Below are 113,392 nucleotides of genomic sequence, written 5' to 3' on the forward strand. Positions count from 1 at the left end.
TCCGGACATCTTCCGCCGCCCTTGCGCCATCTGCGCCAGGACGTCCCCAAGACGGTGCTGGCGATGACGACGCCGACTCTCAAGCTCGCCTTTCCCCCTGAGGGCGCCAGGATCGACCTCGCGACATCGGCCAGCGATGGCACCGGGCAGCTCAACCTGAAGGTCGCAGGGGGCGCGCCGCCCTATACCTGGCTGGTCGACGGCACACCGGTGCTAGCGCCGACGCGGCGCCGCGAGGCCGCCTGGCAGCCTTTGGGCAAGGGATTCATGCGGATCTCGGTGATCGACGGCACCGGCGCCAGCGAGAGTGTCTCGGTGCGGCTGCAGTAGAGCGCGCGAAACAGAAATCATCACGCTCTCAGAGCGAATGAACCGGAGCGCCTGTCCATGTCATCACGGTCGGGGCTCGCCCCGCCCGGCCATGCTGTCCCACGCCAGGCGCTACGATGAAGCTTTGCATGCCCGCCACCGGGGCGAGCATGCCTGATCGTGCGGCGAGAGCGCCCTACTCCGCCGGCTGCGGATGGCCTGCGTGGTCAGGCGCGGCCTCGGCATGGCCGCTGCGCGATGCATGCGTCTTGCTGGCCAGGTAGGAATAGGCCACCGGCACCACATAGAGCGTCAGCAGCGTGCCGAAGCTCATGCCGCCGACGATTACCCAGCCGATCTGCGAGCGGCTTTCGGCACCGGCCCCCGATGCGAGCGCCAGCGGCACCGCGCCGAGCACCATGGCGCCCGTCGTCATCAGGATCGGCCGCAGGCGCAGTTCCGCCGCCTCGACCAGCGCGTCCAGCATGTCCTTGCCCTCTTCACGAAGCTGGTTCGTGAATTCCAGGATCAGGATGCCGTGCTTGGTGATGAGCCCGACGAGCGTGATCAGGCCGATCTGGCTGTACACGTTCATCGTGCCGCCTGTGTAGTACAGGGCAGCCAGCGCTCCGGTCAGCGAGAGCGGCACCGAAACCATGATCACGACAGGGTCGATGAAGCTTTCGAACTGCGCCGCCAGCACGAGATAGATGAAGCCCAGCGCGAGCAGGAACACGATCATGATGCTCGAGCCCGACTGCTTGAACTCGCGGCTCTGGCCGGAATAGTCGATCTGCACCGAGGACGGCAGCACCTTTTCCGCTGCCTGCTCCAGCACCTTCAGCGCGTCGCCGAGCGAGTAGCCCGGGGCCGGGATTGCCGTGATCGTGGCCGAGCGCAGCTGGTTGAAGCGGATCAGCTCCTTGGGCGCCACGTTCTCCTCGACCGTGACGAGGCTGGACAACTGCACGACTTCGCCGTTGCGGCCCATCAGGTAGATGGATTGCAGCGCGCTGGGCGTGCTCCTGTCCTTGCCGGCGACCTGAAGCACGACGTCATACTGCTCGCCGTTCATGTTGAAGCGGGTGACCTGCCGGCCGCCGAGCAGCGTTTCCATCGTGCGGCCGATGACATCTACGCCGACCCCGAGATCGGCCGCGCGCTGGCGGTCGATCGAGACCCTGATCTGCGGCTTGTCCAGGATCAGGTTGGAGTCGAGATTGTTCAGGACCGGCGAGTTCGAGGCCTCGGCAATGACCTGGTCGACATAGGTCTTGATCTGCGTATAGGGCTCCGACGAGCGGATAACGAACTCGACGGGCTTGTTGTTGTTGCCGCCCGTACTGCCCAGGGATGGCGGATTGGTGGCGAACAGGCGGATGCCCGGGATCTGGGCAAGCTCCTTGTTGATCTCGGCCACGAGGTCCTGCTGCTTGCGCTGGCGCTGCTCCCACGGCTTGAGCCTGGCGAAAGCGGTCGCGCGCGTGACATCGGGGAAGCCGACGATCACGAGATAGGTTTCGACCTCCTGGATATTCTTGAAGTAGTCCTCCACGCGCCGCGCATAATCGGCGGTGAAGCTCATTGTCGAACCTTCCGGCGCCACGCCGTTCGCACTGATCGTGCCGCGGTCCTCGACCGGAGCGAGTTCGGCGCGCAGGTTCTTGAAGTAATAATAGCTGCCGCCGGCGACGCAGATCGCCAGAAGCACGATCACCGGCCGGACCGCCAGCGCGCCTCGCAGCGAACGCTTGTAACCGTTCGACATGGCCTGGAAGCCGCGCTCCAGCACATTGTAGAGCCAGCTGTGCGAATCGTGATGACGCAGGAGTTTCGCGCACATCATCGGCGTCAGGGTCAGGGCGACGAAGCCCGAGACGAGCACCGCGCCTGCCAGCGTCAACGCGAACTCGATGAAGAGCTTGCCGGTGCGCCCGGTCGAGAACGCCATCGGCGCATAGACCGCGACCAGCGTCAGCGTCATCGCGATGACCGCGAAGGCGATCTCGTTGATACCGCGGATAGCCGCCTTGTTGGGCTCCATCCCGTCTTCGATATGACGGTGCACGTTTTCGAGCACGACGATCGCATCGTCGACGACGAGCCCGATCGCGAGCACCATCGAGAGCAGTGTCAGCGTGTTGACGGTAAAGCCCAGCGCATACATCAGCGCAAACGAGCCGATCAGCGACACCGGGATGGTGACGAGCGGGATCAGCGTCGCGCGCAGCGAGCGCAGGAAGATGAAGATGATCAGCACGACGAGCGCGACCGCCTCGACGATCGTGCTGTAGACCGCCTTGATCGAGCGATCGATGAAGATCGAGGTGTCGTAGGAGGTCGCGATCGACATGCCGTCAGGCAGGTCCTCGGTGATGCTCGGCAGCGCCGCGACGATGCCCGCCGAAACGTCGAGCGGATTGGCCGTGGCCTGCTTGACGATGCCGATGGTGACCGAGGGCGTGCCCTTGAACCAGGCTGCGTTGCGCTCCTCGCGAGCACCGAGCTCGACCTTGGCGAGATCGCGCAGGCGCACCTGGAAGCCGGCGACGTCCTTGACGACGATCCGCTCGAACTGCTCGGGCGTGGTCAGGCTGGTCTGCGAGAGCACCGTGAATTCGCGATCGCTGCTCTCGATGCGGCCCGACGGGATCTCGACGTTCTGTGCCGAAAGCGCGGATTCGATCTGCTGGACCGTGACATTATACGCAGCCATACGGGCCCGATCGAGCCAGATGCGCATGGCGTATTGGCGCTGGCCGAGAATCCGGACCTCGGCCACGCCGGTGACGTTCTGGACACGGTCGGCGATGAAGCGGTCGGCGAAGTCCGTCAGCTCGAGCGGGCTGTGCCGCGAACTCGTCAGCGACAGGTACATCACCGGCTGCGCATCGGCCTCGACCTTGGCGATGATCGGCTCGTCGATCTCGGTCGGCATGCGGCCACGCACGCGGCTGACGCGGTCGCGCACATCGGAGGCGGCGACGTCGGGATTGACGCTCGGCCGGAAGCGCACGGAGATGAAGCTGCGCTCCTGGCGGCTGGTCGAGGAGATGATCTCGATGCCTTCGATGCCGGCGATCGAGTTTTCCAGGATCTGCGTGACCTGGGTCTCGATGATCTCGGCGCTGGCGCCACGATAGTCGGTGCGGACCGAGACGATCGGCTCGTCGATATTGGGGTATTCGCGCACCGTCAGCCGGTCATAGGAGACGATGCCGATGAGCATGACGAGCAGGCTGAGCACCGTCGAGAGGACGGGCCGCCGGACGAAGAGTTCGAACAGGCTCATTGCAGCGTGACCGGCAGCGCGCTGGTCTGGACCGCGGCGCGCTTGTTCTTGATCGCGATCGCGGAACCGTCGCGCAGCCGCATCTGGCCGCCCGTGATGATCTGCATGTCGGCCGTCAGGCCCTTGGCGATCTCGACCTTGCCGGGAAGGCGCTTGCCGAGCTCGACCCGGACGCGCTTGGCCTTACCGTCCTCGACGACATAGACGATCTTGCCGTCGCCATCGGGCACGATCGCCATTTCGGGAACCACCAGCGCGCCCTCGCGCTGGGCCACGGTGATGGCGATGCGCGAGAACAGGCCGGGCTTCAAGGTCAGGTCGGCGTTGGGGATCATGGCGCGCAGCTTGATCGCGCGACCATTGATGTCGACGACGGGATCGATCGCGAAGATCTTGCCGGCGAAGCTGCCGTTGGGCACGGCGTCGACCTTGAGCTGGATGGTCTGGCCGACCTTGACGCTGCTCAGGAACATCTCGGGGACGCGGAAATCGACCTTGATCGGGTCGACGCTGGTCAGTGTGATGAGGGGCTTGCCGACGGAGACATAGTCGCCGAAGCCGACCGCGCGAAGGCCGACGACGCCGGTGAACGGCGCCAGGATGGTCGACTGCGCCAGCTTGGCTTTGCTCAGCTGCACGCGCGCCTCGTTGGAGGCGAGCTTGGCGGCGGATTCCTCCATCGCGACCTGGGTGCCAGCGCCGCGCGACACGAGCGAGCGCTGCCGTTCATGCGTGTCGCGGGCCAGCGTCAGGTCGGCTTGCGCCTGCTTCAGCTCGGCTTCGAGAATTGCGGTGTCCAGCTTGACCAGTTCCTGGCCCTTGTTGACCTTCTCGCCTTCCTTGAAGCCGAGGAAGACGACGCGGCCGGCAATCTCGGGCGCGATCACGACGGACTCGTCTGCCGCCAGGGTGCCGAGAGCCTCGACCTCCTCGTTGACGGTCATGGTCTCGATCTTGCCGACCTCGACGGGAACACCCATCGCCTGCGGGTTCGTAGCCGCCCGCGCCTGCGTCGTTTCGGCGCCCGGTTTGAAGTTGCGGTAGCCATAGTAGCCGCCACCGGCCACGCCGGCGAGCAGGACGAGAAGTAGGAACCGCTTCATTAGACTGGACGCTCCGAAACCGCGTGCGTATTTTAGACTGGACGGTCTAGTTTGATAAGGCCCGACTTTAGCGGAAACGTGACTTATGGTGTCTTCATACCACCATTCCGAGCCGAGTGCCGCAGATGCATCTCGCATGCCAGCGGAAAAGTCACGTCCGGACAAGCATGACGCGATTACCAGGGCCGCCTCGGAGATGTTCCTCGCGGAGGGCTTCGACCGGGCCAGCCTCGACCAGATCGCGCAGCGTGCCGGGGTTTCCAAGCAGACGATCTACAGCCACTTCACCGACAAGGAATCCCTGTTCCGCGCAATTTGTGCCGAATTGACAGATAAGCTGACGATCTCGCTGCGCAAGCCGACCCGAAAAGAGGCGGAATCGGATCTCGAAACCCTCCTCGTCCGGCTCGGCGAGGAGACCATGGAGATGATGCTGAACCCGGCGTCTCTCGACCTCCATCGCCTGGTTCTGAGCGCCGCTGCGCGCTTTCCCGACATAGGCCGCGCTGCCTATGAAGCGGGCGCGAAGCGCATGATCGATGACCTGTCGGCGGTGTTGATGCAGCGTTCACATCTGCGTGACGAGCCCAACGCCACTCTGCAGGAGGCCGACGCCAAGCGGATGGTCGAGCAGTTCATGGGCATGCTGCGCGGTTTTCATCAGATCCGGGGCCTGCTCGGCGTCCCCCCCGTCTCCGCCGCCGAGCGGAAGGCCTATATCCGCTCCTGCGTGACGACGCTCCTGCGCGGATCGGCACTCGCCTGAAAAAGCTGCAGGCGGTCGCGGGACGCGGCTTCGCCCCTGCACCGCATTCACCGTCGCGGCGCCACCACCGTCACCCGCCTGTCATCTCGCAGGACTAGCTGATCCCCCGTTCAAGAGCGCGACCTCGGGCGGCCCAAAGCCGGTCCCGAACGATGTCGCGCTCGGCTCATGAGCGGGATCACACGATGATGCGCATCGAAGGCCTGACCAAGCGCTTCAACGGCAAAGCCGCCGTCGACAACGTGACCCTGTCGCTGCCGCGCGGCGAGATGATCGGCGTGATCGGCCGCTCCGGCGCCGGCAAATCCACCCTGCTTCGCATGCTCAACCGCCTGGCCGAGCCGAGCGAGGGGCGCATCCTCTCGGAGGATCGCGACGTCACCAGGCTCAAGGGCGCCTCCCTGCGCGCCTGGCGCCGCGACACCGCGATGATCTTCCAGCAGTTCAACCTGGTCGGGCGCCTCGACGTGCTGACCAACGTCCTGCTCGGCCGGCTGAACCATCGCTCGCTGCCGCTGACGCTGGTGAAGAGCTTTTCCCAGGACGACAAGATCCGCGCCATCGCCGCGCTCGAGCGGCTCGACATGGGCCATCTCCTGGCGCAGCGCGCCGAGACCCTGTCGGGCGGCCAGCAGCAGCGCGTAGCGATCGCCCGTGCCCTGGTGCAGGAGCCCAAGATCATCCTCGCCGACGAGCCGATCGCCTCGCTCGATCCCCGCAACACGCAGGTCGTCATGGATGCGCTGTTCCGCATCAATCGCGAGGACGGCATCACCGTCGTCTGCAACCTGCATCACCTCGATATCGCGTCGAAATACTGCGACCGCCTGATCGGCATGGCCGCTGGCAGGATCGTCTTCGACGGCCCGCCCCATGCACTCACCCAGGACATCGCGGCCGAACTCTACGGCATCGAGGCCAAGGACGCCGGCGCCGAGGCGCTCGATGCGCTCGACGCCATTGCCGCCTCCGAGGCCCGGCGCGCCAAGCAGAACGTCGCCTGAGCGGCCCCGAGCCGCTCCGGAAGCCTTTCCAGACGTGAAGAACACCAACCCGACAGCCAACAGGAACATCACCATGCTGACCCGTCGTCACACCCTTGCGCTCGCCGCCGCCGGCGTTGCCGGCGTGCTCGCCGCCCCCGCTTTCGCCCAGGACTGGAAGGCCAAGTATCCCGAGTTGATCTTCGCCATCATCCCGTCGGAAAACGCCTCGGGCGTCGTCGAGCGCTACACCCCTTTCGTGAACTATCTCGCGAAGGAGCTCGGCACCAAGGTCACGCTGCGCATCGCCAATGACTATGCGGCGATCATCGAGGGCCAGCGCGCCGGCAACATCCATATCGCCTCCTACGGGCCCTCCTCCTTCGCCCGTGCCCGCATGACCGGCGCCAAGGTCGACGCCTTCGCCATCGAGACCAATCTCGACGGCACCAAGGGCTACCACTCGGTGTTCTATGTGAAGAAGGACTCGCCCTATCAGAAGGTCGAGGACCTCAAGGGCAAGAATCTCGGCCTCGTCGACCCCAACTCGACTTCCGGCAACAATGTGCCGCGCTTCGCGCTCGACGGCATGAAGATCGATCCCGAGACCTATTTCGGCAAGGTCGTCTACACCGGCAGCCATGAGAACGCGGTGATCGCGCTCGGCCAGGGCACCGTCGACGTCGCTGCCAACTGGTGGAACGACGAGCAGGAATCCAATCTGCTGCGCATGGACCGCAAGAAGATGGTCAAGGCCGACGATTTCCGGATCATCTACAAGTCCGAGCTGATCGTGAACTCGCCGATGGCGTACCTCACCGAGCTCCCGGAATCCCTCAAGGCCTCGATCCGCGACGCTGTCCTGAACCTCAACACGAAAGACAAGGTCGCCTTCGACAAGATCTATGAAGGCAAGCAGGGCCCGCTCGTCGCGACCGACAACGCGGCCTACGACCCGATCGTCGAGCTCAACAAGTTCGTCGACGCGCTGCGCAAGAAGAAGTCCTCGTAAGCGTTCGAACGTCTTTCCCGTCATGGTCGGGCTTGTCCCGACCATCCACGTCTTCCTTCGGCTGCACCCGAGGCCCGAAGACGTGGATGCTCGCCACAGGGGCGAGCATGACGGGAAGGCCGCCCGGACGACAGACTTCCCCGAAACTTGACCTGCGGCCTCCCCAAATGACCCTCGCGATCGACCGCAACGACCCCGCGATCCTCAAGCACGCCGAGAGCTACCGCCATTCGGTCTCGGCCAAGCGCCGCCAGATGCTGATCGGCTTCGTCGTGCTGGCGGCCTGCATCTGGCTCGCTGCCATCGGCTCGGAGGTCGATCCGCAGAAATTCGCCGCCAACGCCTGGCGCTTCCCGAAATACATCGTGGAGACCATGCCGACGCTGCGGCTCTCCAGCCTCGGCGCCGACCTGTCCGAATGGTTCTGGGGCATCAGGCACTGGCTCAAGCTGCTCTGGCAGACCGTGCTGATCGCCTATGCCGGCACGATCATGGGCGCGATCGGCGGCTTCCTGCTCTGCTTTGTAGCGGCCGCCAATCTCGGCAAGTCCAGCTGGGCGCGCCTCATAGCCCGCCGCTTTCTCGAATTCTCGCGCACCGTGCCCGAGATCGTCTTCGCGCTGATCTTCGTCATCGCCTTCGGGCTGGGACCCCTGCCCGGCGTGCTCGCCATCGCGCTCCACACCATGGGCGCCATGGGCAAGCTGTTCTCGGAGGTCGTGGAGAACATCGACATGAAGCCGGTCGACGGCCTGACCGCGACGGGTGCGAGCTGGTGGCAGGTGATCCGCTTCGGCGTGGTGCCGCAGGTGCTCTCCAACTTCGCCAGCTATTCGCTGCTGCGCTTCGAGATCAATGTCCGCGGCGCCTCGATCATGGGTTTCGTCGGCGCCGGCGGCATCGGCCAGGACCTGATCGAGGCGATCCGCAAATTCTACTTCACCGATGTCAGCGCCATCCTGCTGCTGATCATCCTCGCCGTGATGCTGATCGACTACGGAACAGAGCGCCTGCGCCATGCCTTGCTCACGATGGAGACGCGGCCGTGACCCTCGCCCTTTCGGACACCGCCCGGCGCGACATCCTGGGCCGGCACAAGGCCGCGATCTCGGGCTCGCGGACCTCCCGCCTGATCACCATCGCCGTGGTCGCGGGAATGGTCGGGCTCTTCCTCTACGCGTTCTCGACCTTCGAGGTGACGCTCTGGCGCATCCTGAGCGGCTTCGGCAATCTCGGTACCTTCGTGGTGCTGATGCTGCCGCCCGATCCCGGCAGCCTCGCCCGGGCCATCCTGTTCGTGAAGGCGCTGTTCGAGACCATCGCGATCGCCTTCCTCGGCACGATCCTGGCCGCGATCCTCGCCTTCCCGCTCGGCTTCCTCGCCGCCCGCAACGTCGTCGCCAACAAGGTCGTGCATTTCCTGGCCCGGCGCTCGCTCGACAGCGTGCGCGGCGTCGATGCGCTGATCTGGGCGCTGATCTGGGTGAATGTCGTGGGCCTGGGCCCCTTCGCCGGCATGCTCGCCATCATGACCAGCGATCTCGGCGCCTTCGGCAAGCTCTTCTCCGAAGCGATCGAGGCGGTTGACCGCAAGCCCGGCGAAGGCATCGCCTCTGCCGGTGGCGGCAAGCTGCAGGAGGTCCGCTTCGGGCTGATTCCGCAGGTCCTGCCGGTGCTCGCCAGCCAGGTGCTCTACTACATCGAATCCAACACGCGTTCCTCGACGATCATCGGCATCGTCGGCGCCGGCGGCATCGGCCTCTACCTCGCCGAGACCATCCGGACACTGGAATGGCAGCAGACCTCGTTCCTGATCCTGCTGGTGCTGGCGGCCGTCTCGGCGATCGACTTCCTCTCCGGCAAGCTGCGCTTCGCGATCATCGGCAAGCGAGCGGTGTGATCCTCCGCCGTCATGCTCGGGCTTGACCCGAGCATCTCTTCACGATGCATGCGGCCTCTCTGGCCTGAGTTTCTCGGCGCGTCGCTTCGCGCCGTCCGAGAATGACGCGCGCGCCAATATCCTCGCCGGCATGCCGCCGTGAGGGTTTTGAGCGTCGTCCCGAGGGGATGCGCGGGGTCGGTTGGCGTCGCAGTCGACGGCTGCGTGCCGATGTCGATGTCGAGAATGTCGAGACAGCGTCAACAGCCGCTTTCCCGACCCCGCACGCGGTTATCTTGCCGGTTCCGTCGTCGTCTTCATGTCCGGCCAGGACCGGGCCTGCCTGTTCGGCCCGGACGACGCTCGGCCCCTCCATGGCGGCAGGCCCGCAACGGCCCCATCCACGAACACCGCACTCCACCCGGCCGCACGATGCCTCGCGACAGCCCCCTTGGTCGGGTGGAGCAAGGCGAGAATAGTCACGGCTTCGGCGGGCGGGGATAAGTCGGTGTCACGCGTCATGCTCGGGCTTGTCCCGAGCATCTCCTGCCGGAGATTCTCGGGTCGCCGCTGCGCTACGTCCGAAAATGACGAAAAACCTTCACTCCCCGAACGGCTCGACGACCATCTCCATGCGATCCCCGGCGAAGACGCTGGTGACGAGGTGGATCGGCGTCAGGTCCGGCAGCGCGTCGATGGCAGCCGAGACCATCACGGCTGCGCCCGGCGCGATCCGCAACAGCCCCGCCTCGCGCTCGCTGGCCAGCCGGGCGCTGAGACGCGTGGAGAGCCTGATATAATCGGCCACGCCACAGGCCTTGAGCGCAGCCGTCATAGAACCTCCGGCTTCGCGAAAGGCCTCGCCGAAATCGGGAAAGCGCTGAGCCGAGAGCCAGTGCCGCCCGGTTCCCATCGGCGTGCCATCGGCGCGGCTCAGGCCGTCGAGTTGCCAGAGCGCAGCCCCACGCTCGACCTGCAGCAGCGCGCAGGTCTCCGCATCGCCGACGACCCTGTCGGTGGCGAGCACCTCGCTCGAGCCGGTGAGCCCGAGCCTGCCGAAATTGGCGCGCATGCTGACGCGCCGCCCCAGCGGATAGGGCACGCGTCGCGCGCTGACCTGCGTGCCGCGCCCGCGCGCCACGGTCACCAGCCCCTGTTCCGCAAGATGCCGAAACGCCTGCCGCACGGTGTGACGGTGCACGCCATAGCGCTCCGCCAGCGCGACCGACGCCGGCAGCGTGTCGCCGGGCAGGTACTCGCCCTTTTCGATCGCCGCGGACAACTCGTCGGCAATGCGCCGCCAGGCCGTCCCGGCGTCACGGACCGCCACGTCGATCGTCTGGCCCGTCATCAAAGCGTCACCCAAAATGTATAGACCTTTCCTGGCAGCGAGCCTATCATAGTCTAGACATTAGCAAGCGACCAGACGGTACATGACGATGGCAGATAAAACCGCACGGCAACACTGGATGGCGATCTTGGCCCGCGCCTCGCGCGCCGAGATCGAGGCGCTCGCCGGCTCCGAGCTTCCGGGCCATGAGGTGCTGAAGGCGCCCGAGACCGGCACCGTGATGGTCGAGGGGCGGGCCGGCGGCGCAGGTCGGCGCTTCAACCTCGGCGAGGCCACGGTGACGCGCTGCGTCGTCAGGCTCGCCGATGGCGCCATGGGTTTTTCCTATGCGCTGGGCCGCGATAGCCGCAAGGCACGCCTGGCCGCGATCCTCGATGGCAGGCTGCAGCACGAGCCACAGGACGGGGCGCTCGCCAACGGCATCGCGGCGCTGGCGGCAAAGCAGGCCGCGTCCCGTGACCTGGCCTCGCGCAAGGCGGCCGCCACCAAGGTCGATTTCTTCACTCTCGTGCGAGGCGCGTGATGCCGACGAACACCCTCATCGGAGCCGGCTTTTCGAGCCCGGTCTTTCAGTCGCAGGCCGCCTTCCGCGCACTGCTATCTGCTCTGTCCGAACCCGGCACGGTGCAGCATGTGTCGAACGAGATCGAAGCACCGGCTGGACTTTACCTGGCGACCGCGACCGCGTTGCTGACGCTGGCCGATTACGAGACGCCGATCTTCCTGCCGCCAGCCCTGCGTGACGGCCCCGCCGGCGCCTGGCTGCGTTTTCATTGCGGCTCAGGCCTCGTCGACGCCCCCGGCGAGGCGGTGTTTGCCGTGATCGACGGCGCCGGATCCGCGCCGCCGCTCACCGCCTTCAACCCCGGCCACGACCAATTCCCCGACCGGTCCGGCACTGTTTTCGTGCAATGCGACAGCCTCGATGGCGGCCCCGCCGTCAGCCTGACCGGCCCCGGCATTCCCGGCGCGCGCAGGGTCGCGCCGCTGGGCCTGCGTCAAAACTTCTGGGCCGAATTCGCCGCCAATGCCGAACTCTATCCGCTCGGCGTCGATCTCGTGCTGTGCCACGGCGCGCAGATGGTCGGCCTGCCGCGCACCACCCACGTCGAGGAAATCCGCTGATGCCCCGCCGGGAGCTTTACTGATGTATGTCGCGGTCAAAGGCGGCGAGGCCGCAATCCTCGCCACGCATGATCTGGTCGCCGAAGCCCGACGCGGCGACGACGCCGTGCCGGAACTCGCCGTTGCGCAGATCCGCGAGCAGTTGGGCCTCGCCTGCGCCCGGGTGATGAACGAGGGCTCGCTCTATGATCTCGACCTCGCGGCGCTGGCGCTGAAGCAGGCGCAGGGCGATGCCATCGAGGCCGCCTTCCTGATGCGGGCCTACCGCACGACGCTGCCGCGCTTCGGCTCTTCCGAGCCGGTCGACACCGCGCGGATGGCGATCCGGCGCAGGGTCTCGGCAACCTACAAGGATCTGCCGGGTGGGCAGGTGCTCGGCCCGACCTACGACTATACCCACCGGCTGTTCGACTTTGCGCTGATGGATGACGCGAACGTCATGGTCGGGCTTGACCCGACCATCTCGGGACGAGAGGCCGCCCCCAGCGCAAGCGCGGCACGAGATGCTCGGGTCAAGCCCGAGCATGACGTGAAACCCCTCGACGCATCCATGCCACGCGTGCCCGACATTCTCGGCGCGGAGGGCTTGATGGAGCCCGAGACGCCACCCGAGGGCGATCCGCGCCCCTTCGATCTCACCCGCGAACCCGTCTCCTTCCCGGCCGATCGCGATGTCCGCCTGCAATCCATGGCGCGCGGCGACGAGGGCTTTCTGCTCGGGCTCGGTTATTCCGTGCAGCGCGGTTACGGAAACAGCCACCCCTTCGTCGGCGAGATCCGCGTCGGCGAGGTCTCGGTCGAGTTCGTCCCCGAGGAGCTGGGTTTCGCCGTCGATCTCGGCGACATCACCCTGACCGAATGCCAGATGGTCAACCAATTCCAGGGTTCGAAGGACGTCGCCCCGCAATTCACGCGCGGCTACGGGCTGAGTTTTGGCCATGCCGAACGCAAGGCCATGTCGATGTCGCTGGTCGACCGGGCGCTGAAATGCCGCGAGTTCGGCGAGGCCGCGACCTACCCGGCCCAGCAGGACGAGTTCGTGCTGTATCACTCCGACAATGTCGAGGCGGCCGGCTTCGTGGAGCACCTCAAGCTGCCCCATTATGTCGATTTCCAGGGCGAGCTCGAACTGATCCGCCGCATCCGGGCCGAGCGCGAACAGCGCCTCGCCCGCGAGAACCAAGCCCTGCCCGAGCAGGATCTGCCGGAGGCCGCAGAATGACGATCCATCAGCAGACGGCCGGCGACCACGCTGCGCCGGCCTACAACTACGCCTATCTCGACGAGCAGACCAAGCGGATGATCCGCCGCGCGCTGCTCAAGGCCGTCGCCATCCCGGGCTACCAGGTGCCGTTCGGCTCCCGCGAGATGCCGCTGGCGCGCGGCTGGGGCACCGGCGGCATACAGGTCACCGCCGCGATCATCGGCCCCGACGACACGCTCAAGGTCATCGACCAGGGCGCCGACGACACCACCAACGCGGTCTCGATCCGCCGCTTCTTCGAGCGCACGGCGGACGCCCGCACCACCGAGGCGACGGACGCCGCGACGATCATCCAGACGCGCCACCGCATTCCCGAGGCACCGCTCCAGGCCGGCCAGATCATCGTCTACCAGGTCCCGCAGCCCGAACCACTGCGCAAGCTGGAGCCGCATGAGACCGAGACCCGGAAGATGCATGCCTGGGCCGAATACGGGCTGATGCAGGTCAAGCTCTACGAGAACATCGCCCGCTTCGGCGAGGTGACGACGACCTACGACTACCCGGTCATGGTCAATGGCCGCTATGTCATGGCGCCCTCGCCAATCCCGAAATTCGACAACCCCAAGATGCACATGTCGCCGGCCTTGCAGCTGTTCGGCGCCGGCCGCGAAAAGCGCATCTACGCACTGCCGCCGCATACCAGCGTGAAAAGCCTCGATTTCGAGGACCATCCCTTCCGCATCCAGAGCTGGAACGAGCCCTGCGGCCTGTGCGGCGCCGGCGACAGCTATCTCGACGAGGTCGTGATCGACGACCAGGGCGGGCGCATGTTCGTCTGCTCCGACAGCCACCATTGCGAGACACGTCGCGAGGCAGGCCATCGCGGCACGATGCTCGGCGACGCGACGGCGAGCGGGTTCGTGACCCACCCCCCGTCATTGCGAGGAGGCGAAGCCGACGAAGCAATCCAGCAAGCCGTCGAGCCCGACGCGGCCAAATTGCTTCGCTCCGCTCGCAATGACGGCAAGGAGACCGCCCAATGACTCTCCACGTCTCCCCGCCCATCGACACCGCGCTCGAACCGGCGCCCCTGCTCTCGGCCCGCAACATCGGCCGCTTCTATGGCGAGCGCATTGGCTGCACGGAGGTCTCTTTCGACCTCTGGCCCGGCGAAGTGCTCGGGATCGTCGGCGAATCCGGCTCCGGCAAATCCACGTTGCTGCGCTGCCTGGCAGGCATCGACCGCCCCGACGCAGGCGAGGTCCTGTTTCGCGGCTCGGGCGAGCCCCTCGACATCTACTCGGTCGCCGAGCAGGAGCGCCGCCGCCTGATGCGCACAGCCTGGGGCATCGTTCACCAGAACCCGCGCGACGGCCTGCGCATGGATGTCTCGGCCGGCGGCAATGTCGGCGAGCGCCTCATGGACCGCGGCGACCGGCATTACGGAAACATCCGCGAACGCGCGCTCGACTGGCTCGCCCGCGTCGAGATCGCCGAAAACCGCATCGACGACCGGCCGCGCCAGTTTTCCGGCGGCATGCAGCAGCGCCTGCAGATCGCCCGCGTGCTGGTCTCCGAGCCAAAACTCGTCTTCATGGACGAGCCGACGGGCGGCCTCGACGTCTCGGTCCAGGCGCGACTGCTCGACCTGCTGCGCGTGCTGGTGCGCGATCTCGGCCTGGCGGCGATCATCGTGACGCATGACCTCGCCGTCGCCCGCCTGCTCACCGACCGGCTGATGGTGATGAAGGACGGCCGCGTCGTCGAGCAGGGCCTGACCGACCAGGTCCTCGACGATCCCCACCACGCTTACACCCAGCTCCTCACCTCGGCGGTACTCAGTGTGTGAAGAATCCGTCATTCTCGGACGGCTCGCAAAGCCGGCCCGAGAAACTCTTGCAGGAGATGCGCGGCCCAGGGCCGAGCATGACGGCGCCCGCCGCCTCGTCACACTCCCGTCACCGCGCCCGTACAAGGCACTGATCCCATGACCACGATGATCCGCGTCGAGAACGTAGCAAAAGCCTTCACCCTGCATAACCAGGGCGGCGTCCGCTTGCCGGTGTTCGACGACGTCAATTTTTCCGTCGAAGCCGGCGAGGCCCTGGTGCTGGCCGGAGCTTCCGGCGCCGGCAAATCCAGCCTGCTGCGCATCCTCTACGGCAATTACCGCCCGACCTCCGGCACCATCGCGATCACCCATGGCGGCTTACCCGTCGACATCGTCGCGGCGGTGCCGCGCACGGTGCTCGACATCCGCCGCCGCACGCTCGGCTTCGTCTCGCAGTTCCTGCGCGTGATCCCGCGCGTCTCGGCGCTCGACATCGTCCGCGACCCGCTGCTGGCGCGCGGCGTCGCAGCCGACGAGGCCAGCGAGCGCGCCAAAGCGATGCTGGCGCGGCTCAACCTGCCGCAGCGGCTCTGGGATCTCGCGCCTGCAACCTTCTCCGGCGGCGAGCAGCAGCGCGTCAACATCGCCCGATCCTTCGTCGATCCCTCGCCGATCCTGCTGATCGACGAGCCCACCGCCTCGCTCGACGCCGGCAACCGCGACGTCGTGGTTCAGCTGATCGCCGAGGCCCGTGCTAAGGGCTCTGCCATCGTCGGGATCTTCCATGACGAAGCGGTGCGCGAGGCCGTCGCCACCCGCTATCTCGACATCACAGATTTCCGGAAGGCCGCCTGATGCAGACCGTTCTGACCAATGCCAGGCTGATTCTCGAGGACGAGATCGTCACCGGCACCATCGCCTTCGACGAGACCGGCATCGCTTCGGTCGATCAGGGCAGGTCATCCCTGCCTGGCGCCATCGATGCCGGCGGTGACTATGTCGCACCGGGCCTCGTCGAGATGCACACCGACAACATGGAAAAGCACTTCATGCCCCGGCCGAAGGTGTTCTGGCCCAACGGGCTGGCAGCAGCTTTGGTCCACGACGCGCAGATGGCGGCCGCCGGGGTCACCACCGTCTATGACGCGATCTGCGCCGGCACGCCGTTTTCGGCCAAGGACTATCGCCGCACCATCTTTGCCGACGTGATGAAGGCGCTCGCCGATGGCCGCCGCGAAAACGTCTTCCGCATCGACCACCGCATCCACATGCGCTGCGAACTGACCAGCCCCGGCTTGCGGGAGGACATCGAGCCTTACCAGGACGACGAACTCGTCCAGCTGGTTTCGCTGATGGACCACACGCCGGGCCAGAGGCAATGGCGCAATCTCGAACACCTCAAGACCTACGCGCTGGGCAACGGCAAGACCGAAGCCGAGTTCGCGGATGACGTTGCCGTTCGCCAGTCCGAAGGCGCGGCCAATGTCGGTAGCAACTGGGCGGCCGTGGTCGAGATGTTCGGCAAGCGCGGCATCCCGATCGCGACCCATGACGACACCACCCTCGACCATGTCGAGGCCGGCATCGCGTCGGGCGCCGTGATTTCCGAGTTCCCCACCACGATCGAGGCCGCCGCCTTCGCCAAGCAGCGTGGACTGGCTACCGTCGCGGGCGCGCCCAATGTCGTGCGCGGCGGCTCGCATTCCGGCGGCGTCTCGGTCTCGGAACTGGCCGAGAAGGGCCTGCTCGACGGGTTGTCCTCCGACTACGTGCCCGCAAGCCTACTCCAGGCGGTGCTGAAGCTGCATTCGAGCCATGGCATCGCCCTGCCCGCCGCGATGGGCATGGTGACCTGGAAAGTCGCCGACATCCTCGGACTCAAGGATCGGGGCCACCTCAAGCCCGGCCTTCGCTCCGACATCGTGCGCTTCAAGGCGCTGGGCGAGACGCCGGTGCTCGCCGCCGTCTGGTCGAAGGGCGAGCGCGCATTTTGACCGCTCCGCGCTACGCCCTCTACTACGCTCCCGCCGTCGAAAGCCCGCTCTGGCGCTTCGGCAGCGCCGTGCTCGGCTATGATGCGATCACCGGCGACGAATTGCCCGCTTTGGTCCCGCCGGGCTGCGACCAGGCCGGCTGGGCCGCCCTGACCGAGGAGCCCCGCCGCTACGGCTTCCACGGCACGCTGAAGGCGCCCTTCGAACTCGGCGTCGGCCGCAGCGAAGCGCAGCTGCGCGCCTTCGCCCACAACTACGCCTCCGGACTCGAACGGGTCGCGATCGAAGGCCTCGGCGTCGCGGCGCTCGGCCGCTTCGTGGCGCTGATCCCGTCGGCGGAGAGCGCCCTGCTGCAGCGCTTCGCCTTCGGCGTCGTGCAGGCGTTCGAGCCGTTTCGCGCGCCGCTGAGCGAGGCGGACATGGCGCGCCGCCTCACGAGCCCGCTGACCCCGGCGCACCGGGCCTATCTCGAGGCCTATGGCTACCCTTATGTCGGCGACGCCTTCCGCTTCCACATGACCCTGACCGGCTCGCTCCCACCCGAGCTGGTCGCGCCGGTGAAGGAGGCTTTGGCGCAGGCCTATGAGCAAGCCGTGCCCCGCCCGCGCCCGTTCACGATCGATCGTATCGCGCTGTTCAAGCAGGACACGCGGACGAGCCGCTTCCGCCTGCTGGATTCGCTCGCGCTGAGCTGATCGCCGGCGCGCCTCCACGTCATTGCGAGGAGGCGAAGCCGACGAAGCAATCCAGGAGTCGTAGCGCTCGGCCGCACCTGGATTGCTTCGCTACGCTCGCAATGACGGGCTTTCTTCAGGATCTCCGTTCCGCCAGCCCCCGCAGCAGCGCCACGAATTCCTCGGCCGCTTCCGCGACCGTCCGATCGTTCTGGATCGCGACCAGCTCGGCGCTCTGCGTCCGCAGCGGTGCCTCCCGCGCCAGCCTGGCCGCTATGTCGGCCTCGCTCTCGCGTCCGCGCGCCGCCAGCCGCCGCGCCAGGACCGCGTCGGGCGCAGTGATGTTGACCACCACGACCCGCTGCGCCAACCGCTCGGCCTGCGCGATGCTGCCGCGCGAGATGTTCGCGATCACGACCTCGCCCTGCGCAATTCCCGCAAGCTCGCGAGCGGGGATGCCGTAGCAAAGTCCGTGAGCGCGCCAGCTCAACGCCATCTCGGCACGCGCTTCGGAGGCCGCGAACTCGCCCTCGCTGCAACTGTCATGATCCTCGGCCCCCGCCATCGCGGGACGTGTGATCAGGCGGCGGGCGAAACTGACGCCGGCCTGCCCCGCAAGTGCGGCCCGGGCGGCATCCATCAGCGTGTCCTTGCCGGCTCCCGAAGGGCCGACGACCAGGACAAGCGCCCCCTGGGCGCGTTGGGCGAGAATGGGGGAAGGCATCAGGCAGGATACTCGGGTCCAGGGCGATGATCGGCACTGTCGCGCAGCGGCGGCAGGCGAGACGCGCAGAATACACAGGAAACGGCCCCTGCACCGCCTTGGGCCCGCACGAGCCGGCGGAATTGCAGTTCTCGCCGGTCTGCGTGTCATCCATGCGACAAACCGGGCGGCGAATGATGACGAATGTCCGGGATGCATGGCGTGCACGCGTGCGCCCCGAGCCCATGCCGCCTGTTTGGTGATCGGATGTTAACTCACGATCGCCCATCACGAAGCCGTGTTTAATACCGGCACGCGGCCTGGGGGGCCAATCATGTCGTCATCCGATCATCTCGCTGAACGTCTCGCCTTCATCGGGCTTGGCCCCGAGGAGCAGGCGCGCATCCGGGATGTCCAGGATGTCCTGACCGAGGCCCTGCCTTCGGCTCTCGACATCTTCTACGAGCGCCTCAAGAGCGAACCCCAGACGCGGCGCTTCTTCAGCAGCGACCAGCATGTCGACAGCGCCAAGCAGCGCCAGGTCGGGCATTGGGACCGCATCGCAGGCGGGCGCTTCGACGCCGACTACGTCGAGGCGGTCACGGCCGTCGGCAAGGTCCATGCGCGCATCGGACTGGAACCGCGTTGGTATATCGGTGGCTACGCGCTGCTGCTGGAGCAGCTGGTCGGCAAGGTGCTGGAGGCGCGCTGGCCAAAGCGCCGCTTCGGTGGCGCCCTGCCCGGTGCCGAGGACCGCGCAGCCGAGATCGGCGCCATCGTCAAGGCGGCGTTGCTCGACATGGACTACGCGATCACCGTCTATCTCGAAGCCTCCGAGACAGCCCGCCTCAACGCCGAGGCGCAGGCTCGCGCCATCGAGCAGGCCAAGGCCGCAGAGCGCGAGAAGGCCGTGGCCTGCGTCAACGAAGGCATGGCGGCCCTTGCCAAGGGCGACCTGACCTTCCGCATGGCAGCCGACATCCCGGCCGAGTACGTGCAGATCCGCGACCATTTCAACGATGCCATGGGCCGGCTCCAGGAGATGGTCGCCACCATCAAGTCGACATCGACTGCGATTGCCGCTTCCTCGGTGACGATCAACTCCGGCGCCTCCGACCTGTCCTCGCGCACCGAGCAGCAGGCGGCCGCCCTCGAGCAGAGCGCAGCGACGACCGAGCAGCTCGCCGCATCGGTCAAGATGTCGTCCCAGGCCTCGCGCGACTCCGTCGCGCTGGCCGATGATGCGACCTCGGTCGCGCGCACCGGCGGCACCATCGTCAGTGACGCCGTCGACGCCATGACCCGCATCGAGGAGGGCTCGAAGCGCATCTCCGAGATCACCGGCGTGATCGACGGCATCGCCTTCCAGACCAATCTCCTCGCCCTGAACGCGGCCGTGGAAGCAGCCCGCGCCGGCGACGCCGGACGCAGCTTCGCGGTGGTCGCTTCCGAAGTGCGGGCGCTCGCCCAGCGCTCGGCCCAGGCTGCAAAGGACATCACCGGGCTGATCGCCGCCTCCGACGCGGAGGTCACCGATGGCGTCAAGCTGGTGCGGCTGGCCGGCGACACCCTTCAGCAGATTGTCGACGCCTCGGTCCGCGTCTCCTCCACCGTCAGCGAGATCGCGACCGCAGCCGGCGAGCAGGCCAACGGCATCGACGAGATGAGCCAGACGGTCAGCCACATGGACGAGATCACCCAGCACAACGCGACGCTCGCCGAGGACAGCGCCACGGCCGCGCGCACCTTGCTGGAGCAGACCGAACAGCTGAACCGGCTGGTCTCCGCCTTCCGCACCGAAGCCAGCGCCTCCCCGGCACCGTCGCAAAAGCGCGCCGCCGCCTGAACCGGCCGCCCGCTACGGACGCAGGCGCCAGACCGAGCTCTGCTTGATCTCGGCGTCTTCCAGCGAGCGCGTCACCGGCACCGCATAGGTCGCCAGCACCTCCAGCCGCTCGCGCGGCAGGTAGCTGCGGCCGGGATCGCCGATCAGCACGGTGGCCCCGCGCGCCACCAGCACCGAGAGCCACGCGATCACGCGCTCGGCCATGGCGCGCTCGTAGCAGACATCGCCGGCGCAGATCACGTCCCAGCCTTCGTCGCGGCCGACAAGGTCGTCGAGCCGGGCCGTGACCGAGACGCCGTTGGCCTGTGCATTGAGAGTGATCGCCTCGCCCGCGAACGCGTCGATGTCGCAGCCCTCGACCGCCTTGGCGCCGGCCTTGGCAGCTGCGATCGCGACCAGGCCCGAGCCGCTGGCGAAATCGAGCACGCGCTTGCCTGCAACGACTTCCGGCGCATCGAGCAGATAGCGCGCCAGCGCCTGCCCGCCCGCCCAGGCAAACGCCCAGAACGGCGGCGGCAGGCCGATCGTCGCCAGCTCGTCCTCGGTCTTCTGCCAGAGTTCGGTTGCCTCTTCGGCGACATGGAGGGCGATCTCGGGCGCATGCGGCACCGGCAGCAGCCGCGTCTGCGCCAGGATGAAGCCGCGCCGGTCGAGCGCGATCGGAGCCTCGGTCATGCCGTGAGATCCGCAGTCGGCTCGGCCAGCAGGCCGCGATACAGCGCTTTAACGCCGTCCATCACGTCGCGCTCGGTGAAGCCGTCGAGCAGCCGGGCGCGGGCGCTGGCGCCCATGCGCTCGGCCAGCGCCGGCGCTGCCGCAAACAGCATCAGGGCCTTGGCGAGCGCGGCGGCGTCATTGGCCGGCACGACGCGGCCGTCCTGCCCGTCGCGGACGAAGCTGCGGCAGCCCGGCACATCTGTGGTCAGGATCGCGCGGCCGCAGGCGGCGGCCTCCAGGATCGTCCGCGGCAGGCCCTCGCCGCCCCGCGAAGGCAGGATGCAGAGATGGTGATTGCGCCAGACGCCCTCGATATCCCGCGTCGGCCCGCCCCAGGTGATACCGGGCCGCGCCGTCCACTCCTTCAGCGTCGCCTCGGGAATCGCCTTGGGGTTCGAGGGATCGGGTGCGCCATGGATCGTGAGCTCGACCCGTGCGCCTTCTGACCGCGCGAGCCGGACCGCCTCGACTGCGAGATCGACGCCCTTGGACCACAGCATCCGCGCCACCAGCGCGACCCTGAGCGGCGGGGCATGCGGCATCGGCTCGGGCATCAGGATCAGCGGATCGACACCGGCGCCGCCAACGATGGCGACCTTCGCGGCATCCGCAGGATCAAGCCCCAGCGTGACGGGATCGTCGGGGTTCTCGAACAGGAAGCGCACCTTGGGCCCGTCGACGGCCTCGCGCAGCCACAGCGTCGCGGCCATGCGGGCGGCACTCGCGACCAGTCCCTGCTTCGCGCCGAAGAAGCCGAGCCCCGTCAGCGCATAAACGCGCCGGTCGACGCCGGCGAGCTTGCCGGCAAGCCCGGCGAGCGCGATCGGCTTCAGCGCGATGCAATGCAGGATGTCGGGCCGTTCGGCCGCGATCAGCCGCTTCAGCGCGACGACCTGCCGGTAAAGCGCGCGCGGGTCGAGGCTGCGGCGCTCGGCTTCCAGCGCGATCAGCCGCGCACCGGCTGCCTCGATGGCGCGGCGATGCTGGCGCTCGCGGGCAATCACGGCGACGTCGAAGTCGAGTTCGCGCGCCGCTCGTACCATTGGCAGGAAATGCGAGGCGAAGAACCAGTCCTCGGTCGCGACGAAGAGAAGCTTTGGTCGGCGCATGGCGCGACATCAGGCCGATGCGGCGCGGAAGGTCAAGCGCCAGGCGTCGTGTCTCGTATCATCACGCGCCCGTCCTGCGTCGGGAGCGCATCGTCGCTGCGCGCGCAGGGCCACAAAACGGTCCGTTCTTCCGCGATTCTGCGTTACTCAGGCCGAAGGTTCGTCGCCTCACAACCGAAGTCAGTATCGCCATGACCGTGACTGCCACAGTCGGCACCGCCCAGCGTGCTGCCTTGCCCGTGCTGATCGTCCTCAGCGTCACGCATCTCCTGAACGACATGATCCAGTCGCTGATCCCGGCGATCTACCCGATCATCAAGCAGGCCTATACGCTCGATTTCGGCCAGATCGGCCTGATCACGCTGACCTTCCAGCTCTCGGCCTCTCTGCTCCAGCCGCTCGTCGGGCTCTACACCGACAAGCATCCGATGCCCTATTCCATGGTCGTCGGCATGGGCTTTACCCTGGCGGGCCTCGTGGGCCTGGCCTTCGCCAACTCCTATCCGCTGCTGCTGCTGGCGGCGGCCTGCGTCGGCATCGGCTCCTCGATCTTCCACCCCGAAGCGACCCGCATGGCCCGCAATGCCTCGGGCGGCCAGCATGGCCTGGCCCAGGCGATCTTCCAGGTCGGCGGCCAGACAGGCGGCGCCATCGGCCCGCTGCTGGCGGCCTTCATCATCGTGCCGCGTGGACAGGGCAGCCTGGCGTGGTTCTCGGTGGCAGCGCTCGTCGCGATGGTGCTGATGACCTGGACAGCCGGGCGCTACGCCGCGCTCAAGCGCGAGCAGGCCAAGGCCAAGGCCAAGGTCACCTCGACCTCCGATGGCCCCGATACGCATGGGGCGCATTTCCCGCGAGCCCGCGTGATCCTCGCGATCGCGGTCCTCGTCATCCTTCTGTTTTCGAAGAACGCCTACACCTCCAGCTTCACCTCGTTCTACACCTTCTACCTGATCGGGAAGTTCGGCGTGTCCGTCCAGACCTCGCAGGTGATGCTGTTCCTGTTCCTGGCCTCGTCGGCGGTGGGCGCGCTCGCGGGCGGCATCATCGGAGACCGGATCGGCCGCAACAAGATCATCTGGTTCTCGATCCTTGGCGCGCTGCCCTTCACGCTGGTGCTGCCCTATGCCGACCTGTTCTGGACCGGCGCGCTGACGATCGTCATCAACCTGATCATGTCGAGCGCCTTCGCCGCGATCCTGATCTACGCGATGGAACTGCTTCCCGGCCGGATCGGGCTCGTCGGCGGCTTCTTCTATGGGCTCTCATTCGGGTTGGGAGGTGTCGCGGCAGCGATTCTCGGCGAGTTCGCCGACCGTGTCGGCATCAACGGCGTCTACCAGATCTGCTCGTTCCTGCCTGCCATCGGCCTGCTGGCCTGGTTCCTGCCGAACCTCAGGACAACGCCGGCGCACTAGCCTCGCGAGCGCTCGGCCCGGGCGATCTTAGACGTCCGGGATGACCGTCATCGCCCAGCGCAGGACAAGCGAGCCTCAGGGCCTCGCCGCAGTCACCGGCAGCGCCCGGGTCAGCGCAGCGCGCGCATCGACACGCCCGGCGCCGAATACGGGATCGCGCCCCTTTGCGCCGAGATCGACAGCGCTTTCCGTCAGCAGCCTGCGCACACCCTCGAGATCGAGGTCGGGACGCTTCTCGAGCAGGAGCGCCACGATGCCGGAGACGTGGGCTGCCGCGATCGAGGTTCCCGACGCGAAGGCGTAGCGTCCCGCCGGCTCGGCCGCGAGCACATCGACGCCGGGCGCGGCCAGGGCAATATACGCACCCTGATTGGCCCCTGCGAACGGCTTGTCGTCGGCATCCGTCGCGGTGACTGCGATCACATTCGGGTCGGCGCCGGGATAGAGCGCCGCCGCCCGCGGCCCGCCATTGCCGGCTGCCGCAACCGCCACGATGCCCTTGGCCCGGGCTGCTGCGAGCGTGCGCGACAGCAGCGCGTCCTGCGGCCCGGCGAAGCTGAGATTGAGCACGCGTGCGCCCTCGCCCGACGCCCAATCCAATGCCGTCAGGATATGAAAGGTGGTGCCGCTGGCGGAAGCGGGCCCGGCGCTGCCGGAAAACGCACGCGCAGCCAGCAGGCGCGAGCCCGGCGCGACCCCCTGCAAGGTCGCCTGCGCCAATATCGCCGCAGCCATCGCCGTGCCATGGGCATGCGGCGCCGCTGCGCCGCCCAGCGCATCGAAGCTGGCCGCCAAGACGCCCTGCAATTCGGGATGCGCCTCATCAGTGCCGGTGTCGATCACCGCGATCTTGATCGCGGAACCGCGCGACAGCTTGTGAATTTCATCGAGCCCGAGCTTATCGACCACATATTGCGGCTGCAGGACGCGCCGGGGCGTTGCCACGACCTCGGCAGGAACCGCGCTCTCAGCCGGTGGAGCGATTCCCGGCGCAACTGCGCCCCCGAGCGCTCCCTCCGGCGCGGCAGCGGGAACGGCTTCGGCCTGTTGCAGCGCATAGACGTAATTGGGCTGCGCGCTGGCAACCTGACGGTCCCCTCGCATTTGCGTCAGCACCGTGCGGGCGCTGCGGCCATCGTTCAACCGGGCACGGACCAGCGTGATACCGGCCAGTTCGAAGCGGCGGCTGGCGATCAACGTGGCGCGATGGCGGCGCAGCACGGCGTCGGCCTGCGCATTTGGCGCCAGCTCGAACAGGATTTCATCGGCGACCAGGCGATTCTCGGTGGGGCGTGGCACGGAGATCCGGGCAGGCGCCGGCGGGGTGCCGGCCGTGCGCGCAGGTGGCGGCGGCTGGCGCGGCGGCGACGCGCGGCGAACCGTGCGCCGCACGGGCTCCTCCGGCTCGTAGTCGTCCCGATAGACCGGCGGTCGCGGATAGCGAGGCGGAGCCCGATCGTAAGGATCGTACACGGGCCGGCGCGTCTGATCGATGATGATGCCACCGACAATGCCGGCGGCAGGCGCGCCCCACCCGCCGGGAAAGCGCGGCGGCCGGCCGGGCTGTCCGGAAGGGCGCCCGGGACGCCCGCCTCCAGCATCTGTCGGATAGGGCCGGCCGGTGCGCGACGCCATGCCGGGCTGCCGCCCGGCCTGAGCCCCGCGCGGGCCGTAACCGGCGCCGGGCTCGCGTGCGGGTGCCATGTCGCGACCATAGGCTCCGCGGTTCGGCTGGTAGCCGCGATCGCCATAGCCGGGCACCTGGGCCGCCGCGTCCTGGCCGAGGGCGAACAGGCCGAGCATGAGCCCAAGCACTGCTCGGCTGGCTAGTGGCTGCCGTACACGAAGCGCGCTCATGGCGCGGGTGCCACGAAGCTGACGATCGCCCCTTCCGCCTTCATCCGGGCGGCGATCGCATCGACTTGGGCCGGTGTCAGGCTGGCCCCTCCGACGCGGACCTTGAAGAAGCCGTAGGCGCGCGGGCCGTCGACGACGGCTGCGTCATAGCGCTTGAAGAAGCCTGCAATGTCGGCTGCCCTGGCATCGGGAGCGAAGCTGAGCAGCACATAGCGGTCCGATGTGCTGGCGCCGGGTGCCGATGCGGTCTCATAACCACGGCCACCACCACCCCGCAGGACATAACCCGTCAGCGCCACGCCCTGGATCGCGATCAGGGCGAGCGCAGCCGCACTGGCATAGGCGAGCCGACGCGGCGGCTGCGCGGCGAGCCAAGTGCCGAACGAGGTGCCGAACCAGGCGAGGACGCCGCCCTTCGCGCGTGACAGCAGCGCATGCTTTTGTGGCTCGGCATCGATGGCGGCCATCAGCCTGTCGAGCGCTCGCGGCGATGGCCCGCCCAGGGTCTCGTTGAGCAAGGTGGTCTCCGCCATGTCCTCGCGGATGATCTCGAGCCGCTGCGCCAGTTCGATATCGGTTGCCAGCGCCGCCTCGACCCGGGCCTTGTCGGCGGCCGAGATCCGGCCATTGGCGTAGAAGGGCAGCAGTTCCTCGAGCGCGACGCGCTTCGGATCGGTTGCGATGGTGTCGGTCATGTCAGACCTCCTTCACGCCGTTTGAAGCCGCGATCATGGCCAGCCCCGATCGATACCGGCTGCCTTGAGCACCTCGCCGAGCTTCTTGCGGGCGTGGAAAAGCCGCGTCTTGACGGTGTTCTCGGGGATGCCGACGATCCGGGCGACCTCCTCGACCGAGGTCTCATGATAATAGACGAGATCGATGACCTCGCGATGCTCGAGCGAGAGTCGCCCGAGGCATGCGCGGATCGCGAGACCCTTGTCCTGCTTCTGCAGCACGATCTCGGGGTCGTCGGCCTCGTCCTCGATGCTGGCGGCGAAATCATCGTCGAGCCCGGCATCGCGCCGCTTGCGCAGCAGCGAATAGGCCTTGTTGCGGGCGATGGCGAGCAGCCAGGTCGCGACCGAGGCACGCGCCTCGAACCGGTCTGCCTGGCGCCAGAGATCCATGAAGACGTCACTGATCACATCCTCCGCCATGGTCTCGTCGCGGACGAACCGCAGCACGAAACGATAAACCCGCACCTGGTGCCGCGAAAACAGCACCTTCATTGCGAGCCGATCGCCCGACGCGATCCGTTTGACCAGGTCGTCGTCCGATTCCGTGTGCATCACGCCTCGAGGCTCGACGGCCGGCTCGCAAGGGTTGGTCGCAGCGGGCGCGCGGAAGGTTCAATCGAAAACGAGATTAGCGCGGTCGCTGCCGTTTGCCGATAGGTCATCCGGCTGCCGCCGAATCGGCGCCTGGACGAATAGGTCGCGTCATCTCGGGTATCGGCTGCGGTCCACCCGGGATGACCGTGCGTTTCGCAGAGGCGCATCCTGCAAAGGCGCGCGGCGCACAAAAAAGGCCCTGCTGCGGATGCGTTGGCATCCGCGACAGGACCTCGATATCGGTCTGGTCCCGGTCTGTCGGGACCGGCAGGCGGTTCAGACGGCCTTTGCGGTGGCGCGCTTGGGCTTGGCAGCCTTGTCGCTCGCCGCCTTTACCTTGGCTGCCTTTGCGGCAGCCTTGGCCTGGATCAGCTCGGCCTTGATGCGCATCTGCTCGGCAGCGATGATGGCGGCGGTCTCGGCATCGGCCGCTTCCTTCGCCAGGCGCTGCGCGCGCAGCCGTTCGGTCTTCTGAAGCACCGCGTCACGGGCCGATTGCTCGGCTTCCATGGCGCGGGAAGCTTCCTGCTTCTTGGCATCGGCCTTGTCGAAGGCCATCTGGGCGCGCCGCTTTATTTCGTCGGCGGACAGTCCTCGCGTCGCCATGGGCTCGCTCCGGTGCTGCAAAAAGGGGGACAGGCGTGTCACGCCGCCCGGGCTTTGCGAACCCGGGGCGGAATCGTCGACTGCCGAGCCCCCTGCCACCAGCCGGTGCAGTAGAGAACCCAGTCAGCTAAGCTGGTGTCAGATCAGCGACGGCCCTTGCCGGCTGCCCTCATCTGAGCATACTGGACGGCTTCGAGAAGAACCTTGCGGGGGCGCTCTGCGTCGCGCCGGGCCTGCTCGGCCTTGCGCTCGACTTCACGAGCGATCTCGGCCAGACGCTCTTCCTCGGCGAGGCGGGCAGCCTCGATCGCGGCGAGGCGTTCGGCCTCGGCACGGGCAGCGGCCTTTTCGGCATCGCGAACCGCGCGCGCATCGGCAATGGCCTGGCGCTCCGCGCGGCGCTGCTGCATGACCGGGTCATCCGGGCCCGGCCTTGCCTTGAAGCGCTCGAGTAGCGCCTGCTTGGCGGCTGCGGAATTGGCCTGGCGGTCAGTGAAGCTGCGGTCGTTCGGGTTCTTCAAGGGTAGCCTTCTCTCGTGTTGTGACGGGCGCGATCTTTAGCCCGCGAGGGGGCCAATACTCCAGATCGCGCCGAAAGTGTATCTAAATCAACGCGCGGGCGCTGCGCTTCCAGCGCGGACCGGCTTCGGCTTGACCTTCGGAGCGGCAATCAGCCCCTCACGCTGCATCTGCTTACGCGCAACCTTGCGGGCGCGGCGGATGGCGTCGGCCTTTTCGCGAACGCGCTTCTCGGACGGCTTCTCATAAGCCGAACGGCGCTTCATCTCGCGGAAAACGCCTTCGCGCTGCATCTTCTTCTTCAGAACCCGAAGGGCCTGGTCGACGTTGTTGTCGCGGACGAGAACCTGCATGTCTTCAGTCTCCTGCGTTTCACGTGACGGAAAAAGGGCCGGGCTGTGAACCCCGACCCCTCATCGCGCCGCATCGTCGTTCGAACCGGAAGATCTAAGGCGCCAGTACATCCGTGGTCGCCCGACCTGTATTCCGGTGCCGTCCGATGCGGCTTAGCGGCTCACTCAGCGCGAAGCTGATCGGCGGACATCTTGCCCGAGCGCTTGTCCTGGACGAGCTCGTAGGAGATCTTCTGACCTTCACGGAGATCGCGCATGCCAGCGCGCTCGACTGCGGAGATGTGGACGAACACGTCCTGACCGCCATCATCCGGCTGGATGAAGCCGAAACCCTTGGTGGAATTGAACCATTTAACTGTGCCGGCGCTCATGACGAACCCTTTCGCTAAGTGTTATGAAGCGCGTGATCGCTCACGCGCAGGCTTTTCGATTTTTTGAGCGGTGAAGGTCGTCAGCAGGCGCATCTTCATGCGCGGGGCCACGTCGTTCGGCCTAAATATCGACCCACCCCATATGGACGCTTGGGCTCCACTTGTCAATGCAACCGGCAGATGAGCCGATGTAAGGCATGGCCGGCCTGGCCCCGCCGTGCTTTACAACCGCCAGATTTTGGCCAACAGCCAAAGTCGAAAGCCCCGCGATATCAATCGGTCTCCCAGTGAAAACGCCGTCCCTGAATCAGTTCCGCCGAATCGTCGTCAAGGTCGGCTCCAGTCTGCTCGTCGATCGGGCCCGCGGCCGCCTGCGACAGGCCTGGCTCGCGGCCCTGGCCGAGGATCTCGCCGACCTGCACCTGCGTGGCGCCGATGTCCTCGTGGTATCCTCGGGCGCGATCGCGCTGGGGCGGACGGTGCTGGGCCTGCCGGCGGGCGCCCTGCGCCTGGAGGAGAGCCAGGCCGCCGCCGCCGTCGGCCAGATCGCGCTCGCCCGCACCTGGGCCGAGGCGCTGGGCCATCATAGCCTGACCGCCGGCCAGATCCTGCTTACCCTCGCCGATACCGAGGAGCGCCGGCGCTATCTCAATGCGCGCGCCACGCTGGGCCGCCTGCTCGACCTGCGCGCCGTGCCCGTGATCAACGAGAATGACACCGTCGCGACCGCCGAGATTCGCTATGGCGACAATGACCGGCTCGCCGCCCGCGTCGCGACCATGGCCGGCGCCGACCTGCTGGTGCTCTTCTCCGATATCGACGGTCTCTATACTGCGCCGCCCGCGAGCGATCCGTCGGCCCGGCACATCCCGCTGGTCGAGCGCATCACGCCGGAGATCGACGCCATGGCCGGCGGCGCTGCGTCGGAGCTGTCGCGCGGCGGCATGCGCACCAAGATCGAGGCCGGCAAGATCGCCGCAGCCGGCGGCACGCACATGCTGATTGCCGATGGCCGGGCGAAGAACCCGCTGGCTGCGATCGCGGACGGCGCCCGCTGCACCTGGTTCCTGACCAACTCCACCCCCGCCACCGCGCGGAAAACCTGGATCGCGGGCTCGCTCGAGCCGCGCGGCGCGCTGATCGTCGATGCGGGTGCGGCGCGTGCGCTGCGCGGCGGGGCCAGCCTGCTGCCGGTCGGCGTCAGCCGGATCGAGGGCGATTTCGCTCGCGGCGACGCCGTGCTGATCCGCGCGCCCGACGGCAGCGTGATGGGGCGCGGGCTTGTTGCCTATGACGCGAGCGAAGCCGTGCTGGTGCTGGGCAAGGCCTCGCGCGACATCGAGGCGATCCTAGGCTACCCCGGCCGCGCCGAGATGATCCACCGGGACGACATGGCGCTCGGCGTCGGATAAGGTCAGAGGTGGCTCTTCTTTGAAACACGCACCGTCATCCCGAGGCGTCTCAGGCAAGCCTCCGGAAGGTATCCCGGATCGGCGGCGCTGCGCGGCTGGTCCGCTGTGAGCCCGCGTTGTCGGTTACGGCGTGTTTCCTCTAGGGTTCGATGAGAGTTCAGGCAGGCGAGTATATGATGGCTAGCGAGCAGACCTTGCGGGTGATCGCGGACGACGGCGCAGCCGCAATCGGGCCGCTGATGCAGGCGCTCGGACTGCGCGCCCGCGCCGCCGCACGCCGCGTCGCTTTGGCTCCGGCCACGCAGCGCGATGCCGCGATGGTCGCCATGGCAGCGGCCTTGCGCGCTGCCGCAGCCGACATCCTCGCAGCCAATCGCCTTGACCTCGCCGATGCCAGGGCCGCCGGCCATAACGCCGCCTTTCTCGACCGGCTGTTGCTGGACGACGCCCGCGTCGAGGGCATCGCGACCGCAGTCGCCGAAATCGCCACGCTGGCCGACCCGGTCGGACGCGTGCTTGCCCAGTGGACACAGCCCAACGGCCTGCGCTTCGAGCGCGTCGCGACGCCGCTCGGCGTCATCGCCGTGATTTTCGAGAGCCGCCCGAATGTCACCGCTGATGCGGGCGCGCTGTGCCTGAAGAGCGGCAATGCCGCGATCCTGCGCGCCGGCTCCGACAGTTTTCGCACCTCGACTGAGATAGCCAGGGCGCTGCGGCAGGGGCTGGAGGCGGCGGGCCTGCCCGGCGACGCGATCCAGCTGGTGCCGACCCGCGACCGCGCCGCCGTCGGCGAGATCCTGGCAGGGCTCGGCGGCAGCGTCGACGTCGTCGTGCCGCGCGGCGGCAAGAGCCTCGTCGCCCGCGTCCAGAGCGATGCCCGCGTCCCGGTTTTCGCCCATCTCGACGGCAACTGCCATGTCTACGTCCACGCCGAGGCAGACCTCGCCATGGCGCGGGAGATCGTGCTCAACGCCAAGCTGAGGCGGACCGGCGTCTGCGGCTCCGCCGAGACCCTGCTCGTCGATCAGGCTTGCGCCCGCAGCCACCTCGCACCGCTGGTCAGCACCCTGCTCGATGCCGGGTGCGCGGTTCGCGGCGATGCGAAAACCCAGGCCGTCGATGCGCGGGTCACCGCCGCGACCGAGGCCGACTGGGCCACCGAATTTCTCGACAGCATCATCGCCGTGAAGGTTGTCCCCGACATCGAGACCGCGATCGCGCATATCGAGCGCTACGGCTCGCACCACACCGAGGCGATCGTCACCGACGACGAGGCCGCAGCAACGCGCTTCCTCGCCGAGGTCGATTCGGCGATCGTGCTGCACAATGCCTCGACCCAGTTCGCCGATGGCGGCGAGTTCGGCTTCGGAGCCGAGATCGGCATCGCGACGGGCCGGATGCATGCGCGCGGACCTGTCGGTGTCGAACAGCTCTGCTCCTTCAAATATCGCGTCCATGGCGACGGCCAGACCCGCCCGTGATGCAGGAGGGGATCGCGAGCGCCGATTATCTGCGGTTGCCGCCGCATGCGCCGGGCCTGCGCATCGGGCTGTTCGGCGGCAGCTTCAACCCGGCCCATGACGGCCATCGCATGGCAAGCCTCACCGCCCTGCGCCGGCTTCAGCTCGACCGGGTCTGGTGGCTGGTCACGCCGGGCAACCCGCTGAAGGACAACTCGCAGCTGCCTCCTTTGGGCGAGCGCGTCGCCACAGCCCGCGAGCTCGCCGACCACGCCCATATCCATGTGACCGGAATCGAGGCGCGGTTGCGCACGCGTTACACCGCCGACACGCTGCGCGCGCTGAGGCAGCGCTGCCCCGGCGTGCGCTTCGTCTGGATCATGGGATCGGACAATCTGAAAAGTTTCCACCGCTGGAACGAGTGGCGCGCGATTGCGCGGCTGATGCCGATCGCGGTTATAGACCGCCCGGGCTCGACTCACAGCGCGATGGCCTCGCCGGCCGCCAACTGGTTGTCACGCTGGCGTATTTCGGAACGGCAGGCGGCCGTTCTGGCAGCCGCGAAGCCCCCTGCCTGGACGTTCCTGCACGGGCGCCGGTCCGAACTGTCCTCGACCATGCTGCGGGAATCGGCCGTTTCCGATTGAATTTTGCCCCCATCCCGGGTAAATTAATTGTGTCGCGCCCTGAGCGCGTCGAACATGTGAGGATACGAAGCTGACCCCTTCAACCCGTGGCGAAGCCGAACCGACCCCGCTTCCCCAGGCCGCTGTTTCGGAAAACCCCTCCGCAGAGAGCATTGCCCTCGCACTCACCGTTCTCGAAGACATGAAGGCCGAAGAGATCACGGTCATCGATCTTGTCGGCAAGACCTCGCTGGCGGATGCGATGATCATCGCTTCGGGCCGCGTGAACCGTCACGTCGCCTCGATCGCCGACAGCCTCGTCGAAGCCCTCAAGGCTTCGGGACTGCCGACGCCGAAGGTCGAGGGCATGCCGGCCTGCGACTGGGTGCTGATCGACACCGGCGACATCATCGTCCACATCTTCCGTCCGGAAGTGCGGCAGTTCTACAATCTCGAGAAGATGTGGGGCGCCGACCGTCCCCATGAGCGTCTCGTCAGCTGAACCCGGGCTGACCAAAAGACGACTATGCGCCTCGCCGTCATCGCCGTCGGCCGTCTCAAGGACGGCCCTGAGCGTGAGTTGTGCGAGCGCTATCGCGAGCGCGCGGTGGCGCTGGGGCGTGGCCTCGGCCTGTCCGGCCCCGACATCTTCGAACTTCCCGAAAGCCGTGGCCGCAGACCCGACGAGCGCAAGCGCGACGAGGCTGCGGCCATCACCGCCAAACTCCTGCCCGGGCTGGTGATCGCGCTCGACGAGCGCGGCAAGAGCTTGAGCAGCGAGGCGTTCGCCGGCAGGCTCGCGGCGGCGCGCGACGCCGGCACGGCCGGGGCGAGCCTGATCATCGGCGGCGCCGACGGACTCAGCGACGACTTGCGCGACCGCGCCGACCTGACGATCGCTTTTGGCGCCCTGACCATGCCGCACCAGATCGTACGTGCACTCGTCCTGGAACAACTCTACCGCGCGATGACGATCATCGCCGGACACCCCTATCATCGCGCATGAGCCTGATTCGGAGATTGCGGCCTCTCGACCCGTCATTGCGAGCGCAGCGAAGCAATCCAGAAGCGGCAGAGCGCGACGCTCCCCTGGATTGCTTCGCTGCGCGCGCAATGACGGGTTGCACTCGCGTTTCTCGTCTCGTTCGGACGGTCTCGCGACTGACCTTGCTCGCCGTACTTCTTGCCCCCCTGCCCGCGCTCGCCCAGGCCCCCTCCCCCGATCCCGATCAACTGACCCGGGAGGCGCAGGCCAAGGAGCAGGAAAAGCAGGCCCGAGCCATCGAGCTCAAGGCCATCGAGGAGCGCCTTGCCGGCAACGCCGAAGCCCGCGCCAAGCTCGAGGCCGAGATCGCGGCGATCCGGGCTGATCGCTCCGCCCTCAATACAGCCTTGCTCGAGACAACCAGGCGCACCCAGACGGCCGAAAGCCGCATCGGCGCGATCGAGACCCGCCTCGCCCTGCTGCAATCGAGCGAGAGCGCGATCCGTCGCTCGCTCGAAAGCCGGCGCCACCTGATCGCGGAAGTCCTGGCCGCGCTGCAGAGGATCGGGCGCCGCCCCCCGCCTGCTGTTCTGGTGCGCCCCGAGGATATCCTGGAAGCAGTGCGCGCCTCGATGCTGCTCGGCGCGGTCGTCCCCGACCTCCGGCAGGAGATCGAGATCCTGGGAACGGACTTGCGTGAACTCGTGCGCTTGCGCGAAGGCATTGCCGATGAGCGCAAGGCGATCTCGGTCCAGATGCAGGAACTCGCCGGAGAGCGCCAGCGCCTGGCGTCCCTGATCGAGGCCCGCCGCGAGCGCGAGGCGACCGCGGCCCGGGACGCCGAGGCCCAGCGCGGCGCCGGCAGCGAACTCGCCTCCCAGGCCCGCGGCCTGCGCGATTTCGTCGAGCGCATGGAAAAGGAAATAACGAGTGCCAGCCGCGCCGCAGACGCAGCACGCCAGGCGCTCGAAGCCGAGACGCGCGAGCAGCGGCAGCGCATGGCGGCTCTGGCCTTCAAGGACCCCGCACGACTCGCCCCCAAGATCGCCTTCGCGGAGGCAAGGGGGTTACTTCCTTTGCCGGCGGCCGGATCACAATTGCGTGGTTTTGGCGAAAATGACGGCTCCGGCGGCACAACTCGCGGAATTTCGGTGGAGACGCGCCCGAACGCCTTGGTTTCGGCGCCTTCGGACGCTTGGGTGGTCTATGCAGGCCCGTTCCGCTCGTTCGGCCAACTCTTGATCCTGAACGCGGGCGGGGGCTACTACATGCTGTTGGCCGGCATGCAGCGGATAGACGTGAACCTGAACCAGTTCGTCCTTGCGGGGGAACCGGTTGCGGTTATGGGTGAAACGTCGGAAGCTGCCGCGACGATAGTAGGATCGGGAACCGGGCAGCCGGTTCTCTATATCGAGTTCAGAAAAGACGGTGTCTCGGTCGATCCGACGCCGTGGTGGACAAAACCGCAAGGCGAAAAGGTTCGCGGATGATGCGCAAGGTCTCTCTCGTATTCGCTGGCGCGGTCGTGGGCGCGGGGCTGACCGGTGTGGTCACCCAGACGCACCTGTTCACCTCGACCAGCGCGGTCGCGGCGTCCGCCGAGGTCTATCGCAGCCTGAACCTCTTCGGTGACATCTTCGAGAAGATCCGGACCGACTACGTCGAGAAGCCCGACGAGCAGAAGCTGATCGAGGCCGCGATCAACGGCATGGTCTCTTCGCTCGACCCCCATTCGTCCTATCTGGATGCCAAGAGCTTCCGTGACATGGACACCGACATGCGTGGCCAGTTCGGCGGCCTCGGCATCGAGGTCACCATGGAGGACGGTGTCCTCAAGGTCGCCAAGCCGATTCGCGACACGCCCGCCTCGAAGGCCGGCATCCTGGCCAACGACATCATCAGCCAGATCGACGGCGACGTCGTGAAGGGCCTCAGCCTGACGCAGGCGGTCGAGAAGATGCGCGGCCTGATCAACACGCAGGTCAAGCTCAAGATCGAGCGCCCCGGCAAGCCCGAGCCGCTGGAATTCACCCTGACCCGCTCGACCATCGTCGTGCCGGCGGTCGAGGAGCGCGTCGAGGCCGATGTCGGCTACATCCGCATCGGCACCTTCAGCGAGCAGACCTATGAGGGCCTGCGCAAGGCGATCGACAAGGTCAACACCGAGATCGGCGTCGACAAGGTCAAGGGCTACGTCATCGACCTCCGCAACAACCGCGGTGGCCGGCTCGACCAGTCCGTGCTGGTGTCGGATGCCTTCCTCGAGCGCGGCAAGATCGTCTCGACGCGCGGCCGCAACGCCGAGGAGACGCAGGTCTTCAACGCCAAGGCGGGCGACCTGACCAAGGGCAAGCCGGTGGTGGTGCTGATCAACGGCTCGTCGGCCTCGGCCGCCGAGATCGTCGCCGGCGCGCTGCAGGACCACAAGCGCGCGACCGTCATGGGCACGCGCTCCTTCGGCAAGGGCTCGGTGCAGACCGTGATTCCGCTCGGCAGCAATGGCGGCCTGCGCCTGACGACGGCGCGCTACTACACCCCGTCGGGCACCTCGATCCAGGCCAAGGGCATCACCCCGGACATCGAAGTCGTCCAGGAGATTCCCGCCGAGCTCAAGGACAAGCTCAGCGAGAACAAGGGTGAGGCTTCGCTGAAGGGCCACCTGAAGTCGACGGACGGCAAGGACGAGCAGTCGGGATCGGCTGCCTATGTGCCCAATGACCCGACCAAGGACACCCAGCTGATCGCCGCCCTCAATCTGCTGCGCGGCGTCAAGAAGGACGCCGCCGCACCCGTGCCGGCCCTTGCGCCCGAGGCGCCCAAGCCGAACTGATTGGCGTTGCGGGGCAGCCGGCTCTCGACGCCGGACCCCGCACACGACAAGACTAGGCACGCCGGCCGCTGATTCGGGTCCGGGTCGAATCGTTGAGGACGGCTGCCGTTGGCCGGAACGCCGCTCACAGAGCTTACCCGGCCGCTTGGCCGGGACCGTCCCGTGCCTCAAGGCAAGCCATGGGGGCGTTTGCTTGTGCTGGGCACCTCAGGTGCCGTCGGCCTTGCCTGCATTGCGCTTGCCCTCATCGTTGTCCTGCGCCGTGATCCCGATGGCGGCCAACCCTTCGCCACGGCGGCGATCGAAACCCGCGTCGCGGCCGCGCAGCCTGGCGTGGCTCCTGCCCTGCCGCCCACGCAGGAACCGCGCACGCAATCGACGGCGCGACAGGTCGAAAGCGAATCCGGCGTCAGCATCGTGCGCCCCGGCGCAGACGTTCCGGGCTCGATCATCATCACGATTCCCGATGCGCCCGGCGTGGTCAAACTCGCAACCGCGCCCGACACCCGACTCACCGAACGCAGCCGCCATGGCCTGCTGCCCAAGATCGGCCCCGACGGCTCGACCCCTGCGCAGATCTATGCCCGCCCCCTCGGCCCGGAGCCCTCGCCAAAGCCGGCGGGGCGCATCGCGTTGCTGGTCGGCGGGCTCGGCATCAGCCAGTCCGGCACGGCCGATGCTGTGGCGAGGCTGCCCGGCGCGATCTCTCTGGCCTTCGCGCCCTATGGCCAGGAACTCGAGCGCACCGTGCAGCGCGCACGCAGCGGCGGCCACGAGGTCTTCCTCCAGGTCCCGATGGAGCCGTTCGACTATCCCGACAATGATCCCGGGCCGCACACCCTGCTCACCGGGCCGAAGGCTGCCGAGAACCTCGACCGGCTGCAATGGGTGCTCGGTCGCTTCACCGGCTATGTCGGCATCGTCAATTTCCTCGGCGGCCGCCTGACTGCAGACGATGCGGCGCTCTCGCCGATCCTGCGCGAAATCGCCGGGCGCGGCCTGCTCGTCGTCGATGACGGCTCCTCGTCGCGCAGCCTGCTGGCCGGTTCGGCCACGCGCGCCCAGATTCCGGCGCTCAAGGTCGACCGCATCATCGACACGGTTCAGCGCGCCGATGCCATCGACAAGGAACTCGCAGCCCTGGAGGCGCAGGCTCGCAGCCAGGGCCTGGCCATCGCGGCCGCCAGCGCCCTCCCCGTCTCGATCGACCGGATCAGCCGCTGGGCCCAGTCCCTGGAGGCAAAGGGCCTCGTCATCGTGCCCGTGAGCGCAGCAGGACGCTTCCGCAATCCCTCGACCACAGGCTCCCTGCGATGACCGACGCCGCACCCGAAGGCTACCGCCCCTGCGTGGGGCTGGCGCTGTTCAATGCGCAGGGCCTCGTCTTCGTCGGGCGCCGCGCCGACAAGAGCAAGCGCGAGCACGTCGCGCCCGGCCATGAGTGGCAGATGCCGCAGGGCGGCATCGACCCCGGAGAGACCCCGCTGGAAGCCGCGCGGCGCGAATTGCAGGAGGAGACGAATGTCACCTCCGTGACGCTGCTGGCTGAGGCTCCAGGCTGGTTCAGCTACGACCTGCCGGTCGACATCGGCAAGGAAGCCTGGAAAGGGCGCTGGCGCGGCCAGGCGCAGCGCTGGTTCGCCTTCCGCCTGACAGGGCCAGAATCCGAGATCGATATCGCCACGCCCGCCGGAGGCCACAAGGCCGAGTTCGACGCCTGGCGCTGGGTGCCGCTGGCCGACACGCCGAACCTCATCATTCCCTTCAAGCAGCAGGTCTACCGCAACGTCGCGGCCGCCTTCGCGCCCTTCGCCGCGCAGGCCTGACGCCGCCGCCTCACGGCCCGGTCGCGCCCACCGCGCGCAGCCGAAGCGACACCGTCATCAAACCCTCATCTGCGACGGCAACTCTCGCGGGATGACTGATTCGATCGACAGGCTCCATCTGGCGGTACGCGCGGCGCGCTCGCGCGACCCCTCTTCTTCGCGCACCGCCAGGCTGATCGGCGAAGGCGTGGCGAAGATGGCCAAGAAAGTCGCCGAGGAGGCCGTCGAGGTCGGGCTCGAAGCGGTCCAGGGCGACCGCGCCCGCACGATTCTCGAAAGCGCCGACCTGTTCTACAATCTCGTCGTGCTGTGGAGCGAGATGGGCATAACGCCCGGCGACGTCTGGCGGGAGATCGACCGCCGCGAGCGGCTCTACGGCATCGCGGAAAAACTGCCGAAACCCGGCTCGAAGGCCAAATTCGCCCGCCAAACCGCACTGCGTCGCCCCGGTATCGCGATCGCCGCGCTGACCGGGGATTGAGGGCACGAGCCACGGTCCACAGCGCCGGAATGATTTTGACGCGGTGCAGCGATTTCGGGGTTGCCAAGCCGAAAGAGAGCGGCTATTTCGACGCCATCGGCTTGGAACGCAACGCGCTTCGAGCCGGGCACGCGCCCGTAGCTCAGCTGGATAGAGCATCAGACTACGAATCTGAGGGTCAGAGGTTCGAATCCTTTCGGGCGCGCCATTATTCCTAAGTGTATTTTCGGCACTTAGCTGGGAAAAACCTGAAGCATACTGTTTCGCTTGAGGTTTTACATTCTGGGTACTGATCAACCGCATCAGCCCACGAAGATCATCACATCCGCTTTAATAGACCGCTACGCATAGCGGCCATCAATAGGCCCGCTTGTCTGCGAGCGCAGGATGCTGGGCTCGGTCAGCCGCAGCCTCCCCCAAGCTCAAACGTAACGCCTGATCTCGTCGATATAGGCCTCGAGGAACCTCTCCGCTTGTTGCGGCAGCGGGGAGCCCTTGGGTGCGATGACCGAGATCGAGAACCGGTCCTGCATGCGGATCGGAAGGCTGGTCCCGCCCTTGCTTTCGTGCTCCCGTGCCGCGAAGGGGTCGACGATCGACAGGCCACATCCGCGCCGCACGAGCGCCCCCGCCGTTTCCGAAAGATGCGCCCGCAGCTGAACGCGTGGCGGCTTCTTCATCGCGGAGAACAGACGGTCGAGTGTGCGCCCCGTCATCGTCGTGCTGGCGAAGCCCACGAAATCACGGTCGCTCAGATCGTCCAGCGTGACCTCGGCACATGACCCGAGCGGATCATCGCTGTTCATGATGCAGCGATAGGCCACGGAGTCGTTGCGGATCACGGACACCTCGGCCTCGACCTTGCGCGGGCTGATCATGCCGAGGCAGGCATCGCCGCGCGCCACCATCGGAATGATGTTCGAGGTGCGGGCCGACTGGATCTCGATCCCGAAACCGGGGTCGCGCTGGTGCAGCACGGCAATCGCATCGGGGATGACGGTAGTCGCCAGCGTGGCCATCGCCGAGATGGTGATGTTGCCGTAGATGCCCTGCTTGAGCCTCTGGATCCCGGTTTCGATAGCCGACAGGCTGATGAAAGCGCGGTCGACCTCGCTCATCAGCGCCCGCGCCGCCTCGGTTGGCATGATCCGATTGCCCGCGCGCTTGAACAGTTCCAGCTGGATTGCCGCCTCGAGATCCCTGATGAGCCGGCTAACGGCAGGTTGGCTTATCGCCAGAAGCTCGGCTGCCGCCGAGACCGAACCGGTCTTCATGGTGGCGTGAAAGGCCTCGAGGCCGCGCTGACTCAGCATAACATAATCGCAATCTAGCAAGCGAAATTGGCATTTGCATTATACAACATAGCCGGCCGTAATGCCATGATCCTACCGCTTATCCAGCAGGTTCCACGCATGCAGCCGGCCCAGACAGAGGTTGTCGTCATCGGCGGAGGGATCGCTGGAGTCTGTACAGCTCTGCAGCTCGCCGAATGGGGCATTCCCGTCGTGCTGTGCGAGAAGGGCGCTATCGCCGCCGAGCAGTCCTCGCGCAATTGGGGCTGGGTTCGGATCCAGGGCCGCAAGCGGCCGGAGATCCCGCTGATGCTGCGGAGCATGGAGATCTGGTCCCGGCTGGCGGAGACGGTCGACTGCGATATCGGCTTCCGGCGGGGCGGCGTGACCTATCTCGCGAAAACCCCGGACGAATTGGTGGATCGCGCCAGATGGCTGGAGCATGCACGCGATTTCGGGATCGAGACGCAGCTCCTCGGTGCGGGCCAGGTCGCCAACATGCTGGGGCACAATGACACCGCCTTCGCCGGCGCCGTGCATACGCCCCAGGATGCCTATGCCGAGCCCGACCTCGCCGTCCCCGCCATGGCCAGGCTCGCCGCAGCCAAGGGCGCGGTCATGCTTGAAAACACGGCCGTGAGAACGCTGGAGCGGGAAGCCGGCCGCGTCGTCGCGGTGGTCACGGAGCATGGCCGCATCGCCTGCTCGGCCGTGGTGCTGGCCGGCGGCGCCTGGTCACGGACATTTCTTGAGAACGAGGGCTTTGCCTTCCCCCAGCTTGCCGTCCTCTCCTCGGCACAGCGGGTGACGAATGCGAGGCAGGTCTCGAGCAGCACCTTCGGCGCCGGCCCGGCGTCGATCCGCCCTCGCCTCGACGGCGACTACACGCTGGGGAGGGCCACCGCGGCGCGGTTTGACCTGATACCAGCGGCCTTCACCCATTTCCGCGCATTTCTTCCGGTTCTGCGCGCGCGCTGGCGGATGATGAAGCTCCGCCTTGGCCCGTCCTTCTACGGTCCGCTGGGACGCCATCGCTGGGCGGGAGACGAGGTCAGCCCGTTCGAACAGGTCCGCACATTGGATCCGAGGCCGGAGGCGTCGATCCTCGACGACACGCTCGCTGCGGCACGCCGGATCTATCCGCACATGGCCGAGGCGATCGTCGTCAAGCGCTGGGCGTCGATGATCGATGTCATGCCCGACGAAGTCCCCGTCATCGACGAGATGCCGGGGCTGCCGGGGTTGGTGGTGGCGACGGGACTGTCTGGCCATGGCTTTGGCCTTGGACCCGGCATCGGGATGATGGCCGCGGAGATCGCCACGGGCCGCCCGGCGAGCACGAGCCGACAGGAGTTCCGCTTCAACCGATTTTAAGGTCGCCAGCCTGACGCAGTTCAACGAGGCACAACGCCCGGCTGCCCATCCTGACGACGATTGTAACGCTGCAACGGGAGGATGACGATGAAACTGAGCTATCCGGGGCTTTTGCTGGCCGGGTTTCTGGCTGCTGCGCCCGCATCTGCCGACACCGTGTTGAGAGTCGGGATGGCCGCTCCCGATGTCGGGCAGCTCGACCCGCACAAGGCGACCACGACACCCGACAAGCCGACGACCGGCTGGGTCTTCAACGGGCTCGTCCGCTTCAAGCCGGGCTCCGACGATCTCGCCGGGCTCGAACCCGATCTCGCGCAGAGCTGGGAGAAGAGCGCCGACGGCCTGGTCTGGACCTTCAAGCTGCGCTCGGGCGTCAAATTCCATCACGGCTACGGCGAACTGACGGCCGATGACGTCGTGTTTTCGCTCAAGCGCGCGGCCGATCCCAAGAGCTCGTCATTCTCGGGCGACTATGCGGCCTTCAAGGATGTCGAGGCGGTCGATCCGCTGACGGTGCGCATCACCTTGAAATCGCCCGTGCCCTCGCTGCTGGGACTCGTCGCGAATTATCACGGCGGCAACATCGTCAGCAAAAAGGCCGTCGAGGCGCTCGGCGACGATTTCCGCATCAAGGCCGTCGGCACCGGGCCCTTCATGATCGGGCCCTACGTTCCCCAGGAGTCGGTGACCTTTACCGCCAACAAGGACTATTTCCGGGGCGCGCCGAAGCTCGACAAGATCGTCTATCGCTACATCCCCTCGGATGCGTCGCGCGACCTGGCTTTCCGCTCGGGAGAGCTCGACGTGACCTATGGCCGCCAGGACCAGCAATGGGTCCAGCGCATGAAGGAGCAGAAGGGCATCCTGGTCGATGTCGTGCGCCCTGCCGAACTGCAGATGCTGCACATCAACATCACGCAGGCGCCGCTCGACAAGCTGGAGGTCCGCAAGGCGATCGCCACCGCGATCAACCGCGACGAGTTCGTGAAGTACATCGGCAGCGACGTCTCGGCGCCGGGCCGTTCGGTCATCCCCGCCGGCAATCTCGGCTTCGATGCCTCCGCCGACGTGCTGGGCAAGGGCGATGTCGAGGGCGCCAAGAAGATGCTCGCCGCAGCCGGCTTCCCCAATGGCATCGACATCAAGATGGTCCAGACTTCGCTGCCCACCATGCTCGCTGTCGCACAGGTGGCGCAGGCGCAGCTCGCCAAGGCCGGCATCCGGCTCAATCTCGACGTCGTCGATCACCAGACCTTCCACGCCAATATCCGCAAGGACCTTTCGCAGATCGTCTACTACTCGGCGGCGCGGTTCCCCGTCGCGGATGTCTATCTCAGCCAGTTCTTCCATTCGGCCGCGACGGTAAACACGCCCAAGGGCGGCACCAACTTCTCGCATTGCGCCATGGCCGATGCCGACATCGACGCGGCCCGGATCGAGCAGGACCCCGCCAAGCAGCTTGCCTACTGGGCCGCCGCCCAGCGCAAGCTGGTCGAGAATGTCTGCGGCATTCCCCTCCATGAGCAGCTGATCATCTGGGCCCGCAAGAGCAATGTCGACTACGGCTACGACTACAAGGCCAACATGCATCTCGGTCCCAACATCACCGAGCTGACGAAGCTGAACTGACGTCGATCAGGGCCGGGGCGAGGCGCTTGCAGGCGCGCGCTCCGGCCATCCCAATGCCCGCCGGGAAGGCTTGATGATCCGCTATATCCTGTCGCGAATGATCTCGACCGCGCCCACGGTCTTCGCCGTGCTCACGCTCGTCTTCATCCTGGTGCGGATCGTCCCCGGCGATCCCGCCCTCGTCATCATGGGCGACGAGGCCAAGCCCGAGGCTCTGGCCGCCCTGCGTGAACGGCTCGGCATCGACGTCCCGATCTGGCGGCAATACCTCGCCTTCCTCTGGCAGATGCTGCATGGCGATCTCGGCCGCTCGCTGATCACCAATCGCAGCGTGCTCGAGACCATCGCAGGCGTCCTGCCCTACACGCTCGAACTGACGATCGCGGCCGTCATCATCGGCCTCGTCTTCGGCGTGCCGCTGGGTATTGCCGCAGCCTATCGCCGCGACGGCTTCATCGACTGGCTGGCGCGTATCGTCTCGCTCACGGGACTGTCCTTCCCCGCCTTCATCTCGGCCATCCTGATGCTTCTGGCCTTCGCCATCCATCTCTCATGGTTCCCGGTGATCTCGCTTGGAAAACCCCTGAGCGACCCGGTCGGGCGCCTGCAATCGCTGGCCCTGCCGGCGATCAATCTCGGCATCGTCATGATGGCCTATGTCACGCGCGTCACGCGCTCGGGCATGATCAAGGTGATGGAGGAGGACTACATCCGCACGGCGCAGGCCAAGGGCCTGACCGAGCGCTCGATCGTCTTCCGGCACGGGTTGCGCAACATCCTGGTGCCGCTGATCACCTTCAGCGGGCTCTATTTCAGCGTGCTTATCGGCAATTCGGTGCTGACCGAGATCGTCTTCAACCGGCCTGGGCTGGGCAAGCTGATCGTCGGCGCGCTGGAGAAGCGCGACTACACCATGCTGCAGGGCCTGATCGTGATCTACGCGATCATCGTCGTCATCATCAATCTCATCACCGACCTGACCTATGGTCTGGCCGATCCCAGGGTCAAAGCCCAGTGAGCAGCACAGCCATACCGACCGGCCGGGTGTGGCGCCGCCTGAAACAGGGCGCGGCGCTGTGGATCGGCATCATGCTGGTCTCCGTCAGCGTGATCGCAGCCCTGCTGGCGCCCTGGATTTCGCCGCATGATCCCAACGTCCAGGACATCGCCAACAAGCTGGCCTCGCCATCGCAGCGCTATCTGCTGGGGACCGACGCCTTCGGCCGCGACATCCTCTCGCGCATCCTGTGGGGCGCGCGCGTCTCGCTCTTCGTAGGCTTCGTCTCGACGGCGGTGGCCGTCATGGCAGGCGCGGCGCTGGGCATCATCTCAGGCTATTACGGCGGCCGCGTCGACAAGGCGATCTCGTCGGGCAACGACATCCTGATGAGCTTTCCGCAGATCATCCTGGGAATCGTCATCGTCGCCCTGCTGGGACCCAGCATCACCAACCTGATCATCGCCATCGCGGTCACCGCCGTTCCCGCCTTCTTCCGAGTGGCACGCGGCTCGACGCTGGCGATGAAGGAGCGCGACTTCGTCGATGCCTGCCGCAGCCTCGGCATGACCGATTTGCGCATCATGTTCCGCCACATCCTGCCCAATATCGGTGACGACGTGACCGTGCTGGGCTCGCTCTGGCTGGCGACCGCGATCCGCACCGAGGCCTCGCTCTCCTTCATCGGCCTCGGCGCACCACCACCGACCGCGACGCTGGGCGGGCTGGTGCGCGACGGCTTCGAGAACATCCTCGATTCCGCAGGGCTGGCGATCTACCCGTCGATCGCGATCCTGATCGTGATGATCGGCCTGAACCTGATCGGCGACGGCCTGCGCGATGTGCTCGACCCCCGCGTGGCGACGTGACGCGCTCATCCACCGATCCGAATGCAGCCTGAGTGATGACGATGCAGCCGCTTTCCGCCGACCCCATCGCTCCTGAACCGGCCGATGTCGGGCAGGGCTACCAGTCGCACAGCGCCCATTGGGGCACGTTCAAGGCGCGCTTCGACGGGACCGATCTCGACCTCGTGCCACATCCAGGCGATCCCGCGCCGTCGCCGATTCTGGGCAATTTTCGCGGCGCCTTGCGGCATCGCGCGCGCATCCTGCGGCCTGCGATCCGGCGCTCATGGCTGGAGCAGGGGCCGGGCCCGCGGACGCGACCGCTGGACGAGCCCTTCGTCGAGGTGGACTGGGACGAGGCGCTCGACCTGCTGGCGCGCGAACTGCGCCGGCTGAAGGACAATCATGGTCCGCAGTCGATCTATGGCGGTTCCTATGGCTGGGCCAGCGCCGGGCGCTTCCACCACGCGCAGAGCCAGATCCATCGCTTTCTGAACCTGGCGCTGGGCGGATATGTCCGCTCGGTCAACAGCTACAGCGCCGGCGCCTCCTCGGTGATCCTGCCCCATGTGATGGGCAGCTTCGAGGACATCTCGCGCCACAACGTCACCTGGGACCAGATCTGCGCCCACACCGACACCGTGCTCGCCTTCGGCGGCATGGCGATCAAGAACTCGATGATCGGCAATGGCGGCGTCAGCGCCCATATCGAGCCCGATGCGATGCGCGCCGCCTCGGCGCGCGGCACCGTGTTCCATCTTTTCAGCCCGCTGCGCGACGACCTGCCAGACGATATCGACGTGCGCTGGCACCCAGCCCGTGTCGGCACCGATACCGCCGTGATGCTGGCGATGGCGCATACGCTGGTCGCCGAGAACCTCTACGATCGCGCCTTCGTCGAACGCTACTGCACGGGCTTCGAGCCATATGCGGCCTATCTCACGGGCGCGGCCGATGGCGTGGCCAAGGATGCGGACTGGGCTGCGCGGATTTCCGGGATCTCCGCTGAAACGATCCGGAAGATCGCCCGCTCGCTCGTCGCCGGCCGCAGCCTGATCACGGTCTCGCATTCGATGCAGCGCGCGGAGTATGGCGAGCAGCCGGTCTGGGCCGCGGCGGCGCTAGCGGCGCTGGTGGGGCAGATCGGCCTGCCGGGAGGCGGCTACAATTATGCGCTGGGGGCGATGGGCCATACCGGCCGGCGCTCGGTCTCCGTCGACATCCCGCTCTTCGGCCAGGGCCGCAACGACGTCGAGGCCTTTATCCCAGTGGCGCGCATCAGCGACATGCTGCTGCACCCCGGCGAGACCTACGAGTACAATGGCCGCACGCTCACCTATCCCGATATCCGCATGGTTTACTGGGCCGGCGGCAATCCCTTCCATCATCACCAGGATCTCAATCGCCTGCGCCGGGCCTTCGCGCGGCCGGAGACCATCGTGGTGCATGAGAACGCCTGGACGGGCATGGCGAAATCCGCCGACATCGTCCTGCCGGCGACGATGACGCTCGAACGCAACGATATCGGCGCCACCCGTACCGACACGCTGATGATCGCGATGCGCCAGCTGGCGCCGCCGGTCGGCGAGGCCCGTGACGACTACGCGATCTTTGCCGCCCTGGCGGCCAGGCTAGGAGCCGAACAGGCATTCACCGAGGGGCGTAGCAGCCACGAATGGCTGCGCCATCTCTACGAACCCACAAGGCTCAGCCTGCTCGAAAAAGGGCTGCCGGCGCCGTCGTTCGACGATTTCTGGGAGGCCGGCGAGTTGAGCCTGCCGCTGGCAGAAGACGATGGCGGTTTCCTGCGCCGTTTCCGGACTGACCCCGACGCGCACAGGCTCAAGACGCCCAGCGGCCGCATCGAGCTGTATTCGCAGACGATCGCCGGTTTCGACTATGACGACTGCCCTGGCCACCCGGCCTTCATCCCAGCCAGGCAGCAACCCAATCCGCGCCACCCGCTGCACCTGATCGCCAATGCGCCGGCCACGCGCCTTCACAGCCAGCTCGATTTCGGCGGCTACAGCCAGTCGCAGAAAATCCGGGGCCGCGAGGTCCTGCGCATCCATCCCGATGACGCCAAGGCGCGCGGCATTAGCGACGGCGATATCGTGCGGGTCTTCAACGATCTCGGCGCAAGCCTTGCTGCCGCCAGGGTGAGCGAGAGCGTGACGCGCGGCGTCGTCAACCTGCCGACCGGCGCCTGGTATGACCCGCTTGTGATGACGCAAGGCGTCGATCCGGAGTGCATCCACGGCAACCCCAATACGCTGACGCTGGATATCGGGACGTCGCGGCTTGCGCAGGGATGCTGCGGGCAAGTCACAGTCGTCGAGTGTGAACGGTTCGACGGCGAATTGCCGGGGATCACCGCGTTCGACCCGCCGGTATTTACCCAGCGGACGTCCCCAGACCGAAAGGCGGGCTAAAGGCGACGGTGCCGGGCGCCTGCGCCTCGGCATCATCCCCAATTGACCGGGCAGCGGCGCGGCGGATTCTAGGTTCCTGCGCCATTCCTTGCGAGGCCGAACAAATAGTCGTTCTGGGCCTGGGTCTCGACAGCGCCGGCCGCGTGCTCTGCCCGGATCCGGGCAATCGCCTCTTGAGGTCTGGCGCCGGCCTCCATCAGCAGGCGCGATGCGACGAGGCCGGTTCGGCCCAGGCCGGCCCTGCAGTGAACCGCCCAGTCTTCGCCTGCCGCCAATCGATCCAGGAGGCCGAGCTTGCGCCAGCCATGCTCGAACTCCGCATCCGGCGTGCCGAAATCAGGTATCGGAAGGTGAGCCCAGTTCATCTGCGCCGCCGCGACCGCGGCAGCATATGCCTCGTGGCCGCCCGGCAACTCGTTGGCCTCGACAAGGCTCAGCACAGAGGTCGCCCCGGCCGCCGCCAGGGCTCTGAGGTCCCATGAGACGGCCTCGCCGGCACCGTCACCATCCCCAGCTTGCCATCGCCCGGGACAGGGGCACAGCAGCAGTTTGCCGGCACGTCCCGGAATACCGATGACAGAAAAGGAAGCATCGGCGGGGCGTTTCAAGGGGGTATCCGGGGTTGAGAGGCAGGAGGGGCGTTTGACTTGATTGGATAGCTGTGTACAGCTATCCAATCAAGTGTCCAGACGGCAAGCCCGGCAATGCGCGAAGCCCTCCCCCGTCCGCCTGATCCCGACTGGCGGAGCCGCTTGCAGGCTCTCGTCTGGCCGATGGCGCTTTGCACAGTCGTGGGACTGCTTGGCTGGATCGTCGCCCGAAACGTCTCGGCCAACCTCGCGGCGGCGGGGATGGAGATCGACTTCTCCTTCCTGTGGCAGGAGGCCGGCTTCGATGTCAGCCAGTCGCTGATCGGCTATTCGCCACGAGACAGCTATGCGCGCGTCCTTCTGGTGGGTGCGCTGAACACGTTGCTCGCAGCAGCCGTCGTACTGGTGCTGGCCAGTATTATCGGCCTGGTTGTCGGGATCGCGATGACGAGCTCCAACTGGCTCGTACGAACGCTCGCGCATTTCTATGTCGAATTGCTACGCAATCTCCCCAAACTCCTCATCCTGATCGCGCTCTACGTGCTGATGGTGCGCGGCCTCCCGCATGTCCGCGCCGCCTGGAGCGGCCCACTGGGCATCCAGCTTTCCAATCGCGGCCTGTTCCTGCCCTGGCCTACCTTCGACGAGGGGGCCGGCCTGCTCGGCGCCGCTGTGCTGATCTGGCTCGGCGGCGCGCTGATCTGGGGCCGCATCGCCCGCCGCCAGCAGAACCTGACGGGCATCCGGCCGCCTGTGTTCATGCCGGTGATCGGCGTGGGCGCCTTCGCCTTCTGGCTGCTGATCATGTCCGGCGCCGTCGCGATCGGCTGGTCCACGCCGGTTCTCCGCGGCTTCAACGTCAGCGGCGGCATGGGGCTTTCGCTGCAATTCACCGCGCTGGTCGTCGCCCTCTCGGTGTATCATGGCGGCCAGATCGGCGCGATCGTGCGCGGCGGCATCATCGCCACGTCCGTCGGACAGCGCGAGGCGGCCTATGCACTCGGGCTCGACTGGCTCAAGACGATGCGCCTGATCGTGCTGCCGCAGGCGCTGCGCGTGATCACGCCGCCGCTCGGGAACCAGTACAGCAACCTGCTGAAAAATACCTCGATCGCACTGGCCGTCGGCTATTCCGACCTGTTGAGCGTGGTCAGCACCTCGATCAACCAGACTTTCCGCCCGATCGAGTTGATGGCGATCGTGGCGCTGTTCTTCCTCGTCGTGAACATGCTGATCTCCGCGCTGGTGAACTGGGTCAGCCACAGCTACCGGCTGAAGGGGCGCTGAGATGGCGACGCTCGCACATCGCCCGACCCGACAGGCGACGGCCCGCATCTGGCTCCGCGAAAACCTGTTCTCCGGCTGGTGGAACAGCCTGCTCACCCTGGCGACACTGGCCGGCCTCTACGCGATCATCTCGGCCAGCCTGAACTGGGGCGTCTTTCAGGCCGTGCCTTTTTCCGGTGACCGGACCGACTGCCTCGCCGCCTCGGGCGCCTGCTGGGCGTTCCTGCGCGAGAAGTCGGACCTCATCCTGACAGGCACCTATCCAGCCGAGGAACGCTGGCGCGCCTACACCGCGACGGGAATCCTGGTGGCGCTGGTACTCGTCCAGCTGCTCGTGCCGATGCGGGCTGTCCTGCGTGTCGTCCTGCTCGTCGCGGCCGCAGCGGCGAGTTATGTGCTGCTCCGCGGCGGTGTCGGTGGCCTGCCGCTGGTGGAATCGCATCGCTGGAACGGCCTGCCGCTCGTGCTGTTCCTGTCCGTTTTCAGCATGGCCGCGGCCTTTCCGCTCGGCGTCGTGCTGGCGCTGATGCGCTGGTCGGGCGACCGGACGCTCAACCTTGCCGCCGTCGGCTATATCGAGACCGTTCGGGCAATCCCGATGGTCGCGGTGCTGTTCGCCGGCATCTTCGTGCTGCCGCTCGTACTCTCGCGCGGCGCCGCGATCGAGCCGGTGATGGCGATCCTCTTCGTGCTCACCCTGTTCTATGCCGCCTATTTCGCCGAGGATGTCCGCGCCGGCCTGCAGGCGCTGCCCGCCGGGCAGATCGAGGCCGGCAAGAGCCTGGGCCTCTCCGGCTGGCATCGACTGAGCTTCATCGTCCTGCCGCAGGCCCTGCGCACGGCCGTGCCCGGGCTCACCAACAGCGTCATCGGCAGCTTCAAGGACACCTCGCTGGTCGCCATCGTCGGCATGCACGACCTGCTGTCGACCTCGCGCATGGCCTATGCGGACCCGCTCTGGCAGGCCTATGCGCTGGAGGCCAATGTCGCGATCGGGCTGTTCTATTTCCTCTGCTGCTGGCTGATCTCGGAGCGCGGACGTCGCCTCGGGCACGCCGTCGCAAAGTCCGGCTGATCTATCGTCAAGAGGATGCTAGGACGAGGCATGAACGAGATTTCGCCACCGGCGGCGCAACAGCTTCGGCAGATGGTCAGGTCACGCAACGACGTGATCTTCGAGATCGTGCGCGACCGCATCTGCCTGCGCGAATATGACGAAGGGCACGTCATCCACGAGGTGGCGCTGGCGACGGAGTTCCAGATCAGCCGCACCCCGATCAGGCAGGTGCTGCAACGGCTGGTCTATGAGCAGCTTGCCGAAACCCGCAACGGCGTCGGCACCATCGTCTCCTATGTCGCCGAGCGGCATGCCGAGATGCTGCGCTTCCGCATCGGCCTCACCGGGCTGATCGCCGATCTCCTGCCGCTGCAGCTCTCGCCGGACCTGCGCTCCGAATTTGTGCGCGTGCGCGCACTTGCAGAGGCGTTGCCCGTCGATGCGCCGGTCAAGGACATCTGGAATGTCTGGCGGACCCATCACGAGGCCCGCAACGCGCTGATCGCCGACGAAGCCTTGCGCCAGATGGACGACATCATCTTCTATCGCGTGGCGCGCAGCTGGGTGTCGTGGCTGAAACAGGACCGCGAGGCGATCCTGGCGCTGCTCAAGGACGAGATCGTCGAAGCGGCGGTGCAGGCCTCCAGCCTGCCGGCGGGCGGGCTGTTCCGCCTCCACGCGGCGCATCTCGAGCGCCTGCTGGCACGCTACGAGGCCAGCGCCCGCAGATAGGCAAGTTGGAGATCGCTCTCGATCGCGCCGGGGCGTGCCATGCGCACGGCTGCGATCGCGCCCTCTGGCGCCATGCCGTACGCGATCAGGATGCGGGCCGCCATCATGCCACTGCGGCCATAGCCGGCGAGACAGGCGAAGCCGACGCTGCGGCCCTCTCGCAGAGTGCTGCCGACACGCGCGAGGAGCCCCGCGCCGTCGAAGCTCGGCCCAGGTGCGGAAAAATCATCGATTGGCCAGCGGGTCAGCCTTATGTCGCGGCTGGCGGCGCCATCGGAGAGCTCGACGAGATCGTCCACCTCGACCTCCTCGTCGCAGAGCAGGCAGGCGAGATCGCTCACGCCATCCGCGGCCAGTCCATCCAGCACTTTGCCCTGCAGGTCCGGCTCGATCACGCGCTCGCCGCGACGCAGGATCACAAGCCCCGGCAGGGGCAGCATCGCGATCCGCCCGCTCACGCCAGCCGGCTGAACCCATCCGATATCGTCGTCCATGCCTGCCCTGAAACGAAAAATGCCCGCAGGCCTGAGCCTGCGAGCATCATGGGGTTCAGGCTGGATGACAAGCGTTTCCGCCTGTCGCCTCAGCGGATCGGGTAGGCGAACATCAGGCCGCCGTCGCGCGCGAGGCGGTTGGGCGAGGTGCTGCGGTCCATGGTGAGCGGCGAGGCCTTGCCGAGATGCTTCTCGAAGACCTCGCCATAGCTGCCGACCTGCTTGAGGATGCGATAGCTCCACTCCGGATGCAGGCCGAGCTTCTTGGCCATGTCGGCGGTGGGCCCGGTGGGCGACAGCAGGCGCTGGGCATCGACCGGCAGCTCCTTCAGGCCGGCGAGCTTCTGCTCGACATCGGCCGATGAGATCTCGAGTTCCTCGGCTGCCAGCATGACCTGGACGCCCCAGAACAGCGTCTTCTCGAGCTCGGTATCGGGGCGCGAGGCCAGCGCCAGCGGCTCGGTCGCCGAGCGCTGCGGTACCAACACGTAGTCGTCGGGCTTGGGCGCCAGCAGGCGGTCGGCCGCGAGCGCCGAGATCGAGCTCGCCACGGCATCGCACTTGCCGGAGAAGAAGGCCTGCAGGCGGGCGGTCTTGTCGGCGATGTTCTCGACCTTGTAGGGCAGCTTCGCGGCGCCGAACCAGTCGGCGAGATAGAGCAGCGTGGTCGAGCCTTCCTCGGCGCAGATGGTCGCGCCCGAGAGATCCTGCAGCTTGGTCATGCCCAGGCTCTTGGGCACCATGAAGCCCTGCCCGTCGAAGAAGGTCGGCACCACGAACGAGACGCCGGGGTCGGCATCGCGCGTGCCGGTGGAGGTGATGCCGCGCGAGGCCATGTGCGCGCTGCCGCTGATCAGAGCCTTGAGGCTGTCGGAGAAGCCGATGCCGCGCATCTCGGCCTTCGAGGCATCACCGAAGATGGCGGCAGCGGCCATACGGCAGAACTCGACATTGAAGCCGCGGAACACGCCCTGGCTGTCAGGCACCGAGAAGCCCGGCGAATTCGGATTGACCAGGCAGATGATCTTGCCGTCAGCCTTGATTTTGTCGAGTACCGGCCCGGCCTGAGCAGGCACAGACAGCGCAGCGAAACCGAGAGCTGCGCCCAGCGCCGCGCCCAACTTGAAGAGTGCCATGACAATTCCCCTCGTTCTGGTATATCTGCCTAGCTGTATACAGCAATTTTCGAGAGGTCAACGCGCCGAAGCCGGTGGCGAGGAACCCGTCGAGAGCAGGAAGAGCCGGGTCTCCAACGCCGCAGATCGCGGCCATGGGCGAGCCCCTGAACAGCCAGTGCCGTCCCTGCACGTGGCGATCAGTCGGCCCCGGCACCGAGGGACCTTGCTCGCCTGCGCCGCCCCCAGCGCGCGAGGGATGCGAAGGGCGATCGCGATTTGCGCTGCCGGCGGCTAGAACCCGCAGGCCGACACGCAATGTGCTGGAATCATTCGGCGGCTGAATGCAGGGCCTGCGGCGCCGTCGTCATCAGGCTGATCAGGCGTTTCAGGTCGGCTCCGCTATCGAAGCTGCGCGCCAGCCCGAGAACCTCGGTTTGTGCTGCCGTCCCCAGCACGCCCTCGGCGCACATGCGGAACTTGCCGTCGAGGTCGGCGTCACTGATGGGGTTGAGAGGCCCGCCGCGATAGCGCTCATCCGCCCACTGTACCAATGTCCGTCCGTCCCGGGTCTCGACCTCGATGCGGGAGCGGATCAGATCATAGCCGCGGGCGTCGATCTCGGGGTCGTTGATCACCTCCGTGCGGGCCTGCAGGTCCTGCATCGCCGCGCCGGCCACGAACGCATCCTCGAATTCGTGGTGGCTGGCCCGGCGGCAGAGCACGATCATCGCCAGCAGCGCCGGCATCGAGAACTTTGCCTGCAGGTGGTTGCGCGCGATCGGGTAGCGGATCGGCTCGATGATATTCTTGCCTGCGAAGAAGCGCACGCGGGCGACCTCGTCGGGCTTCAGGTCGTGATCGAGCACGAGCTTCAGCATCGCGTCCATCGACTGGTGCGTCAGGATGCCGGAGGGGTAGGGCTTGATCGAGATCCCGGGGCTCTCGATCGTGAGCGGCTTGCCAAAGCCCTCGCTCGCCTTTTGCGCATCGAAGCCCTCCCCCATCACGGAGAAGAAGCCCCAGGGCCCGTCGAGCGCGGCGGGGTCGGCATCGAAACCCCGCGCCGCGAGCAGCGCGGCGGTGACCCCGTTCTCGCAGGCGCGGCCGACATGCAGCGGCTTGGTCATCGTGCCGAAATTGCAGCGGATCCCGGCGGCAAAGCTCGCCGCCATGCCGAAGGCATGAGCCAGGCGCTCGCCTGTCAGGCCCAGCAGATGAGCCGCCGCGGTGCAGGCGCCAAAAGTGCCGACAGTGCCGCTGGTGTGATGACCGCGACGGTAATGGCGAGGCGTCATCCATTCGGATATCTTGCACTCGACCTCGAAGCCGAGCTGGAAGGCGAGCATCGCAGCCTTGCCGCCCGTCAGCCCAAGCCGCTCGGCCATGACCAGCGCGGCCGTCAGAGGCGGAATGGTCGGGTGCGTCAGCAGCCCGTAGACATGCGCGGGATCATGAGAGACCTGCGTATCGTCCCAGTCATGGGCGTGGCCGGCCGTGCCCCAGACCCGGGCGGCCAGAGCGGCCGGCACGCGGCTCGCACCAGCCGCAGGCAGGCGCGCATCGGCTCGGCCACCCTGATCGAGGGCATCGGCCACGAGGATCTCGACCGAATGCTCGCGACTGCCGGCTAGATACAGGCCCAGCGCATCGACGATGCAGCGCCGTCCGATCCGCAAGGCCTCGTCGGAAAGGTCGGCATAGGTCGTGGCCTCGACGAAGCGTAGTGCCTGACGGGTGATGTCGCTTGCGGTCGCGCTCACGGAAATCTCCTTCTCAGGCCATTTGGCTCGCCATCAGGCGAGTCTTGGCAGTGGCGACATGGTTGAAATGCGCGGCATAGGCTCGCGCGGGATCATGCGCGGCAATGGCCTCGACCATCGCGCGATGCTCGGCGTTGGAGGCCTGCACTGAATCCGCCAGCATCAGGTTGCGGGTGCGATAGAGGCGCAACTGCTTGACCAGCGACCGATAATGCGTGGCGAGAGTCGGGTTTCCGGCGCGGGTGACGATCGCGTCATGCAGCGCGAAGTTCTCGATGATGTAGGCGTCGAAGTCGTCGCGTGCGACGGCGGCGTCCATGGCGGCGACATGGCCGCGCAGGCACGCCACATCCGCCTCGCTTGCACGCACAGCCAGGCATTGGCCCGCCAGCGCGAAGAGCGCGGCGCGCACGTCATAGATGTCGGCAGCCTCCGCAGCGGTGAGACGCCGCACGAAGACCCCGCGATTGGGGATCGTGGCGATCAGCCCTGTGCGATCGAGCGACCGCAGCGCCTCGCGGATCGGGCCGCGGCTGATGCCGAAGCGCAGGGCCAGCGCGGTCTCGTTGATCTTGTCGCCCGGCGCATATTCGCCGCTCAGGATGACGCGCTCGATCTCCTGCTCGACCAGCATCGGCAGGGATCGGTCTCGCAGCATTTCTATGGCTTGGGCAATCATGACTATCCCGGAAACTGCCACCGGGGTAGAATGTCGTCGGAAGAATGTCAACAATCTGCAATTCAAAAATGCTTATTGTTGACAATCTGAGAAGCTGTCTTACCTTGCGTCGTGAACCCATGAAGAGGCGGCGGTCGACCGGGCGCGTAGTTCGGCGGCACGACAGCGCCCGAACGAGGTTTGTGACGAAACGGCGTCTGGGAGGATGCATTGGCGTTTCTAGAGCTTGCCGACCTGACGATGCGCTACGGTGCGTTGACCGTGGTGGAACGCGTCAACCTGAACGTCGAGAAGGGCAACCTCGTCTGCCTGCTCGGCCCGTCGGGTTGCGGCAAGACCACGACCCTGCGCCTCATTGCCGGCTTCATCACCCCCAAGGACGGCGAAATCCGCGTCGGCGGCCGCACGATCTCATCGGCCGGCTGGAGCGAGCCGCCCGAGCGCCGCGGCATGTCGATGATCTTCCAGAGCTACGCGCTCTGGCCGCACATGACCGTCCGCGAGAATATCGGCTACGGCCTGGTCCTCAGGAAGATGCAGTCGGCCGAGGTCGCGCGGCTCGTCGACAAGATCCTCGACGTGACCCAGCTCAAGGCGCTCGCCGAGCGGTACCCCGGCGAACTGTCCGGCGGACAGCAGCAGCGCGTGTCGCTCGCCCGCGCGCTGGTGATCGAGCCCGAGATCCTGCTGCTCGACGAGCCCCTGTCCAATCTCGACGCCAACCTGCGCGAGGAGATGCGCTTCGAGATCCGCCGCCTCCATGACGCGTACCGCTATACGACGGTCTACGTCACGCATGACCAGGCCGAGGCGATGACAACCGCCGACCTGATCGTCGTCATGAACCAGGGCCGGATCGAACAGGCGGGAAGCCCCGAGGAGATCTACGAGCGGCCGCAATCGGAATTCGTCGCGCGCTTCCTCGGCGGCACCAATATCCTCAAGGGCCGCTGGCTCGATGCCGAGACGGTCGAATGCGGGCCGCTGAAACTGCGCTGCGGAACCGGCGATTTTTCCGCAGGGGGCGACGGCGTGGTCTCGGTGCGCCACCATGACATCGTGCTCGACTCCAAGCCGCAGCATGATGGCCCCAACCGCGTACAAGGCACGGTCCTGCGCCAAGTCTATCTCGGCTCCCATCGCGACTATCTGATCGAGCTTCAGGGCGGTGCGCAGATCCGCACGGTCGCCGAGCCGCATCTGTCCATCGACCGAGGCCAGCCCGTCTGGCTGCATTTTCCACAGGAGCACTGCCGCGCCTTGGCCCGCTGACCCCGGACTGACGTGCGTTCGACCAAAAAACGCAAAAAACGACAGGGAGGAACGACAATGACGCGTGCAATCTTCGACAGGCGATCCGTGCTGGCGGGCCTTGTATCAGCGAGCTCGCTGGCCTGCCTGCCTGCTTTCGCACAGGCCCCCGCACCCTACGAGGTTACGCCGCAGTTGATCGAGGCGGCCAGGAAAGAGGGCACCGTGACCTTCTATACGGCCACCGACGTCGCGGTCGCCGAGAAGGTCGGCAGCGCCTTCGAGGCAAAATATCCAGGCATCAAGGTCAAGGTCGAGCGATCGGGCTCGGAGCGAGTCTACCAGCGCTTGAGCCAGGAATATGGCAGCTCGATCCACAATGCCGACGTGGTCGAAACCTCCGACGCCGTGCATTTCATCCTGTTCAAGCGCAATGGCTGGCTCGCCCAGGCGGTTCCCGTCGAGGTCGCCAAGGACTGGCCGAAGGAGGCCAGGGATCCCGACGGCTACTATGCCGCCTATCGCGCCCATCTCTCGGTCATCGGCTACAACACCAAGCAGGTGAAGGCTGAGGACGCGCCCAAGAGCCATGCCGACCTGCTCGACCCCAAATGGCGCGGTCGCATCGTCAAGGCCCATCCCGGCTATTCCGGCACGGTCATGACCGGCACCGACGCATTGAGCCGGGCGCTGGGCTGGGAATTCTTCGAAAAGCTCGGCAAGCAGCGCGTCATGCAGGTCCAGTCGTCGACCGAACCGCCGAAGAAGCTTGCCCAGGGCGAGCGCTCGATCGAGGCCGACGGCAACGAATACAACATGTTCATGCTCAAGGAGACCGGCGTTCCCGTCGAGATCGTCTACGCGACCGAGGGCACGCCGATCGCCATCGGCCATGGCGGCATTCTCAAGAACGCGCCCCATCCCAACGCGGCGAAGCTGTTCTACTCATTCCTCTTCGATCAGGAGACACAGCAGCTGAACAGTGATTTCGGCGGCCTGCGCTCGTTCCATCCGCGCATCAAGGAGAAGGAAACCCGGACACCGCTGACCAAGATCAAGCTGCTCTACTCCGATCCGATCAAGCTCGAGCCGGATATCGAGATGATCAAGAAGAAGTACGAAGAGTATTTCGGCACCTGACCAGGCCCGACGTCTCGAGCGGCGCGGCTCGCCCGCGCCGTCCCCTCGGCTTCCGACGTGATCTGCGCCTGGCGCCCATGAGCGCGCTGGCTGCGCATGGAGTTGCCCATGACTGCGATAACCGCGATCGAGGCCGGAGTTCCCGTGCGGCGCGCCGCCTTCGACTGGTCGCGGCCGATCTTCGTCCTGCTGGCGGTCATCCTGACCGTGATGGTCGTGCTGCCGCTGGGCTGGCTCGGCTATTACGCGGTGACCGACCAGGCCGGCAGCCTGAGCCTGGCCAATTTCCGTGCGCTGGTCACCGATGTGACGCTGCGCCGGCCTTTCATCGTGGCCATCACCATGGCGCTAGGGGTCGGGGCGATGTCCTGCGTCATAGCCGTCCCGCTCGCCTGGATCGTGGCGCGGACCGACATGCCGGGTCGCACGCTCGTGCGGGGGCTGGTGATGGCGTCCTTCGTCACCCCGCCATTCCTGGGCGCCATCGCCTGGGAAATCCTGGCCGCTCCCAACAGCGGCATCATCAATGCCATTTATCGCTGGCTCTTCAACCTGGACCCCTACGAGTACATCGTCGACATCTACACGCTGTCGGGCCTCGTCTTCGCCATCGCCTGCTACACCTTTCCCTATGTCTTCACGCTGGTCACCAACGCGCTGGAGCGGGTACCCACCGAGCTTGAGGAGGCTTCGGCGATCCTTGGCGGCGGGCTCTGGACGACCCTTCGCAAGGTGACGGTCCCGCTCGTCCTGCCCGCGATGCTGGCGGGCTCGCTGATCGCGATCCTGCAGGCGCTGACGATGTTCGGCTCACCGGCGATCCTGGCCCTGCCGGCCAATTTCCACGTGATCACCACCAAGATCTGGAGCCTGTTCCAATACCCGCCAAAGCCGGGGCTGGCCGCGGCCGCGGCCCTGCCGCTGCTCCTGATCACCATCCTGCTGCTTTGGACGCAGCGGCGGATCCTGGGCAGGCGCGGTTATACGACTGTCGGCGGCAAGAGCGGCTCGGCCCGCATCACGGTGCTCGGCCGCTGGAAATGGCTCGCGCTCGGCTTCACCTTCCTCGTGCTCTCGCTGACGGTGCTGATGCCCTATGCCGCGCTCTTCAAGACCGCCGTGACGCGCACCGTGGCCGAGCCACTGACGTTCGAGAGCTTCACGCTCCACCATGTCTGGTTCGTCTTCTTCGAGTTCTCCGCGACGCAGCTCGCTTTGCGGAACACCTTCCTGCTGGGCTTCCTCACGGCGACGATCGGCACGGCCATCGCTCTGGTGGTGGCCTATCTCGTCACGCGCGGTACATCGCGCTTTGCGCCCTATCTCGGTCATCTCGCCACCGCGCCGATCGCCATTCCTGGCATCGTGCTCGGCGTCGGCCTGTTCCTGAGCTATTCCAGCCCGATCCTGCCGCTCTACGGCACGCTCTGGATCCTGCTGATCGCCTTCCTCACCATCGAGATGCCGGCCGGCTACCAGCAGCTCTCCAGCGCCTTCAAGAGCGTGCATGTCGAACTCGAGGAGGCCGGACGCATCCTCGGCGCGACGCGGATGACGACATTGCGGACCATCACGGCGCCGCTGCTGCGCTCCAATGTCGTCGCCGCCTGGTGCTTCATCTTCATCGGCACGATTCGCGAGCTCTCGGCCACGATCCTGTTGACCACCGCCGACACCAAGCTCGTCTCGGTCATCATCTACGACCTGAACGAATCCGGCGATCTCGGCGCGATCTCCGTGCTCGGCATCATGCTGCTGCTGATCTCGTTCGCGATCGTCTTCGTCGCCAATCGCCTGCCGCTGCTCGGCGGGGTGCGTGTCGCCCCGGTCCGTGGCTGATCAGGCCTCGGGATAATGGCCGAGCGGCCCAAACAGCGCGTTGCGGCTGATCAGGACATGCTCCTCCAGCGCCGCCTCGGCCCCGACCGGGTCCCGTGCCGCAATGCGTTCCAGGATCGCACGATGCTCGTCGTTGGAGGTCCCCATCCGGCCCGGCATGTCGAGCGTGCGGCGGCGCAGCAGATGCATCTCGCGATGGATCGCGGCGCATTCGGCGGCCAGGCGGGTATTGCCGCCGAATTCGACGATGGCCTCGTGGAACCGCAGATTGCCCGGATAGAACCGGTTCAGGTCCCCAGCGGCCAGCGCGGCATCCATGTCGGCGACATAGCCCGAAAGCGTCGCGATCTGCTCGTCGGTCACGATCGGTGCCAGCAGCCGGCCCGCCAGGCCATAGAGCGCGGCCCGGATCTCGTAGAGCTCGGCCGCCTCGCGCCCGTCCAGAGCCCGGATGAAGACGCCACGGTTGACCACCACATTCACCAGCCCGCTCTGCTCGAGCCCCCGGCAGGCCTCGCGGATCGGCCCGCGGCTGACGCCGAGCTTGGCGGCGAGCGCATTCTCGTTGAGGCGCTCCCCGGCGCTGAGCTCGCCGCGCTCGATCATCTGCTCCAGCTCCCTGCGGATGATCGAGGTGAGGGACTGGTTGCGTCGCAGCTGCAGGGCCGAATCGATATCGAGGGTCATGAACGGGTTCCGTGAGGGACCCCCAATCTAACAGCCGGCACGTCGGGAAGCCACCGGATCCTAAATTGTTGACAATCATCAAAAGACAATTAGACGCTAGAGACCACTCCTGGAGGACGCCATGAAGACGCCGGACAACCTCTCGCCCTCGGATAACGGCCTGACGCGCTATGTCGCGACCTTTGTCTGTGAGGCCTCCGCGTCGCAGCTGCCCGGTGATGTCGTGGCGCTGGGCAAGAAGTCGATCCTCGACGGGCTGGGCCTCGCGCTCTCGGGTTCGGTCGCCCATAGCGGCGCGTATGTGCGCCGCCATCTCGCGGACCTGAGCCTCGCGGCCGGGACCGCCACGGTGATCGGGTCGAACCTCAAGGTCGCGCCGCGCTTTGCCGCCTTCGCCAACGGCGTCGGCATCCATGCCGACGACTATGACGACACGCAGCTCGCCGTCGCCAAGGACCGTGTCTACGGGCTCCTGACCCATCCGACCGCACCGGCCCTGCCGGCAGCGCTGGCCATGGGCGAGACCAAGGGCGCCAGCGGGCGCGACGTGATGCTGGCCTACCACCTCGGTGTCGAGGTCGAGTGCAAGATCGCCGAGGCGATCAACCCGCGGCACTACCAGACCGGTTTCCATGCCACCGCGACCTGCGGCACCTTCGCGGCAGCGACCGCCGCGGCCAAGCTGATGGGCCTGAACCTCGACCAGACGCTGCGCGCGCTCTCGATCGCGGGCAGCCAGTCGGCCGGCCTGCGCGAGAATTTCGGCACGATGACGAAGCCCTTCCATGCCGGGCGCTCCTCGGAGAGCGGTGTCGCCGCGGCTCAATTCGCCGAATATGGCTGGAGCGCCACCGACAAGATCCTGGAGGCTCCGCGCGGCTTCTTCCGCGCCGCGGGCGGCGGCTACGACGAGGCTGCGATCCTGAACCAGCTCGGCGCGCCCTGGACCTTCTCGTCGCCGGGCATCTCGATCAAGCCGCATCCCTCGGGCTCGCTGACCCATCCCGGCATGACAGAGATGCTGCGCCTGATCCGCGAGAACGGCATCACCGCCGATGCTGTCGACCGCGTCCGCGTCGGCACGAACCACAACATGCCCAACGCGCTGATCCACCACCGCCCGACAAACGAGCTGCAGGCCAAGTTCTCGATGGAGTTCTGCATGGCCATCCTCCTGATCGAGGGCAAGGCGGGCCTCGCCGAGTTCACCGACGAGGTGGTCAACCGCGCCGACGTCAAGGCGATGATCGAGCGCATCGATTTCGTGGTCGATGACGAGGCGGAGGCCGCCGGCTACGACAAGATGACGACGCTGATCGCGATCACGATGAAAGACGGCAGGACAATCTCCGGCCGGGCCGATTTCGGCAAGGGCAGTCCCGCCAATCCGATGAGCTACGACGAGGTCTCGGACAAGTTCCGCGAGACCGCTGGCTTCGGCGGGCTCGCCGGAGACAGGATCGCCGACGTCATCGCTATGGTACGCGATCTCGAGAGCCTGCCATCGATCGAGCGCCTGATGGCGTCGCTGCGGCTGTGACGATGGCGAAGCTCACGATCGGCGTCCTCAACGGGGACGATATCGGCCATGAGATCGTGCCGGCTGCGGTCGAGATCGCTAGCGCGGCGGCCGCCCGCCATGGGCTCGCCATCGACTGGCGTCCAATGCCCATCGGCCGTTCCGCGCTCGACAGCCACGGCTCGACCATGCCCGAAGGCACGCTGGAGACACTGGCTGGCTTCGACGGCTTCATCCTGGGCCCGATCGGTCATCAGGCGTATCCGAAGGGGCCGGGCGCGATCAATCCGCACCCGATCCTGCGCAAGCATTTCGACCTGTTTGCCAATGTGCGCCCGACGCGCTCATTTCCCGATATCGGCTGCATCTACGACGACGTCGATCTCGTCATCGTGCGCGAGAACAATGAGGGCTTCCAGCCCGATCGCAACGTCGTCATGGGCTCCGGCGAGTTCCGCCCCAATGACGACCTGACGATCTCGGTGCGCGTCATTTCTCGGAAAGGCAGCCGCAAGGTCGCGCGCGCCGCCCTAGAGATCGCGCGCTCGCGGAACAAGCGCCTGACGCTGGTGCACAAGAACACCGTGTTCAAGCTCGGCTGCGGCATGTTCGTCGAAAGCTGCTACGAGGCGGCCAAGGACTATCCCGACGTGACGGTCGACGAGGTCATCGTCGACACCTTCGCGATGCGGCTGATCCGCGATCCCCAGAGCTTCGATACCGTTGTGACGACGAACATGTTCGGCGACATCCTGACCGACGAGGCTGCGGGGCTCGTCGGGGGATTGGGCATGGCGCCCGGTCTGTGCATCGGCGAGGGCGGCCTGGCCATGGCGCAGGCGACGCATGGCTCGGCCCCCGACATCGCTGGAAAGGGCATCGCCAACCCCTATGCGATGATCGAGTCGACCCGGATGCTGATCGAGCATCTCGGCCGCGCCCGCGTCGTGCCTCAGGCGCTGGAGGTCGCGCGGACGATGGCGAGCGCCATCCAGTCGGCGCTCTCGGCGCCGGAGACGCGCACGCGCGACATCCGTGGCACCGCTGGAACACGGGGCATGACGGACGCGATCGTCAAGGCGATCGGCTGAGGTCGATCGCGTCGAGCCGGTAGTCTCCGCGCTCGTCGGCGTCGAGCTGGGCGGTCAGGCCCATCTCCCAGGCGAGATAGCGCCGGGCGGCATCGAGGTTGCCGTCATGCCGGTCATGCACGAAGAACAGGTGATCGATCGCATCCGCATCGGCCGGAACGTCGGCCGAAACCGCGAGCGCAAGTCCCGCCGCGCGCCACTGCATCGCATCGCCCTCGACGCGCCGGACGGATGCCGCGCCGGCCTCGCATAGATCGCGGGTCGCCAGTGCGGTAGCGGCCTCATCTCCCGCCAGCAGGACATGCCGGCCAGCAACCTCCGGCAAGCGGGGCCGGATCGACCAGCTCGCACCCCTCAGATGGCCCGCGCGAAAGGCAAGCGCGCCGCGCAGGTCCAGCAGGCAATCGCCAGCCTCGGCGCACGCGATGGCCTCGGCGGCACCTATCGCCGACGGCGCGACGAGGGTGGCGCGCGGCTGGTCGACAGGCAGGCGCCAATCCCGCGGCCAGCTCCCGATATCGGGCAGGACATAGGTTTCGTAGCCGAGCTGCCGCAGCCAGAAAGCCGCAAGCGCCGCCCGCAGCCCCGTATCGTCGGCGAGGATGACGCAGGCCCTGCGCACGCCGATCCATTGGTCGGTGGCCTGCACCAGCTGGCCACCGGGCGCGGAAGGCGCGGCTTCATGGGGCGTCGCCGCATGCTCGGCGGGGTCGCGGACATCGAAGATGTATGTGGTGCGGCCGGGCCTGCCGGCGAGGCGTCCGGCCTCGGCCCGGTCGATCGCGCGGATCCCGTGTTCCATCATGAACAGCTCGGCGCGACGTCGGCTCGCCTCGGCATCGGCGGGCGGCAGGGACGATGCGGCAGCGCCATGCGCGAGCGCGCGCCCCGACAATGCCCAACCCTGCGTCCCGTTCTCCAGCGCCAGCACCGACGCGCCCGGCTTTAGCAGGGCGAGGCCGGCCGCGCCGATGATGCTGCGCGTGCGCCCGGCACAGTTGACGATGACGGGCATATCCTCAGGCACAACTGCCTCCCAGCGATGCGCCGCCTCGCCATTGGGCAGCGAGCGCGAGCCGGGGATCGTCATCTTGTTGTATTCGGCGGCCGGGCGGCCGTCGAACAGGCGAAACCGCCGCCCCTCCCCTTGCCAGCGCTCCAGGGTCTCGGGACCGATCGCAGGCACATGCCACTGCTCCTCGACGAGTTCGCCGAGTGTCTTGCTCGGCAGGTTCACGCCCTTGAACAGCGTGAACCCGGCCGCTGCCCACGCCGGCGCGCCACCCACGACCCAGTCGATATCGGAATAGCCCATCGCAGCGAGGCGCGCCGCGGAACGCCGCGCCACCCCGTCCCCGTCGTCGACGAGCACGATCGGCACGTCGAGGCGCGGCACCAGCGCCGCGACCATGGCCTCCAGCCGGCTATAGGGACAGGGGACCGCTGCGAATGGATGACCCTCGCCATATTGGCCGTGTTCGCGCACATCCAGGCAGGCGATCTCGCCGGCCGCATGGAGCCGTCGCTTTGCCTCCCGGGCCTCGACCGCTGCCATCATGCGGGTTCGGCATAGGGTGCCGGTTCCTGGCCCGAGAAGAACGCGTGGAAGGTCGCATAGACCAGATCGGGCCTGTGCTCGGCGGGATAGTGCCCGGTCGGGATCGCCCAGCCGCGCAGGTCGTCCGCCCATTCGGCCCAGGCCTCGATCGGTTTGAAATGGCGGCCGCAATGGCTGTTGGAGCCCCAAAGGATGAGCACCGGACAGGCGATCTTGCGCGTGCCGTAATCGGCGGTGTCCATGGCGAGGTCGAGCGTCACGGTCGCGCGATAGTCCTCGCAGACGGCATGGATCTGCTCCGGCGTCGTGCATCGCGCATAATCGGCGAGCGCTTCTGGCGTAAAGATCTCAAGCCCGACGCCTTTCTTGTTGAGCTTGTAGCGGATGTAATAGTCGAGGTCGGCGCAGATCAGCCGCTCCGGGAACGGAGCCTTCTGCGCCATGAAGAACCAGTGATAGGATTCGAGGCCCCAGCCGAGGCTGACATGGGTCAGCACGTGATGGGTCGGCACGATGTCGAGCGCGGCCAAAGCGGTGACGCGCTGCGGCTGGTCGAGCGCCATCCTGAAGCCGACCCGGGCGCCCCGGTCGTGCCCCGCCACCGCAAATTTGTCGAAGCCGAGCGCGTCCATCACGTCGAAATTATCCTCGCCCATGGCGCGGAAACTGTACTCGGAGTGGTCTCCGCCGCCCTCCGGCTTCGAGCTGTCGCCGTAGCCGCGCAGGTCCGTCGCGACCACCGTGAAGCTCTGGGCGAGCGACGGCGCGACCTTGTGCCAGCTCGCGAGGTTGAGCGGATTGCCATGGATCAGAAGCAGCGGCGGTCCGCTGCCCGCGATCGCAACCTCGATCTCCGCTCCACGTGTCCGGATCTTGCGGCGCTCGAACCCGGCCATGAGCACCGGCCCATGCGGCATCAGCGGCGGCCGGGTCGCTACGTCTTGCGGTTGGTTCGGCATCATCGGCATTGCTCCTCGCCATTGGCCATGCGATGGATATCATATTGTCGACAATAAGCACTCTGAATCTGAGGACTTCCATGGCCGCCCTTCAGGACAAGCCCCGCCTCGGATTTCTGTTCGGCGACGCGACCGGCATCGGCCCGGAGATCGCTGCAAAGGTCCTGGCCGAGGGCGCCTATTCCGGTCACGTCAGGCTCGTCGCGATCGGGGACCGGCGTGTTCTCGAGCAGGGCGCGCGCGACGCCGGCGTCGAGCTGCGATGGAGCCTCGTCGGCGACGACAGCGCGATCGACTGGGCGGCGCCCGGTTTTCCCCTGATCGACCTCGCCAATGCCGACCCCGCCACGCTTGGGCGCGGCCAGATCTCGCCGGAATCGGGCCGCATCACCGGCGAGAGCCTGGCGCATGCCATCGCCATGGCGCAGGCTGGAAAACTCGACGCCATCACCTTCGCGCCCCTCAACAAGGCCGCGATGTTCGCTGGCGGCTGGCGCTTTCCCGACGAGCACAAGATGTTCGCGCACCTGCTGAAGCATCAGGGCTACTTCTCGGAAATGAACGTGCTCGACGGCCAGTGGATGTCGCGCGTCACCTCGCATGTCTCGCTGCGCGAGGCTCTCGACCTCATCGATGCCCGGTCGATCACGGATGCCGTCGAACTGGTGGATCGCATGATGAAGCGCGCCGGTATCGCGAGCCCGCGCATCGCGGTTGCCGCGCTCAATCCCCATGCTGGCGAGAACGGCCTCTTTGGCCGCGACGAGATCGAACTGATCCGTCCGACGGTGGACAGGATCGCGGCAAGCGGAATCGCCTGTTCCGGGCCCTACCCGGCCGACACCGTCTATATCCGCGCCTTCGCCGGCGAGTTCGACAGCGTGGTCGCGATGTATCACGATCAGGGCCAGATCGCGACGAAGCTGCGCGGCTTCAATCGCGGCGTCACCGTGACGGCCGGTCTGGACGTCGTCTTCACGACGCCGGCCCACGGCACCGCCTTCGACATCGTCGGAAAGGGTGTCGCCTCCTTCGGAGCGCTCTCCACGGCGGTCGAACTCGCCGGACGTCTCGCCGCCGCGCGCCTCGCGGGCTGAGGGGTGGTCGGCAAGGCGCAGGAGGTGCGCGGTCATCCCGGATCTCACAGCGGTCGCCTGGGATGACCGGATACCTCTGCAGATACTGAGGCTGCGTATCAGCCGGGCGACAGGCCGAGATTGTCGCCGCGCAACGCTTCCATGACCGCCTTCGTCACCGAATGCGTCGTCGCCGTGCCGCCGAGATCGGGAGTATGATTGACGGGATCGGCGGTGACGCGCTCGATCGCCCGCATCAGCGCCGTTGCCGCAGCTGCCTCGCCAAGATGCTCCAGCATCATCGAGCCAGACCAGAAGGTCGCGATCGGGTTGGCGATGCCCTTGCCGGCGATGTCGAATGCCGAGCCATGGATCGGCTCGAACATCGAGGGAAAGCGCCGCTCCGGGTCGAGATTGGCGGTCGGAGCGATGCCGATCGATCCGGCGAGCGCGGCGGCGAGGTCCGAGAGGATATCGGCATGCAGGTTCGTCGCGACGATCGTATCGAGGCTCTGCGGCTTCAGGGCCATCCGGATCGTCATCGCGTCGACCAGCATCTTGTCCCAGGTCACGTCGGGGAAGTCGCGCGCGACCTCGGCGGCGATCTCGTCCCACATCACCATGCCGTGGCGCTGCGCATTCGACTTGGTCACGACGGTCAGCAGCTTTCGCGGCCGCGCGCGGGCCGTCTCGAAGGCGAAGCGCATAATCCGCGTCACACCGGCGCGCGTGAAGATCGAGACCTCGGTCGCGATCTCGTGGGGCTGGCCGCGATGCGAGCGCCCGCCCTGCCCCGCATATTCGCCCTCGGAGTTTTCGCGCACGATCACCCAGTCGAGGTCGCTGGCGGCGACGCCACGCAAGGGCGGCACGATCCCTGGCAGGATCCGCGTGGGGCGCACATTCGCGTATTGGTCGAAGGGCTGGCAGATCGCCAGCCTCAGCCCCCACAGCGTGACATGGTCTGGCACATCGGGAGCGCCGACTGCGCCGAAATAGATCGCATCGGCACCGCGGATCTGGTCGAGCCCATCCGCCGGCATCATGCGGCCGTGGCGCTTGAAATAGTCGGAGCCCCAGTCGAACCGCGAGATCTCGAGCGAGAACCGGCCGGACCGGGCCGCGCAGAGGGCGAGTACGTCCAGGCCTGCCTCGATCACCTCGACCCCGACCCCGTCCCCGGGGATGGCCGCGATTTTATATGCCTTCGTCATGTGTCCGAACCCGCTCTCGATCGATCGACCCGACCCAACCTAATTGCTTATTGTCGACAACGATAGCGCTGCGGGAGAAATCGCCGCCTGGCCCGACGCTGTGGTGAACCGGCCGCCCCTGCGCGGCGTATCTGACTGAAACGCCCGGAGGTCATCATGCGCTTCGTCGCCGGCTACATCGCTTTTCTCGTCGCCTTCGGAATCTGCGACGCCATCTGGCTGAGCACGATGACGGCGAAGCTCTACCGGCCGGCGCTTGGCGACCTCATCGTCGAACAGGTGCGCTATTGGCCCGCCGCACTCTTCTATTTCGGCTTCCCGCTCGGCGTCGTCCACTTCGTCCTGATGCCAGCCCTGAGGGACGGCAACGCGATTGCGGCATTCCTCAACGGCGCGCTGCTCGGCCTCCTCGCCTATGCGACCTATGACCTGACGAACTATGCAACGCTGCGCCCCTGGACCCTGACGATCACACTGGCCGATCTCGTCTATGGCACCGTCGCCGTCGGGCTGTGCAGCTGGATCGCCTATGGCGCGGTGCGTCGCGCCATAGCTTGGGGTTGGGTCTAAGGTGCGAGCCTTCAGCTCACACAGGGCTCAATCGGTAGTGATTGACGCCCCAGGGGCCGCCGCCTTCATGTCCGAACAGCCCGCTGGTCGCCAGGAAGAACAGGCGCCAGCGCCTGCGCCATAGCGCGGCATCGGCGCCATAGGTCTGGAGCAGAATAGGGTCTATCTGGGCCAGGTTGCGATCGAAATTGGCGAGCCAGTCCTCGGCGGTGGCGCGATAATGCTCGCCGCTCCAGCGCCATTCGGCTTCTACCGCAAAGAGGTCGGAAAACTGATGCGCCAGCGCCGCGCTCGGCATCAGTCCGCCGGTGAAGAAGTGCTGCGCAATCCAGTCCCCGGTATCGGCAGAGTCGAAACGGTAGCAGCCCTGTTCATGCGCGAAGACATGGATGAACAGTCGGCCGTCGCGCTTGAGCCAGCCCTTGATCCGACCCAGCAGCGCGCGCCAGTTTGCCATGTGTTCGAACATCTCCACCGAGACGACGCGGTCGAAGCGGTCGGAGGTGGTGAAGTCGTTCATGTCGGCGGTGATGACCCGCACATTGCCCAATCCCTGGCGGGCGGCCTGGTCCTCGATGAAGGCGCGCTGCGAGGCAGAGTTGGAGACGGAGACGATCCGGGCATTGGGATAATGCGCGGCCATCCACAGAGATAGCGAGCCCCAGCCGCAGCCGAGTTCGAGAATCTCCTGCCCGTCAGCGAGGCCGGCATGCTCGGCGGTGAGTGCCAAAGCCGTGTCTTCAGCCGTGGCTAGGCTGTCGCCCGGGTTGGCATAGTAGCAGGACGAGTATTTGCGGCGTGGCCCGAGCACGAGATCGAAGAAGGCAGCCGGCACCTCGTAATGTTGAGCGTTGGCGGCGTCTGTGTGCATCGCGACGGGGAACTCCGCCATGTCACGTGCGAAGCCGGCAGCGTCGCCGGGCTGCTGCGCAAGCGAGCGGTTGGTGCGCCCGACGAGCGACGATATCGCCATGCGGCTGACCGCATCGGGCAAGGGCAGCGCCTCGCCCCAGGTCGCGAGCCTCTGCATGATCGTCATGATGGCGTTCCTTTGGGCGGCAGCGGGAGCAGCGCGCTCGTCCGGTCCTGATAAGCGCGATAGGCCGCGCCGTGCTTGGCGAGCATATGCGCCTCCAGCGGCGGGATACCCGAGATGCGGGTGAGCAGCAGCGTGATGCAGGCCGGCGCCAGCAAGGCGAACCAGCCGAAGGGATAGCCGGCTCCAACCGCGATCACCGCATAGGAGCACCACAGCACGCATTCGAAGAAGTAGTTGGGATGGCGCGACCAGGCCCAGAGGCCGCGGTCGCAGATGCCGCCGGTCGTCGAGCGGGCAAAGGCGCGCAACTGCCCGTCCGAGATGGCACCGCCAACAAGGCCGGAGACGAAGATCGCGACGCCAACACCGTCCTGCCAATCGAGGCCGGCAGCGGGGCGATGCGCCGCCAGCACGATCCCCAGCGCCAGCGGCGTGCTGGCGAGAGCCTGCATCTGCAGCAGGCGCGCCATCTGCTTGGGAGCGTCAGCGCCCCAGTCGCGCTTGAGCCTGGCATAGCGCGGGTCCTCTGCGATGCCCCTGGTCCGGTTTGCGATATGCAGCCCGAGCCGCAGCGCCCAGGCCAGCGCCAGCCCGGCCACCAGCAACCGCCGCGACATCGGCCCCGCGCCGAACGGCAGCGCTGCGCCCAGGATCCCGGTCGTGCCGAGCCCAAAGGTCCAGACCACGTCGATCCAGCCGGAATTGCCGCTGCGCCGCTCCACCTCGGTCGCGAGCCGCATGAAGACCGACATCGCCACCAATGCAAACAGCACGGCGGCTGCGAAGGAGGTGAGGGTCACAGTCGCACCAGCGGTTGCAGCAGCCGCCCGAGCCAGCCCTGGAACAGCACGTTCCCGGTCACGGCCACGATGCAGGTGCAGCCCTCGACTGCATCGACGCGCGGCGTGTGCTCGTGCTCGGCGTCGGCCTCGTCGAAGTCGCCGGCCGCATAGCGCCCGTATTCGTGCTCATAGGCGCCGGAGAGAATGGTGCTCCATTCGAAACCTGTGTGCCTGTGGTGCGGCAGGGCGATGCCCGGCCCGGCGCGCAGCATGAAGACGCGTGCCTGCGCTCCCGGCACGGCGACGCGCCGCATCGCGACCCGAATGCCGATCGGCCGCCATGGCCCCAGCTCATACGGGCGCAACACGCTGGGCGTTCCGGCATCATGGGCGGGCTCGATGCGAGACGAGGCCAGATTGGCCGACACCGGCGCGCCCGGATCGCGCGGACCGCCTGTCATCGGCACGGTTTCCACCGTATCGAGCAGCGCGCCCTGCATGCTCTGGAATGCGTGCAAGCGCTGCCGGCTCTCCGGATCGGCCTCGACATGGCAGGCGACGACGAGCGCGAGGCCTTCGTCGAGCTGGCCTGCGGCAAAGGCGGCGAGGGTTTCGTCGGAGGGACGATGCACGGTGCTCATCGCAGATCCTCCAGCCGGCCGCGCAGATGCGACAGCGCCAGCCGCAAGCGCGACTTCACCGTGCCGAGCGGGATGGCGAGGTGGCGGGCGACGTCCTGGTGGCTAAAGCCTTCCAGGAAGGCGAGCTCGACGACGCGGTACTGGTCTGGCGAAAGCTGCGTCATCGCAGCCCGCACGCGTGTGTCGCGCTCGGCCCCGGAGAGCGTCGCATCGGGTTGTTCGGGCGTTTCTTCATCGAGAATCTCGTAAACTTGGGACAGCCGGGAGCGGGTCTCGCGGCGGGCAATGTCGATGCGTTGGTTGCGCGCGATCGTCGCGATCCAGGTCGATGCGCTCGCCTTGGCCGGGTCGAACAGGGCCGCCTTGCGCCAGACGGTCAGCAGCGTGTCCTGCGCGACCTCCTCGGCCAGTTCCGCCGGGGTGCCGCCACGCATCAGCAGCCCCTTCACGCGCGGCGCGAAATGGTCGAACAGCGCAGCGAACGCGGCCCGGTCGCCGGAGCACGCGATCGCGGCAATCAATGCGTTAGGGTCCAACAAAGCGACGAACCGACTTCCCTGCGCCACGGCTCCTGCCTCGCGCGTGCCTTCGACAGTCAGGGCGAGTGCCGCAACCATACATCACATACGTCGGGGCAGGCGCGCCGGATCACCGGTTAGCTGGACCATCGCGCGCCTCGTCACTTCGCGGCCGTCCAATTCACGTCCCGGCAGATCAGGCGGCCCAGGATGCAGCCGCGCGTGACCAGGGCACCGGCAGAGGCCTTGACCGTCATCGAGAAGTTCCGCTCGCGCTTGGGGTCGTAGGCCGTCCCGGCAAAAGTCCCGTCGGCCTGGCGCGCGAGCGTCATCACGAGCTTGTCGCCGGCCTCCTCGCCCTTGCTGGTGTCGCCGATCCAGAGGTTCGTGGCGCAGATCTTGTCGCCGCATGGCGCGATCCGCACGCGCGCATTGCCGTCGTCGCGTAGCCAGGTGCCGTCGAGATCGGCAGCGGCCGCACTCGCAACCGCAAGTGGGGCAAGGGAGGCGGCAAGGGTGGCGGCAAGCAGAAGAGCCTTCATCGCGACGATCCTTTTCGCAAGCTGTGCTCCCCTTACGTCGAGCGCGCGCCATCGGTTTCGTCGGAACGTGAAATCTCATCGAGGCGCGCTACGAAGAGCCACCCGATCAGCGCGGTCAGCGATGCCGCGCTGAGGAAGTTGAGGCGTTGCAGGGCGCTGTATTCCGCGGACTCGTAGAGGTGCAGCGGCGCGCCGAGGCTCGATGCCGGCACGAGATAAGCGATGAAGGCCAGGACTGCGAAGCCGATGGCAAAGACGCGCTCGGAGCGACGGAACAGCAGCAGCGCCAGCATCAGGCAGGGAAACAGGAAGACCTCGACGCCAGAGCCGTCGCCGAAAGCGAAGCGGCAGAGCAGCGTATTGCCGATCCCTGCGACGAGAAGCAGGGCACGCCCCAGTTTCGGGCTGCGTCGCATGATTGCCGGCACGGCAGCGAAGACCGGCGTCGTCAGGAAGGTCAGGAAGGACGGCGAGATGACCGGCGACACCGCCCAATAGAGATAGAGCGGATAGAAGGGCTGGTTCGAGACGATGACCAGCGCGACGGTGTTGGCGATGCCTGCTCGCGGATCGGGATGGCCGGCATAGCCGCCGAGTGTGGCGATCCATCGCCTCGCTCCTTCCGCTGTCATTCTCCTGCCCTCCTGGTCACGGCCCTGCCCTCGCTTACGCAGGAGGGCCGGTTCCGGGTCAGCCGGCTCGGCGATTTTTCGGCCAGCGCCGGCAAATCCAGAACGGCCCCCGCCCCGTATACCCCTCATGACAAGCGGAGACGGATCCATGGAGCGGGAGCAGGGGAAGGCGATGCGGATCGCCGTGATCGGCGCGGGCATTTCCGGTCTCTCATGCGCCTGGTTGCTGGGACAGGCGCATGACGTGGTCCTGTTCGAGGCCGAACCTCGCCTCGGCGGGCACGCCAACACGGTGCGCGTCGCGGCCGATCGCGGCGGCGAGACGGCGGTCGATACCGGCTTCATCGTCTACAACGAGGCTACCTATCCCAACTTCATCGCGCTGATGGACCATCTCCGGGTGGCGACGCAGCCGACCGAGATGTCCTTCGCGGTCTCGCTCGATGGCGGCCGCCTCGAATATAGCGGCACCAGCATCGCCGGCCTGTTCGCGCAGCGCCGCAACCTGGTCAATCCGCGCTTCTGGTCGATGCTGCAGGATGTCGTGCGCTTCTATAGGGCGGGCGCACGAGACGCGCGCGCGGGCACAGCGGACGACATCTCGCTCGGCGACTACATCGCCGCAGGCGGCTATGGCGCGGCCTTCCGCGACGATCATCTGCTGCCGATGGCGGCCGCGATCTGGTCGGCGCCCTGTTCCGAGATCCTGACCTATCCCGCCGCCGCCTTCCTGCGCTTCCACAGCAATCACGGGCTGCTCCAGCTCACCGACCGGCCGGCGTGGCGCACGGTCACCGGCGGCAGCGCCGTCTATGTCGATAAGCTGCGCCGTGCCTTTTCCGGCGCGGTCAGGATGGGCTCGCCCGTCAGGCAGGTCAGGCGCGGGGCCAATGACGTTGTCCTCCACGGCGACGGCTGGAGCGATCGCTTCGATCAGGTCGTCTTCGCGACCCATGCGGACCAGACGCTGGCCTTGCTCGCCGACCCCGGCACGGGCGAGGCCGAGGCGCTCGGCGCCTTCCGCTACAGCCGCAACCGCGCCGTGCTGCATGGCGATCAGGCTCTGATGCCAAAGCGGCGGCGGGCCTGGGCCTGCTGGAACCACATCGGTGACCGCAGCAGGCCGGACGACGCCTGCGCCGTGACCTACTGGATGAACCAGTTGCAGGGCCTGCCGGGGCGGCCGCTCTTCGTGACGCTCAACCCGCCGGAGAGCCTGCGGGAGGACAACATCCTGCACGAGGAAATCTACGAGCACCCGCTGTTCGATGCAGGCGCGCTCGCGGCACAGGCGCGGCTCTGGGCGCTCCAGGGTGCGCGACGCAGCTGGTTCTGCGGGGCCTATTTCGGCTCGGGGTTTCACGAGGACGGCCTGCAGGCCGGACTTGCCGTGGCCGAGGCCATTGGCGGCGTGCGGCGTCCCTGGCGAGTCCCGGATGAATCGGGCCGCATCCCCCTGCCGGCTAACCGGAAACAGGCGGCATGAACTGGAAATCCGCCTTGTATGTCGGGCGCGTCCGCCACCACCGCTTCCGTCCGAAGGCGCATGCGTTGTCGTACCGCGTCTTCTGGATGCTGCTGGACCTCGACGAGATCGACGGACTTGCGGCGCGCCTCAGGCTGTTTTCGCGCAACCGCTTCAATCTCTATGCGTTCCGCGATGCCGACTATGGCGATCGCAGCGGAAAGCCCCTGCGGCCGCAAATCGAGGCGGCGCTCGCTGAGGCGGGCATCGCCACTGATGGCGGCCCGATCCGGCTCCTGACCATGCCGCGCATCCTCGGCTACGCCTTCAACCCGATCAGCACCTATTTTTGCTATCGCCGCGACGGAAGCCTCTGCGCCACGGTCTATGAGGTCCACAACACCTTTGGCGAGGTTCACAGCTACGTCGCGCCTGCTGGCGGCGAGGTCGAACCGTTGCGGCAGGGGGCCAAAAAACTCTTCCACGTCTCGCCCTTCATGGGGCTGGCGATGCGCTACGCCTTTGCGGTCGTGCCGCCGGCGGAGCGGGTCTCGCTGGCCATCGACGGGCATGATGACGAGGGCCGCCTGATCGCAACCGTGTTGAGCGGACGCCGCTCGGAGATGAGCGATGCCACGCTGCTGCGCCTGCTCGCGACCCACCCGCTTTTGACACTGAAGGTCACCTTCGCGATTCACTGGCACGCGCTGCGCCTGCTGGCCAAGCGCATTTCCTGGCAACCCCATCCCGCGCCTCCCGAACGGCCCTTCAGCCTGGGCAGCGCCACGACGCCTCATGCCAAAGGACCGACGCTGCCATGAGCCGTCCCGACATGAGCCGTCCCGAGACCGAACAGCCGATCCCGATGGCCGAGCAGGCGCTTGCGCTGCCGCGCGGCATCAGCCTGTCGCGGCTGTTCCTGCGCCGCCTCCTGACCCGCATTACCATCGGCCGCCTGACGATCGTCACGCCCGAGGGCGAACGCCTCTCGGGCAGGCATGGCGCATCAGGCCCGCAGGCGACGCTGATCCTGAAGAACTGGCGCGCCATGCGTCGCCTGCTGCTCGGCGGCGAAATCGGGCTGGCCGAGGCCTATCGCGACGGCGATTTCGATACGCCCGATCTCACCGCGCTGATCGAACTCGGCGCACGCAACAGCGCCACGCTGGGCGGCCTCGTCGCGGGCAGCTGGCCGGCCCGGCTGGCCAATCGCCTTCGCCATCTGCTGAATGCCAATACGCGCGGCGGCAGCCGTCGCAACATCATGGCCCATTACGACCTCGGCAACGCCTTCTACGGTCAGTGGCTCGATGCCAGCATGATGTATTCCTCGGCGCTCTACGAGACGCCATCCGAGACCCTCGAGGCCGCGCAGGCACGACGCCTGGACAGGATCGTCGCGATGCTCGACCTCCGCGGTGGCGAGCACGTCCTCGAGATCGGCTGCGGCTGGGGCGCTCTGGCCGAGCGGCTCGCCCGGGAGGGCTGCCATGTGACGGCGATCACGCTGTCGCCTTCGCAGCTCGAGGCGGCGCGGCAGCGCGTCGCCGGCGCTGGTCTGTCGCATCGCGTCGACCTGCGGCTGCAGGACTATCGCGACCTCACCGGCCAGTTCGACCGCATCGTCTCGATCGAGATGATCGAGGCGGTGGGGCACGCCTACTGGCCGTCCTATTTCGCCACGCTGAGCCGTTCGCTGCGGCCGGGCGGTTGCGTCGTGCTGCAGGCCATCAGCATCGCGCCGGAGATGTTCGAGGCCTATCGGACGGGCAGCGACTTCATCCAGCGCTATATCTTTCCCGGCGGCTGCCTGCCCTCGCTGCCGGTGCTCGCGAGCCAGGCATCAGGCGCCGGCCTCTCGGTCACGGAGCAGCTCGACTTCGGCGAGAGCTACGCCTTGACCCTCGATGAATGGCGCCGGCGCTTTCTGGACCGCTGGCCAGAGATCGCGCCACTCGGCTTCGACGAACCGTTCAAGCGGTTGTGGGAATTCTATCTCTGCTACTGCGAAGCCGGTTTCCGCGCCCGCACCATCGATGTCAGCCTGATCGCGCTGCGCGGGCCCTGATCCGCGCCTGGACGAGGGCCACCACGTTCGTTGAGCGCGGCAGGCGCCACATGCCCTGCGAGCGGCGCCCCTCCCCCATTTCGCCGTTCCGCTTGTCGCGTGCGGGATAGACGGTTACGCCTGTAACCATATGGCGCCTGGCCAGCGCTACGATTTCGGGCGAATACGCGCGGCACCGTCGAGCCCGTACCTCGTCGCGCGAGAGGCGCCGGGAAACGCCAACCGCCAAGAGGTGTCGGCATGACGGCGCAGAATTCCGCTGGACTGGTCGCGGCAGGCAGGGTCGAGAGTGCGATCAAGCAGGGCTACATGTCGGGCTTCGGCAATGGCTTCGAGACGGAAGCCTTGCCGGGCGCGTTGCCCATGGGGCGAAACTCGCCGCAGAAATGCGCCTATGGACTCTATGCAGAGCAGCTGTCGGGCTCGCCCTTCACGGCGCCCCGCACAACGAATGAGCGCTCCTGGCTCTACCGCATCCGGCCGACTGTCGCTCATTGGGGCCAGTTCCGGAACGTCGATGCCGGTCTGTGGCGGACAGCCCCGGCCCGCGAGGTCGACATGCCGCTCGCGCCCCTGCGCTGGAGCCCGCTGCCCATGCCGCCGCAGCCCCTCAGCTTCGTCGAGGGCATGCACAGCATCACCACGGCCGGTGACGCCGGCAGCCTGGGCGGCATGGGCGCGCATGTCTATCTCGTCACGCGCTCGATGGTGGACGAGTATTTCTACAATGCCGATGGCGAGATGCTGTTCGTCCCGCAGGAGGGATCCTTGAGGCTCTGGACCGAGTTCGGCATCATCGACATCGAGCCCGGCGAGATCGCGGTGATCCCGAGGGGCGTCAAGATCCGTGTGGAACTCCCCGGCGGGCCGGCGCGCGGCTATGTCTGCGAGAACTATGGCGGTGCTTTCAGCCTGCCCGAGCGCGGGCCGATCGGCGCCAACTGCCTGGCCAATCCCCGCGATTTCCTGACACCCGTCGCGGCCTATGAGGATCGCGAGGCGCCCTCGACGATGTTCGTGAAGTGGGGCGGCAATCTCTGGATGACGGAAATCCCGCGCTCGCCGCTGGACGTCGTCGCCTGGCATGGCAACTACGCGCCCTACAAATACGATCTGCGAAAGTTCTCGCCGGTCGGGCCGGTCCTCTACGACCACGCCGACCCCTCGATCTTCACCGTGCTGACCTCCCCCTCGGAGACGCCCGGAACGGCCAATATCGACTTCGTCATTTTCTCGGATCGCTGGCTGGTGGCGGAAAACACCTTCCGGCCGCCCTGGTACCACATGAACGTGATGAGCGAGTTCATGGGACTGGTCTACGGGGTCTACGACGCCAAGACCGGCGGCGGCTTCGTGCCCGGCGGGATCTCGCTGCACAACAGCATGCTGCCGCACGGGCCCGATCTCGACGCCTTCGAGAAAGCCAGCAATGTCGAGCTGAAGCCTCACAAGCTCGAAGGCACGCTCGCCTTCATGTTCGAGACGCGCTTCCCACAGCATGTCACGGCCTTTGCCGCCGGAAGCGACGCGCTGCAGAAAGACTATGGCTCCTACGGCCACAGGCTGGCGACGCATTTCGATCCGTCGACGCCCTGATACGCGCAGGCGGTCGACGGAGGGGCGAAGCTAAGCCGCCCCTCGCCTGACATCATGCAACGGTCTGGGCCGCCGCTTCCGGCTTGCGCCAGCGCCTGACGAGGCGGATGACCGCGACGTAGAGCAGCGGCACGAAGAAGACGCCCAGAACCGTCGCCGCGATCATGCCGCCCATCACGCCGATGCCGATGGCGTTCTGGCTGCCCGAGCCGGCACCCGTCGCCATTGCCAGCGGCGTCACGCCGAGCACGAAGGCAAACGAGGTCATCAGGATCGGCCGCAGACGCTGCCGCGCAGCCTCGAGCGTCGCCTCGACGAGCCCCTTGCCGAGGGCCTCCTGCTCGATCGCGAACTCGACGATCAGGATCGCGTTCTTCGCCGCCAAACCGATCGTCGTCAGCAATCCGACCTTGAAGTACACGTCGTTGCTCTGGCCGAAGAGCGAGGCTGCCAGCAGCGCGCCAAAGATACCGATCGGCACGCAGAGCATCACGGCAAACGGCACCGACCAGCTCTCGTAGAGCGCCGCCAGGCACAGGAACACGACCAGCATCGAGATGGCGTAGAGCGCCACCGCCTGGCTGCCCGAAAGCTTCTCCTGGAACGACAACCCCGTCCATTCATGGGCAAACCCGACGGGAAGCTGGCCCACCAGCCGGTCGATCTCCTCCATGGCCGCGCCCGAGCTCACGCCTGCTCCCGCCGCGCCCTGGATCTCGACAGCAGCCGAACCGTTGTAGCGCTCCAGTCGCGGCGAGCCATAGCTCCAGCGCCCGTTCGAGAAGGCCGAGAACGGAACCATCTCGCCCTTCTGGTTGCGGACATGCCAGCGTCCGACATCTTCCGGCTGCATCCGGAACGGCGCATCGGCCTGGACATAGACCGATTTCACGCGGCCGCGGTCGATGAAGTCGTTGACATAGGCCGAGCCCCAGGCCGTCGACAGCGTGTTGTTGATCGCGCCGAGCGGCAGCGTCAGCGCGCTCGCCTTCTCCTGGTCGATCTCGATGGCATATTGCGGCGTGTCCTCTTGCCCGTTGGGACGGGTGCCGGCGAGCTGCTTGCTCTGCCCCGCAAGCCCGAGGAGCTGATTGCGGACCTCGATCAGGCGCGAATGGCCGGCGCCGGCGATGTCCTGAAGGTAGAAGTCGAAGCCGGCCGTGTTGCCGAAGCCCTGGATGGCGGGCGGCGCGAGGGCATACACCGTGCCGTCCTTGATCCCGCGGAATGCTGCCATGGCGCGCCGCGCCACCGCCTGGGCGGTCGCATCCTTGCCTGTGCGCTGTGCGAAGGGCTTCAGCCTCACGAAGGCCAGGCCGACATTCTGACCCTGGCCGCCGAAGCCGAAGCCGGCAACCGTCAGCACGCCGTCGACATAGTCCTTTTCCTGCTCGCGGTAGTGCTTCTGCACCTGGTCGAGCACGCGCAGCGTCCGGTCCTGCGTGGCGCCGACCGGAAGCTGGACACTGGTCAGCAGGATGCCCTGGTCCTCGTCGGGCAGGAACGAGCTCGGCATCCGCATGAACATCCAGCCCATGCCGCCGCAGATCACGAGGAAGAGCATGAGGAAGCGCATCGGCCGCCCGATCATGCCGGCCACGCCCGAGCGATAGCCATTGGTGGTGCGCTCGAAATTGCGGTTGAACCAGCCGAAGAAGCCCTTGCGCGGGGCGTGATCGCCGACCGGCTTGAGCAGCGTGGCGCACAGTGCCGGCGTCAGCACGAGCGCGACGACGACGGACAGCACCATCGCCGTGACGATCGTCACCGAGAACTGGCGATAGATGACACCCACCGAGCCGCCGAAGAACGCCATCGGCACGAACACCGCCGAGAGCACTGTCGCGATGCCGATCAGGGCGCCGGTGATCTCGCCCATCGACTTGATCGTCGCCTCCTTGGGGGAGAGCTTCTCTTCCTGCATCACGCGCTCGACATTCTCGACCACGACGATCGCGTCGTCGACGAGAAGTCCGATCGCCAACACCATCGCGAACATAGTCAGCGTGTTGATCGAGTAGCCCGCCAGCGCCAGCACGCCGAAGGTGCCGAGCAGCACGACAGGCACCGCCAGCATCGGAATGAAGGTGGCGCGGAGGTTCTGCAGGAAGACGTACATCACGATGAAGACGAGCACGATCGCCTCGATCAGGGTGTGCACGACCTTCTCGATCGAGAGCGTCACGAAGGGCGTGGTGTCGTAGGGGTAGGTCACCTCGACGCCTTCGGGCAGCGTCTGCTTCAGCCGCTCGATCGTCTCCTGCACCGACTTGGCGGTGCTGATGGCGTTGGCCCCCGTGGCAAGGCTGATCGCGAGGCCGGTGGTCGGGCGGCCGTTGTAGTACGAGACCGTGTCATAGCTCTTGGCGCCCAGCTCGACGCGCGCGACATCGTTCAACCGCACGATCGAACCGGACGGGCCACTCTTCAGGATGATATTCTCGAACTGTGGGACGGTCTGCAGCCGCGACAGCGCGGTGACGGTTGCGTTCAGCTGCTGGCCCGGCTGCTGCGGCAGGCCGCCGAGCTGGCCGGCCGACACCTGCGTGTTCTGGGCCTCGATCGCGACCGCAATGTCGCTGGGCATCAGCGCGTATTTCTGGAGCTTGTCGGGATCGAGCCAGATCCGCATGGCGTAGCCGGCGCCGAAGAGCTGCGTCGTGCCCACACCCTCGACGCGCTTGAGCGTGTCGTTGAGCGTCGAATCCACATAGTCTGCAAGGTCTGTGGTGGACATCCGGCCGTCGGTCGAGACGAAGGCCGCGACCATCAGGAAGCCGGTCGACGCCTTGGCGACGGAGATGCCGGTGCTCTGCACCACCAGCGGCAGCTGCCGCGTGACGAGCTGAAGCTTGTTCTGGACCTGCATCTGCGCGACGTCGGGATCGGCCTGACTGTTGAAGGTCAGGGTGATCTGGGCGTTGCCGGTCGAGGTCGAGGTCGCCGTCATGTATTGCAGATTATCGAGGCCGGTCATTCCCTGCTCGATGACCTTGGTCACCGAGTTCTCGACGGTCTGCGCGTCGGCGCCGGGATAATTGGCGCTGATCTGGACGGTTGTCGGCGCGATCTGCGGGTATTGCGAGATCGGCAGCGTGCGCAGGGCCAGAAGGCCCGCGAGCATGATCACGATGGCCACGACCCACGCGAAGATCGGGCGTTCGATAAAGAAGCGAGACAGCATGGCGTCAGTTCTTCGCCGTGCTGGAGGAGGTGAGCTCGGCGCGGCGATTGGCCGATTTGAGTTCGCCGGTCGCCTCGTCGACGCTGACCTCGTTGGCGGTGACCGTCTGGCCCGGCCGCACGAGCTGGCTGCCTTCCACGATCACGCGTTCGCCGTCCTTGATGCCGCTCTCGACCAGCCAGTTGGTGCCGATGTTGCGACGCGTGACGAGCACGCGCTCCTCGACCTTGCCCTCGGCGGAGACGAAACGTGCCGTCGCCTCGCCCTTGGGGTTGCGGGTGACGGCGCGCTGCGGCAGCAGGAAGCTGTTCTCGGCGATGCCTTCCTGGATGCGCGCCCGCACGAACATTCCCGGGAGGAGCAGGCTTTCCGGATTGGGGAATTCGGCGCGCACGGTGAAGGTGCCGGTCGTTTCGTCGATATTCGCTTCCGCGAATTCGAGCTTGCCGGACTGGGGATAGTCCACGCCGGTGTCGAGCTTGAGCTTCACGGCCACGTTGGGCCCGCTGAACTTCAGCCGGCCGCTGGCAACGTCGCTGCGGAACTTGAGCAGGTTGGTGCTCGACTGGATGACATCGACATTGATCGGGTCGAGCTTGCGGATCGTCGTCAGCACAGTGGCCTGGTTCGCGGTGACGAGCGCACCTTGCGTCAGCGCCGACTTGTCGACGCGCCCGTCGATCGGAGCCGTGACCTTGGTGTAGGCGAGGTTGATCCGCGCTGTCTCGACGCTGGCCTTGGCCGAGGCCACATCGGCCAGTGCCTGGCCCAGCGTCGCATTGGCGTCGTCGGCATCCTGCTTGCTGCCGGCATTGCGCTGCAGCAGTTCGCGGTAGCGATCCGCCCTGAGCTGGGCGTTGACCGCAGCGCTCTCGGCCTTCTGCTGGGCCGCAACCGCGCTGTCGAACGCGGCCTGGTAGGGCGCGGGGTCGATCTCGTAGAGCACGTCGCCCGCCTTGACCTGGCTTCCCTCGCGAAACTGCCTCGACTTGATGATGCCGCTGACCTGCGGCCTGACCTCGGCGATCAGGCTCGCCGAGACGCGGCCCGGCAGTTCGGCCGTGATCGCGACCGGCTGGGGATGCAGCGAGACGACGCTGACCTGGACCTGCGGCTGCTGCGGCGGGGCAGCGGCCTTCTCGGAATTGCAGCCGGCCAGCATCGCGGCGAGCAGCATCGCGCTAGGCAGAACGAAGGGAACTGACGATCTGGCGCGCTCGGTCGGCATGCAGGGTCTCTAATTTGGAAACTGAAGAGTTTTCTTATCGCTTGATTTCCTGCCCTGTCAAACCCAACAATGCGGCGCAATGACGAACACGGCACGCCAGACCCAGCCATCAGACACGCCCAGCGCGGTCCGCACGCGCGGCCGGCCCAAGGCGCGCTCCGACGACGCCGAGCGCCAGCGGATCGTCGAATCCGCACGCATCCAGTTTCTCGACAGCGGGTACGCCGGTACGACGATGGATGCGGTGGCCGCGCGCTGCGGTGTCTCGAAACGCACGCTCTACCGGCTGTTTCCGACCAAGACCGACCTGTTTCGCGCCATGGTCGTCGATCACAGGCGCTCGATGCTGGCGCTTCCCCGCGACCTCGACGAAGACCTGCCACTGGCCGACGCGCTCGCTGCGATCTTCCGTCTCGACATCGACGAGAGCGAGAACAGCGAGCAGATCGCCTTCATCGTGCTCGCTTTGTCGGACTCCGATCACTTCAGCGAGATCAATGACGTTATCGTGCAGGAGGGCGCCCGTCCGGCGCGGGAACTGCTCACATCCTGGCTGAGGCACAAGCAGGAGCGCGGCGAGCTTCGTCGCGTGCCTGCGGACGCGATGGCGCGCATGCTCATGGACATGATCTTCACGGCGCTGGTGAAGCGATTCCCCGGCGACCAGTTGCAGACGATCGGAGACCGCGTGCGATACGCGCGTCTCTGCATAGACGTCTTCCTCGAAGGCGCCCGGGTCTGAAGGCTCAGGCCGCCCGCGCCGCCTTCTTTTCAGCCGCATGCTCCTCTTCGGATGCACCCTTGCGCCAGTAGCTGACGACCAGATGCTGGTCGCGCCCCGGACGCAGGCGCTGGCGCGCGGCGGCGCGGATATGCCGGAAGACGTCATTCTCGGTCGCCGACCAGAGATACACATCCGGCCCCCCGCTCGGCCATTCGAGCGCATCGAAGGCCTGCTGCAACGCCGGCAGACCGCCTGCCGTGCCCGCCTGGCGATGCAGCCAATGGATGGAGACGCCGGCGGGGGCCGCCAGTGCCAATTCCTCGCCGGCATCGGCGACCTCGATGAAGGCACGGCCTTCTGCGTCCGGCGGGAGGTTCTCGAGCATGCGCGCGACGGCAGGAAGGCCGGTCTCGTCGCAGAGGAAGACATAACGGCCGGCAGCGCGCAGCCCGCGCCCGCCGGGACCTGCCATGCCGATCCGGTCGCCGATGGCGGCGCGAGCCGCAAAGGCGGAGCCGGGACCGGCATCGTCATGCAGCACGAAATCGATCGCCAGCGTGCCGGCCTCGGGGTCTATCCTTCGGATCGTGTATTTGCGCACCGCCGGACGCCGCTCCGGCGCCGGCATCTGCAGCATGCCGTTCGTCCCGAGCATCGGCCAGGCGGGCTCGGCGATCCCCGCGGGCGGCAGGAAGAGCCGCACATGCAGCGCCTCGAGGGAGGCATAGCGCGCCAGATTCTCGCCACGGAAGGTGATCCGCTTCATATGCGGCGAGAGCAGCTGCACGCCTGCCACGGTCAGGATGCGAAAGTCGGGAGGCAGGGACGGCTCCGAGCCATCGCCGGTCCAGGTGATCGCGGCAGCCGCTCCGGCCGGAGCGAACTCGATGACATGGCTGGCGATCTCGCGCTTGAGCCCCTGCAACTCCGGCAGGTCCGGCGCCTCGATCGCGATGCTGAGATGCCCCTGCACGGCGCGCAGCCTGGCGAGGCCTGTGCCCAATGCGATCACCGTCTCGTCCTGCTGCCGCGTCACGCTCGCGTCATGCTCGCGCATATGCGCGCAGAGCGGCACGAGCACCGCCTCGGGATCGGCCAGCGCGACCGTCGTTTCGGTGAGGAGGCTCATATCGTGGTCTTCCCAATGTGATCGCGGCTGGTGTCGAGGCCATCGACGATGATCTGGATGCGCCCGGCCGAGCAGTGTTCGACGCGCGCCTCCACGCCATAGACCTGCGCCAGCATCGCGCCGGTGATCACGTCATGCGAGGCGCCCTCCGCCGCCAGCGCGCCATGATCGAGCACGACGATGCGGTCGGCCCAGCGCGCGGCCATGCCGAGGTCGTGCAGCACCGCGACGATGATCGCGCCCGCGCCGGCCAGCTCGCGGACGATGCTCATGACCTGGACCTGGTGGCGCAGGTCTAGCGCGCTTGTGGGCTCGTCGAGCAGCAGCACCGAGGGCTCGCGCACGATCGCCTGCGCGAGGCTCGCCATCTGCCGTTGGCCGCCCGAGAGCGCGTCGAGCGGTTCCAGCGCGAGATCGCCGATGCCGAGCCGCTCCAGCACCGCCATCGCGCGCCGGCGCATCAGCGCATGCGGCATGGCCGCGCCGTCGAGCGGATTGACGGCGAGCGCCGTGATCACGGTTTCCAGCAGCGACAGCGCCGCCCCCGTCGGCAAGGCCTGCGGCATGAACCCGATCCGCGCGGCGCGGGAGGCCCGAGGCATGGCGGTCAGCTCGGCATCACCAAGGCGGATCGAACCCTGCGCCGGCAGCAGGCCGGCGAGCCCGCGCAGCAAGGTCGACTTGCCTGCGGCATTGGGCCCGACCACGGCCGTGACACTGCCCGGCGCAAACGGCGAAAGCGTGAGAGCGTCGATCACCCGCCGACGCGGGTAGCCGACGTTCAGACCGGTCACGGCGAAGCTATCAGCCGGTGCGGTCATGCCCGCCGCCTCAAAATCAGGGCGAAGAAGACCGGCAAGCCGATCAGAGACGTCACGATCCCGACAGGCAGAACAACGCCGGTGACGAGCAGCTTGCTGGCGATCGAGGCAAACGACATCACAACGGCGCCCGTCAGCGCGCTCGCGGGCAGGAAGAAGCGATGGTCTTCGCCGATCAGCATCCGCGCGATATGGGGCCCGACCAGCCCGATGAAGCCGATCGTGCCGACGCAGGCGACAGCGGTTGCGGCCAGCAGGCTGACCCTGAGCAGAGAGACAAAGCGCAGGCGGCCGACATCGATGCCATAGCTCGCGGCGCGGTCGGCCCCCATGCGCAGGGCCGTCATCCGCCAGGACGCGGCGAGCGAGAATGGCAGGGTCAGCGCGATGACGAGCACCATCAAGCCGATCGAGGTCCAGTTGGCGCGTGCGAGGCTGCCCATGCTCCAGAACACGAACTGCTGGAGCGCGTCGGCAGACGCCACGAACTGCACCAGCGCCAGCAGCGCATTGAAGGTGAAGACCAGCGCGATGCCGAACAGCACGAGCAGGTCGGGGCCGCCGGTGTTGCGGCGGGCCAATATCTGCAGCAGCAGCACCGAGGCGAAGGCGAAGAGGAAGGCATTGGCCGAGACGAGAACGCCCGCCGGCACGAACGGCAGGCCGATGCCCAGCACGATGGCCAGCGCCGCCCCGAAGGAGGCCGCCGCCGAGACGCCCAGCGTGAAGGGGCTCGCCAGCGGATTGTCGAGGATCGTCTGCATCTCGGCGCCGGCCAGCGACAGCGCCGCGCCGACGAGAACCGCGAGCAGCGCCACCGGCAGGCGGACCTGCCAGACGATGACCTGCGCCGCCCGGCCGGCATCCGCCGAGCCGGTCAAGGCCGCCCATGTCTGCGAGAGAGACAGTCCGGCAGGGCCGGTCGTCAGGTCGGTGAGCAGGCCCACCAGGACGAGGAGGCCCAGCCCGATCACCATCAGCGTGCGTCGACGCAGTTGCGCGGCATAGCGCGAGAGCGCCGCCTCGCCCTGCGCCGAGACGGCCGTGACCCGGCCGGACTGCATCATGGGCGGCGCGCCTCGCCGGCCTTGGCCGGAGGACCGACCCAGAGCGCGCCGTCGAGCGATATCGGCGAGAAGGCTTGCGCCTCCTTCAGGGTCGCGGCCGGATCGACATCGGCGAAGCGGTCAGGATGGATCCAGCGGGCCATCGCCTCGATGCCCACGACATGCAGCGGCGTGTCGTTGAACAATTGCCACAGGCCAAACGCGCGCCCTTCGCGAACGGCGCTCAAGGTGGCGAGCCCCGGATTCGCCAGAAGCTTGGCAAAGCTTGCCTGGGCCTTCTCGGCGGAGACGCCGAGGCCGAGGACGAGGCCGCCATTCTTCTCCAGATGCGTCCCGCCGGTCGCGATGTAGACCCGCGGATCGGCGCTGATCAGTTGTTCGAGGCTGATCTGTCCCGACGCGCCTGGCAGCAGCGGCGCTGCGATGTTGCGACCGCCCGCCGCCGTGATGAAGGCATCGAGCGTGCCCTTGCCCGGCGAGCTGCAGCATTCGAAGCCGCCGGCATGGGTGTGCATGAAGACATCCGGCCGCGATGCGCCGGCGAGCCGCTGCGCGATCCCACGCATATGGCGTTCATAGAAAGCGATCACCTGCTCGGCCTGAGCCTCGCGGCCGATCAGGCGCCCCAGGGACCGCAGGCTCGGCACCGTCTCCGTCAGCGGGTCGAGATAGAAGTCGATGACGGCCACCGGGATGCCGGCGGCTTCAAAACGCTCGACGAGATCGCCGGGTCCGCGCCGCGTTCCGGCCAGCGACCGGCTCAGCACGACGAGATCGGGCATCAGCGCGACGGTCTGCTCGAAGGAAAAGCCGTTGGGAGTGGCGCCGTCCCCGACCGTCGGGACCGCCTCCAGCGCCGGGAAGCGCTCGCGATAGAGCGTGTAGGCGTCCGGGTTCTGGCGCTTGTGATCGCTCCCCCACCCCGCCAGCAGGCTGACCGGATCTGGATGCAGCAGGCCAAACGCATTCAGCTGGCGCCCCTGGCCCAGCACGATGCGCTTGGCCGGGCCCGGCAAGGTAACGGAGCGGCCGAGCATATCCGTGACCGTCACGGGCTGGGCCGCGGCGGTCGTCAGCGCGAGCCCCAGCGCCAGCGCGCCGGCAGCCGCCCATTTGAGAACCGACACGATCATGCTGCCACCGTCTTGCTCGCAATTGGTTGCGCCAGCGCGAAGGAGACGGCGCGCGACAGCATCGACGGGATCACCGAGACATGGTTTTCGCCCGGAAAGACCACGAATTCGCACGCGACCCGCGGCGACGCGCTCAATCGGGCCGCCATTTCCGCGGCGTTGTCGCGCATCCGTGCCATGCTCAGACGCGCGGCGCGCTGGGGATTGCCGCCCGGCCCGTCGCCCTGTTCGGCATCACCGACGGTCATGAGAAGGCGGCCGGCGGCCCCCGACGATGCCTGGCGGAACGCCTCTTCCGTCAAAAGGATTGCCCGCTCCTGCCACCAGATCGACGGGCTGCCCGCGACATAGGCATGGAACAGGCCCGGACGCGTGAACAGGGCGTGGAGCGTGAAGAGCCCGCCATAGGAATGTCCGATCAGCGACCGGCGGGCGGGATCGAGCGGTACGATCGCTTCAACCGCCGGGATCATCTCGCCCAGAATCGCGTCAAGAAAGCGATCCGCCCCACCCGGCACAGGCAGGAGATCGGCTGCGCGCCGCTCGCTGTCGAAGAGCGCGCCGCCGGGATAGCCGATGCCCAGGATCACCGACGGCATGACACCGGTCACCTGCGGCCGGCCCGCCTGGAGCCGGGCCGCCGTGACCATCGTGGGAAACAGCGCGTGGCCATCGACCAGCACCGCGAGCGGAAACCCGCCCGGCGGGGCGGGTTCTGAGGGCACCGCGACGAGCAGCCGGTAACTCTGGCCGCCGCGGGTGACGAGGTCGAACTGCCGGGTGTCGGGCAGTTCGACCGGGAGCGCGCTGCCGCTGTGCGGGATCGGAAGGGTCACGCGGCTTTCAGCCTCACCAGCGGTAGGACACGGTCGCCAGCACCGTCCGGCGCAAGCCGAAGGAGCACTGCACTGCGGCGTAGCAGCCGGCAATATACTCCTTGTCGAACAGGTTGTGCGCGTTCACCTGCAGCTTCCAGCCCTTCAGCTTCGCCGACGCCGCCGCGAGATCATAGCTGATCGCCGCATCGACGAGGGTGTAGTCGGAGGTGAAGAAGGTGTTGCCCGCGTCGCCCGCGCCCTTGCCGACATAGCGAACGCCGCCGCCGATGCCCAGGCCATTGAAGAGCCCGGTCTTGAAGGTGTAGTGCGCCCAGAGCGAGGCCATGTGGCGCGGCACGACGGTGGGCCGCTTGCCGAGATCGACGCCGTTGCTCTTGGTCACCTCGGCATCGGTGTAGGCGTAGGCCGCGACCAGATCGAGGCTGTCGAGAACGGTGGCGCGGGCCTCGACCTCGATGCCGCGGGCGCGCACCTCGCCGGTCTGGATCTGGAAGCCGACATTGCGCGGGTCGGTCGTCGCCACGTTGCTTTGCGTCAACTGGTAGGCGGCTGCCTGCAGGAAAGCATTGCTGCCCGGCAGCTCGTATTTGAAGCCGACCTCGTATTGCTCGCCTTCGGAGGGCTTGAACGGCGTTCCAGCAAAGCTCGCGCCGGCGACCGGCTCGAAGGAGGTCGAGTAGCTCGCATAGGGCGCAAAGCCATTGTCGAAATTATACATCAGCGCGACGCGGCCGGTCTTGGCGGTATCGTCCTGCTTGGTCAGCACGCCGGTGTTCAGCGCACGCGCGCGCACCTCGGCACTGTCGAAGCGTCCGCCGACGAGCAGCGACAGCCGGTCGAGCTTGATCTGGTCCTGCAGATAGACGCCGTATTGCGAGGTCGTCTGCGACACACCCGGGATCGCCGGCACCGCGAAGGGCAGGCGACCATAGATCGGGTTGGTGAAGTCGAGCGTCTGCACCGTTCCGCCGGCGCCGGTGAAGGCCTTGCCGTCGGTCCAGTAGCCGTCGACGCCGAAGAGCAGCTTGTGCGTCAGCGGGCCCGTGCGGAAATCGGCCTGGAGCTGGTTGTCCATGCCCGCCGTGCGCGCATTTTCATTGGAGGCGGTGACGCGCCGGGTCAGCGTCTTCTGGTCGGCGCCGATGCCGGCCACCGCGACCGTATGCATGCGCGATTCCAGATCCGAGACGCGGACATTCTGGCGGAAGGTGAAGACGTCGTTGAAGCGATGCTCGAAGGCATAGCCGAGATTGGCCTGGTTGCGGCTGTAGCCCTCGTAGTTGGGCTCGCCCGGGAAGAACTCGCTGCGGATCCGGCCTGCGCGGCTCGGCAGGACGGTCCCGACAGACGGGATGAAGCCGTAGAAGCCGGTCTCGGGATCGCGCTGGAAGGAGGCCATCAGCGTGAAGTTCGTCGCGGCGTTGGGCCGGTAGGTCACCGATGGCGCGATGAAGATGCGCTCCTCGCGGGTATGCTCGACCTGGGTGTCGGCGCCCCGGCCGAGGCCGACGACGCGGTAGAGCCAGGTCTTCTCGGGGTCGACGGGGCCGCCGACGTCGAAGGCGAACTGGGCCCGCTGGAAGCTGCCGACCTGGACCTGCACCTCGCCATGCGCCTCGTCCTTGGGACGCTTGCTGATCATGTTGACGATGCCGCCGGGCTTGACCTGGCCGAACACCACGGAGGACGGCCCGCGCAGCACCTCGATGCGCTCGAGCCCCCATGGCTCATAGGCAGGCACCAGGAAGTTGACGCCACGCTGGTAGCGCAGGCCATCGAGATTGTTGATGAAGCCGGCGCCGCCGCCGCTGCCGCCGAAGCCGCGGATGAAGGTGCTGTCATAGCGACCCGCCGAAAGGCGAGTCTCGGCCAGCACGCCGGCCGTGTAGCGCAGCGCCTGGCCGACGCTCTGGGCGCCCTGGTCGTCCATCTGGTCGCGGGTCACAACAGTCACCGACTGCGGGGTCTCCATCAGCGGCGTGTCGGTCTTGGTCGCGGAATCGCTGCGCCGCGCGACATAGCCGTTGACCGGACCGCTGGCGCGATCGCCCTGGACGTCGATGGTGTCGAGCCCGATCGGAGCCGCGGCAGTCTGGGCGAGCGCTACGCCGGCACCTCCTACGACGAGAGCACTGAGCGCGACACTCGCAAGGATGGTCGTACGGCGACGTGTCGGGATGGGCGCGCTGCGCCTTGTCGCCTTGATCTCAAATCCGTTCACGGTCTGCCGTCCCATCGCTCGCCAATGTCTCGCCGGCACGCGGCGAAATCCCTTGCACGGTATTGCTGGAAGGGACCGCGACCGGGCAACCGCCCAGGCTTTCGATTGCGGCAGCATTGCTTTCGGTCGCGCTTCAAATCTTTTTAATCAGCAGCGGGGATCAGGGTGGAATGACTGCAGCCTGCTCAGCGCAGCGCGCTTGGTGGCAATCCGAAGCGCTTCCTGAACAGGCTCGAGAAATGGGCGGGCGTATAGCCGACATGGAACGCGGCTTCCGCCACCGTCATCTCGCCGTTCAGGATCACCGCATAGGACGTCTGGAGCCGGTGCTCCTGGAGATACTCGAACACGCTCGCGCCGTAGAGCTGCCGGAAGCCCGAGGTCAGGCGCGTCGGGTTCAGCCCGGCCATGCGCGCCAGCTCGGGCAAGGCGGGAGGCTCCTGCAACGAGCCGATCAGGATCTCGCGCGCGGCCCGGATGCGGTCGGCGGTGCGCTGCGGCAGGCGGGTAGGCCGGCGCTGCCCATCATTGGCCACCATCGTCAGCGCGGTTGCCGCAAGTTCCAGCGCCTTGCCGCCGAGATAAAGGCTCCGGAGCGGTTCGGCGACGGGGCACTCCGCCATCTGGAGCGCCATCGCGCAGATGGCAGGGCTGGCGGGCCGCACCCAGATACCGGCATCGCCGAGATCTGCCGCCGCCAGGAGGGGCCCCAGCACGGTACCGAACTCGCGCTCGACGAAGTCCATGTCGAACTGCATCAGCGTGAAGCGCAACGTGCCGCTCGCCAACCCGATCCGCTGCTGGACATGGTCGCCGGTGTTGGCGGCCACCACGAGCGCGGGACCACCGATCAACACGGCGGGGTTGTCGTCGAGGCCGAGCGATTGCCGGCCGTCGAGGATCACGCCGATCTTGAGGCCGGCCCGCATCGGGCCGACGACGCGTTCACCGGCCTCGACGGCATAGGTGCCGATCGACAGGGACAGGTTATTGGAAAACAGTTGCAAGGCGGCGCTCTCGTGCAGGCATGGCAGGCGATAACCGAAGAACGCCCGGCACATCAAACCCGACGGTCGCAAAACACGCGAGAAAACGCAAATAATTCAGCAGTTTAAATTAAATCTAATCTGTCGATAGAGCGGCATCGCCACCCACGCGGATCGCAAAGACGCAACAGGCGCTAAAGATCATTCGGACGTCGCGGATTGCGCATAGGCAGCCATTTCGCGGAGTTGCGGCGGGACCACGCTTGCGGTCGGATGCACGACCAAAGTTGTAAGCGGCGTCCGGGGCCTCCTACACTACCACAGCTTGACGCGCCTCCCGCACAGTTTCACTATTCTAATCTGAACAAGCTCATCTTGTTCGCCCGGGGAGGTTGAGATGCTACATGAGCTCTCGCGTCGCCAGTTCATGAAGGCCGCTGGTGCGGGATTAGGCGGATCTGCCGCCGCCGCGCTGGGCTTCGGAGGCGCCGAGGAGGCGCTCGCCCAAGCCGTAAGGCCGTTCAAGCTGGCTCGCACCACCGAAACGCGCAACACATGCCCGTACTGCTCCGTCGCCTGCGGCGTGATCATGTACAGCCTCGGCGACAAATCGAAGAACGCCCATTCCGCGGTCATTCATATCGAGGGCGACCCTGACCATCCGACCAATCGCGGAACCCTCTGCCCCAAGGGCGCCGCGCTTCTCGACTTCATCCATTCCGAAACGCGTACCAAGACCCCGCAATATCGCGGCCCTGGCGAGCGCGCGTTCCGGGAGATCAGCTGGACCGAGGCGCTCGATCGCATCGCGCGGCTGATGAAGGACGATCGCGACAAGAACTTCATCGCCACCAACCAGGACGGCGTGACGGTCAACCGCTGGCTGACCACGGGCTTCCTGGCAGCGTCGGCGACGACGAACGAGACGGCCTTCCTGACCTACAAGGTCGTGAGAAGTACCGGGATATTGGCGTTCGACAACCAGGCGCGCGTTTGACACGGACCGACGGTGGCCAGTCTGGCCCCAACATTCGGTCGCGGTGCGATGACCAACTCCTGGACGGACATTAAGAACACCGACCTCGTCGTTATCATGGGCGGCAATGCCGCCGAGGCGCACCCTTGCGGCTTCAAATGGGTCACTGAGGCGAAAGCCCAGCGTGGCGCAAAGCTGATCGTCGTCGACCCGCGTTTCACGCGCTCGGCCTCGGTCGCGGATTACTATGCGCCGATCCGGCAGGGTACCGACATCGCCTTCCTGCTCGGGGCGATCAAGTACTGCATCGACAACGACAAGATCCAGCACGACTACGTCCGCGCCTTCACAAACGCGCCCTATCTCATCAAGGAGGGTTTTGGCTACCAGGAGGGCCTGTTCACCGGCTACGACGAGGCCAAGCGCGACTATGACCGCTCGAGCTGGGAGTATGAACTCGGCTCCGACGGCTACGTCCAGATCGACGAGACCCTGCAGCATCCGCGCAGCGTCTATCAGCTGCTGAGGAAGCACATCGAGGTCTACACGCCCGAAATGGTCGAGCGCATCTGCGGCACGCCCAAGGACAAGTATCTGACGATCTGCAAGATGATCTCGGAATGCTCGGCGCGCGACAAGACGATGACCTCTATGTACGCGCTCGGCTGGACGCAGCACTCCAAGGGCTCGCAGAACATCCGCTCGATGGCGATGCTGCAGCTGCTGCTCGGCAATATCGGCGTGCGCGGCGGCGGCATGAATGCGCTGCGTGGCCACTCCAACATCCAGGGACTGACCGATATCGGCCTGATGTCGAACCTGATCCCGGGATATCTCACGCTGGGGACCGACAAGGAGGTCGATTTCACGACCTACATGTCGACGCGCGGCTTCAAGCCGCTGCGTCCCAACCAGATGAGCTACTGGCAGAACTACAAGAAGTTCATGGTGAGCTTCCTGAAGGCGATGTGGGGCAAGGCGGCGACGCCGGAGAACGACTTCGCCTATAACTGGCTGCCCAAGCTCGACGTCCCCGGCTACGACGTGCTGCGGACTTTCGAGTTAATGGGCCAGGGCAAGGTCAACGGCTATTTCTGCCAGGGCTTCAACCCGCTGCTCTCCTTCCCGAACCGCGGCAAGGTCACAGGCGCGCTGTCGAAGCTGAAGTTCCTGGTGGTGATGGACCCGTTGCAGACGGAGACATCGCGCTTCTGGAAGGACGAGGGCGTCCATAACGACGTCAAGCCCGAAGCCATCCAGACCGAGGTGTTCGAGCTGCCGACGACCTGCTTCGCCGAGGACGAGGGCTCGCTGGTCAATTCCGGCCGCTGGCTGCAATGGCACTGGCCGGGCGCCGAACCCCCGGCTGAATCGAAGCCCGACACCTGGATCATGGCGCAGCTCCACATGCGCCTGCGTGCCCTCTACGAGAAGGAGGGTGGAGCCTTCCCGGAACCTATCCTCAATCTCCACTGGCCCTATCGCGATCCCCAGGATCCGCAGCCCGACGAACTGGCCAAGGAAATGAACGGCTATGTCGTCTCGACGGTCACCGACCCGGTCGATCCCACCAAGATCGTTCTGGAACGGGGCAAGCAGGTCGATACCTTCGGCCAGCTGCGCGACGACGGCTCGACCGCCTGCGGTTGCTGGATCTATTCCGGCAGCTGGACCGAGCGGGGCAACATGATGGCCCGGCGCGACACCAGCGACCCCGGCAATACCGGCGCCTATGCCAACTGGGCCTTCGCCTGGCCGGCCAACCGGCGCATCCTCTACAACCGCGCCTCGGCCGACATCGACGGCAAGGCCTGGGATCCCAAGCGCAAGCTGATCGAATGGAACGGCACCAGCTGGACGGGCTATGACGTGCCCGACATCGCACCCGGCGCCAAGCCGCGCGATGTCGGCCCGTTCATCATGAACCCCGAGGGAACGGCGCGCCTGTTCTCGCGCGGCATGATGAAGGACGGCCCCTTCCCGACCCATTACGAGCCGTTCGAGAGCCCTGTCACCAACGTGCTGGCGCCCAAGATCCGCGGCAATCCCGCCGCGCGCATCTTCAAGGACGACCTCGCGGCTTTGGGGACCTCGGACAAGTTCCCCTATGCCGCGACCTCCTACCGCCTGACCGAGCACTTCCACTTCTGGACCAAGCACAACTGGGTCAATGCGGTGCTGCAGCCGGAATTCTTCGTCGAGATCAGCGAGCAGCTGGCGGCGGAGAAGAACATCAAGGTCGGCGGCTGGGTGAAGGTCTCCTCGGCCCGTGGCGAGGTCTATGCGAAGGCCGTGGTGACCAAGCGCATCAAGCCGCTGATCTGCGACGGCAAGACGGTGCATGTGGTCGGTATCCCGCTCCATTGGGGCTTCACCGGTGCGGCTCGCAAGGGTTTCGGCCCCAACAGCCTCACCCCGTTCGTCGGCGACGCCAACATCGAGACGCCCGAGTTCAAGGCGTTCCTGGTGAATGTCGAGCCGTCCAACGGTCCGGCGACGAGCTAGGGAGGCGGCGATGGCAGGGCTACAGAGTCAGGACTTCGCCCGGATCTCGGCGACGAATTTCAAGCCGCCGGATGTCCGGCATGATTTCGAGGTGGCGAAGCTCATCGACGTCTCGAAATGCATCGGCTGCAAGGCCTGCCAGGCAGCCTGCCTGGAGTGGAACAACCTGCGCGAGGAGGTCGGCGTCAATGTCGGCGTCTACGACAACCCCCATGACCTGACCGAGAACAGCTGGACGCTGATGCGGTTCACCGAATGGGAGAACCCCGAGAGCGGCAATCTCGAATGGCTGATCCGCAAGGACGGCTGCATGCATTGCGCCGATCCCGGTTGCCTCAAGGCCTGCCCCTCGCCAGGCGCGATCGTCCAGTACAACAACGGCATCGTCGACTTCGTCTCGGAGAACTGCATCGGCTGCGGTTATTGCGTGAAGGGCTGCCCCTTCAACATCCCGCGCATCAGCCAGACCGACCACAAGGCCTACAAGTGCACGCTCTGCTCGGACCGGGTCTCCGTCGGCCAGGCGCCGGCCTGCGCCAAGGCCTGCCCGACCGGCGCGATCGTGTTCGGCACCAAGCAGGCCATGCTCGACCATGCCAAGGGGCGCATCACCGATCTGAAGTCGCGCGGCTTCAAGAACGCCGGCCTCTATGATCCGCCGGGCGTCGGCGGCACCCATGTGATGTATGTGCTGCACCACGCCGACAGGCCGCAGCTCTACGCCAACCTGCCACTGAACCCGAAGATCAGCCCGGTCGTCGAGCTCTGGAAGGGCATGACGAAATATGCCGGCATGGCCGCAGTGGGCTTTGCCGCCGCCTTCGCCTTCGTCCACGCCACGATCGCCCGCCGCAACGATGTCAGCCGCGCCGAAGACCGCGAGGCCGAGCATGTGATCGACGAGGAGGCAGCCCGTGGCCGTCAGGCGTGAAGAGGAGCGTACCACCGTCGACCGTTACCCGGGCCGGGTCCGCGTCAACCACTGGGTGACGGCGATCTCCCTGATCCTGCTCACGATCAGCGGCGCCGCGCTGTTCCATCCCGCCTTGTTCTTCATGGCGAGCTTCTTCGGCGGCGGCACCAACACACGGATGGTGCATCCCTGGATCGGGGTCGTGCTGCTCGCCAGCTTCGCGATCCTGTTCGTGCAGATGGTGCGCTACAATTTCTGGGCGAAGGTCGACACCCAGTGGATGCGCCAGATCGGCGACGTGATGTCGGGCAACGAGGAGAACCTGCCCGAGATCGGCAAGTACAATGGTGCGCAGAAGCTCGTCTTTTGGCTGATGACGCTGCTGATCATCGTCCTGTTCGTCACCGGCCTTATGATCTGGTACGAATACTTCGGCGTCATCTTCAGCATCGACCAGCAGCGCTTCGCCCATATCGTCCACGCCTTTGCCGCGGTCGCGATGCTGCTCGTGGTCATCGTCCACATCTATGCCGGCTTCTACGTCCGAGGCACGATCAACGCCATGACAGAAGGCAAGGTCACCGGCGGCTGGGCGTACCGCCATCACCGGCTCTGGCTGCGCAAGGAGGCGCGCGAGGGCGTCATCGACGAACGCCAGACCCCGCCGCGCCGCCACAGTGCCGGCCCGGCCGAGTGAATTTGGCGCGGAGCGGACTGCGGGCCGCTTTTCGTCTCCCGTGACCCGTGCGGTTCGAGAGGATGTGCCTGAATGACTGACGACACGGGCTTCGACGCCCTCGAGGATGTCGGCATCGCCGAGCGCGACAAGCCGCCTTTCCTGCGCCTGCCCGAGCCGGCGAGCCTGTTTGCGCTGCGGGCGATGCGTTTCGCGGCGCTCGCGCCCGGACATCAGCTCGAACCCTATCTCGCCTTCCTCGCGGAGCTGTCCAGGGCGCAGGCACGGGCGGCTGAGGATATCGCAGCCCCTGCCCTCCCCGCCCGGACCGAACTCAGGCGGCGCGCCGCCAACGCGATGCCTCTCCTGCCACGCGAGGAACTGGCCGACGATCCGGCGGTCGGGGAGGCCCTCGACCAGCTGATCGCCCTGCTCGACGGCGTCGCCATGCCCGAACTCGCCCGCGCCGCGCTGGCACGGGTCGCGAGCGCCGACACGGAAGGCCGTCGTGCGATCCTCGCGGCGGTTCTCACCGACGCCGTGCCTGTCGAGGCCGTGGCCGAGCACATCTTCGCTGCGGCCGCGCTGCAGGTCGTCGCCTCGCGGCGCAGCGCCCTGCTCGACCCCGAGATGCCGCAGCCGGTTGCCGATGGCGTCTGCCCCTGCTGCGGCGGCCCGCCGGTGACGAGCGCGGTCATCGCGGACCTGAACGTCGATGGCGTGCGCTACGTCCAGTGCTCGCTGTGCGCGACGCAGTGGAACCATGTCCGGGTGAAATGTGTCTCCTGCGGCTCGACCAAGGGTATTTCCTACCAGGCCATCGAGGGCATCGCCGACACGATCAAGGCCGAGACCTGCGACGAATGTCGCACCTATGTGAAGATATTGAACCGAAGGAAGGACCCGGAGTTGGAGGCGGTAGCCGACGACGTCGCCAGCCTCGGGCTCGATCTGCTGGTGACGGAAGCCGGCTGGCAGCGGGCGGGCGTCAATCCGTTCCTGCTTGGCCATTAGCGATCGCATGCGTCTCCCGGAGGGAGCCAGATGAACAAGCCGGAGCGCTTCCGCCCGCCATCGGTCGACGAGATCCTCCGCGGCGAGATCGGCGCGCTGGCCATCGCCGGTCATGGACGCCAGGCGACGACACAGGCCATCCGGCAGGTGCTGGAGCGGATGCGGCAGGGAACACAGCCGAGCGCGCCGTCGGCAGACTTCATCGCGCGCAAGGCGCTCGATTGGCTCGTGGAACGCGGGCGCCCCTCTCAGCGCCCCGTGATCAACCTGACCGGCACCGTGCTGCACACCAATCTCGGCCGTGCCTTGCTGGCGGAGGAGGCGATCGCCGCCGTCGTCGCCGCGATGCGTGCCCCGACCAACCTGGAATACGATGTCGAGGACGGCCAGCGCGGCGAGCGCGATGCGCATGTCCGCGAGTTGATCCGAGAGCTGACCGGCGCCGAGGACGCGCTGCTGGTCAACAACAATGCCGCCGCCGTGCTTCTGGTGCTCAACACCTTCGCGAGGGATCGCGAGGCGGTCGTTTCGCGCGGCGAACTGATCGAGATCGGCGGGGCATTCCGGATGCCCGACATCATGGCACGCGCCGGCGCCACGCTGCGCGAGGTCGGGACCACGAACCGAACACACCTGCGCGATTATGCCGAGGCCATCGGTCCCCAGACCGGCCTGCTGATGAAGGTGCACACCTCAAACTATGTGGTGCAGGGCTTTACCGCCGAGGTCGCGCCGGCCGAGCTGTCCGCGCTGGCCCGCGCCCACAGCATTCCCTTCGTCGACGATCTCGGCTCGGGCACGCTCATCGATCTCTCACGCTGGGGCCTGCGGCCGGAGGAGACGGTTCAGGACGCGCTCGGAGGCGGGGCCGATCTGGTCACCTTCTCCGGCGACAAGCTGCTCGGGGGGCCGCAGGCCGGGATCATCGCCGGCCGCCAGGATCTCGTCGCCCGGCTGGCCAAGAATCCGCTCAAACGCGCACTGCGGCTCGACAAGCTCCGGCTTGCCGCGCTCGAGGCCACGCTCAGGCTCTATCGCGACCCCGACAGGCTGGCCGAAAGGCTGCCGACTTTGCGCCTGTTCACGCGGCCGGCGACAGATCTGCGTGCGCTGGCGCAGCGTTTGCTGCCCCCTGTCGCGGCGGCAGTCAAAACCGGCTGGATCGTCGAGGTCATCGGATGCGCCAGCCAGATCGGCTCCGGGGCGTTGCCACTGGAAACCCTGCCGAGCGCCGGCCTGTCGATCCGGCCCGCGGGCAAGGGGAGCGGTTCCGCCGTCGAGACGCTGGCGGCGCGGTTTCGCGCCCTCCCTGTGCCGGTGATCGGCCGCATCGGCCAGGGCGCCCTGATTTTCGATCTTCGCTGCCTGGAGGACGAGGCGCAGTTCGCGGCGCAACTCGCGGCCCTGAAACCCGGAGGCGACGATGGGCTGGCTTGACCGCCTGCTCGCCCGGCCCTCCGCACCGGGGAGCGATATCCCAGAGCAGATGGCGCAAGCGGCGGCGGCGGTCGAGCGCGGCGATTACGAGGCAGCCCTGGCGATCTGGGGCCCGCTCGCGCAGGCCGGAATCGGCCGCGCCCAGAACAATGTCGGCGCCTGCTTTGCCGAAGGCCTCGGCGTCGAGCGCGATCCCGCATTGGCACTCCGCTGGCTGACACTCTCCGCCGAGAGCGGCGACCCTGTCGGCCAGCGCAATCTCGCCGCCTTCCATTTCAAGGGCGAGGGTATCGAGCAGAGCGATGCAGAGGCCCTGCGCCTCTATCGGCTCGCAGCCGGGCAGAACGACGCACCCGCCCAGGACATGCTCTCCTGGATGCTGCTTGAAAAGGGCGGGACCTCCGACCGGCCCGAGGCGCTGCGCTGGGCGCTCGCGGCAGCCGAAGGCGGCGTCGCCACCAGCATGACCCGTCTCGGCATGATCTATCACGACGCGCTCGGTGTTGAACGCGACGCCGCGCTCGCCGCCCATTGGTGGCGGCTGGGCGCCGAGGCCGGCGACGCCGACGCCCAGGCCATGCTCGGCGCCGCGGCCCTGCTTGGACAGGGCGTCGCTAAGGATGCGGCCGGCGCGCTCGACCTGCTCCTGAGTGCCGAGCGGAACGGCAGTCTGCTTGCGGCGCCCTTCGTCAAGGCGGCCCGGGCGGCCGTCGCCCATGACGAGGTTGCGCCATGATCATCGGCACGGCCGGCCATATCGACCACGGCAAGACCTCGCTGGTCAGGCGGCTGACCGGCGTCGATACCGACCGCCTGAAGGAGGAAAAGGCCCGCGGCATCACGATCGTGCTCGGCTTCGCCTATTGGCCGCAGCCCGATGGCCGGATCATCGGCTTCATCGACGTGCCCGGCCATGAGAAGTTCGTGCATACGATGCTGGCGGGGGCCTCCGGCATCGAGTTGCTGCTGCTCGTCGTCGCCGCCGATGACGGCATCATGCCCCAGACCCGCGAGCATTTCGACATCGCCCGCCTGCTCGGCGTCAGCGACGCCGTGGTGGCGATCACCAAGGCCGACCTTGTCGACGACGCCACGCTGGCCGAAGTCCATGCCGAGATCGAGCGCCTGCTCGCCGGCACTCCGTTTTCGGGCGCACCGATCATCCCGGTCTCGACGATCACCGGCGAGGGGATACCGCAGCTCGCGGAGCATCTGCGCGAGCGCGCCGACGCCGTGCAGGCGCTCGCCAGCGACGGCGCCTTCCGCCTCGCTGTGGATCGCTGCTTCACACTGCCGGGCGCAGGCACCATCGTCACCGGCACGGTCCTGTCCGGCACGGTCTCGGTCGGCGAAAGCGTCACGGTCTCGCCTTCGGGGATCGCGGCGCGGGTACGCTCGCTGCACGCCCAGAACCGGCCCTCCGAGAGCGCTGTGGCGGGCGATCGCTGCGCGCTGAACCTGGCCGGGCCTGGCATCTCGAAGGACGCCATCGGTCGCGGGGACATGATCGTCACCCCCCAGTTGCATGCCCCCACGGCCCGGATCGACGCCGAATTCACCCTCCTGGCGTCGGAGAAGAAGAGGCTGCCGATGTGGCTGCCGGTGCGCCTGCACCACGCGTCGGTCGAGGTCGGCGCGCGTATCGTCCTGCTCGGCGACGAGATCGAACCGGGCGCGACCGCCCCGATCCAGCTCGTTCTGGACACACCCATTGCCGCAGCCGCGCTCGATCGCTTCGTGCTGCGCGACACCTCCGCGTCGCGCACCATCGGCGGTGGTCGCCTCCTCGATTTGCGCGCCCCCGAGCGCCACCGGCGCAACCCGCAGCGCCTGGCGCAGCTCCAGGCGCTCGCGCTGCCCGACCCTGTGCAGGCCCTGGAAAGCCTGCTGGCGGAGCCGCCGCATTATACGGATCTCGACAGTTTCGCCCGCGACCGCGCGCTTGGCGAAACAGAGGCCGAGCGGCTCGTCACCGGCTTGCGCCTCGTGCGGCTGGCCGATTGGGTGATGCTGCCCCAACCCTGGGAGCGCTTCTGCTCCGCGTTGGTCGGCGCGCTCAAATCCTACCATTCCGAACATCCCGACGTGCCCGGCATCGGGCTGGAGCGCCTGCGTCTCGGCCTCGAACTGCGCCTGCCCGCCCCGGTCTTCCGCGCGGCGCTCAAGCGTCTGGGCCAGGACGGCGAGCTGGTCGTCGCCGGCTCCTGGATCCGGCGGCCGGAGCATGAGGTTCGGCTGACGGCCGAGGATGAAGCGCTCTGGGCCCGCATCGCGCCGCTGCTCGGCGATGGAGAGCGCTTCCGGCCCCCCCGGGTGCGCGATATCGGGCTGACACTGGGGCGCCATGAAGAGGATATCCGCCGCCTGTTCCGCCTCGTCGGCCGGCGCGGCGATGTCCATGAGGTCGCGCTTGACCACTTTTTCCTGCGCGATACGGTCACGGAAATGGTGGGCATCGCAGCAGAGATCGCCAGGAACGACGCCGCCGGCTTCAACGCCGCGCAGTTCCGCGACAGGCTGGACAATGGCCGCAAGGTCGCGATCCAGATCCTCGAATTCTTCGATCGCCATGGCGTCACCATCCGCCGCGGCGATCTCAGGCGCATCAACCGCCAGCGGCTCGAACTCTTCGGCCCGCTCGCATCTGCGCACAATGGAGGAGAAGCGTCCCCGGTGGGGCGTCCGGACTTCAAATCCGGGAGGGGCCGTCAGACGGTCTCTGGTGGGTTCGACTCCCATTCTCTTCCGCCAGTTCACGAGGTCACATGATCGACGCGCACGCAGCCGAAGCCGATCTGATCGCCCGTTTCGAGGCCGCTGCCGAGGCCGCGCGCCAGGCCGAGGATGGCTGCCGCAGGGAAGCCGCAGCCAGGATCGCAGTGCTTGCGCAGGAGCGCAGCACGGCCTTTCGCCGCCTCAACCTCGTGCGCAGCGCCACCCGCGCGCTGGTCGAGGCGCAGGAGCCCGAGACTGCCGTGACGCGCGCCCGCTTCATCGTCGGCCAATCGCTCGGCTTCGAGGAGATCGGCCCGCGCCAGGAGCTTGTACTTGACCGGCTGACGCCGTTTCTGGCAGCGCTGCAGGCGGGGCTGGCCGACCCCGCCGCCCCGGCGGCAAGCACCGCGCAGGAGGCCTTGCGCGAATTCGAAAGCTGGTACCGCACCGAGATCGGCAGCGAGTTCTACGCCCTGTTCGACCGCTACATGCCGGACACGCCGCGTGTCGACTTCTAGGGGGGTCGGCACCGATTTTGATACCTGGCTCGGCAAGCTTTATCGCAAGGGTCCGTTCACGGCGCTGATTGTGCTCGTCAGGATCGCCGAGCCGAAGGTGGAGCCGCTGCGCTCGACCTTCGTGCATGTCGTCGGGGAGGATCTGGACTGGGGCGACGTCGTCCTGATGCTGCGCGGCGCCGGCACCAGTTGGGACGGCGCGGCCTTCTTTCCAACGCGCGACGTCGATGGCGGGCTCGTGCCGGATGCAACCGCCCGCGCCCGGTTGCGCGATCTGGAAGTGGCGTTGCGGGAGGACCGGATGATCCTGAACAAGGGCGCCTTCTTCGACGTCTGGGGGCGCAACCTCGAGATCGCCCAAGCTTAGGCGCGACTAGACGACTCTGACACGCCCGGGCCCTGCCTCCACGGATCCGACGATGCGCGCTGCCGCATACCCGGCACTCTTGATCTGCGCGAGCAGGTCCGGTGCGCGCTGCGCCTTGCATGAGACCAGTAGCCCCCCCGAGGTCTGCGGGTCGGTGAGGAGATGCCGCTGCCAGTCCGGCAATTCATCGGGCAGATCGGCACCCTGGCCATAGCTTGCCCAGTTGCGGTGGGAGGCCCCGGTCACCCTGCCCTCCAGCGCCAGCCGGCCGGCCTGCGACAGGAACGGCAGCTCGGCGAGGCCAATTCTAAGCGTCACCCCGGAGCCCCGCGCCATCTCGAGCCCGTGCCCGAGGATGCCGAAGCCGGTGACATCGGTGACCGCGTGGACATCCGGGTCCTGTGCCAGATCCGCCCCGATGCGGTTGAGCAATGTGGTCGTCGCGATCATCTCGTCATAGGCAGCCTTCGACAACTCCTCCTTCTTGAAGGCCGCCGAATAGATTCCGACACCGAGCGCCTTGGTCAGGATCAGGGCGTCGCCCACTTTGGCCCCGCTGTTGCGACGCAGGTTCTGCGGCTTGAGCAGGCCGATCACCGCCAGCCCGTAGATCGGCTCCTGCGTGTCGATCGAATGCCCGCCCGCCACGGGAATGCCGGCCTCCGCGCAGATAGAAGCGCCGCCCTTGAGGATTTCACGCGTCGTCTCGATCGGCAGCTTGTCGAGCGGCATGCCCAGGATCGCCAGCGCCAGGATCGGCTTTCCGCCCATCGCATAGATGTCCGAGATCGCATTGGTGGCGGCGATCCGCCCGAAATCGCGGGGATCGTCGACCACCGGCATGAAGAAATCGGTGGTCGCGACGACGCAGGTCTCGTCGTCTATCTGCCAGACGGCGGCGTCGTCACCCGTCTCGGTGCCGACGAGCAGTTGCCTGTAGGGGCCAGCCGCAGGGTGGTCTGCCAGCAATTGCTGGAGCACGGACGGCGCCAGCTTGCAGCCGCAGCCGCCGCCATGCGCCAGGCTGGTCAGCCGGACCGGCCTGGCCACCGGCACAGGTTCTGCAAGCGTCATATCGGTCATCGGCGGATCTCCCGGCCAGCGCAAGAACGATCCGGCAGGCCGACGCGCAACCGCATCGGCCTCCCGGCGCACAGGGTTCAGGCCGAGAGTTCGGCCGACTTGATGGCGTATTTGAAGCTGTCGGGGTCGAGGCAATCGAGCAGTGCGCCCGCGACCTCGGCCTGCGGATACATCAGGAACGAGACCTTGTGGCGCGAGCCCGGCAGTTGCAGGTCATGCGCGACATTGTAGCCGAGCCAGTTGCCCTCCCAGGCGCCAAACAGCGCCTCGCGCGCGGCGGCGACCTTGGGCGCATCGGGAGCGTTGTTTCCCGGAGGCTCCTCCAGCACGACCTTGCGCACGTCGGCCGGGTCGGTCGCGACCCAGCCAAGCCCTTCGAGCCAGACTTCGGCCCGGCAATGCTGGGACTTGGTAATGGTCGCCGAGCCCGCCCCCAGGCTGGCATAGCCGAACTTCGAGGGGGCGACGCGAATGCCGTAGATATCGCGGGCCGGAATGCCGGCGGCGCGCACGAGCGCGACATAGAGCGCGTTCAGATCGGCGCATTTGCCGCTGAGATTGCCGGTGCGCAGCATCGAGGCGACATCGCCGGTGCCGCAGCCGCGGGTCTTGGCGTCACGAAACGTGTTGTCGACGACCCATTGGTAGATCGCGCGAGCCTTGTCGATGTCGCTGGTCTTGCCGGCAGCAGCCTTTTCGGAGGTCTGCTTGACGATCCCGTCGGTCGGCATCAACTCGTTCGCCTCGAGGAAGAGCGCACGCTCAGGGGCGCTCAGGGCCGGCGCTCCGGTCCGGGCTGCGAAATCCTGGGCGCGGTCGCGCAGGGAAAACCGGCTGGTGACCTCGACACTCGGCGCGGCTTCGCCGTCCTTGAACACGACATGCAGCATCTCGGTGCCGTATTTGGGATCGCGGACCACCTCGGCGGAGGCCGCATTGCCCTGCCACGCGCTCTTGCCCGGGCGGATCCAGTTGTCCTCGCGAACCGAGGGCAGCGGGATCCAGGCCTGCGCCTTGCCGTTTGCCGCGAGGTCGAGCCGGGTCACGACCTCGAAGTCGCGCCATGCGCCGGGCTTCGGCGCAAAGGCGGCGCCCTGCCCCAAGGCGTTGCGCGGCACCAGCAATGCGGCGGCAGCCGCGGCGGCGCTGGTCTTGAGCAGGCTTCGACGATCGATCATGGCATAACCTCCCTGTCGCTGTTCTCTGATGTCGCCGGTTCGGCCGGCGCTCCGTTGGATCTGCGGGACACCGCCGACAGCCTTGCGATCACCGCAGGGCTTCCCCAGTCGAGCGGCTCTTCGACCTTCAGCGCCGGAAGCAGGTTCGGGCCGAGCACGAAGCTCGTCGGCAGGCTCTGGACCTGCCAGGCCTTCATCGCTGCGCGGTCGCGGTCGAGCAGGACGGGAAACGTCACCGGGCGCTCGCGAAAGAAGCGACGCACCCGCGCATCGACCTCGCCGACATCGACGACCACGATCGCGACATCGGTCTGTGGGAGCGCGGCCAGCGAGGTCAGCGACGCCATCTCCTCGATGCAGGGCGCGCACCAGGTTGCGAAGAAATGCACGATCACGGTTGCGCCGCGCAGGTCATCCAGAGCGATGGCGGGGCCATCGAGACGGTCCAGAGCAAGCGCGGGAACGGCATCGACACGCCAGGGCTCGAAAGCGCCTGCAACGGCGGGCGGGGCAGCGGCGGTCAGCGACAGGGCGACCAGCAGCGCGCGCCCGAAGCGTCCCGGCAAGGTGTCCAGTCGATGAGCGCCCCGAAACTCGGGAGCCGTGACTCCAACCACGCCGCATCTTGTCCGGAAAGACGCCGCAACGTCAATTTCGACTTTCGGAACGATCGCGCCTGCGTCATCCACACATGTCTCGGTCGAGACACGAGCCCCGCCGAGCACGCTTCCCGCAGCCCCGGTCGCGCAACAAGCATGTCCAGGCGCGATTACGACCCTCGAGAGCATCGAATGGCGTGAGGTGGCTGCCCGCGACGAGGCCGGTCACGGCGAAAACCAGAGCTTGACCCCCTTGCTCGATTAGAGAAGCTTAGCCTCCGAACTCCGCAAAAAACGCGGAGCGCATGAAATCGAATTTCCCATTCGATGGCATGATTGATGCTTGTCTATACTCGCCAACCGCAACGAGTTTGGTGAGATCTAAATGCGTACGCAGGACTTGTGCGGGGGGTTATGACTCAAGCCGATACCGTATTGTTGAATGGCCGCATCTTCTGCGGCCTGGTTGAAGGTTTCGCCCCGGCACTGGCAATCAAGGACGGCAAGGTTCTCGCGACAGGCTCGCAGGCGGACATCGACGCGCTGCAGGGCCCCGACACCGAGGTGGTCGATCTCGCCGGCCGCGTTGCCATCCCCGGCCTCAACGACGCCCATATGCACCTGTTGCCGCTTGGCCTCGGCATGAGCGAGGTCAATCTCCGCCCCGAGCAGGGCGTCAACAGCATCGGGGAGATCCTGCGGCGCATCGCTGCCGCCGCCAAGGGTCGGCAGCCCGGCGAATGGGTTGTCGGCCATGGCTACGACCATAACGAGCTTGCCGAAGGCAGGCATCCGACGGTCGACGAACTCGATCGCGTCTCTCCCGACAACCCGGTCTACATCAAGCGCACCTGCGGCCATGTCGGCGTCGTCAATGGCCGCGCGATGGCGGCTGCGGGCATCGGCCACAATACGCCGAGCCCTGCCGGCGGCCTGATCGAGCGTCGCGACAACAAGCTCACCGGCCTCCTGGCCGAGAGCGCGATGCGGCTGATCGGAGCTGCGATGCCACATGCCAGCGTCCCGCAGCTCAAGGCAGCGATCGAGAAGGCCGGGCACTACATGCTGTCGCAGGGCTTCACCAGCGTGATGGACGCCGGCGTCGGGATGGGCGTCGGCATGGCCGAGATCGAGGCCTATGAGGAGACGGCTCGCAGTGGAACGCTGCCGCTGCGGACCTGGGTCTGCATCTATGGCAATGCCGATGGCATCGGCGACGAGGCGCATGCCGCCGGCTACCGCTTCGGCCGCGAGGTCGGCCTCTTGCGCTATGGGGCCATGAAGGTGTTCGGCGATGGTAGCGCCGGTGGCCTGACGGCGGCGATGAGCGAGCCCTATCGCGTCGGCGACCCCGACAATCACGGCATCTTCATCTATTCGGATGCCGAGATGCACGGCTATCTCCGGCATTACCACGAACTCGGCTACCAGCTCGCGATCCATGCCATCGGCGATGCCGCGATCGAGCAGGTGCTGTCGGGCATCGAGCAGGCCGACAGCGTCGCGCACCCCATCCTGGGACGGCGTCATCGCATCGAGCATTGCGGCTTCCTGAGCGACGGCCAGCTTGCCCGCATGGCGGCTGCCGGCATCGATCCCGTGCCGCAGCCGGCCTTCATCTATGAATTCGGCGACCTCTACGTCCATAACCTCGGCCAGCAGCGCGCCGATGCCTCCTATCCCATGCGCAAATGGCTCGACGCCGGGCTGCATCCGGCAGCGAGCTCCGATGCGCCCGTCTGCGCCACCGACCCGTTCAAGAACCTGTTCACGATGGTCACGCGCCAGACCAAGCGTCACACGGTGATCGGCGGGGCGGAACGGCTCAGCATGGAAGAGGCCGTCCACGCCTACACCGCGCTCGGGGCCTACACCCAGTTCGCCGAGGACAAGGTCGGGCGGCTGGTGCCGGGCCAACTCGCCGACATCGCCGTCTTGTCCCACGACATCTTCTCGGTTGCCGTCGAGCAGGTCGAGAACGACGTCCGCTGTGACCTGACCCTGCTGGGAGGCGAGATCGTCTTCGACCGGCTGGGCCAGTTCGCCGCCGCCGCGCAGTAGGAGACCCATCCTCATGCTGCGCCATACGCTGCAAAGGCTATTGCTCGTCCTGCCCGTCCTGTTCGGGGTGCTTCTCGTCGGCTTCCTGCTGATGCAGGTCGTGCCGACCGACCCGGCGCAGGTGCGTGCGGGGCCGACCGCGACCCAGGACGTCGTCCAGGCGATCCGCCAGGAACTCGGGCTCGACCAGCCGCTCTGGAAGCAGTTCGGAATCTATCTGGGACGGCTGCTGCAGGGCGATCTCGGCGTGTCCATCATCAACAACATCCCGGTCACGCAGGAGCTCGGCAACACCATCGGCCCGACGCTCGAGCTGATGCTGGCCTCGCTGGTCTGGGCTATTCCGCTGGGCATGCTGCTGGGCACCACCGGCGCCTATTACCGGGGTTCGCTGCTCGACCGTGGCATCATGGCGATCTCTGTCGCCGGCGTCTCGTTGCCCGTATTCTTCCTTGGCATGGGCCTGATCTGGCTCTTCGGATTCAAATATCCGATCCTGCCCTTCACCGGCCGCACCGGCCCGCTCTGGACCTGGGAGGGCCTGCAGGGTGTCATCCTGCCGGCAATCACACTGGGCGGCGTCTTCGTGGGGCCGGTCGCCCGCATGACGCGAAGTGCCGTGCTCGACGAACTGGGCGCCGATCACGTCCGCACGGCCCGCGCCAAGGGCCTGCGCGAGACCACCGTCCTGCTGCGGCACACGCTGCGCAACGCGCTGGTGCCCGTGGTCACGCTGATCGGCCTGCAGATCGGCTTCCTGCTCGGCGGCGCCGTCGTGACCGAGACCGTGTTCAGTTGGCCGGGCATCGGCCGGCTCGCGGTCGGCTCCATCCTGTCGAGCGACCTGCCGATGGCACAGGGCACCATCATCGTGCTCTCGCTCGGCTTCATCCTGGTCAATCTAGCGGTGGACGTCCTCTACGCCGTCCTCGATCCCAGAGTGAGAGGCGCGTGATGAACTCTGCCGTCGATCCGGCCGCCCGCGCCACCGAGGCCGTGCTGCCTGCGCCCGCCATTACAGCCCCCGCGCCCGCGTCCCGGACATCGGTGCTCGGCATGCTGCTCTCCGATGTCGGCGCATGTATCGCGCTCGCCCTCGTCATGCTCGCGATCCTCGGCGCCGTATTCGCGCCCTGGCTCGCGCCGACCGATCCCTATGGCAACGATCTCGCCAATACGCTCAAGGCGCCGGGCGAATACGGCCTTCTGGGTACCGACGGGCAGGGTCGCAACATGATCACGCGCCTGCTCTACGGGCTGCGGACGACATTCATCATGGCATTTGCAGCCGTCATCTCGGGCTGCCTGGTCGGCGGGATTATCGGTTTTACGGCGGCCTTTTACGAAAGCCTGTCGGGCATCCTGATGCGCTTGATGGACGTGCTGCTCTCCTTCCCCGCGATCCTGTTCGGCCTCGCCATCGCCGCCATCTTCGGGCCTGGCCTGCTTGCGGTGACGCTGGCGCTCTCGATCGCAACGGTGCCCCTGATGGCACGGGTCGTGCGCGGCTCGGCTCTGGTCGTGCTGCAGCAGGGCTACATCGAGGCCGCCCGCTCGCTCGGCATGAAGGATCTCAGGATCATCCTGCGCTACGTGCTGCCCAACTGCCTGTCGGCGATCTTCGTCTTCGTCACCCTCCGCTTCGGCCAGGTGATCCTGCTCGGCGCCGCGCTCTCCTTCCTCGGGCTGGGCGCGCAGGCGCCGACGGCCGAGCTCGGCGCCATGGCCGCTGACGGCCGCAACTTCCTGTTCTTCGCCCCCCACGTCTCGGTGCTGCCCAGCATCGTGATCTTCGTGGTGGTGCTTGTCTTCAATGTCCTCGGCGACGCCCTGCGCGACGCGCTGGATCCGAAATTGCGAAAGTAGTCACAACCCACCAACCAGACTGCACAAGGGGGACCTGCTCGATGCTCAAATTGCCAGCCTTGCTTATCGCCGGAACCGCGGCGGCACTGTTTGCCGCCCCGGCTCTTGCCCAGCAGAAGGCGCCGCTCTCGATCCTGCGCGTCATCGACGCCGACAACTACGATCCGATCCGCTCGACCGCGACTGCCGCGGCCGAAGTGCTCTACATGATGGCCGACACGCTGGTGACGGTCGACTTCGACATGAAGACGATCAAGCCGGGCCTGGCGAATTCCTGGACGATCTCGCCCGACGGCATGACCTACACCTTCAAGCTGCGCAAGGACGTGAAGTTCTGCGACGGCCGCGCCATGACCATCGACGACGTCGTCTATTCGCTGAGGCGCTGGACCGATCCGGCCAACAAGTCGCCGGTCTCCTTCCGTGGCGGACCTGTCAAGGAGATCCGCGCCGAGGGCGATTCGACCCTGATCTACGAGCTGAAAGAGCCCTATAGCGACCTGCTCTTCCAGTTGGCCTTGTCCTTCGCCTCCGTGGTCGACAAGGACGCGGTCGAAAAGCTCGGCGCCAATTTCGGCGTGCAGGGCTTCAACGGCACCGGCCCCTATTGCTGGTCGAAATGGACGCCGCGCCAGGAACTGGTCCTGAAGAAGAACCCCCACTACGCTTGGGGCCCGCCGATCTACAAGGATCCGAAGCCGCAGGTCGACGAGATCGTCTGGAAGGTCATCCCCGAGCCGAACACGCTGATGGCCGCGATCCAGGCCAAGCAGGCCGACGTGACCTACTACATGCCCTATATCGCGCTCGACACGATGCAGCGCGTCCCCGGCATGCAGGTCCAGCGCCAGGAAAACTACATCTACGACATCTTCATGGGCTTCAAGATCGACAAGCCGGTCTCGAACGACAAGGCGGTCCGCGAGGCCGTCAACATGGCGGTCGACAAGCAGGCGATCGCCAAGGCGATCTTCTTCGGCAAGGGCAAGGACCTGCCATCGCTGCTCAACCCGGCCGTGCTCGACTACGACACGACCTCCGCAGCAAAGATGCCCAAGCACGATCCCGCCGGCGCGATCAAGCTGCTCGAGGCTGCCGGCTGGAAGCCCGGCGCCGACGGCATCCGCGAAAAGGACGGCAAGAAGGCGAGCTTCATCGTCTACGGCATCCGCAACGACTCCAACCCGCGGATCTCCGAGGCGATGCAGGCCGACCTGCGCAAGGTCGGCATCGACATGAAGATCCAGCTCTGGGATGCGACAGTCGCCTGGGGCAAGCTCGCGACGCAGGAATTCGACGCGTTCTTCATGTCCTATCCCTATGTCACGGCCACCGAGGCGCTGAACCTCTACTTCGCCAGCCGCCAGGCCCCTACTCCCAACCGGATGAACTGGAAGGACGCCAAGACCGACGAACTGCTCAGGGCAGCAGCCACCGCAGTCGACCCTGAGAAGCGCAAGCAGGCGATTGCTGCGGTCCAGACGCAGCTGACGGAGGCCAATGTCTGGGTTCCGCTGGCCTCGCAGCCGCTCTGGGTCGTGGCGGGCGATCGTCTCGAAGGCGTCCGCGCCCACGGCATCTACGGTGCCGGCCTCTACAAGGGTCTCGATATCAAGCTCAAGCGCTGAGCCTGGTCGAGACTGGATCTGGCACACGAAAAGACCAGCGACGGCCCCCGTGGCCGTCGCTGTTTTTGTAATCAGGCCGCGAGGCTGCGCGCGCCGATGACCTGGTCGCGGCCGTTGCGCTTGGCCCTGTAGAGCTGCGCATCCGCGATCTTGACGAGTTCGTGCAGCCGCACCGCGTCATCGGGACAGCTGGCGACGCCGATGCTCAGCGTGATGTCGGCGGGGATGATTTCGGCCAGGCGCCGGCGGGTCGATGTCCTGATGCGCTCCGCCAATCCCATCGCCGCGATATGCGGCATGTTCTCGAACAGCAGCGCAAACTCATCGCCGCCATAGCGGAACGCGACATCGCCCGAGCGCACCTCGGAGCGGACCGCCTCGACGACCTCGCGCAGAACGCGATCGCCGGCATCGTGCCCGAAGGAGTCGTTGATCCGCTTGAACTCGTCGACATCGATCAGCGCGATGCTGAGGGGCTTGTTCAACGTCAGCGACCTGTCGACCGCATCGCGCCCCATGACCTCGAAGCGCTCCCGCGTCAGCGCCCCGGTGACGGCATCGCGGGCCGCGATCTGCAGAAGCTGCTCGTAGCGATGGCGATAGGTCAGTTTGGAGAACACATCCGGGATCGAGGCGGGACCCAGCGCAATGAAACGCCGCTCGCACAGATTGAGATAGGCGAAGATCAGCGCGGCATAGAAGACCGATCCGCCCATTTTCGCGAACCAGCCGCCCATGAGCGCCTCCCAGGGTGCGCCGGTCACAAGGTGCAGCCCGACGAAGAAGCCGAGTTGGTCGAAGGTCAGCACGATCGCGAGACTGGCTCCGGCCCGAACCAGGATCGAGTTCGGCAGCAGGCGGTGCAGCTTCTCATAGAGCAGGATGATGGCGATGGCGTCGAGGAAGAGCAGCGTCGTGCCCCAGATCATCAGGCCGCCCATCTGGTTGATGAGCGCGAGATCGGGCTGGTAGCCCGGGAGCGGCACCGGCGCCCCGTACAGGCGAAGCGTCAGCACCAGCGCCACCATCAGGAAATTGCCGATCAGCAGGCCATAGATCGGCTCGCGGACCTTCTCGGCGTCTTCACGGATGTAGAACAGCAGGATGATGGCGAGCTTGCCAGAAAACAGCACGGTGGAGCCCGGCGACACCACGCCGAATGGCAACTGCACGAAGAAGACCGCGGCAAGATAGGTCTCGAGGAAGTGCATCACCCCGAGCGCGCACAAGAACGGCCCCAGGCCCAACACTTTCCGGGCCCGGAAGAGCGCCGCCATGACGCCGAAATAAGTCAGTCCTTGGGCCAGCAGCAGTAAAATGCCTTGCATAGACGTTCCATACGCCGCCCGACTTTAACGATCTGTCAACGACTGCCGCGTTTATGAGCAATAATAACCCGAGCTGTTGAGCTTGCTCTCGGATGCAGACCTGAATTTCGACACAATGCCTGCGCATAAGGCGGCGTCGACCGAGATTGTTCGGCCCCGCTCCGCGCGTTTTTCAGCGCAGCCGAGCCCAGGCACCCGCACCGCTTCGTAGTTTGATCGCTGTGCAACAATTGCGCGCTTCGCGCGTTCAATGCTCTCGACACGTCACCAACAAGATCCGCGGCACTTCGCTCGCGGCATATGGAAAATAATGCAGAATACGACCCATTCGACCCGCGCCTCGGCGCAGACTCGCCTGACGCATACAACGTCCACCCCCCTCAACGCCCAGCCCAAAGCCGACCCGAACTGGAAGCCGCAGCCCTGCGGATTCTCGCGCGAGGAATTGCGCGCCATCGTCGCGGAAATGCTCGGCTGATCGGCATCGCGAGCCCCCGGGCTCGCTCAGGTTTCACACAGGGCCCCGTGCAGCGCTGGCAGGCGATCCCGCAGCCGCGCCACGCACGAGCCCTCATCTCGTAGTCGAGCGGCAGGGAGCCGAAGGCCGGCTCCCGCCAACGCTTCCCGGCACCAATTCCCCCTGCTACACTCTTCCGCGATGGCCGTGCCCAGCGCGATGCGTTTCGCTCGCGATCCGCTTGTTCATGAACAGGTGATCGAATGGCAATCCGTCCCTCCATCCTTGAACCCAATTACGATTCCTATTTCGACCCCGCAGGTCCGGGGCGCCCGGCGCAGATCCGAATCCAGCTGAAGGTCATGCTCGTCCCGCTCGACCCTTCGACACCATGGGCGCGCTCGCAGCATGCATCGAAACTGCCTGGAGCGGCTGCGGGCCCCGCCCCGCCGGCGCATCTCGCCGCAAATCAGGCCTCTATCAAACGCGGCAGCGTGGTGGATGCAGGTGGCCAGCCCGTGCCGTGCCGCAGCTGGCTCGTCACCGAATGGTTGGCCTTCACCCGGCGTTTCAAGCACACCGTCGAGAACGCATGGAACAACCAGATGGTCTTTCTCCCGGTCGAGGACGGCGACAGCCTGAGCGACCTGGATTTCTGGAAGCTCATCGGCAATCCCAAGGCTCCGGCCCATGTCGTGGGGGTTCTCGAGGTCGACCTGCAGCCGTCTGGAGCGGGAGCCCACGCGGTGATAGAGGTCGCGCATCTCGCCACGGCCGGCGACACATTCCGGGACCGGATGACCCGCATCACTGATGAAAGCGTGCTCTACGGCCAGAACCAGTTCACCGCAGGGCGCGCGCGGGGGGTCGAGGGGCAGACCGGCCAGATAGAGGCCGCCCATGAGGTTGGCCACTGGCTGCGCAATCCCGGGGCCACGGTCTTCGATCACATCGACCGGACATACGCGCTCACCCTGCCCCGGGCGCAGCAGGACAACGCGCAATATGGCCGCACGCTGGGCCGCTTCTATTCACTGATGGGTGGCGGCAGCGTGGTCACCAGTCATGACGCCACGCCCTGGCTGACGCGGTTGCGCCGGCAGACCCCGCTGAAGCTCGGCTGGGTCTACGTGCACAAGCTGGACTTCCGCTGGAGCCCTTCCGACGTATCGGCCCGCCAGAAGCGCCTTCTGCTCGCCGCCGGCTTCATGCCCAAGATACTGGGGTTCACGCAGGCGCCCTGATCCGGGGCGCGCCATCGCAACGATTGTCCGTCCGCGCGACGATCCGGTTGGGGGCCGGGGGGCATGCCGCCCCGCCCCCAGTGAAAATAAGCCCGGATCGCAGTTGCTGCAACTCGTCGCGCAGCGCGTTCTGGTAGAGCGCGTGGTCGACCCCCTGCGCGATCACCGAATAGCCCAGCGCCCGGACGCGCTTCGCCCATTCGATGTTGGCCGCCATCAGCCCTGCGGCCTTGCCGGCAGCCTTGGCGCTGCGCCCGACATGGGCGAGAGCGGCCTCGAAATCGGGATGATCGAACTGCGCGGGAATGCCCATGAAGTTCGAGAGGTCGAAATGACCGACCCAGAGCACGTCGATGCCTGGGACCGCGGCGATCGCCTCGGCATTCGCCACGCCGGTCGGGCTCTCGATCTGGGCGATCACGAAGGTCCGCTCCCGCGCCCGCGCCAGCTTCTCGACGGGGTCACCCGGCATGTAGTCGTCATGGGCGATGCCCAGGGCGCCGCCGCGACGGCCGACCGGCGGGTAATACGCGCTGGCGGCGACGAGCTTCGCCTGCTCGACCGTGTCGATCATCGGCACCATGACACCATGGGCCCCGACATCGAGCGCCCGCGCCACGAGGCTGTATTCCGCCGTCGGAATCCGGATCACGGGCGCGAGCGGCAGGCCGCGGCAGGCTGCGCACAGCATCTTCATGGTCTCGAAGCCGGCGCCGGTATGCTCCATGTCGAAGACGATGAAGTCAGCGCCCGATGCAGCCGCCATGGCAGGCAGCCCCGGCACGTGGAAATCCAGCGCCATCGTTCCGGCTGCGAGTTCGCCCCGCGCAATCTTCTTCTTGAGCTCGACTCCGTTGGCCATCCTGCCCCCTGCTGCTGATTGGTGCGGGCACCGCCGGGCCATGTCGGGCCGGGCGATCCCGCGAATTATGAGATCGATCTATTTGCTCCGATCGCCGCCTATAATTCGGCGGGGATCACGCTCGCACTACAGGCTTGGTATAGAGCGTTCAATAGCCCGTAGAACTCGATCTATTCAGCTCGCA

The 113,392-nt window shown here is 66.7% G+C and carries 103 protein-coding genes, 2 tRNA genes and 1 pseudogene (1 of these 106 only partly in view); 63 read left to right on the forward strand and 43 right to left on the reverse strand.

The features are described 5' to 3' along the window. Positions 1-330: the 3' end of a penicillin-binding protein 1C gene (gene pbpC / locus AC1D2L_RS17140; RefSeq protein ID WP_476847098.1), read on the forward strand. 1,827 nt of this gene lie to the left of the window's left edge; only the last 330 of its 2,157 coding nucleotides appear in the window; its start codon lies off the left edge, out of view; the stop codon is at positions 328-330. A gap of 175 nt (positions 331-505) precedes the next feature. Here the strand turns inward: pbpC and AC1D2L_RS17145 are convergent, their stop codons facing one another. Continuing rightward, positions 506-3,601 (reverse strand): efflux RND transporter permease subunit, encoded by a 3,096-nt coding sequence (locus tag AC1D2L_RS17145; RefSeq protein WP_476847099.1) that lies wholly within the window; start codon positions 3,599-3,601, stop codon positions 506-508. Continuing rightward, positions 3,598-4,704, reverse strand: coding sequence for an efflux RND transporter periplasmic adaptor subunit (locus tag AC1D2L_RS17150; RefSeq protein WP_476847100.1), 1,107 nt, complete (start codon positions 4,702-4,704; stop codon positions 3,598-3,600). Before AC1D2L_RS17150 ends, AC1D2L_RS17145 begins: the two co-directional genes overlap by 4 nt. Before the next feature lie 136 nt (positions 4,705-4,840). On the opposite strand from AC1D2L_RS17150, the gene AC1D2L_RS17155 reads away from it, so the two are divergent. From AC1D2L_RS17155 to phnE (AC1D2L_RS17175), 5 genes are all read left to right on the forward strand, one after another. After that, positions 4,841-5,470: a TetR/AcrR family transcriptional regulator gene (locus AC1D2L_RS17155; protein ID WP_476847101.1), complete on the forward strand. Its 630-nt coding sequence runs from the start codon at positions 4,841-4,843 to the stop codon at positions 5,468-5,470. Between the two features lie 185 nt (positions 5,471-5,655). After that, complete coding sequence (phnC, locus tag AC1D2L_RS17160) at positions 5,656-6,474, forward strand: phosphonate ABC transporter ATP-binding protein (protein WP_476847102.1); 819 nt, start codon at positions 5,656-5,658, stop codon at positions 6,472-6,474. Between the two features lie 73 nt (positions 6,475-6,547). Beyond that, on the forward strand, positions 6,548-7,465 hold the full coding sequence (gene phnD, locus AC1D2L_RS17165; protein ID WP_476847329.1) for a phosphonate ABC transporter substrate-binding protein: 918 nt from the start codon (positions 6,548-6,550) through the stop codon (positions 7,463-7,465). Between the two features lie 167 nt (positions 7,466-7,632). After that, positions 7,633-8,514, forward strand: coding sequence for a phosphonate ABC transporter, permease protein PhnE (gene phnE, locus AC1D2L_RS17170; RefSeq protein WP_476847103.1), 882 nt, complete (start codon positions 7,633-7,635; stop codon positions 8,512-8,514). Continuing rightward, positions 8,511-9,365 carry a phosphonate ABC transporter, permease protein PhnE gene (gene phnE / locus AC1D2L_RS17175; RefSeq protein WP_476847104.1) on the forward strand — a complete coding sequence of 285 codons (855 nt, stop codon included), beginning with the start codon at positions 8,511-8,513 and terminating at the stop codon, positions 9,363-9,365. The genes phnE (AC1D2L_RS17170) and phnE (AC1D2L_RS17175) overlap by 4 nt, the downstream gene beginning before the upstream one ends. Before the next feature lie 580 nt (positions 9,366-9,945). Here the strand turns inward: phnE (AC1D2L_RS17175) and phnF are convergent. Beyond that, entirely contained in the window at positions 9,946-10,695 is a 750-nt protein-coding gene (phnF, locus tag AC1D2L_RS17180; RefSeq protein ID WP_476847105.1) for a phosphonate metabolism transcriptional regulator PhnF, read from the reverse strand. Positions 10,696-10,813: 118 nt separating this feature from the next. On the opposite strand from phnF, the gene phnG reads away from it, so the two are divergent. From phnG to AC1D2L_RS17220, 8 genes are all read left to right on the forward strand, one after another. Continuing rightward, positions 10,814-11,218, forward strand: a complete 405-nt coding sequence (gene phnG, locus AC1D2L_RS17185) for a phosphonate C-P lyase system protein PhnG (protein WP_476847106.1) — start codon at positions 10,814-10,816, stop codon at positions 11,216-11,218. Beyond that, a complete protein-coding gene (phnH, locus tag AC1D2L_RS17190; RefSeq protein ID WP_476847107.1) occupies positions 11,218-11,820 on the forward strand; it encodes a phosphonate C-P lyase system protein PhnH in 603 nt (200 codons plus the stop codon). Before phnG ends, phnH begins: the two co-directional genes overlap by 1 nt. Before the next feature lie 22 nt (positions 11,821-11,842). Beyond that, the gene (locus AC1D2L_RS17195; protein WP_476847108.1) at positions 11,843-13,042 is read left to right on the forward strand and encodes a carbon-phosphorus lyase complex subunit; all 1,200 of its coding nucleotides are present in this window, start codon (positions 11,843-11,845) and stop codon (positions 13,040-13,042) included. Continuing rightward, a complete protein-coding gene (locus AC1D2L_RS17200) occupies positions 13,039-14,067 on the forward strand; it encodes an alpha-D-ribose 1-methylphosphonate 5-phosphate C-P-lyase PhnJ (RefSeq protein WP_476847109.1) in 1,029 nt (342 codons plus the stop codon). The genes AC1D2L_RS17195 and AC1D2L_RS17200 overlap by 4 nt, the downstream gene beginning before the upstream one ends. Further along, positions 14,064-14,873, forward strand: coding sequence for a phosphonate C-P lyase system protein PhnK (gene phnK / locus AC1D2L_RS17205; RefSeq protein WP_476847110.1), 810 nt, complete (start codon positions 14,064-14,066; stop codon positions 14,871-14,873). Before AC1D2L_RS17200 ends, phnK begins: the two co-directional genes overlap by 4 nt. Before the next feature lie 138 nt (positions 14,874-15,011). After that, the gene (gene phnL / locus AC1D2L_RS17210) at positions 15,012-15,710 is read left to right on the forward strand and encodes a phosphonate C-P lyase system protein PhnL (RefSeq protein ID WP_476847111.1); all 699 of its coding nucleotides are present in this window, start codon (positions 15,012-15,014) and stop codon (positions 15,708-15,710) included. Continuing rightward, positions 15,710-16,849 (forward strand): alpha-D-ribose 1-methylphosphonate 5-triphosphate diphosphatase, encoded by a 1,140-nt coding sequence (locus AC1D2L_RS17215; RefSeq protein ID WP_476847112.1) that lies wholly within the window; start codon positions 15,710-15,712, stop codon positions 16,847-16,849. Before phnL ends, AC1D2L_RS17215 begins: the two co-directional genes overlap by 1 nt. Then, the gene (locus AC1D2L_RS17220) at positions 16,846-17,544 is read left to right on the forward strand and encodes a DUF1045 domain-containing protein (protein WP_476847113.1); all 699 of its coding nucleotides are present in this window, start codon (positions 16,846-16,848) and stop codon (positions 17,542-17,544) included. The genes AC1D2L_RS17215 and AC1D2L_RS17220 overlap by 4 nt, the downstream gene beginning before the upstream one ends. A 115-nt stretch (positions 17,545-17,659) precedes the next feature. Here AC1D2L_RS17220 and phnN read toward each other — a convergent pair whose 3' ends face one another. After that, the gene (gene phnN / locus AC1D2L_RS17225; protein WP_476847114.1) at positions 17,660-18,247 is read right to left on the reverse strand and encodes a phosphonate metabolism protein/1,5-bisphosphokinase (PRPP-forming) PhnN; all 588 of its coding nucleotides are present in this window, start codon (positions 18,245-18,247) and stop codon (positions 17,660-17,662) included. Positions 18,248-18,560: 313 nt separating this feature from the next. On the opposite strand from phnN, the gene AC1D2L_RS17230 reads away from it, so the two are divergent. Next, a complete protein-coding gene (locus tag AC1D2L_RS17230) occupies positions 18,561-20,072 on the forward strand; it encodes a methyl-accepting chemotaxis protein (protein WP_476847115.1) in 1,512 nt (503 codons plus the stop codon). 12 nt (positions 20,073-20,084) lie between these two features. On the opposite strand, the gene AC1D2L_RS17235 is transcribed toward AC1D2L_RS17230, so the two are convergent. Both AC1D2L_RS17235 and AC1D2L_RS17240 read right to left on the reverse strand, forming a co-directional pair. Continuing rightward, positions 20,085-20,747, reverse strand: a complete 663-nt coding sequence (locus AC1D2L_RS17235; RefSeq protein ID WP_476847116.1) for a class I SAM-dependent methyltransferase — start codon at positions 20,745-20,747, stop codon at positions 20,085-20,087. Further along, complete coding sequence (locus tag AC1D2L_RS17240; protein ID WP_476847117.1) at positions 20,744-21,898, reverse strand: glycosyltransferase family 4 protein; 1,155 nt, start codon at positions 21,896-21,898, stop codon at positions 20,744-20,746. Before AC1D2L_RS17240 ends, AC1D2L_RS17235 begins: the two co-directional genes overlap by 4 nt. Positions 21,899-22,089: 191 nt before the next feature. On the opposite strand from AC1D2L_RS17240, the gene AC1D2L_RS17245 reads away from it, so the two are divergent. Beyond that, a complete protein-coding gene (locus AC1D2L_RS17245; RefSeq protein ID WP_476847118.1) occupies positions 22,090-23,316 on the forward strand; it encodes an MFS transporter in 1,227 nt (408 codons plus the stop codon). Between the two features lie 75 nt (positions 23,317-23,391). Here AC1D2L_RS17245 and AC1D2L_RS17250 read toward each other — a convergent pair whose 3' ends face one another. The 7 genes from AC1D2L_RS17250 to AC1D2L_RS17280 all read right to left on the reverse strand — a co-directional run bounded on the left by AC1D2L_RS17250 (position 23,392) and on the right by AC1D2L_RS17280 (position 28,353). Beyond that, on the reverse strand, positions 23,392-25,119 hold the full coding sequence (locus tag AC1D2L_RS17250; protein WP_476847119.1) for a S8 family serine peptidase: 1,728 nt from the start codon (positions 25,117-25,119) through the stop codon (positions 23,392-23,394). A 50-nt stretch (positions 25,120-25,169) separates the two neighbouring features. Then, a complete protein-coding gene (locus tag AC1D2L_RS17255; protein WP_476847120.1) occupies positions 25,170-25,868 on the reverse strand; it encodes an anti-sigma factor family protein in 699 nt (232 codons plus the stop codon). Positions 25,869-25,901: 33 nt separating this feature from the next. Beyond that, positions 25,902-26,462, reverse strand: a complete 561-nt coding sequence (locus AC1D2L_RS17260; RefSeq protein WP_476847121.1) for a sigma-70 family RNA polymerase sigma factor — start codon at positions 26,460-26,462, stop codon at positions 25,902-25,904. A gap of 318 nt (positions 26,463-26,780) precedes the next feature. Then, complete coding sequence (locus tag AC1D2L_RS17265) at positions 26,781-27,110, reverse strand: hypothetical protein (RefSeq protein ID WP_476847122.1); 330 nt, start codon at positions 27,108-27,110, stop codon at positions 26,781-26,783. 143 nt (positions 27,111-27,253) lie between these two features. Then, positions 27,254-27,631, reverse strand: coding sequence for a DUF6481 family protein (locus AC1D2L_RS17270; protein WP_476847123.1), 378 nt, complete (start codon positions 27,629-27,631; stop codon positions 27,254-27,256). An 87-nt stretch (positions 27,632-27,718) separates the two neighbouring features. Further along, positions 27,719-27,982: a 30S ribosomal protein S21 gene (gene rpsU, locus AC1D2L_RS17275; protein ID WP_476847124.1), complete on the reverse strand. Its 264-nt coding sequence runs from the start codon at positions 27,980-27,982 to the stop codon at positions 27,719-27,721. Between the two features lie 161 nt (positions 27,983-28,143). Further along, positions 28,144-28,353, reverse strand: coding sequence for a cold-shock protein (locus tag AC1D2L_RS17280; protein ID WP_476847125.1), 210 nt, complete (start codon positions 28,351-28,353; stop codon positions 28,144-28,146). Positions 28,354-28,640: 287 nt separating this feature from the next. Here AC1D2L_RS17280 and proB point away from each other — a divergent pair, with 287 nt between their 5' ends. From proB to AC1D2L_RS17335, 11 genes are all read left to right on the forward strand, one after another. Then, complete coding sequence (gene proB / locus AC1D2L_RS17285; RefSeq protein WP_476847126.1) at positions 28,641-29,765, forward strand: glutamate 5-kinase; 1,125 nt, start codon at positions 28,641-28,643, stop codon at positions 29,763-29,765. A gap of 176 nt (positions 29,766-29,941) precedes the next feature. Beyond that, positions 29,942-31,246, forward strand: coding sequence for a glutamate-5-semialdehyde dehydrogenase (locus tag AC1D2L_RS17290; protein ID WP_476847127.1), 1,305 nt, complete (start codon positions 29,942-29,944; stop codon positions 31,244-31,246). Next, complete coding sequence (locus tag AC1D2L_RS17295) at positions 31,246-31,872, forward strand: nicotinate-nucleotide adenylyltransferase (RefSeq protein ID WP_476847128.1); 627 nt, start codon at positions 31,246-31,248, stop codon at positions 31,870-31,872. The genes AC1D2L_RS17290 and AC1D2L_RS17295 overlap by 1 nt, the downstream gene beginning before the upstream one ends. Before the next feature lie 181 nt (positions 31,873-32,053). Continuing rightward, positions 32,054-32,353, forward strand: a complete 300-nt coding sequence (rsfS, locus tag AC1D2L_RS17300; protein ID WP_476847129.1) for a ribosome silencing factor — start codon at positions 32,054-32,056, stop codon at positions 32,351-32,353. 24 nt (positions 32,354-32,377) lie between these two features. Beyond that, entirely contained in the window at positions 32,378-32,857 is a 480-nt protein-coding gene (gene rlmH / locus AC1D2L_RS17305) for a 23S rRNA (pseudouridine(1915)-N(3))-methyltransferase RlmH (protein WP_476847130.1), read from the forward strand. 107 nt (positions 32,858-32,964) lie between these two features. Next, the gene (locus AC1D2L_RS17310) at positions 32,965-34,326 is read left to right on the forward strand and encodes a murein hydrolase activator EnvC family protein (protein ID WP_476847131.1); all 1,362 of its coding nucleotides are present in this window, start codon (positions 32,965-32,967) and stop codon (positions 34,324-34,326) included. Next, positions 34,326-35,666, forward strand: coding sequence for a S41 family peptidase (locus AC1D2L_RS17315; protein ID WP_476847132.1), 1,341 nt, complete (start codon positions 34,326-34,328; stop codon positions 35,664-35,666). The genes AC1D2L_RS17310 and AC1D2L_RS17315 overlap by 1 nt, the downstream gene beginning before the upstream one ends. A 195-nt stretch (positions 35,667-35,861) precedes the next feature. Then, entirely contained in the window at positions 35,862-36,983 is a 1,122-nt protein-coding gene (locus tag AC1D2L_RS17320) for a divergent polysaccharide deacetylase family protein (protein WP_476847133.1), read from the forward strand. Continuing rightward, positions 36,980-37,492, forward strand: a complete 513-nt coding sequence (locus AC1D2L_RS17325; RefSeq protein ID WP_476847134.1) for an RNA pyrophosphohydrolase — start codon at positions 36,980-36,982, stop codon at positions 37,490-37,492. The genes AC1D2L_RS17320 and AC1D2L_RS17325 overlap by 4 nt, the downstream gene beginning before the upstream one ends. Before the next feature lie 91 nt (positions 37,493-37,583). After that, positions 37,584-37,973, forward strand: a complete 390-nt coding sequence (hisE, locus tag AC1D2L_RS17330) for a phosphoribosyl-ATP diphosphatase (RefSeq protein ID WP_476847135.1) — start codon at positions 37,584-37,586, stop codon at positions 37,971-37,973. Between the two features lie 131 nt (positions 37,974-38,104). Continuing rightward, positions 38,105-38,181: transfer RNA gene (locus tag AC1D2L_RS17335), tRNA-Arg, on the forward strand. Between the two features lie 214 nt (positions 38,182-38,395). Here the strand turns inward: AC1D2L_RS17335 and AC1D2L_RS17340 are convergent. After that, positions 38,396-39,286: a LysR family transcriptional regulator gene (locus tag AC1D2L_RS17340; protein ID WP_476847136.1), complete on the reverse strand. Its 891-nt coding sequence runs from the start codon at positions 39,284-39,286 to the stop codon at positions 38,396-38,398. A gap of 66 nt (positions 39,287-39,352) precedes the next feature. On the opposite strand from AC1D2L_RS17340, the gene AC1D2L_RS17345 reads away from it, so the two are divergent. The 5 genes from AC1D2L_RS17345 to AC1D2L_RS17365 all read left to right on the forward strand — a co-directional run bounded on the left by AC1D2L_RS17345 (position 39,353) and on the right by AC1D2L_RS17365 (position 46,545). After that, complete coding sequence (locus tag AC1D2L_RS17345; RefSeq protein WP_476847137.1) at positions 39,353-40,639, forward strand: NAD(P)/FAD-dependent oxidoreductase; 1,287 nt, start codon at positions 39,353-39,355, stop codon at positions 40,637-40,639. 87 nt (positions 40,640-40,726) lie between these two features. Further along, a complete protein-coding gene (locus tag AC1D2L_RS17350; RefSeq protein WP_476847138.1) occupies positions 40,727-42,268 on the forward strand; it encodes an ABC transporter substrate-binding protein in 1,542 nt (513 codons plus the stop codon). A 73-nt stretch (positions 42,269-42,341) separates the two neighbouring features. Next, positions 42,342-43,286 carry an ABC transporter permease gene (locus AC1D2L_RS17355; RefSeq protein ID WP_476847139.1) on the forward strand — a complete coding sequence of 315 codons (945 nt, stop codon included), beginning with the start codon at positions 42,342-42,344 and terminating at the stop codon, positions 43,284-43,286. After that, on the forward strand, positions 43,283-44,134 hold the full coding sequence (locus AC1D2L_RS17360; RefSeq protein WP_476847140.1) for an ABC transporter permease: 852 nt from the start codon (positions 43,283-43,285) through the stop codon (positions 44,132-44,134). Before AC1D2L_RS17355 ends, AC1D2L_RS17360 begins: the two co-directional genes overlap by 4 nt. Before the next feature lie 41 nt (positions 44,135-44,175). Next, positions 44,176-46,545, forward strand: a complete 2,370-nt coding sequence (locus AC1D2L_RS17365) for a molybdopterin guanine dinucleotide-containing S/N-oxide reductase (RefSeq protein WP_476847141.1) — start codon at positions 44,176-44,178, stop codon at positions 46,543-46,545. Positions 46,546-46,613: 68 nt separating this feature from the next. Here AC1D2L_RS17365 and AC1D2L_RS17370 read toward each other — a convergent pair whose 3' ends face one another. After that, positions 46,614-47,153: a phosphatase domain-containing protein gene (locus AC1D2L_RS17370; protein ID WP_476847142.1), complete on the reverse strand. Its 540-nt coding sequence runs from the start codon at positions 47,151-47,153 to the stop codon at positions 46,614-46,616. 96 nt (positions 47,154-47,249) lie between these two features. On the opposite strand from AC1D2L_RS17370, the gene AC1D2L_RS17375 reads away from it, so the two are divergent. From AC1D2L_RS17375 to AC1D2L_RS17385, 3 genes are read left to right on the forward strand one after another with little or no spacing between them, the layout of a single operon-like run. Next, complete coding sequence (locus AC1D2L_RS17375; protein WP_476847143.1) at positions 47,250-48,422, forward strand: amino acid ABC transporter permease; 1,173 nt, start codon at positions 47,250-47,252, stop codon at positions 48,420-48,422. A 1-nt stretch (position 48,423) separates the two neighbouring features. Further along, positions 48,424-49,497, forward strand: coding sequence for an amino acid ABC transporter permease (locus AC1D2L_RS17380; RefSeq protein ID WP_476847144.1), 1,074 nt, complete (start codon positions 48,424-48,426; stop codon positions 49,495-49,497). Positions 49,498-49,527: 30 nt separating this feature from the next. Continuing rightward, positions 49,528-50,211, forward strand: a complete 684-nt coding sequence (locus tag AC1D2L_RS17385) for a GntR family transcriptional regulator (protein WP_476847145.1) — start codon at positions 49,528-49,530, stop codon at positions 50,209-50,211. On the opposite strand, the gene AC1D2L_RS17390 is transcribed toward AC1D2L_RS17385, so the two are convergent. The 4 genes from AC1D2L_RS17390 to AC1D2L_RS17405 form a co-directional block, all read right to left on the reverse strand. After that, positions 50,187-50,705, reverse strand: a complete 519-nt coding sequence (locus tag AC1D2L_RS17390; protein WP_476847146.1) for a protein-tyrosine phosphatase family protein — start codon at positions 50,703-50,705, stop codon at positions 50,187-50,189. The two genes, AC1D2L_RS17385 and AC1D2L_RS17390, sit on opposite strands and share 25 nt — an antisense overlap. Before the next feature lie 89 nt (positions 50,706-50,794). Next, positions 50,795-51,841 carry a transporter substrate-binding domain-containing protein gene (locus AC1D2L_RS17395; RefSeq protein ID WP_476847147.1) on the reverse strand — a complete coding sequence of 349 codons (1,047 nt, stop codon included), beginning with the start codon at positions 51,839-51,841 and terminating at the stop codon, positions 50,795-50,797. A 308-nt stretch (positions 51,842-52,149) separates the two neighbouring features. Beyond that, a complete protein-coding gene (locus tag AC1D2L_RS17400; protein WP_476847148.1) occupies positions 52,150-53,583 on the reverse strand; it encodes an MmgE/PrpD family protein in 1,434 nt (477 codons plus the stop codon). Between the two features lie 13 nt (positions 53,584-53,596). Next, positions 53,597-54,262 (reverse strand): FCD domain-containing protein, encoded by a 666-nt coding sequence (locus AC1D2L_RS17405; protein WP_476847149.1) that lies wholly within the window; start codon positions 54,260-54,262, stop codon positions 53,597-53,599. 210 nt (positions 54,263-54,472) lie between these two features. On the opposite strand from AC1D2L_RS17405, the gene AC1D2L_RS17410 reads away from it, so the two are divergent. The 3 genes from AC1D2L_RS17410 to AC1D2L_RS17420 all read left to right on the forward strand — a co-directional run bounded on the left by AC1D2L_RS17410 (position 54,473) and on the right by AC1D2L_RS17420 (position 58,492). Continuing rightward, positions 54,473-55,534 carry an ABC transporter ATP-binding protein gene (locus AC1D2L_RS17410; RefSeq protein WP_476847150.1) on the forward strand — a complete coding sequence of 354 codons (1,062 nt, stop codon included), beginning with the start codon at positions 54,473-54,475 and terminating at the stop codon, positions 55,532-55,534. Between the two features lie 57 nt (positions 55,535-55,591). Further along, positions 55,592-56,653, forward strand: coding sequence for an ABC transporter substrate-binding protein (locus AC1D2L_RS17415; protein WP_476847151.1), 1,062 nt, complete (start codon positions 55,592-55,594; stop codon positions 56,651-56,653). A 108-nt stretch (positions 56,654-56,761) separates the two neighbouring features. Then, complete coding sequence (locus AC1D2L_RS17420; protein ID WP_476847152.1) at positions 56,762-58,492, forward strand: ABC transporter permease; 1,731 nt, start codon at positions 56,762-56,764, stop codon at positions 58,490-58,492. On the opposite strand, the gene AC1D2L_RS17425 is transcribed toward AC1D2L_RS17420, so the two are convergent. Further along, positions 58,493-59,179, reverse strand: coding sequence for an FCD domain-containing protein (locus AC1D2L_RS17425; protein ID WP_476847153.1), 687 nt, complete (start codon positions 59,177-59,179; stop codon positions 58,493-58,495). Between the two features lie 121 nt (positions 59,180-59,300). On the opposite strand from AC1D2L_RS17425, the gene AC1D2L_RS17430 reads away from it, so the two are divergent. Both AC1D2L_RS17430 and AC1D2L_RS17435 read left to right on the forward strand, forming a co-directional pair. Beyond that, entirely contained in the window at positions 59,301-60,719 is a 1,419-nt protein-coding gene (locus AC1D2L_RS17430) for an MmgE/PrpD family protein (RefSeq protein WP_476847154.1), read from the forward strand. A 2-nt stretch (positions 60,720-60,721) separates the two neighbouring features. Continuing rightward, the gene (locus AC1D2L_RS17435; RefSeq protein ID WP_476847155.1) at positions 60,722-61,789 is read left to right on the forward strand and encodes an isocitrate/isopropylmalate dehydrogenase family protein; all 1,068 of its coding nucleotides are present in this window, start codon (positions 60,722-60,724) and stop codon (positions 61,787-61,789) included. On the opposite strand, the gene AC1D2L_RS17440 is transcribed toward AC1D2L_RS17435, so the two are convergent. Both AC1D2L_RS17440 and AC1D2L_RS17445 read right to left on the reverse strand, forming a co-directional pair. Continuing rightward, a complete protein-coding gene (locus AC1D2L_RS17440; protein ID WP_476847156.1) occupies positions 61,773-63,344 on the reverse strand; it encodes a rhodanese-like domain-containing protein in 1,572 nt (523 codons plus the stop codon). The genes AC1D2L_RS17435 and AC1D2L_RS17440 overlap by 17 nt on opposite strands. Next, complete coding sequence (locus AC1D2L_RS17445) at positions 63,344-64,309, reverse strand: alpha/beta fold hydrolase (RefSeq protein WP_476847157.1); 966 nt, start codon at positions 64,307-64,309, stop codon at positions 63,344-63,346. The genes AC1D2L_RS17440 and AC1D2L_RS17445 overlap by 1 nt, the downstream gene beginning before the upstream one ends. Positions 64,310-64,386: 77 nt before the next feature. Between AC1D2L_RS17445 and AC1D2L_RS17450 the strand changes: the two genes are divergently transcribed. Beyond that, complete coding sequence (locus AC1D2L_RS17450) at positions 64,387-65,403, forward strand: PdxA family dehydrogenase (protein WP_476847158.1); 1,017 nt, start codon at positions 64,387-64,389, stop codon at positions 65,401-65,403. A gap of 98 nt (positions 65,404-65,501) precedes the next feature. On the opposite strand, the gene AC1D2L_RS17455 is transcribed toward AC1D2L_RS17450, so the two are convergent. Further along, a complete protein-coding gene (locus AC1D2L_RS17455; protein WP_476847159.1) occupies positions 65,502-66,596 on the reverse strand; it encodes a tartrate dehydrogenase in 1,095 nt (364 codons plus the stop codon). 156 nt (positions 66,597-66,752) lie between these two features. Here AC1D2L_RS17455 and AC1D2L_RS17460 point away from each other — a divergent pair, with 156 nt between their 5' ends. Then, positions 66,753-67,166 (forward strand): DUF2177 family protein, encoded by a 414-nt coding sequence (locus AC1D2L_RS17460; protein WP_476847160.1) that lies wholly within the window; start codon positions 66,753-66,755, stop codon positions 67,164-67,166. Between the two features lie 16 nt (positions 67,167-67,182). On the opposite strand, the gene AC1D2L_RS17465 is transcribed toward AC1D2L_RS17460, so the two are convergent. From AC1D2L_RS17465 to AC1D2L_RS17490, 6 genes are all read right to left on the reverse strand, one after another. After that, positions 67,183-68,205 carry an SAM-dependent methyltransferase gene (locus AC1D2L_RS17465; protein WP_476847161.1) on the reverse strand — a complete coding sequence of 341 codons (1,023 nt, stop codon included), beginning with the start codon at positions 68,203-68,205 and terminating at the stop codon, positions 67,183-67,185. Next, complete coding sequence (locus tag AC1D2L_RS17470) at positions 68,202-69,005, reverse strand: DUF1295 domain-containing protein (protein WP_476847162.1); 804 nt, start codon at positions 69,003-69,005, stop codon at positions 68,202-68,204. The genes AC1D2L_RS17465 and AC1D2L_RS17470 overlap by 4 nt, the downstream gene beginning before the upstream one ends. Further along, the gene (locus tag AC1D2L_RS17475) at positions 69,002-69,628 is read right to left on the reverse strand and encodes a ChrR family anti-sigma-E factor (protein ID WP_476847163.1); all 627 of its coding nucleotides are present in this window, start codon (positions 69,626-69,628) and stop codon (positions 69,002-69,004) included. The genes AC1D2L_RS17470 and AC1D2L_RS17475 overlap by 4 nt, the downstream gene beginning before the upstream one ends. Beyond that, positions 69,625-70,245: a sigma-70 family RNA polymerase sigma factor gene (locus tag AC1D2L_RS17480; protein ID WP_476847164.1), complete on the reverse strand. Its 621-nt coding sequence runs from the start codon at positions 70,243-70,245 to the stop codon at positions 69,625-69,627. The genes AC1D2L_RS17475 and AC1D2L_RS17480 overlap by 4 nt, the downstream gene beginning before the upstream one ends. A gap of 62 nt (positions 70,246-70,307) precedes the next feature. Further along, a complete protein-coding gene (locus tag AC1D2L_RS17485) occupies positions 70,308-70,688 on the reverse strand; it encodes a DUF2147 domain-containing protein (protein ID WP_476847165.1) in 381 nt (126 codons plus the stop codon). 32 nt (positions 70,689-70,720) lie between these two features. Next, complete coding sequence (locus tag AC1D2L_RS17490) at positions 70,721-71,320, reverse strand: hypothetical protein (RefSeq protein ID WP_476847166.1); 600 nt, start codon at positions 71,318-71,320, stop codon at positions 70,721-70,723. A 148-nt stretch (positions 71,321-71,468) separates the two neighbouring features. On the opposite strand from AC1D2L_RS17490, the gene AC1D2L_RS17495 reads away from it, so the two are divergent. From AC1D2L_RS17495 to hmgA, 4 genes are all read left to right on the forward strand, one after another. After that, positions 71,469-72,806, forward strand: coding sequence for an NAD(P)/FAD-dependent oxidoreductase (locus AC1D2L_RS17495; RefSeq protein ID WP_476847167.1), 1,338 nt, complete (start codon positions 71,469-71,471; stop codon positions 72,804-72,806). Then, positions 72,803-73,606, forward strand: coding sequence for a DUF1365 domain-containing protein (locus tag AC1D2L_RS17500; protein ID WP_476847168.1), 804 nt, complete (start codon positions 72,803-72,805; stop codon positions 73,604-73,606). The genes AC1D2L_RS17495 and AC1D2L_RS17500 overlap by 4 nt, the downstream gene beginning before the upstream one ends. Next, the gene (locus AC1D2L_RS17505; protein WP_476847169.1) at positions 73,603-74,853 is read left to right on the forward strand and encodes a class I SAM-dependent methyltransferase; all 1,251 of its coding nucleotides are present in this window, start codon (positions 73,603-73,605) and stop codon (positions 74,851-74,853) included. Before AC1D2L_RS17500 ends, AC1D2L_RS17505 begins: the two co-directional genes overlap by 4 nt. 240 nt (positions 74,854-75,093) lie before the next feature. Continuing rightward, a complete protein-coding gene (hmgA, locus tag AC1D2L_RS17510; protein WP_476847170.1) occupies positions 75,094-76,449 on the forward strand; it encodes a homogentisate 1,2-dioxygenase in 1,356 nt (451 codons plus the stop codon). 52 nt (positions 76,450-76,501) lie between these two features. Here hmgA and AC1D2L_RS17515 read toward each other — a convergent pair whose 3' ends face one another. Then, positions 76,502-79,630: an efflux RND transporter permease subunit gene (locus AC1D2L_RS17515; protein WP_476847330.1), complete on the reverse strand. Its 3,129-nt coding sequence runs from the start codon at positions 79,628-79,630 to the stop codon at positions 76,502-76,504. Positions 79,631-79,637: 7 nt separating this feature from the next. Further along, positions 79,638-80,861, reverse strand: a complete 1,224-nt coding sequence (locus tag AC1D2L_RS17520) for an efflux RND transporter periplasmic adaptor subunit (protein ID WP_476847171.1) — start codon at positions 80,859-80,861, stop codon at positions 79,638-79,640. Between the two features lie 79 nt (positions 80,862-80,940). Here AC1D2L_RS17520 and AC1D2L_RS17525 point away from each other — a divergent pair, with 79 nt between their 5' ends. Next, on the forward strand, positions 80,941-81,603 hold the full coding sequence (locus tag AC1D2L_RS17525; protein ID WP_476847172.1) for a TetR/AcrR family transcriptional regulator: 663 nt from the start codon (positions 80,941-80,943) through the stop codon (positions 81,601-81,603). Between the two features lie 4 nt (positions 81,604-81,607). Here AC1D2L_RS17525 and AC1D2L_RS17530 read toward each other — a convergent pair whose 3' ends face one another. The 7 genes from AC1D2L_RS17530 to AC1D2L_RS17560 all read right to left on the reverse strand — a co-directional run bounded on the left by AC1D2L_RS17530 (position 81,608) and on the right by AC1D2L_RS17560 (position 89,802). After that, positions 81,608-82,714 (reverse strand): DUF2218 domain-containing protein, encoded by a 1,107-nt coding sequence (locus AC1D2L_RS17530; RefSeq protein ID WP_476847173.1) that lies wholly within the window; start codon positions 82,712-82,714, stop codon positions 81,608-81,610. After that, positions 82,711-83,535 carry an ABC transporter ATP-binding protein gene (locus tag AC1D2L_RS17535; RefSeq protein ID WP_476847174.1) on the reverse strand — a complete coding sequence of 275 codons (825 nt, stop codon included), beginning with the start codon at positions 83,533-83,535 and terminating at the stop codon, positions 82,711-82,713. The genes AC1D2L_RS17530 and AC1D2L_RS17535 overlap by 4 nt, the downstream gene beginning before the upstream one ends. Next, positions 83,532-84,602, reverse strand: coding sequence for a FecCD family ABC transporter permease (locus AC1D2L_RS17540; RefSeq protein ID WP_476847175.1), 1,071 nt, complete (start codon positions 84,600-84,602; stop codon positions 83,532-83,534). Before AC1D2L_RS17540 ends, AC1D2L_RS17535 begins: the two co-directional genes overlap by 4 nt. Further along, positions 84,599-85,735, reverse strand: coding sequence for an ABC transporter substrate-binding protein (locus tag AC1D2L_RS17545; RefSeq protein ID WP_476847176.1), 1,137 nt, complete (start codon positions 85,733-85,735; stop codon positions 84,599-84,601). Before AC1D2L_RS17545 ends, AC1D2L_RS17540 begins: the two co-directional genes overlap by 4 nt. Next, a complete protein-coding gene (locus tag AC1D2L_RS17550; RefSeq protein WP_476847177.1) occupies positions 85,732-86,571 on the reverse strand; it encodes an alpha/beta hydrolase in 840 nt (279 codons plus the stop codon). The genes AC1D2L_RS17545 and AC1D2L_RS17550 overlap by 4 nt, the downstream gene beginning before the upstream one ends. Positions 86,572-86,584: 13 nt before the next feature. Further along, positions 86,585-88,795: a TonB-dependent siderophore receptor gene (locus tag AC1D2L_RS17555; protein WP_476847178.1), complete on the reverse strand. Its 2,211-nt coding sequence runs from the start codon at positions 88,793-88,795 to the stop codon at positions 86,585-86,587. 185 nt (positions 88,796-88,980) lie between these two features. Then, on the reverse strand, positions 88,981-89,802 hold the full coding sequence (locus tag AC1D2L_RS17560) for a helix-turn-helix transcriptional regulator (protein ID WP_476847179.1): 822 nt from the start codon (positions 89,800-89,802) through the stop codon (positions 88,981-88,983). A 376-nt stretch (positions 89,803-90,178) separates the two neighbouring features. On the opposite strand from AC1D2L_RS17560, the gene fdnG reads away from it, so the two are divergent. From fdnG to AC1D2L_RS17610, 10 genes and pseudogenes are all read left to right on the forward strand, one after another. Then, positions 90,179-93,262 carry a formate dehydrogenase-N subunit alpha gene (gene fdnG, locus AC1D2L_RS17565; RefSeq protein ID WP_476847180.1) on the forward strand — a complete coding sequence of 1,028 codons (3,084 nt, stop codon included), beginning with the start codon at positions 90,179-90,181 and terminating at the stop codon, positions 93,260-93,262. Between the two features lie 10 nt (positions 93,263-93,272). Beyond that, positions 93,273-94,193 carry a formate dehydrogenase subunit beta gene (gene fdxH / locus AC1D2L_RS17570; protein WP_476847181.1) on the forward strand — a complete coding sequence of 307 codons (921 nt, stop codon included), beginning with the start codon at positions 93,273-93,275 and terminating at the stop codon, positions 94,191-94,193. Continuing rightward, positions 94,177-94,872 carry a formate dehydrogenase subunit gamma gene (locus AC1D2L_RS17575; RefSeq protein WP_476847182.1) on the forward strand — a complete coding sequence of 232 codons (696 nt, stop codon included), beginning with the start codon at positions 94,177-94,179 and terminating at the stop codon, positions 94,870-94,872. The genes fdxH and AC1D2L_RS17575 overlap by 17 nt, the downstream gene beginning before the upstream one ends. Before the next feature lie 72 nt (positions 94,873-94,944). Beyond that, positions 94,945-95,865, forward strand: a complete 921-nt coding sequence (gene fdhE / locus AC1D2L_RS17580) for a formate dehydrogenase accessory protein FdhE (protein ID WP_476847183.1) — start codon at positions 94,945-94,947, stop codon at positions 95,863-95,865. Positions 95,866-95,895: 30 nt separating this feature from the next. Then, the gene (gene selA, locus AC1D2L_RS17585; protein ID WP_476847184.1) at positions 95,896-97,302 is read left to right on the forward strand and encodes an L-seryl-tRNA(Sec) selenium transferase; all 1,407 of its coding nucleotides are present in this window, start codon (positions 95,896-95,898) and stop codon (positions 97,300-97,302) included. Beyond that, a complete protein-coding gene (locus AC1D2L_RS17590; RefSeq protein ID WP_476847185.1) occupies positions 97,289-98,038 on the forward strand; it encodes a tetratricopeptide repeat protein in 750 nt (249 codons plus the stop codon). The genes selA and AC1D2L_RS17590 overlap by 14 nt, the downstream gene beginning before the upstream one ends. Continuing rightward, positions 98,035-99,849 (forward strand): annotated as a pseudogene (gene selB, locus AC1D2L_RS17595) (selenocysteine-specific translation elongation factor); the annotation flags it as partial. The gene AC1D2L_RS17590 and the pseudogene selB, both read left to right, overlap by 4 nt. 108 nt (positions 99,850-99,957) lie before the next feature. Further along, positions 99,958-100,053, forward strand: a tRNA-Sec gene (locus AC1D2L_RS17600). A gap of 14 nt (positions 100,054-100,067) precedes the next feature. Continuing rightward, positions 100,068-100,535, forward strand: a complete 468-nt coding sequence (locus tag AC1D2L_RS17605) for a hypothetical protein (protein ID WP_476847186.1) — start codon at positions 100,068-100,070, stop codon at positions 100,533-100,535. Beyond that, the gene (locus AC1D2L_RS17610; protein ID WP_476847187.1) at positions 100,522-100,902 is read left to right on the forward strand and encodes a hypothetical protein; all 381 of its coding nucleotides are present in this window, start codon (positions 100,522-100,524) and stop codon (positions 100,900-100,902) included. Before AC1D2L_RS17605 ends, AC1D2L_RS17610 begins: the two co-directional genes overlap by 14 nt. A gap of 6 nt (positions 100,903-100,908) precedes the next feature. Here AC1D2L_RS17610 and selD read toward each other — a convergent pair whose 3' ends face one another. From selD to AC1D2L_RS17625, 3 genes are all read right to left on the reverse strand, one after another. Further along, entirely contained in the window at positions 100,909-101,976 is a 1,068-nt protein-coding gene (gene selD / locus AC1D2L_RS17615; protein ID WP_476847331.1) for a selenide, water dikinase SelD, read from the reverse strand. A gap of 86 nt (positions 101,977-102,062) precedes the next feature. Then, positions 102,063-103,163 (reverse strand): transglutaminase-like domain-containing protein, encoded by a 1,101-nt coding sequence (locus AC1D2L_RS17620; protein ID WP_476847188.1) that lies wholly within the window; start codon positions 103,161-103,163, stop codon positions 102,063-102,065. Continuing rightward, the gene (locus AC1D2L_RS17625) at positions 103,160-103,780 is read right to left on the reverse strand and encodes a TlpA family protein disulfide reductase (RefSeq protein ID WP_476847189.1); all 621 of its coding nucleotides are present in this window, start codon (positions 103,778-103,780) and stop codon (positions 103,160-103,162) included. The genes AC1D2L_RS17620 and AC1D2L_RS17625 overlap by 4 nt, the downstream gene beginning before the upstream one ends. Positions 103,781-104,176: 396 nt before the next feature. On the opposite strand from AC1D2L_RS17625, the gene AC1D2L_RS17630 reads away from it, so the two are divergent. Genes AC1D2L_RS17630 through AC1D2L_RS17645 form a run of 4 tightly spaced genes read left to right on the forward strand, consistent with a single transcriptional unit; the run spans position 104,177 to position 109,317 of the window. Next, positions 104,177-105,823, forward strand: a complete 1,647-nt coding sequence (locus tag AC1D2L_RS17630; protein WP_476847190.1) for an amidohydrolase — start codon at positions 104,177-104,179, stop codon at positions 105,821-105,823. A gap of 13 nt (positions 105,824-105,836) precedes the next feature. Next, positions 105,837-106,778 carry an ABC transporter permease gene (locus tag AC1D2L_RS17635; RefSeq protein ID WP_476847191.1) on the forward strand — a complete coding sequence of 314 codons (942 nt, stop codon included), beginning with the start codon at positions 105,837-105,839 and terminating at the stop codon, positions 106,776-106,778. After that, complete coding sequence (locus tag AC1D2L_RS17640) at positions 106,778-107,689, forward strand: ABC transporter permease (protein WP_476847192.1); 912 nt, start codon at positions 106,778-106,780, stop codon at positions 107,687-107,689. The genes AC1D2L_RS17635 and AC1D2L_RS17640 overlap by 1 nt, the downstream gene beginning before the upstream one ends. A gap of 41 nt (positions 107,690-107,730) precedes the next feature. After that, positions 107,731-109,317, forward strand: a complete 1,587-nt coding sequence (locus AC1D2L_RS17645; protein WP_476847193.1) for an ABC transporter substrate-binding protein — start codon at positions 107,731-107,733, stop codon at positions 109,315-109,317. A 71-nt stretch (positions 109,318-109,388) separates the two neighbouring features. Here AC1D2L_RS17645 and AC1D2L_RS17650 read toward each other — a convergent pair whose 3' ends face one another. Continuing rightward, positions 109,389-110,645 (reverse strand): GGDEF domain-containing protein, encoded by a 1,257-nt coding sequence (locus tag AC1D2L_RS17650; protein WP_476847194.1) that lies wholly within the window; start codon positions 110,643-110,645, stop codon positions 109,389-109,391. 310 nt (positions 110,646-110,955) lie between these two features. Here AC1D2L_RS17650 and AC1D2L_RS17655 point away from each other — a divergent pair, with 310 nt between their 5' ends. Both AC1D2L_RS17655 and AC1D2L_RS17660 read left to right on the forward strand, forming a co-directional pair. Further along, positions 110,956-111,123: a hypothetical protein gene (locus AC1D2L_RS17655; protein ID WP_476847195.1), complete on the forward strand. Its 168-nt coding sequence runs from the start codon at positions 110,956-110,958 to the stop codon at positions 111,121-111,123. Positions 111,124-111,365: 242 nt separating this feature from the next. Further along, positions 111,366-112,346: a hypothetical protein gene (locus tag AC1D2L_RS17660; RefSeq protein ID WP_476847196.1), complete on the forward strand. Its 981-nt coding sequence runs from the start codon at positions 111,366-111,368 to the stop codon at positions 112,344-112,346. On the opposite strand, the gene AC1D2L_RS17665 is transcribed toward AC1D2L_RS17660, so the two are convergent. Continuing rightward, entirely contained in the window at positions 112,330-113,208 is an 879-nt protein-coding gene (locus AC1D2L_RS17665) for an HpcH/HpaI aldolase family protein (protein ID WP_476847197.1), read from the reverse strand. The genes AC1D2L_RS17660 and AC1D2L_RS17665 overlap by 17 nt on opposite strands. Positions 113,209-113,392: the final 184 nt, after the last annotated feature.

The sequence above is a fragment of the Allobosea sp. P1_B10 genome (assembly GCF_056406735.1).

Coding starts and splice junctions, on each gene's coding strand:
- AC1D2L_RS17145 (WP_476847099.1), bottom strand. CDS start 3,601: ATGAGCCTGTTCGAACTCTTCGTCCGGCGGCCCGTCCTCTCGACGGTG.
- AC1D2L_RS17150 (WP_476847100.1), bottom strand. CDS start 4,704: ATGAAGCGGTTCCTACTTCTCGTCCTGCTCGCCGGCGTGGCCGGTGGC.
- AC1D2L_RS17155 (WP_476847101.1), top strand. CDS start 4,841: ATGCCAGCGGAAAAGTCACGTCCGGACAAGCATGACGCGATTACCAGG.
- phnC (WP_476847102.1), top strand. CDS start 5,656: ATGATGCGCATCGAAGGCCTGACCAAGCGCTTCAACGGCAAAGCCGCC.
- phnD (WP_476847329.1), top strand. CDS start 6,548: ATGCTGACCCGTCGTCACACCCTTGCGCTCGCCGCCGCCGGCGTTGCC.
- phnE (WP_476847103.1), top strand. CDS start 7,633: ATGACCCTCGCGATCGACCGCAACGACCCCGCGATCCTCAAGCACGCC.
- phnF (WP_476847105.1), bottom strand. CDS start 10,695: ATGACGGGCCAGACGATCGACGTGGCGGTCCGTGACGCCGGGACGGCC.
- phnG (WP_476847106.1), top strand. CDS start 10,814: ATGGCGATCTTGGCCCGCGCCTCGCGCGCCGAGATCGAGGCGCTCGCC.
- phnH (WP_476847107.1), top strand. CDS start 11,218: ATGCCGACGAACACCCTCATCGGAGCCGGCTTTTCGAGCCCGGTCTTT.
- AC1D2L_RS17195 (WP_476847108.1), top strand. CDS start 11,843: ATGTATGTCGCGGTCAAAGGCGGCGAGGCCGCAATCCTCGCCACGCAT.
- AC1D2L_RS17200 (WP_476847109.1), top strand. CDS start 13,039: ATGACGATCCATCAGCAGACGGCCGGCGACCACGCTGCGCCGGCCTAC.
- phnK (WP_476847110.1), top strand. CDS start 14,064: ATGACTCTCCACGTCTCCCCGCCCATCGACACCGCGCTCGAACCGGCG.
- phnL (WP_476847111.1), top strand. CDS start 15,012: ATGACCACGATGATCCGCGTCGAGAACGTAGCAAAAGCCTTCACCCTG.
- AC1D2L_RS17215 (WP_476847112.1), top strand. CDS start 15,710: ATGCAGACCGTTCTGACCAATGCCAGGCTGATTCTCGAGGACGAGATC.
- phnN (WP_476847114.1), bottom strand. CDS start 18,247: ATGCCTTCCCCCATTCTCGCCCAACGCGCCCAGGGGGCGCTTGTCCTG.
- AC1D2L_RS17230 (WP_476847115.1), top strand. CDS start 18,561: ATGTCGTCATCCGATCATCTCGCTGAACGTCTCGCCTTCATCGGGCTT.
- AC1D2L_RS17235 (WP_476847116.1), bottom strand. CDS start 20,747: ATGACCGAGGCTCCGATCGCGCTCGACCGGCGCGGCTTCATCCTGGCG.
- AC1D2L_RS17240 (WP_476847117.1), bottom strand. CDS start 21,898: ATGCGCCGACCAAAGCTTCTCTTCGTCGCGACCGAGGACTGGTTCTTC.
- AC1D2L_RS17245 (WP_476847118.1), top strand. CDS start 22,090: ATGACCGTGACTGCCACAGTCGGCACCGCCCAGCGTGCTGCCTTGCCC.
- AC1D2L_RS17250 (WP_476847119.1), bottom strand. CDS start 25,119: ATGCTCGGCCTGTTCGCCCTCGGCCAGGACGCGGCGGCCCAGGTGCCC.
- AC1D2L_RS17255 (WP_476847120.1), bottom strand. CDS start 25,868: ATGACCGACACCATCGCAACCGATCCGAAGCGCGTCGCGCTCGAGGAA.
- AC1D2L_RS17260 (WP_476847121.1), bottom strand. CDS start 26,462: ATGCACACGGAATCGGACGACGACCTGGTCAAACGGATCGCGTCGGGC.
- AC1D2L_RS17265 (WP_476847122.1), bottom strand. CDS start 27,110: ATGGCGACGCGAGGACTGTCCGCCGACGAAATAAAGCGGCGCGCCCAG.
- rpsU (WP_476847124.1), bottom strand. CDS start 27,982: ATGCAGGTTCTCGTCCGCGACAACAACGTCGACCAGGCCCTTCGGGTT.
- AC1D2L_RS17280 (WP_476847125.1), bottom strand. CDS start 28,353: ATGAGCGCCGGCACAGTTAAATGGTTCAATTCCACCAAGGGTTTCGGC.
- AC1D2L_RS17290 (WP_476847127.1), top strand. CDS start 29,942: ATGGCTAGCGAGCAGACCTTGCGGGTGATCGCGGACGACGGCGCAGCC.
- AC1D2L_RS17295 (WP_476847128.1), top strand. CDS start 31,246: ATGCAGGAGGGGATCGCGAGCGCCGATTATCTGCGGTTGCCGCCGCAT.
- rsfS (WP_476847129.1), top strand. CDS start 32,054: ATGAAGGCCGAAGAGATCACGGTCATCGATCTTGTCGGCAAGACCTCG.
- rlmH (WP_476847130.1), top strand. CDS start 32,378: ATGCGCCTCGCCGTCATCGCCGTCGGCCGTCTCAAGGACGGCCCTGAG.
- AC1D2L_RS17310 (WP_476847131.1), top strand. CDS start 32,965: ATGACGGGTTGCACTCGCGTTTCTCGTCTCGTTCGGACGGTCTCGCGA.
- AC1D2L_RS17315 (WP_476847132.1), top strand. CDS start 34,326: ATGCGCAAGGTCTCTCTCGTATTCGCTGGCGCGGTCGTGGGCGCGGGG.
- AC1D2L_RS17325 (WP_476847134.1), top strand. CDS start 36,980: ATGACCGACGCCGCACCCGAAGGCTACCGCCCCTGCGTGGGGCTGGCG.
- hisE (WP_476847135.1), top strand. CDS start 37,584: ATGACTGATTCGATCGACAGGCTCCATCTGGCGGTACGCGCGGCGCGC.
- AC1D2L_RS17340 (WP_476847136.1), bottom strand. CDS start 39,286: ATGCTGAGTCAGCGCGGCCTCGAGGCCTTTCACGCCACCATGAAGACC.
- AC1D2L_RS17345 (WP_476847137.1), top strand. CDS start 39,353: ATGATCCTACCGCTTATCCAGCAGGTTCCACGCATGCAGCCGGCCCAG.
- AC1D2L_RS17350 (WP_476847138.1), top strand. CDS start 40,727: ATGAAACTGAGCTATCCGGGGCTTTTGCTGGCCGGGTTTCTGGCTGCT.
- AC1D2L_RS17355 (WP_476847139.1), top strand. CDS start 42,342: ATGATCCGCTATATCCTGTCGCGAATGATCTCGACCGCGCCCACGGTC.
- AC1D2L_RS17365 (WP_476847141.1), top strand. CDS start 44,176: ATGCAGCCGCTTTCCGCCGACCCCATCGCTCCTGAACCGGCCGATGTC.
- AC1D2L_RS17375 (WP_476847143.1), top strand. CDS start 47,250: ATGCGCGAAGCCCTCCCCCGTCCGCCTGATCCCGACTGGCGGAGCCGC.
- AC1D2L_RS17380 (WP_476847144.1), top strand. CDS start 48,424: ATGGCGACGCTCGCACATCGCCCGACCCGACAGGCGACGGCCCGCATC.
- AC1D2L_RS17385 (WP_476847145.1), top strand. CDS start 49,528: ATGAACGAGATTTCGCCACCGGCGGCGCAACAGCTTCGGCAGATGGTC.
- AC1D2L_RS17390 (WP_476847146.1), bottom strand. CDS start 50,705: ATGGACGACGATATCGGATGGGTTCAGCCGGCTGGCGTGAGCGGGCGG.
- AC1D2L_RS17395 (WP_476847147.1), bottom strand. CDS start 51,841: ATGGCACTCTTCAAGTTGGGCGCGGCGCTGGGCGCAGCTCTCGGTTTC.
- AC1D2L_RS17405 (WP_476847149.1), bottom strand. CDS start 54,262: ATGATTGCCCAAGCCATAGAAATGCTGCGAGACCGATCCCTGCCGATG.
- AC1D2L_RS17415 (WP_476847151.1), top strand. CDS start 55,592: ATGACGCGTGCAATCTTCGACAGGCGATCCGTGCTGGCGGGCCTTGTA.
- AC1D2L_RS17420 (WP_476847152.1), top strand. CDS start 56,762: ATGACTGCGATAACCGCGATCGAGGCCGGAGTTCCCGTGCGGCGCGCC.
- AC1D2L_RS17425 (WP_476847153.1), bottom strand. CDS start 59,179: ATGACCCTCGATATCGATTCGGCCCTGCAGCTGCGACGCAACCAGTCC.
- AC1D2L_RS17430 (WP_476847154.1), top strand. CDS start 59,301: ATGAAGACGCCGGACAACCTCTCGCCCTCGGATAACGGCCTGACGCGC.
- AC1D2L_RS17435 (WP_476847155.1), top strand. CDS start 60,722: ATGGCGAAGCTCACGATCGGCGTCCTCAACGGGGACGATATCGGCCAT.
- AC1D2L_RS17440 (WP_476847156.1), bottom strand. CDS start 63,344: ATGGCAGCGGTCGAGGCCCGGGAGGCAAAGCGACGGCTCCATGCGGCC.
- AC1D2L_RS17445 (WP_476847157.1), bottom strand. CDS start 64,309: ATGATGCCGAACCAACCGCAAGACGTAGCGACCCGGCCGCCGCTGATG.
- AC1D2L_RS17450 (WP_476847158.1), top strand. CDS start 64,387: ATGGCCGCCCTTCAGGACAAGCCCCGCCTCGGATTTCTGTTCGGCGAC.
- AC1D2L_RS17455 (WP_476847159.1), bottom strand. CDS start 66,596: ATGACGAAGGCATATAAAATCGCGGCCATCCCCGGGGACGGGGTCGGG.
- AC1D2L_RS17460 (WP_476847160.1), top strand. CDS start 66,753: ATGCGCTTCGTCGCCGGCTACATCGCTTTTCTCGTCGCCTTCGGAATC.
- AC1D2L_RS17465 (WP_476847161.1), bottom strand. CDS start 68,205: ATGACGATCATGCAGAGGCTCGCGACCTGGGGCGAGGCGCTGCCCTTG.
- AC1D2L_RS17475 (WP_476847163.1), bottom strand. CDS start 69,628: ATGAGCACCGTGCATCGTCCCTCCGACGAAACCCTCGCCGCCTTTGCC.
- AC1D2L_RS17480 (WP_476847164.1), bottom strand. CDS start 70,245: ATGGTTGCGGCACTCGCCCTGACTGTCGAAGGCACGCGCGAGGCAGGA.
- AC1D2L_RS17485 (WP_476847165.1), bottom strand. CDS start 70,688: ATGAAGGCTCTTCTGCTTGCCGCCACCCTTGCCGCCTCCCTTGCCCCA.
- AC1D2L_RS17490 (WP_476847166.1), bottom strand. CDS start 71,320: ATGACAGCGGAAGGAGCGAGGCGATGGATCGCCACACTCGGCGGCTAT.
- AC1D2L_RS17495 (WP_476847167.1), top strand. CDS start 71,469: ATGGAGCGGGAGCAGGGGAAGGCGATGCGGATCGCCGTGATCGGCGCG.
- AC1D2L_RS17500 (WP_476847168.1), top strand. CDS start 72,803: ATGAACTGGAAATCCGCCTTGTATGTCGGGCGCGTCCGCCACCACCGC.
- AC1D2L_RS17505 (WP_476847169.1), top strand. CDS start 73,603: ATGAGCCGTCCCGACATGAGCCGTCCCGAGACCGAACAGCCGATCCCG.
- hmgA (WP_476847170.1), top strand. CDS start 75,094: ATGACGGCGCAGAATTCCGCTGGACTGGTCGCGGCAGGCAGGGTCGAG.
- AC1D2L_RS17520 (WP_476847171.1), bottom strand. CDS start 80,861: ATGCCGACCGAGCGCGCCAGATCGTCAGTTCCCTTCGTTCTGCCTAGC.
- AC1D2L_RS17525 (WP_476847172.1), top strand. CDS start 80,941: ATGACGAACACGGCACGCCAGACCCAGCCATCAGACACGCCCAGCGCG.
- AC1D2L_RS17530 (WP_476847173.1), bottom strand. CDS start 82,714: ATGAGCCTCCTCACCGAAACGACGGTCGCGCTGGCCGATCCCGAGGCG.
- AC1D2L_RS17535 (WP_476847174.1), bottom strand. CDS start 83,535: ATGACCGCACCGGCTGATAGCTTCGCCGTGACCGGTCTGAACGTCGGC.
- AC1D2L_RS17540 (WP_476847175.1), bottom strand. CDS start 84,602: ATGATGCAGTCCGGCCGGGTCACGGCCGTCTCGGCGCAGGGCGAGGCG.
- AC1D2L_RS17545 (WP_476847176.1), bottom strand. CDS start 85,735: ATGATCGTGTCGGTTCTCAAATGGGCGGCTGCCGGCGCGCTGGCGCTG.
- fdxH (WP_476847181.1), top strand. CDS start 93,273: ATGGCAGGGCTACAGAGTCAGGACTTCGCCCGGATCTCGGCGACGAAT.
- fdhE (WP_476847183.1), top strand. CDS start 94,945: ATGACTGACGACACGGGCTTCGACGCCCTCGAGGATGTCGGCATCGCC.
- selA (WP_476847184.1), top strand. CDS start 95,896: ATGAACAAGCCGGAGCGCTTCCGCCCGCCATCGGTCGACGAGATCCTC.
- AC1D2L_RS17590 (WP_476847185.1), top strand. CDS start 97,289: ATGGGCTGGCTTGACCGCCTGCTCGCCCGGCCCTCCGCACCGGGGAGC.
- AC1D2L_RS17605 (WP_476847186.1), top strand. CDS start 100,068: ATGATCGACGCGCACGCAGCCGAAGCCGATCTGATCGCCCGTTTCGAG.
- selD (WP_476847331.1), bottom strand. CDS start 101,976: ATGACGCTTGCAGAACCTGTGCCGGTGGCCAGGCCGGTCCGGCTGACC.
- AC1D2L_RS17620 (WP_476847188.1), bottom strand. CDS start 103,163: ATGATCGATCGTCGAAGCCTGCTCAAGACCAGCGCCGCCGCGGCTGCC.
- AC1D2L_RS17630 (WP_476847190.1), top strand. CDS start 104,177: ATGACTCAAGCCGATACCGTATTGTTGAATGGCCGCATCTTCTGCGGC.
- AC1D2L_RS17635 (WP_476847191.1), top strand. CDS start 105,837: ATGCTGCGCCATACGCTGCAAAGGCTATTGCTCGTCCTGCCCGTCCTG.
- AC1D2L_RS17640 (WP_476847192.1), top strand. CDS start 106,778: ATGAACTCTGCCGTCGATCCGGCCGCCCGCGCCACCGAGGCCGTGCTG.
- AC1D2L_RS17645 (WP_476847193.1), top strand. CDS start 107,731: ATGCTCAAATTGCCAGCCTTGCTTATCGCCGGAACCGCGGCGGCACTG.
- AC1D2L_RS17650 (WP_476847194.1), bottom strand. CDS start 110,645: ATGCAAGGCATTTTACTGCTGCTGGCCCAAGGACTGACTTATTTCGGC.
- AC1D2L_RS17655 (WP_476847195.1), top strand. CDS start 110,956: ATGCAGAATACGACCCATTCGACCCGCGCCTCGGCGCAGACTCGCCTG.
- AC1D2L_RS17660 (WP_476847196.1), top strand. CDS start 111,366: ATGGCAATCCGTCCCTCCATCCTTGAACCCAATTACGATTCCTATTTC.
- AC1D2L_RS17665 (WP_476847197.1), bottom strand. CDS start 113,208: ATGGCCAACGGAGTCGAGCTCAAGAAGAAGATTGCGCGGGGCGAACTC.